This is a genomic window from Stenotrophomonas sp. 2694, assembly GCF_040548715.1.
Classification (GTDB): domain Bacteria; phylum Pseudomonadota; class Gammaproteobacteria; order Xanthomonadales; family Xanthomonadaceae; genus Stenotrophomonas; species Stenotrophomonas indicatrix.
This window is the reverse complement of the sequence record NZ_JBEPSG010000012.1, coordinates 1-104673: the sequence shown is the minus strand read 5'-3', so window position 1 is coordinate 104673 and position 104673 is coordinate 1. Positions and strand designations below refer to the sequence as shown.

Here is a 104673-nt window from a genome sequence, read left to right as displayed (position 1 = left end):
ACCCCCCCCCCCCCGCCCGGCGCGGCGGGGGGGGGGGGCGGGGGCCGGCCCCCCCCCCCCCCCCCCCCCCCCCCGGCGGCCGCCCCCCGCCCGGCACTACCCCGGTTGAAAATCCACGCCCGCATAGTTGACATGCAGTCATTTACCTGCCTATTGTGATCCCACGGACGGCACCCCGCCGCCCACCGTGGAGCCGCAGTCATGGTGGATATCGCACACAGAGTCGGCATCAACGCCCCATCAGCCCAGGTCTACCAGGCCCTGGCCACCCCCGAAGGCATCGCCGCCTGGTGGGCCGAGGACACCACCGGCGACCGCCACCCCGGCGGCACCGTCACCGCCCGCTTCACCGCCAACGGCCAGGAAATCGGCGCCATGCAGATGAAGCTGCTGCGCTGCAGCCAAGCGAGCGGGTGCTCTGGGAATTCATCGACGGCCCACCGGAATGGATCGGCACCACCGCGCGTTTCGCCCTGCACCAGGACGGCGACTACTGCATCGTGCTGTTCAGCCATGAAGGCTGGAAGGAGCGCGTGGAGTTCATGCACCACTGCAGCACCAAGTGGGCCATCTTCCTGATGAGCCTGAAATCCCTGCTGGAAACCGGGCGCGGTCAGCCCAGCCCGCACGACGTCAAGATCGACAACTGGAATTGAAGGCACCCCATGGATGCAGACAAGGTGTTCAAGGCACTGGCCGACCCCACGCGCCGCACGCTGCTGGACCTGCTCTGCAAAGACAACGGCCAGACCCTCAGCCAGCTCTGCGAGCATTTAGACATGGCCCGGCAATCGGTCACCCAGCACCTGGGCCTGCTGGAAGACGCCAACCTGATCAGCACCGTCAGGCGTGGCCGCGAGAAGCTGCACTTCATCAACCCGGTGCCGCTGCACGAAGTCTATACGCGCTGGGTAAGCAAGTTCGAGCAGCAGCGCCTGAGCCTGCTGCATGACCTCAAACAGGAACTGGAAGGACAATGACGATGAGCGCTGAATCCACCCGTTTCATCCACGTGATCTATATCGCCTCCACGCCGCAGAAGGTGTTCGAAGCCATCACCCGGCCGGAGATTGCCCGCACCTACTGGGGGCACGAAAACGTATCGGACTGGAAACCCGGCTCGCGCTGGCAGCACGTGCGCGCCAACGACGAGCGCAAGGTCGAACTGGTCGGCGAAGTGGTGGAAAACACCCCACCCTCGCGACTGGTGATCACCTGGGCGGCCGCCTCGCAGGCAGACAACCCGAAGGCCTACAGCCGGGTGACGTTCGAGATCGTGCCGTATGAGGACATGGTCAAGCTGACGGTGACCCATGACGAGCTGGAACCGGGCAGCGGCATGGATACCGGCATCCGCCAGGGCTGGCCGATCGTGCTGTCGAGCCTGAAATCGTTGCTGGAAACCGGCAAAGGCCTGGACGTCTTCGCCAAACCCCAGTAGTGCCAGACCATGGCTGGCAATCCGCCCACGGCCCAAGCCAACCCGTGAAGGCGCCTTGATCCCGCTGAACGACGCATGCAACGCGTGCTGGCCGCTCATCCGCAAAGTACGCGTTACGTCACGTCAACACGGCATCATTGCGTTGCAGTTTCAATACCCTTCCACAGGTTCCTCTTGCAGCCCTCTTCCCCTTCGGCCGGTGAACCGGCCCCGTCGTCGCCAGCCTTCATTGAAGTTGTTGTTGTGCGGGCCGGTACCCACCTGTTTGCCATCGATGTCGAAGCCGCGATTGAAATCCGCGGCCCGGAAACCTTTGATCGCCCCGGCAGTGGCGCGCGCCCGCACCTCACCGTGCGCGGCCACGCACTGCCGGTGGTCGACCTGCGCCAGGCCAGCGGCTTGAGCGGGTTTGCCCATGGCTGCCCGGCCATGCTGCTGGTACAGAACAGCGCGGAGATCGTTGCCTTGGCCGTAGACGAGGTACGGGACATCGAAAGCGTGCCACGCCACAACGTGCGGCCCGCCGCGGACACCCCGTTCGGGTTCTGCGGCCATCACGTCATGCTGGATGCGCTGGGCGAGATTCCCCTAATCGATCCCACCCGCCTTCGATAACACCGAACCACCGCACCGCCCTCCCGATAACACCGGACCCCACACCGCCCCCCCGGTAACACCGGACCCCACACCGACCTCCCGGTAACACCGGACCCTCACCGATCTCCCGGTAACACCGGACCCACACCGATCTCCCGGTAGCACTGGACCCCGCACCGATCTCCCGGTAGCGCCGGGCCATGCCCGGCGGGCAGCCGGCCAGCTAGCGCGCCGTCCAGCCCCCATCCACCGGCAGCGCCGTGCCCGTGATCTGAGCCGCAGCATCCGAGGCCAGGAACACCACCATTTCCCCCAGCTGATCAGGCGTCACGAACTGCAACGAGGGCTGTTTCTCGGCCAGCAGCGCGCGAGCGGCGGACTCCTGATCCGTTCTCTCCCGCTCAGCCAGTGCCGTGATCTGCTGCTCGACCAGCGCCGTTCGCACCCACCCCGGGCAGATGGCGTTGGCGGTGATGCCCGTGCCGGCGTTCTCCAGCGCGGTCACCTTGGTGAATCCCACCACGCCATGCTTGGCCGCCACATAGGCGGACTTGTTCACCGAGCCAACCAGTCCATGCACCGACGCGATATTGATGATGCGGCCGGATCCCTGCTGCTTCATGTAGGACAACGCCGCCGCCGTTGAGTGAAACACCGCCGACAGATTCAGCGCGAGGATCGCATCCCACTTCTCGACGGGAAATTCCTCGATCGATGCGGTGTGCTGGATGCCCGCGTTGTTCACCAGAATGTCGATGCGCCCCATCTTCGCCACGGCGTGGTCGATCATGTCCCGAACGGCGTCGCCGCGAGACAGGTCGGCGCCGTCGTGCGCCACCTGTACACCGAACTCGGATTCCAAGCTGGAGCGGATTTTCTCGATCTCCGCCGCATCGCCAAAGCCATTCAGCACGATGTCGGCACCTTGCCGCGCCAGCGCCGTGGCAATGCCAAGACCGATACCGCTGGTAGAGCCGGTAACCACCGCAACTTTTCCACTGAACATGGGCGAGCTTCCATCGGGCGTAGGCAGCCAGTGTAGCTTCACGGCCCCGCCCCTTTGAATGGCGCTGCCCGTGTCGCGGCCCACAGCTAGAAGAGGATGCCCGCTCGATCAACGGTCGCGAGCGGATTGGCTTTCCGCACCGCCTCCAGGAAGAGCAGGAAGTCGCGGTTGAACAGCGTCAGGTTGTTGGTGAACGTTACGCTCTTTCTGACCGCTGCTTTGCTGAAGCACACCTGCCAGACATAGCGCTCGTAGATCATGTCAGAGGTTCGGGTGACGGAGGTGATCTGCGAGAGCGGCACCGCCGTGGGCACTGGGCCCCGCTGCAGATAGAAGGTATCTGTATCAAAGAAGTAGTGCTCTCGATCCTCTTTCCCATTAACCATCACCAAGGTCATGGACGTACCGGAAATCCGCCGAGGCGGGTTCAAGCGCAGCCCAGATTCCAACGCGGAACGGGCGCTCTGGGTCCTTCGCCGCTGGATGAACCAGATGGTCAACAACGGAAGCACCGCAAGGACAATCAAGCCTACGGTCTTCAACACAGTTTCCAATGTGCTTGGCACACAGATCTCCAGGATGAACATTCAGGCATTGGCGATGCCCGGGTAGATCCACGCCACGCGTGGATGGCGCTCCCTCCACACCCCATCACTTCCAATGATCCGGCCCCAGAAACGGCAGGCTCAGCACAAACACCGGAACCGCCACAGGTATCAGCGCCGCACCCAGCACCTTCCCGGCCGCCGTACCCGCCCCTGCCTTATCCGCCGCCTCCGGCTGGATCCGCTCAGCCCGCGCGGTAATCGACTGCGGCAACTTCGCCTTCGCGGCCAGCGCAGCAGCGTCCGGCAATTGCACCCGTTCGCCATCGCCCTCGAACAGCGCGCTGTAATAGCTGCCGCCCTTCCTGGAAAGATTGCAGTCCGGGTCGGCCGCCAGTTCGTAGCGGCTCCGGGCTTCAAGGATGTACGGCCGGCGCGTCAACTCGTCGATGGCCTTGGCCACCCGCGGACTGATCTCCAACCGCTCCAGCTTGAACTGGGCAGCCTGCTCCGGCGTCACCTGCTCCGGCCGCAGCAGCAGCGCGTAGCTGCCATGCACCTTGGTCCGGTCAGCCGGCACGCGCCAGTCCTCACGGATGTACATCTGCGCGCAGACCACGGCCTCGCGCAGCGGGCTGTCCATCAGGGCGCGGTAATCACGGAACGGCGCCGCATCGAAGCGCAGCGGCTCGTCATAGACAGGCAGCAGGTACAGCTTGCCGTCGTCGGCCACGAACGCGCCGGTGATCTCGCGACTGTAATGGTGATATTCCGGCCCGCTGGCGCACCCAGACAGCAGGGCGAAGCACAAGGCGGAGTGAATGAAGAGGACGAACGTTCGCATATCTGTTGAAGGGCTTCCCTGGGAAAACGGCTGTCAGTGTGACTCCACCACGCCAACGACGCGATCAAACCTGCAGTTGCGCAGATCCTCACGACTCAACCAGAACGTGGCCTGACCACAGTCGCCAAAGACCAGATCAATCGCCGGATCACACGCCAACTGCAGCAGACAGACCTCTCCGCCCTCGCCCTCCACCTCCGGCACGACGCCGTGCAAGCGTGGTACATGCCCCAGCATCTGGTGCACGCGCGATTCTGCACAGCGCTTGCGGCCGTCAGGCAGCGTGCGCATGCTCTCATCAAACGGCAAATGCCCGTCCTGCAAATGGCGGTCGCGCTGGTCGGCGTGGTACATTGAATGAGCCTGAGCATCCATTTCAGTGACGTCCTTTTGAGTCTGGATCGAGCGCTACAGGTATATCACCGGCCGGCCTTTCTGTAGCGCAAGGCGATGACCCACTCACCAGCGAGCAAGAGCGCTCCTTGGTTGGCGAAATGAGCCAGTGGGTGCGGGCCGCGTCTTGGCCAGAGGCCAGAGCAGCCACTCGGCAGGCATTTGAAGAAGCGCCGCGATATAAACCGCAATTAAAGCGTGCCGATTACGGCACCAGCCGGTGGGCGACGCCGTGATGCGAGCTCCATCTCAGTTTCAATTCTGGCTGGTGGTGCTCGTATTGTGTTGTTACGGCGCGGCGCACTGTCCCGCTGCAGCAGCGCCTGATGGACTCAAAAGACACTCTGGCGTTCCGCATTGGCGGGGGTTGCAGGCCATCCCCCTTTCGCCCCGGACCGACGCCGGCAGCATCGTGACTGCTGCCATGTTTGTCGCAATCGCCAAGCACTTTGCCCCGCTAACGGGGAACGGATGAAGAAGAAAGCCCACTCTTGAGAGGAGAACTCTGTAATGAACGCAGATGATGTGAAGTCGATACCGATGATGGACCCGCTCGCGAAGCAGCACCCAGATGGATCGAGTGCACCCAGACGCACGATCTATGTGGATCTTGATGGTGTGATGGCTGACTTCGACGCGGCATTTCCTGCTCTTTTTGGCCTGGACCATCGTTTGCTTGCCGACGATGAAATGTGGGGGCACATCAACAACCACCCGTCATTCTTCCGCGACCTTCCGCCGATGCACGGTGCAGTGGAGTTCTTCCACAGCATCCACCACTTGAATCCGGTGATTCTCACTGCCTGTCCGAAATCGAACTATCCGCTCGCTGCGATGCAGAAGCGACAGTGGGTCCGCGAACACTTGTCAGCAACCTGCCTGGTGTTGCCTGTGCTCGGCGGCAGGCATAAGCCTCTCTTCATGCACCAGCCGGGCGATGTTCTGATCGATGATTTCAAAGAGAACTGTGATGCTTGGACAGCGGCGGGAGGCGTGGCGATCAGGCACGCCGGCGATTGGGCACTGACGCGTCACGCGCTTTCCGAAATAGAAGATCTGTCAGGAACAGCGCGCGCGGCGGGCTGATTTCTCTAACGGCCACGTCGATATCTCCATACACAGGCCGAGGAGCCGGCCCCTCGGCCCCCAAGGCGGGCAACCTGCTTTGTAGCCCCGCCCTACTTCAACCGCTCAACCAACCGCTGCCCCACCTCCAGCGCCGAAGCCGGGTTCTGCCCGGTAATCAGCTCGCGGTCCACCACCACATGCCCCGTCCACGGCGTGGCGTTGCTGCTGAACTTCGCACCCGCCCGCTGCAACGCGGTCTGCGGGTAGAACTTCATCTCACCGCCCCCCAGCAGCGGCTTGGCCTGCTCTTCTTCCTGGTTGCTGATCACCGTCATCTGGTAGCCGCTGTAGATCCACTTCGGCGTGGCCGGCATCGCACCCGCTTCCAGCGTCGCCACGAAACCATCCGCATCCGGCAGCGTGGACAGCAGCGCGATCGGACCGTGGCAAACCAGCGCGGTGGTCTTGCTGCGCTGGTGGAAGTCGGCAAGCAACCGACCCAGCGCCGGGCTCTTCAGCAGGTCCTGCATCGGCGCGTGGCCACCGGGAATGTAGACCGCATCGAAACGCGCGTAACCCTGCTGTTCGACGCGCGCCAGGCTGACCACCGGCGAGGCCGTCGGCGAGGTCAGCGCCAGCTTCTCCAGCAGGTCCTTGTGCAGCGTCAGCTGCGCGGCATCGTTGCCGAAGTACGCCGGCGTCACCGAGGACGCATCCACCGTCGGTGCCCGCCCCTGCGGGGTGGCGAAGGTCACCTCGTGGCCGGCGTCCAGCAGCAGCTTTACCGGCTGCATCAGCTCGTTGAGATAGAAGCCGGTGGACAGCACCTTGCCGTCCTTCAGGTCCAGGTGGTTTTCGTCGGACAGCACCACCAGCACGTTGGCGGCCTGTGCGCCGCTGGCGGCCAGGGTCAGGGCCAGCGCTGCGGCCAGCCGGGTCATCAGGTTCATGGGGAGCTCCTATCGGGGAATGGCCGCCACTTTATTCATCGCCCCAGCGGCGATAAATTGGCCCCATCGCAAAACATCTGTTCCCCGGAGAGCCAAATGAGCCGCAAGTTCGACTACCTGGGCGATGTGGAGGTGTTCCTGGCGGTGGTCGAGCACGGCTCGTTCACGGCCGGCGCAGTGGCGCTGTCCACCACGCCCTCGGTGCTGAGCCGCGCGGTCACCCGCTTGGAGGCGCGGCTGGGCCGGCAGCTGCTGCAGCGGACCACCCGCCGCGTGGGCCTGACCGACGCCGGGCGGCTCTACCGGGAACAGGTGCGCACCGCCTTCGGCTTGCTGGACGACGCCGAGCGCGACGTACTGGCCCAGGACGGTGCGCTGGCCGGCCGCGTGCGCCTGAGCGTGCCCACCACCTATGGCCACTACCGGCTGCCGCCCGTGCTGGCGCGCTTTGCGCAGCAGTACCCGCAGGTGCAGGTGGAACTGAACATCACCAACCGCAACGTGGACCTGGTGGCCGAAGGCTTCGACCTCGCCATCCGCCTGGGCCAGCTGCCGGACAGCGGGCTGGTGGCGCGCAAACTGGAAGACGCCCCGCTGCTGCTGGTGGCCGCGCCGGACTACCTGCAACGCCGCGGCACGCCGCAGACGCTGGACGACCTGCAGCAGCACCTGTGCCTGCCCTTCGTGATGCCGCGCACCGGGCGGCTGGCACCGTGGATCTTCCGCGACGGCGGGCGCGACGTGGACTGGCTGCCGCGTTCGTCCATCGAGACCTCCGACGATGTGCTGGGCGTGGTGTCGCTGGCCGAACAGGGCATCGGCATCTGCCAGAGCTATGAGTTCATCGTGCGTGAGCGATTGCAGCGTGGGGAGCTGGTGGAAGTGCTGCCGCAGCTGCGGGGGCGGTCGCGGCCGTTCTCGGTGATCTATGCGCCGCATCGGCGGCAGTCGGCAGCGGCGCGGGCGATGATTGAGTTGCTGGTGGGGAATGCGTCGGTGGTTGAGGACGGCGTCAGCTAAGGATGCGATGCCTTCTCGCGGTGTCGGGTTTGAACCGATTTTCGGATCACGCGGCTGATCCGGCGCCGCTCCCTGCCGAGGCCGGCTAAGAACTGTTGCAAAGGAGGCCATCGCACTATTCGCTTGCGGCATAGGCGATTGCGCCACTTTGTTTCACAATCAACATAGCGGCTGCGCGAATGCGTCTCGTGGCGTCGCGTGTTGCACGAATGGCGCGTGCAACAATAGCTCTTCGCTCTCGAATCGCGCGATTTCTTCGCGAATTTCAATTTGCATTCGAAGCGGCAGCGTAAACACCATGGCGCGCCACCGACAACGGGTGGCATCGGGTCTGCAAACCCGTGATGAGCAACGACTGTTGTTTACGCTTGCCCGTCGGCACCGTCCTTAACCGGTGCCGGCGGGCAATCCGTCGGCCTTTATGGCGGGCGGTGCGTGGGAGTCTTCGGACTCACCGGATTATTCGTTGCTTCATCCCGGTTTGCAGCCACGCATCGTCCGCCACCCCGCTCACGCGGTGGCGCTGTTAAGCACAGCCAAGGAAACCGACGCCATGAACGAATCCGACACCTTCTCCTCGTACGCCGCTGTTGAGCCCGTCAACGACGACACGCCACTGCCGGACCTGAGCACCTTCTTGGGCATTCTCAAGCGCATGCGCGGATGCGAGGGGGCTGATGGGCTGCCCTGGCCGGAGAACGATGTGTCACCCGGCCGCCGCGTGAGCCTGGCAAGAACCGAGCGCGCGTTGGTGGGGTTGCTGACGGTGCTGGAGGTGCTGCATTCGGCCGACCGCTGCCGGGTGGCAGCGGAGCCGGAACGGCATTTGGACGAGGGGGTGGTGGATGGGTTGTTTCTGGCTTGCCGGGGGTTGGCTGAGTGGGCTTGTCGGGAGGTCAGGCCTGAGTGATTGAGTCCAAGCGAGCACACGAGCAAGGGGTTTGATCGAGCGAAGTATCGGCCAACGTCCGCTCCCGGCCAGGAGCGGACAGTTGGCAGAGACCATGCCAAGATAGGAGGCCGTACCGGACTGAACGCAATAAAAGTTCTATCTTCAGACTAGTATTACTGCCCATCATTGGATGATTCGCATGGAAAATTTGTACTTGGACTTCAACGTCATAAGCTACCTAAGACAGGGACGACAGCCAGCGTTGACGACTGCCTTCAATCATGCCGCTAGAAGTCAGCTGGTAGTTTTTAGCCCTGCACACTTGGAAGACGTTGCTGCCTCAGCAATAAGGGATGCGGCGCCGCCTGCCATCATCGAGGCTGAGATCGACTTTCTCGCGAAGATTGCTGGCAGGAACGGACTTCGCCCCATTACCCTCGATCGAGTCGTTCTGTATGACGAGTCGCCACACGACTGCTATGCACGCGTAATCGCCGAGTACGAAAAGAATGACGTTGCCGAAGAGATAGATGCTCGCGTCATAGCCGATGCGCACGAAAGTCCTGCCGGGGATCCCAAGGAGATGAACAACGTTCCCCATACTGAGATACTCGGCAACATTATCTATCGCGAACTGATCGCGCGCACCCTTTTCGCCAAAGGACTTATCGGCAGGAACGAGCAGGTACGCGCGCTCTCATGGCAGTTCGACGATCTAAAGGACCGATTCACGGTGCTTCAGGCCTATATTAACTTGGCCGCAAATTTTTTGGAGAAAATGGGCTATCACCGGGAAGCCAGAGACAAATCTCGCGCCCGGCTTCATGACGTTTCGCACATCATCTATGCAGCCTACTGCGGTACATTTGTTACGGCTGACAGGAAGCTAGCGAAAAAGGCCATGGCCATATACAGCCTGCTCGGTATCCGAACGCTTGTTCTTCTTGACAAGGAGTTCGCAGCCCAACTGCCACTCGATGTGGCGAATTCTGCGGACGGCTGACAGCAGGCCCTGATGTTGGAGATTGGTGCCCACGTGCCAACAGCGGTGGCGCAACGCTGCTTCGCAACGGCTATCGTCCCTTTATCGAAGTAGCAGTTGTAAGTGAGCGCGGCGAAGAGCCACTAGAGGGCAAGTGTTCGTTCCAACGTGGATCACCTCACAGTCAAGCTGTTTCGATGCCAACGGGACTTTCCCTGTTCACTAGACGAGTTCAGCCGCCAGGATCCTCTTTCGGCCAGAAGCGAACCTCAGCCTCCCACCGAGCGTCATCAGTTCGGGTCGGAAATATGCGGCTATGAAAAGCTAGAGCCTGAAAAGGCTCTAGCCTTGCAATCGGATCATCGCTTTTGCTTTAGAACTGTGGCTACAAGGTTCGAAAGTTGTGCGAGCATGTTGCTGGCATCCTCCTCCTTCTCCCTTGGCGTGGCCATAGCGTCGGAGAAGAGGCTCCTAGCCACCTCAGTCTTTACCTCCTCAGCCCTCTTCGGGTCGAGCAGGGCAAGATACGGCTCGATGGTTGTGAGGATGTGCTGTCGACGACGGTTGAGCACCTCATTGTTACGGTGCCGGCTAGACTCCTTGGCCAGATAGACTGCTGGCGCAAACAATACGAGAGAGAAAGGCAGACGGTATAGCGCCCTCTGCCAGTCAACGGTGTAACCGCTGACGACCTTGCCAACATTCCAGAGTTCAGGTAGGAACAACACCATGGCTGCTACAACCATCAGACTAATGGCAAGCCGCCGGAAAGTATTTGCGTTGGCCTTCTCTTCATTTGCATAGGTGGCGTACGCGCCTGCCTGTGATGTATTGACCACTGACCCAAGTACCTTGCCCGCCTGCCCTTCATAGTCAGCTAGGACAACTAGTCCCGCGGCATACTTCTTTGTGAACTCTGAGAACGCCTCATCGACCTTGGCATGCTGTGTGTCTTGCCATTTGTCGTAGCGCTCTGCCCGCGACGCCTCGGCCTGGGTGAAGGTTTGTGTGAAGCTCGACATCTGGTTTTGGAGCTGGCTTTCGAGTACGGTCATGCGCTCGATGAGTTTGTCTATGGCCAGGTTGGACTCCACAGAACGGGTATCGACCTGTCCCACGGTCTTGCCCAGGTCTTCGAGCTGAGCAGAAGCGTTGCGGTGCCAGTCGGCAACGTACTTTCCAAGCGACGTCGCTGCAGCTATGACCGCCGGCGAATCGGTAGCAGGTAACGTTGACGCATATCGCTGAACTTGGGCGGCAAGGGCGTCAACCTGCCCGTTGGCATTGCGGAGGTGGCCTGCATTGCTGTTACTGAGGAATGCCTGCAGCTCGCCCAAGGTCGTTTGCGCGGATGCATGCATGCTCCCAAGCACTTCGAGGTTTCCCATTTCCGGGTCGACTGCCCCCAACGTCGAGTCCAGTTGGGCAACGACCTTCACGAGTCTGGCAAGTTCCTCAGCATCGGCCAGTGGCGCATCGTGGGGAACCGAAATTCCAGCCACCGTGCTAGTAACTGATTGCCAAGTGCTGTGAAAAGGATGGGTGGCGTATTGCTCAGTCCAGCGTGACATCGCGCATCACCTCCTATCTGTTTGTGGCAGATAGTATCGCCTTATATAGAGATCCTTCAGCTACGTTTTGGGCCACCCATCCCAAGCAGGACCGCTTTGCGTTGAACACTGAGCAACGCATACTTCTCGAAGCCGGGGCTGTCCGCTTTCGGCCAGAAGCAGACACTACTCAATGATCTAGCGCCTGAAATATTGCCGGGTCAATTCAGCGGCGCGGTTTAAACAGCTACCTCAGCTCGACCGCCTCGCAGGCATGCCTAGACTAGAGAACGATTCGGTATCAGCTCTGTCTGCGCAGGTTCTTCCGGGTAAGGGACGGCATCCCCTTCACATGCTGCAGAGGTGTTGCAGGTGGTCTTCATGGATGCAGCGTGGGACCTCCGAGTATCACCGAGTGATGCCAGGGAAGGGATCGAACCCGGAGGTGTGGAGACCATCTGGAAAAGCCCTCAGGCGATCCATAATTTCGTGGAAACGGTCAGGATTCAACACGACTACATCGCCCTTCTTGAACCACTGCAGGACCTCAAAGGGCTTGGAGGTATCCACCCTGCCACCCGCATGCAGAAGACTGTTCCGCATACGCCGGATGTCGGAAAACAGGGGTGAACGCACAGCGTTCAACTCTATCCCCAACGCCTTCGCGATTTCTCCCCTAGTTCTATCCTCCCAATGAGCAAAGATCGACACAATGCCCAGAGATGACAGAGTGCGGACGTTGAAACCATTGGGCGCGCAGGCGTCTAGGCGAGCGCCCAAAGTGGACACATGCCGCACGTTCTCGGGTGTCGGATGGTCCACCCCGTGGATCAGCGGCGACATCAGGGCCTGCTCACGGGCCATACCTTTTTTCACTTGGCTATCCACAAGCAACTCAAGCATCTTTGAAAGCTGTTCCCAACCCCGCAAACTGTCCATGAATAGGCCACAGGTAGCTTCAACGTGGTCATGCAAGATGTCTATGGCTTGCTTCATCTGCGACACCTGCTCGCCATATCGCTGCATCTGCTGCGGTGTGGGATGTCCGTGCATTGGGTCTATCCGTAATCCGGGCTTAGGCGAACCCTACGCCCACTAAGCCACGACCTCAACGGACCCCAAGTTCACCCCGCTATCGCGGTACGGCCCTAGCAGCCACAGCTAATCGAGCGGCGACCTCCGAGATCCCCTTGCCCGCTTTCGGCCAGGAGCAGTCATTCAGCCCTCCCCGGATAGGTGACAACTCCAAGCTGAGTTTGGCCACCAAACACTGTGGCTGAATGATTGTCTTTGCGACGCGGAGTATTAACGATTGTGAGCTAATTGGCGGCGGGCGATCAGACTGTGCGCTGCGTCTTCGCGTTTGGACACACATACTTGCCTGCCAATCAGCGCAATTGAGAATTCCACAGTATTCTGAGCTATGCTCCCTCGCCCAGCTAACTAAGAAGAACAATCCCAAGGAGAAGAAGTTGACATCCAATAAATCACCCCAAAAGAGGGTAGTTCGTAGCGATAAGTTCAAAATTCCATTTGAGCTCGCCGAGCACCAGATCGGCATGAAACTCGAGCACTACTTCGGGATTCTTGAAGCCTGTCTGGGTGGAAACTTTGAGCTTGAGTCATCAATGGAAGCCAAGACCGGCGCAGATTACGAGTATCAAGGGCTACAGGCACGCTATTATTTACAGGCCAAGTCCCCGATTGCGCTTAGGAGCAGCGAGATTGTGCCGATCGCGAAGGGGAAAGAGAATGATGGACTGAATGCGATCCGTGCATTCCGAAAAGACAACAACCTCGACGAGTCTCCGCATTCGTTTTGCTTCGGCCTTAGAAAACCCGCGAAGCATGCCAAGGTTCCCGACGAGTTACAACACAACTTGCTCTACGCGATGAATGCCCCAGACAGTAACAGTCACGCTATGTACGTGGCGCCGACCGTCCATAGCAAGGACGAATATATGGCTCTACTGCGGGATCGCTCACATTTCAATGCGCTCTATGACGGTCCATTCTGGCGATTTGGAGAAAGACGAATAGTGCTGGCAAATTTTACATCAGATGTCATGATGAACATGCCATTTCTTCAAGCGCACATCTGCATCACCCCGCATGATAAAGTGACCACGCATGAGCATCATTATTCCTACTCGGCTCACGCGAACGACGTAGCATTCCATTCTCCAGTCGTCTTAGAGACTGCTTCACGGAGTCTGGCGGACTTTCTTGCGTCACAAGCTCGACAGATTGCGAGGTTCGAAACGCAATCGACTGAGTCAGTGCTGAATGAAATGAGGGAAGCTCTACCTGTGTCTGTCGTCCGAGCGCTGGGGGATTCTTCCCAACAGGATCAGCAGCCGCTTGGCGCAATAAGGAAAATTGGGAAGATGCTTTGGGAGCAATACGGAATCGTTCAATACCTGGTGATGAAGCGCCGAGATGAATAGCGCTTGCCAGTTGACTAAGTTCCGACAATTGGAGTAACGCAAAGGCACAGTTAACGCTCACATGACGGGCATGTGCAGGGCCGCTTCGGCTCGTTTGCTGCCATGTTGGACCCACGACCGCTTCCGGCCAGAAGCGGACGTTCTACGCTTGAGTTAAGCCGCGCCGCACCGGGGCGTCGGTTTGAACGATTTGTTAGCCATCAGTTCTTTTTGTCTGGGTCAAGAATGGTCCGGATCTCGTGCGGGTCCACAGGGCGTCCGAAGTAGGTAGAGATCAGTGATTTCCTGATCTCGTCCTTGTCCTGATCTTGTAGGAGCTCAATGAACGGTCCGAGCGAGGCCAGTTCAAGTTCAGTTTGACGAGCGCGATCAGCATTTGTTCTATGACGCGCTGACTCACGCGCGGTGTAGAACGCTGGCGCTGCGATAGCGAGTGCATAGAGTAGGCGGACTGCAATCGCTAATGTGTTATCCGGTGTTACCGGCGCATGGTAGAACTTAAGGAACGTAAAGCCTGCCATTGCTAGCCCACATGCAAAAAGACCAATAGTGATCCAGCGCCACAAGTTAGCTTGACTTGTTTCTTTATTTGCAATGGCTTGATAGTTGCCCGTTACGCCAATATCCCCGACGACCTGAACAATTCTCGCCGCATCACGCTTGTGGCCTTCAAGCGCGGATAGAACTGCTTCGGCATTGCTGAAGAAGCCAGTCTTAGCCGTAGAGAACTCACCTCGCACTTGCTGCAAAAACTCGGCGTACTCAGTGTCGCGCTTAGTTTGATCTTTGTTAAAGACTGTTTCCAGGTTCGCAAGAGCAGCTGCCATCTCAGCTTTTGACTTTGCGGATGCATCTTGAATCTCGTCGAGCCGATTCCTTTGCGCCTCAATCTGCTTGATGAGCTGGCCGATCTGCTCAGCGAGCTCATTCTTCTGCTCGTCCAGAATTCCGAAGGTTTCTCTTGACCTTGCTTGAACAGCATCAAGAACTTCAGCGACTTCCGCTTTGGAGGAAGGCGAAGCTCTTGGGTAGAAGGCCCATGCGTAATTTAGGACGTTCTGATCAATATAGGAGACAGCGTTTGCAAGGTGGCCGACGTTTCGATCGGAAACGAACGATGTTAGCTCATGGATTGGCGGTTGAAGGTTTGAGTTCATTTGATTCAGAGCTGACTCTGAAACCATGGTCGCCGAACTCTGATTTACAAGGGTTCTTAGGCTTCGTACGACGTTAAGAAGCTTGTCTCGATTGAACTGAGCCACTTCATCCGAGGCGACCTTAGGATCTTGCAGTGATTTGTCACTCAACAGTTCTAGTAATATGTTGAGCGATGCTGTTATTGCATGATCCTTCAAACTTCTGTTCGCCATGACCCCTCCCTGATGGCTAACTACCTAATAGACGGACCCGTGGGTCGGCTATACGACTTACCCACAAAGCGCCGCGTGATGCGCTTTGCCCTTGATGCAGCTCGATCTTAGAGCGGCTGGGTCCGGCTAACAAGACAGCGATACCCTGACGCAGCACTAGGCTTAGCGGCGGCATCAATGGCCGCTATGGGTCGGTAGCGGACATTGCCACCTTCCCTTGCGATCGGTCTGGGCCCATGTCCGCTTCCGGCCAGGAACGGACGCCCACAGCTCTGGACTCATGCCGCAAGGCGGCATCGACGTAAATTAAAATTTAGGACTAATGTATCAAGCCCCAAACGTAAAACAAGGTCACAGCATAAGCCACAATCACAGCCAGAACTTTTCCCCAAAAGAACGTCAGCGCAGGCCAGTTTAACCATGACGGCGCATCGAACTCATCGTCCAATGCTACGCCACGCTTCTCGTGATGGCGGGAAAAAATTCCCCACGCGAGGGTTCCGTATGCGGCATGCAGGAGATCCAATGCCAGAGCCAACACAAAGAGACCTGCTGGCCAGAGTAACTCCGGCGGGATAGCAGTAGGCACTGCATCTTCCGGCTTAAATACCCAGATGAACGCGATACCGGCGAAAGAAAGCTGTCGAGATATATCGCTTGTTTTTGAGCTAAAGGAATAATAGACGTCCCGATAATTCGCGATTTTCATGGGTTATGTATGCCTGTCGGGTTTCGGGCCGGTACTTCCAGTGCGGCTAATCTCAGTAGCCTTCCTTGCAGTCCGCTTCACTGCCTTTTTTGCAGCAGCGACCTTTCTAGCCACCTTCTTGGCAGCCTTCTTCACGGATCTCTTTGCGGCCTTCTTGGCCGACTTTTTTGCAACCTTTCGCATCGTAATAGAATTCCTGTAGCAGAATTTCATGGAAGGCCCATATCTTACAAGCCGATTCGCGAGGCGATCTCGGCTCGCATGAGCTGCAAGGCCATTTATGCGACTTACCCAAAAAGCAGTTCAGGGTGGGCTTTCCCCTTGATACAGCGCGCATCTTAGGCCAGGCGTACCCGGCTAACAAGCTAATTCATTAAGCTCATCCGGTGTTCGGTCAAAACCATTTGCAATCCGGGCATGTGGATATCAGCTTCGAGGCGCAACATGCCGCAGAGCCGTAGCGATAGCTTCTCCACTGCAACGTCCGCCTCTGGCTAGGAGCACACGTAGGCAGCCCGGTTGGTCAAACACCGTAGCGCTTGTTTCCTCCAGACGTAATGCAATAGCGTCCGCCGCGGGGACCGATACAGACGCGTGATCCAGAGCACGGACAGCTCCCATCAGAATAATCGCTACGTACGGGCCGAAATTTTTCGCGCGACACAGGCCGATTACTGGGCCGATAGCAGCCGCTTCCGCCACAAAGTAGCTTCGAGCTGACCCATTTGGCAGGGGCGCCCTGGGCCGACACTCGTGCCCACTCTCCTTTTCGTTCATACACCACAACAGAATCGCCACCGGCGAGCCTTCCAATGATTTGTCCATTGGGAGAAGATCGTTGGTTGAGGGTACTGGTTGACACAAACTGCGTCTCTGTCATCTCCGGACGAAAGGACTCCGTCGGAGCTGGCGGCGCGACCGGTGCCTGGGCCACTGAGGAGCGATGTGAGTCGCGCTGCCCGCCCCCATTGCACATTGCGACAAGTAATGCGAAGAATCCGACCACTACCAGCCCAACTGCTGCAGATGGATTTCGAGCCATGTCGCCTCCCTTTCCTTGTGGATCTTTCGACCTCGGTCCAACTTTATCAGAGTGTTAAGCCAGTACTCCTGGGAAATCGCAATGGCCAATCCAAGTTCTCAGGCAGCGTTGTGAAGCGTGGTGCTTCATTACCTTAAGACCAGATTGATGTCAGCTTTCGGCCAGAAGCAGGCGCTGCCTTTACAACGATCAGTCCTTCTTCATCCGGCGTAGGTGAAGGCATAACCCCTACCGATGCGCTGGATGCGAGCAAACCCCATCTCACCCAAGTGCATGCCGGCCACAATCAACCGATCTGTACTGACCATATCCAGAAGCGTTGAACGGGCCGCTGCAGCCCGCTGCGCATCCTGGTCGAATGCAATGGATACGTCGGGGCGGGCAATCTGGATGTGCGGAAAATGAACGATATCGCCCCAGATCAAGGCAGTCCGGCCCGCCGAATCGACTCGATAGCCTGTGTGACCTGGGGTATGGCCCGGCAGCGGGACTATGCTGATACCGGGCAGAACATCGCCTTCGGCCAACAAGCGCAGCCTGTGGCGATACCCGACGAATACCTGCCGTGCAAGCAGGAAGTTGCCTCGTCCGCGGTCAACGCTGCGGGCAAGGTTGCCGTCGTCCTCCCAGAAGGACAGCTCTCGGGGGTGTATGAGTAGCTCGGCATTGGGGAAGACAGGATCACCTTGAGCATCGAGCAGACCGCCAATGTGGTCAGGATGGGCATGTGTGAGCAGGATCGTGTCCACATCAGTGGGTCGCACACCCGCTCGCAGCAGATTGACCCTCAACTCCCCTCCCCATCCATTGATGCCGCCGGCGCCAGCGTCGATGAGGATAGTGCGCCCCCTTCCCCTCACCAGATAGCAGTTGATGTGGATCAATGAGGGATCGTTGACCCCAGCCTGCAGCTGCAGCCGCATGGCGTTGGCCGGATCGATGTGGGAGAGCAGATCCAGACTGGCGGTCAGATGGCCGTCGCTGATCGCTTGGATCTGGAAGTCACCGATCTGAAGCGTGGGCAGAGCCCGTTCAATGGTGGATGCGTTCATGGCGTTGGTCAGTTGCGTGCGTGGATTGAATCACTGGCGTAGCCAAAGCATCGGATGCGCGCCGTCAGTCCTGCCTGTTGTTGGATGGCCCGATCCAGCTGCCGCATGAATTCATCCATGAGCTCGGGCGTCCTCCCCGGTCCCAGGCGGTAGGCCAGTTCTGCGGACGCCGGATGGCCCCGCCCCTGACGCGCAGCCAGGTAGAGGATGTGGACGTTGTCCAACGCAGCACCAAGCACGTCCGTACACAGCACCGCGCATCGCTCAGTCAGCGCGGCCAGACTGTCGTCCGCCGGCATCCGTTCCGCGGTGAAGCAGATCGTGAGGCTAGGCATGTGAGCGCTGCTCCGATCCCTGTTGACCTTCAACCGCCACACTCTTGAGTTGCGCTGTCATGGGTGTATACGCGTGCACGCCACCCGGCAGGAGTTCAACGACGGGCGAACTACCAGGCGGGAGGCGCGCCAGCCAGATCGCTGCGGGCGCGTGGTCCAGTGCAACGGCATGCAGGCCCTCGGGGACAGTCCCCATCGCAATGAGCGGCTCAGGGCCGACGCGACTCACCAGCAGATAGTTGCCCTGTTCGACGGCCGGGGCCCGATCCAAGCCACGGTATAGATTGCGATGCCAATCAGTGATGTGCTGCTGCCAGCGAGCAAAGTTACCTCCGCCTTTCCGGGCATATTCCTCCCCCTGCAGGATCTCCAAGCCATCTATCGAGTGAAGGGCAAGGTAGGTTGGGCAACCCGCACCGCATGCCCTGAAGCGTTGCGAGGTGTGGAACCCCCGCACGGAAATCAGCGCCGGCAGTTTATGCAGGCTGTAGAAGTCGTTCCATTCCCCCTCGGTCGCGGGGTCGGAATAGCTGCATTCGACGGTATAGATCACAGATAACACTCCTCGCCCGGCAGGTGCGCCTGGGCATATCGTTGATGTTTCATCATGCTAGGCCTTGCCTGTCGCCCGACAAATCGATTATTCGGTATGCTTCAGTGACAAAAGTTCACGCTGAAGCCTCATGCGCAGGAAGATTCCCAGTAGCACCGCCCTGATCGCCTTTGAGGCTGCCGCCCGCCACGGCAGCTTCGCGCGAGCGGCCGAGGAGCTTTCCCTGACCGAGGGGGCCATCAGTCGCCAGATCGGCAGGCTGGAGTCCTTTCTGGGTGTGCCCTTGTTTGAACGGGTCGGCAATCGCGTCCGCCTCCGGCCCAATGGCGCGCGTTACGCTGCCCAGGTTCGGGAGTCACTGGAGCGTTTGGACCGGGACAGTCAGTACCTGATGGGCCAGCCGGAGAACGCCGTAAGTCTGGACATTGCCGTCACGCCCACCTTCGCGATGCGATGGCTCATACCTCGCATGCCGGCGTTTAGCCGCGCGCATCCAAACATCACCGTGCACCTTTCCCAGCGCATAGAGCCATTCGTCCTGGCTGGAAGTGGATTCGATGCCGCCGTGCACTTTGAGCATCCGGCCTGGGCGGGCATGCGGACCTACCCGCTGCTGCAGGAGGTTCTGTTGCCGGTGTGCGATCCCACGCTGATCAAGAAGGGACACCGAACCGCTTCGCTGGAGACACTGCCGCGGCTACACCGGCGACAGAGTCCCGATGCCTGGCAGCGCTATGCCGAGAGCGTGGGTATAACCCTCACCAATCCAGCAGTGGGCGCAAGGTACGACCTCCATGCGATGTTGATTGAGGCCGCGCTTGCAGGCCTCGGGGTCGCACTGGTGCCACGCCTCTACGTCGAGGAAGAGCTGGCGCAAGGTCGACTGGTTGCGCCATGGCCGCAAGGCGAGGCGGTGTCCAAGACGTTCTGCCTGGTGTTGCCCGAACCGATAGGCCTGACGACGGGCCCAGTGAAGACGTTCGCGCAATGGTTGCTAGCGGAAGTTGGCGGGCGCGACGACTTGCGATAGATGTTGAATCTGCGTGATCGAGCTTAATCGAACCCGCGGCCAGTCGAGCATCGATGCCGCCACGAGAGCTTCCCTCCCCGACTCCGGCCGACACGCGTCTTCACTGCAACGCTGCCATCATGCGGCCTAGCTTGACGCATCTGCAAAGCAGCACAGAACTTTGCCGTCCTTGGCGCATCGAATATTCGACGAACTTTTCCACTCGCCAAGCTGTCCGAGTCGCACCTTCAGAAGGACTGAAGGCCTGAGCACGCAGGGAGCGGCCAGTCTCAACCTCGGCTGGCCGCTCCCCCGGGCATTCAACTAACCTTTGAGATACAAACATGCGTCCGCTTAGCAAGGAAGAAGAAGCAAGCGTTTCCGGAGGTCGTACCTACAAAACTCCGGCAGGCAACACAGTCAAGTTCAATGCTAGCCTTTCCGACGCTCAGGCAGCGACACTGGGCCAGATCGTGGACTATGGGAAAGCGCACAACATGCTGGCTCCAGAGATTCGAATGGCAGTCAACCAGGCGTTTTATGAAAGCTCCCTGGGTTCGATGACCAGCAATCCTACCAACTCCAACGTTCAAGGCCTGTACCAGTACGACGCTAATACTTGGGACTACCTGGGTCATGGAGCGCTCGATCGATCGAGTACGAACGATCAGATCGCAGCGATGTACGACGACATTCGCAACTTCGAATCTCGATGGGCTGCGGGCCGCCAAGCCGGAACGATTCCGACTACCCTTCTGATCGACGACTACGTGGAGATCAAGCACCATCTCGGGCCCAACAGCACGCAATGGTCGTCTCCGGTTGTATCCGACTACAACGGCAAGGTTACGGTGCTCGGCTTCACCAGCGTTTCCACCGGAACCACGGCACCGCCCGATGGAAGTACGGGGGGCGCCGGCAGTGGTGGCCACTCTGGAGGAGGTGGCGGAGGTTCAAGCGGCGGCACCGGCGGTACGGTCATCGTTGGCCCTCCGCAGCGTCAACCTTGAGCTCCCACAGAAGTCACAGGAGAAATTCCATGAAAGCCAAGCTAGCCGCGTGCGTACTCGCAGGGCTGCTGATGTCGACCGGCGCCTCAGCTGCGGAGTGTGGAAGCGCGGTAGCGGAGTACGTTTACTCCGGCAATCCTGCACTGCACGCTCGAATCCAGCCGCTAACAATGCCTGGAACAGGGAGCACACTTGGAGTCACTCTGGAAGACCGATCCCGGGGCTTCAAGGCTTGGTTCATCGCCGACAAGGGCAGCGGTTCGTACTCGTCCCTTGTCTACGTAGATGACTTTACGCAGCCGTCGTGGCACCAGCCCGATCCGGATGCTCCCCGGGCCATTCGGGACATGCCCATCTTCGGTTGGGATCAGTCCCTGCATGTGAAGGAAGATCTAAGGAACCTCAAGAGTGCCCCGCAGTTTCTATTTGTTCCGGACCTCGCGGAAGTCGTGTCACATGGCATTGAGCAGCCGTTCCCCTTGACTCAAGGCATCTTCAACCGAATCAGCTGTCGCTAGGTTTTAAGGGAGGGGGCGCCCCCCTCCTCCCTCTCTAGCCGGCACTGCCATCACGCCCAGCAGAACTGATCAATGGAACTGTTTCGCAAGGAAGCCGAGTCTGCTCATGCAGACCAGTTTGGCACGGTCATCGTTTCAACGCCAAAGGCGCACTTCGCAGCTGGTGTTAGCGCCACTGCGGCGTGCCTGGCCGCACTCGTGTTTTCATTCCATGCTCACTATGCTCGCCGGGAACAGGTATCTGGTCATCTCGTTACTGATACGGGCGAAAGCCGGATTCTAGCGCGCCGATCCGCAACCGTCTCAGAGGTATACGTCAGAGAGCACCAACACGTTCGAAAGGGAGATCCGATCCTGCGGCTATCCAGCGAAATGCACACCCGCGGGGGTGGCGTGCATGCCAGAGTCGAGGAGGACATTGAGAATCAAATCACTTCGGTCCACGCGAGCGTCGCAGCTACCGAGGCAGCGCTGATCAGTGAGAGGCATCAGTTGAGGGAGCGTGTCAAATCTCTTCTCGCCCAGGCATCGGATCTTCGTCAGCAGATTGGCTATCAGCAGCAGGCCGCTGAGCAGAAGCAGCGGACACTGACAAAGCTGCGTCCACTTTTGAAGGATGGATTTGTGGCTGAGTATCAAGTCCAGGACCTCGAAAGTGCGCTTCTGGATACCCGGGCGCAGACATCAGGCCTGCATCGGCAGCTTGAAGAGATCTCTCAACAGCAGCGCGAAACAAGCCGCAAGCTGACGAGTCTGGAAACCGATTCGGAACTCAAGTTGAACGATCTGCGGCGAGAGCAAGCGAGATTACGCACCAGCCTCGCCCAGGATCAGAGCGAGCTTGAGTTGGTGGTGAGGGCTCAATCAGACGCGCTAGTCAGCTCCGTTCTTGTTCAGCCAGCAAACTATGTTGAGCCGGGGCAACCTATTGCCTCTCTCATTCCGACACCCACAACGCTGAAAGCGGAAATTTTCATTCCCAGCACGGCAATAGGCTTTGTTCATCGAGGCACCAAGGTTGCCATGCACTATGCGGCATTCCCCTATCAAAAATATGGGGTTCAATACGGGGTCGTCGAACAGGTTTCCGAAACCCCAACTCAACCTGCACAGCTGTCAGCGCTGCTTGGCCAGCAGCCGCCAGCGCAGCCAATGTACAGAGCCATCGCGTCGTTGGAGAGGCAGCAGATCGTGACTGAGGGCCAGCAGCGAGCGCTGGTTCCCGGGATGCAGTTGGAAGCTGCGCTTCTGTTGGAGGATCGCTCAATCATCGCTTGGCTACTTGAGCCGATCACCGCATTCCGAGCGTCTATACAGGACTGATCATGCAAGTCGCCAACTCCACAGCAGTCAACCCAACACCCGGCGATCTATTGCGTCAATGGATGAAGCGTCCGGTGAGGATCTTCTACCAGAGTGAAGCCAACGAGTGCGGCCTGGCCTGCTTGGCCATGGTACTTGATCACCATGGCCATCGGCATTCTCTGGAACAGCTCAGGGCATTCGCCGGATCCTATCCGCAAGGAATGTCGGTATCTGATATCAGCGATGTTGCGGAGCGAAAGGGCCTTGTGGCGCGCCCTCTTCGGGCTGAGCCAGATGAATTGGATCAGCTCATACTGCCCGCAGTTCTGCATTGGAACATGGATCACTTCGTTGTACTGGAAAAGGTGCAGGCGAGGAAAGTCGTGATTCTGGATCCATCCCAAGGCCGCGTGGAGATTTCCTGGGCGGCGCTTGGCCGGCACTTCACAGGGGTGGCAATCGAGCTCTTGAAGGGACCCGATCTCAAGAAGACCCAAGGGCGCAGTAGTCTTCGTCTGAGGTCACTCATTGGGCCGATCTCTGGTCTCCGACCAGCGCTGGTCAACCTGGGGCTTCTTTCAGTAGCGTTGGAACTCATGGCGCTCGCTTCACCCCAAGGCTTCCAGATAGTCATCGACCGTGTACTCGCCGATGGGGACCGTGCCCTGCTTCCGGTTGTCATAGTGGGACTGAGCCTTCTCGCCCTTCTTCAGCTGCTGCTGGGTTGGCTGCGGTCCTGGGCAATTGTTTGGCTGAGCAGCCAGATCAATATTGGATGGAGCTCGGGCGTGTTCGCCAGGCTGCTGCGCCTACCTACCCAGTACTTCCAAATTCGCAGCCTGGGTGACATAACATCGCGATTCACGTCTCTAAACACAATACAGCAGGCCATAAGCACGCAGTTGGTCGCTGGGATACTAGATGGTGTCATGGCCCTTGCGACAGGAGCCATGCTGTTTGTCTACAGCCCACTTCTAGGCGCATTTACAAGCCTCACAGCGCTGGCTTATGTAGGCGTCAGGGCCCTCTACGTGAAGCGACTGCAACACGCAACGGTTTCCTCCTTGACCGAAGACGCGCGCCGGCAGTCCATGCTGCTTGAATCCATCCGCGGTGCGCAGACTCTGAAGCTTTTCGGGAAGACGGGCTGGCAATCGTCCCGCTTTGCGAACCGAAGCGCAGCAGCCATCGCAGCATCCATTGCCGTTCAGCGTACGAGCTTGTCCTACGCATCCTGGGGTGGCGTCCTGCTGTCTGTAGGCAGGCTTGGTGCTCTCGCAATCGGCGCATCACTGGTGATGGAGGGACGATTCACTGCCGGGATGTTGATTGCTTACGCCTCGTACTCAGAGCAGTTCATCTCGCGCCTGAGTGCGCTTTCCGAGTACGCAATCCAACTCGCGTTGCTCGGCTCACATGCGGAAAGAGTTGCTGACATTGCTCTTGCACCCGTTGAGAAGGAGCCCGCTGAACCTTTGAGCGCGCGCGTTCAACCCGTTGAGGTTGAGCTCCGCAACGTCTGCTTCAGATATGCAGACAATCAGCCATGGGTGCTGAACAACGCCAACGCCATTATCCCAGCGGGTCAGATGACTGCTATCACCGGTGCGTCGGGTACAGGCAAGAGCACGATCGCCAAGCTCCTTGTCGGACTGCTGACGGTCAACAGTGGGGAAATCCTATTGAATGGCATCCCTTTGAGCCATCTTGGTCCGACCCAGGCCCGGCGCATGTTTGGATGCGTCATGCAGGATGACGCGCTTTTCCAGGGGAGTCTGGCTGAGAACATAGCCCTATTCCAGGAAGGGGCTCCGCAGCAGCAGATCGAGCACTCAGCCCAAGCCGCTTGCATTCATGATGACATTTCAAGAATGCCGATGGGCTATCGAACATCGGTTGGTGACATGGGATCGACCTTGTCCGGAGGACAGCGCCAGCGAATCATGCTGGCCCGGGCGCTCTACCAACAGCCCCAAGCCCTCCTTCTAGACGAAGCGACCAGCCATCTGGATGCAGAAACTGAGCAGAGCATCAATGCTCATCTCAAGCAGATGTCACTCACTGTCATTCAGATTGCACATCGATTCGAGACAATAGAGGCTGCGGATTGTCTGCTGCGTGTGCATCCAGATGGGTCCGTCAGCCGAAGGGGAAAGGCGGCCGCCCACTAAGACTCGTGGCTGGTGCTCGTGCGTACACGGTCGCGGTACAGTGTGGCCATCCCTCTAGCCCTACGTTCGTTTCGGCCAGATGCGGACATCGCAGCACACCGCCTGCCGGCCCGTCGCCGGTCGATCAACCCGCGTGGATCGACTTTTGCAGACGAAGGTGTTGCCGGAACCGCTCGGCGTAGTCCTCCCCCACGGCGGCGATGACGCTTTGCCTGGCCGCCAACGCCGATCGCCATGTCGACACACGCGGAAGGTTTTCGAAGATCGGCTGCGAAACCATCGGGTCGAGGAAGCCGAAGTATCTGAAGAGTGGTGCGAACACCGCGTCGACCATCGTGAAGGCAGTGCCCGCGAAATACGGTCCGGACTCCAGCTCCGCCTCCAGTCGCTCAAGCGCGCCCCTCAATGCCGCCTGTTTCGCATCCGCCGTCGAACGGTCGGTAGCGTTGAGAAACTGCCAGGCGTCGGTAAGGGCGGATGTCGCAAACTCGATCCAACCCCGCTGGCGGGCACGGGATAGCGCATCGACGGGGTACATCGGCGCGCCACCCTGGGTTTCTTCCAGGTACTCGCAGATGACCATGCTTTCGAACAGCATCGCATCTTCCGCATCGTCCCGGCGCACCTTGAGCACGGGGACCTTGCCGGTTGGCGAAACTGCCAGGAACCAGCTTGGCTTGGCTGCCAAATCGACATTTATCCGATCGAATTGGATACCCTTTTCAAGAAGCACAATCGCGGCGCGCTGTACGAATGGGCACAGTGGGTGGCTTATCAGCGTAAGAGCGTTCATTGCTTTTAGTGGCTCTGGATGGTTTATCAAGTGGAAACAGCGGCAGAGGTTTCCCGAGCGCCGCTGTTTGCACAGCCCGGATTGGACTGGTTCGCCGCTAGGTCCTGAGGCGGGCGCTCAGTACCCGATTGGCTCAGCCCAGGCGATGTGGCGTTCGCGCAATTGTTGAGCGGCGCGCTTAGCCGTTCAGCAGACGGCCGCCGTCCAGGACGATTTCAGAGCCGACCGTCCAGCGCGACTCGTCCGATGCCAGATACAGGACTGCTTTGGCCACCTCGTCGGAGGTACCGAAGCGGCCAAGCGGAATGGTTGCCGCGATCGCTTTGTTAACCTGCTCGCGATAAGCTTCCGGAATACCGGCCTTGTCGTAAAGCGGAGTCTCGACGGGGCCAGGGCTCACTGCGTTGACACGGATGCCACGGCCCAGCAATTCGGTCGAGAGCGTCTTCGACATGTTCAGCAATGCGGCCTTCGTTGCGGCATACACCGACGAGCGATCTGCGCCTGCATGCGCGCTGACGGAAGTGGTCAACACGACGGAAGCAGGATTTGCGAAGACCGGCAAAAGCGCCTGCATCAGGAAGTACGGCCCTTTGACGTTGATGTCGAAAATGCGGTCGAACATGTCTTCCGTCCATTCCTCAATGGGCCGCCAGATGGATACGCCGGCATTGAGGAAGGCAACGTCGAGTTGGCCGTAGTGTTCCTTGATGGCTTGTGCCAGCTCCTTTTGTGCAGCAACGCTGGCCGAGTCGGCGCGCAGCACCGGCACTTCCGGGCCCAGTTCGGCCTGGGCCCTTGCAATCGAATCGGGGTTGACGCCCGTTACGATCACGCGAGCGCCCTCCGCCAGGAACTGCTTTGCCGTTTCCAGCCCAATGCCACTGGTGCCGCCAGTGATGAGAGTACGTTTACCTTGCAAGCGCGCCATTTGAATTCTCCGGTGAATGACGACCACCGTGGTCGACATGGAGAAATATGCGCTCATGCCTCACAGCAGATAAGACTGTCTGTTCGCATATAATTCATGCAGATCAGGCATGAATAGAGGCGGCGCCGTGGACCGATTTCTTTTGATGACATGCTTTGCGCGTGCTGTGGAAACCGGGAGCTTTTCGGCAGCAGGGCGGGATCTAGGGTTGGGGCAGCCCAATGTGAGCCGCTATGTAGCAGCTCTGGAGGATCATCTGCAGACGCGCTTGCTCCACCGGTCTACGCGGAAGTTGTCCTTGACGCCGGAGGGCGAACGCTACTACGCGGACATCCGGCGCATCCTGGATGCGGTGGATGAATCCGAATCGTCCTTCAGGAGCAACGTCGACCCATCAGGGCTCTTGCGCGTAGCCTGTCCGACAGCTCTCGCACATGCGTTTGTGCTGCCGCATGTGCCGGCCTTTCTGGAGCGCTACCCTCAATTGAACCTGGATCTCCAACTCAACGATCGATACGTAGACCTGGTCAATGAAGGCACCGAACTCGCGATCCGCATAGGACAGCTGGAGGACAGCGCCCTGCGCGCGCGGCCTCTTGGATGGTATGAGCGGGTCTTCGTCGCCAGCAAGGACTACTTGGCCAAACGTGGAGTTCCGCAGACCCCGGATGATCTACGCGACCACGATTGCATCATCTACACCTTGCTGTCGTCAGGGGCGACCTGGCGATTCCGGGATGCGGAAATTCCGATCAGCGGCAGGCTCAGGGTCAACTCGCCCGACGCCGTGAGTGCAGCGGTCGCGGCGGGCCTGGGTGTAGCACATGGACCTGCGTGGCTCTTTCAGGACGGACTGAACAGCGGCAGATTGCAGTTCATTCTCAGCAACCATACGGCTCCCCCTGTCCCCGTGCAGATGGTCTACGTCGCCAATAGGCTGCTTCCCACGCGGGCCATCGTGTTCATGGATTTCATGGCTGACGTGTTTTCAAGGATTCCAGCCTTGAACGGCAGCATCCCTTTGCCGACTCGATAAGACGAGACGACAAAGCGTGCGTCCAGAAATGAAAAGAGCGCCGAAGCGCTCTTTTCCTTTACCTCGATCAACCAGCAGGATCACTCCCACTCAATGGTCGCCGGCGGCTTCCCCGAGATGTCATAGACAACCCGTGACACCCCGCGCAACTCATTGATGATCCGGTTGCTCACCGTACCCAGGAACTCATACGGCAGATGCGCCCAATGCGCCGTCATGAAGTCAATCGTCTCAACCGCACGCAACGCAATCACCCACTCGTAAGCGCGCGCATCGCCCACCACGCCCACCGACTTCACCGGCAGGAACACGGCAAACGCCTGGCTGGTCTTGTCGTACAGGTCGGCCTTGCGCAGCTCATCAATGAAGATGGCATCGGCCTTGGCCAGCAGCTCGGCGTATTCGCGCTTCACTTCGCCCAGGATGCGAACGCCCAGACCCGGGCCCGGGAACGGATGGCGGTAGACCATGGTGCGCGGCAGGCCCAGCTCCACGCCCAGGCGGCGCACTTCGTCCTTGAACAGCTCGCGCAGCGGCTCCACCAGGCCCAGCTTCATGTGCTCCGGCAGGCCGCCCACGTTGTGGTGGCTCTTGATCACGTGCGCCTTGCCGGTCTTGCTGCCGGCCGACTCGATCACGTCCGGGTAGATGGTGCCCTGCGCCAGCCACTTGGCGTTCTTCAGCTTGTTCGACTCTTCGTCGAAGATCTCAACGAACAGGTTGCCGATGATCTTGCGCTTGGCTTCCGGGTCGCTCACGCCTTCCAGCGCGCTGAAGTAACGGTCGGCGGCATTTACGCGAACGACCTTCACGCCCATGTGCTCGGCAAACATCGCCATCACCTGGTCGCCTTCCTGCCAGCGCAGCAGGCCGGTATCCACGAACACGCAGGTCAGCTTCTCGCCGATGGCCTTGTGCAGCAGCGCGGCCACCACCGACGAATCGACGCCGCCGGACAGGCCCAGGATCACTTCGTCATCGCCCACCTGTTCGCGCACGCGGGCGATCTGGTCGTCGATGATGTTGGCGGCGGTCCACAGGGTCTGGCAGCCGCACACGTCCACCACGAAGCGGCGCAGCAGCGCCTGGCCCTGCAGGGTGTGGGTCACTTCCGGGTGGAACTGCACGCCGTACCAGCGCTTTTCTTCGTTGGCCATGGCGGCCACCGGAATGCGGTCGGTGGTGGCGGTGATGGTGAAGCCCGGCGGCGCAACGGAGACGTGGTCGCCGTGGCTCATCCAGACGTTCAACTTCGGCTCGCCACCGTGGTCGCTCAGGCCCTTGAACAGCGCATCGGGGTTGATCACGTTCACTTCGGCGTGGCCGAATTCGCGCTGGTCCGCCGCTTCGGTGGCACCGCCCAGCTGCGCGGCCAGGGTCTGCATGCCGTAGCAGATGCCGAAGATCGGCAGGCCGCTGTCGAACACTTCCTGCGGCGCGGCGGGCGCGCCCGGCAGCGTGGTCGATTCCGGGCCACCGGACAGGATGATGCCCTTGGCGCCAAAGCCGGCAATCTCGGCCGGGTTGTGGTCCCACGCCCAGATTTCGCAGTAGACGCCCAGCTCGCGGATGCGGCGGGCAATCAGCTGCGTGTACTGCGCGCCGAAATCGAGGATGAGGATCTTGTCGTTATGGATGTTGGTCATTCGGGCGCTCAGGGATGGGTAGTACAGAGAAGGTGCTCAGCACGCTGGCGGACAACTCACGCCGCAATTCATCGGCCACCGGATCCGGCGCGGTCCATCGCACGCCGATGAAGCCATCGGCACGCTGCTCGCGCCGTGGATAGGGATCGCCCCACATGCAGGTCTGCAGCCGTTCGGTCTCGGCGCTGCTGGTTTCGCAGCGGATCAGCCGCGCATCGGTCATGTCGACAAGCTTCTCGTCGAACCAGTAACCGAAGCTCCGCTCGAAGTGCGGGAGCTGCGTCGACCAGCCCAGCCGGCGATAACTCTCATCACGCAGTGACGGCAGAATCTCCGGGCTGTATTCACCCTGCCAGCAAACCAGCAAGCCGTTGAAACTGGATGCGCGCGGCGGCACCAGGCGCCATTGCAGTGCCCCCTGCGGTTCAAGCCGCCAGCCCTGTGGCAGGTCGAAGGTCAGGTTCGGACAGGACACCCGGTTCGCAGGGGGCGCCAGCTCGGCCGAGGAGTGCTCGGCAGCGCCGGAGCACCCCGCGACCAGCATGGCCACGCCAAGCAGGCTCCCGCCACGGTATCGGCCGGCGCGCTGGCCGGCAGTGCGGAGGTAGCTCACGAGGCCAAGGCGGGCAGTCATCAGGAGCGGTAGTTCGGCGGCTCTTTGGTGATCGTCACGTCGTGGACGTGGCTCTCGCGCTGGCCGGCGCCGCTGATCTTCACGAACTTGGGCTTGCTGCGCATGTCCTCGACGGTGGCGCAGCCCACGTAGCCCATGGTGGCGCGCAGGCCGCCCATCAGCTGGTGGATGATGCCGCCCACCGGGCCGCGGTACGGCACGCGGCCTTCAATGCCTTCGGGCACCAGCTTGTCGGCGGTGGCGGCGTCCTGGAAGTAGCGGTCCTTGGACCCCTTCTCCATCGCGGCCAGCGAGCCCATGCCGCGGTAGCTCTTGTACGAACGGCCCTGGAACAGCTCGGTTTCGCCCGGCGATTCCTCGGTACCGGCCAGCAGGCCACCAATCATGATGGTGGAGGCACCGGCGGCCAGCGCCTTGCCGATGTCGCCCGAGTAACGGATGCCACCGTCGGCGATCAGCGGGATGCGGTCCTGCAGCGCTTCGGCCACCAGGTCGATCGCGGTGATCTGCGGCACGCCCACGCCTGCCACCACGCGGGTGGTGCAGATCGAACCCGGGCCGATGCCCACCTTCACTGCGTCCGCGCCGCTGTCCAGCAGCGCCAGCGCGGCTTCACCGGTGCAGATGTTGCCACCGATGACCTGCACGTTCGGGAAGTTCTTCTTGACCCAGCTGACGCGGTCCAGCACGCCCTGCGAATGGCCGTGCGCGGTATCGACCACGATCACGTCCACGCCGGCAGCGACCAGCGCTTCCACGCGGCGATCGGTATCGCCGCCCACGCCAACGGCCGCGCCGACCAGCAGGCGGGTGGCGATGTCCTTGGCAGCGTTCGGGAAGTCGGTGTTCTTCTGGATGTCCTTGACGGTGATCAGGCCACGCAGGGCGAAATCATCGTTGACCACCAGCACCTTTTCGATGCGGTTGCGGTGCAGCAGCTGCAGCACTTCATCCGACGCGGCGCCTTCCTTGACCGTGATCAGGCGATCCTTCTTGGTCATGATGTGGCGGACCGGATCGTCCAGCTCGGTCTCGAAGCGCATGTCGCGATGGGTCACGATGCCGGCCAGCAGGCCGTCGCTGCCCACCACCGGCACGCCGGAGATGTTGTGCGCCTGGGTCAGGGCCAGCACGTCGCGGATGGTGGTTTCCGGGCCGACGGTGATCGGGTCGCGGATGACGCCGGCCTCGAACTTCTTGACCTTGGCCACTTCCGCGGCCTGCTGCTCCACGCTCAGATTCTTGTGGATGATGCCCATGCCACCCAGCTGTGCCATGGCGATGGCCAGGCGTGCTTCGGTGACGGTATCCATGGCGGCGGACAGGATCGGAAGCTTGAGCTTCAGGTCACGCGTCAACCGCGTTTCGAGGTTGACGTCCTTGGGCAGGATGGTCGAATGAGCGGGGACGAGCGAGACGTCGTCGTAAGTGAGTGCTTCAGCCTGGATGCGCAGCATCGGCATACCCGAGATGTGGGGAAGCGCGACATTTTACCCTGTTTTGGCGACCAAGAACAGTAATTTTGGTAACCGGAAATAGGTAATCCTGCGACACAGTGTCGCGCGGGCGGGGATCTGTTCAGGGCACCTACCGAAGCGGGTAGTGCCGGCCGCTGGCCGGCAACCTCATGAACCTTCGGATGGCATACCGGGTTGCCGGCCAGCGGCCGGCACTACCGTCAAACCCCAGCTTCCGCCGCTTCCAACGTGTTCTGCATCAGCGTGGCCACGGTCATCGGGCCTACGCCACCCGGCACCGGGGTGATCCAGCTCGCCCGCTGCGCTGCGGCCTCAAACCCGACATCGCCCACCAACCGGCCGTCATCCAAGCGGTTGATGCCCACGTCGATCACCACCGCGCCCGGCTTCACCCACTCGCCCGGCACGATGTCCGGCCGGCCGACCGCCACCACCAGGATGTCGGCGTTGCGCACGGCCTGTTCCAGCACGTCCTTGGGGGTGAACTTGTGGCAGCTGGTCACGGTGCAGCCGGCAATCAGCAGCTCCAGGCCCATCGGCCGGCCGACGTGGTTACTGACGCCGACGATGGTGGCGTTGCGGCCGCGCACCGGTTGGTCGGTGTGGCCCAGCAGCGTGGTGATGCCACGCGGGGTGCACGGGCGCAGGCCGAACTCGCGCAGGGCCAGGTGGCCGACGTTTTCCGGATGGAAGCCGTCCACGTCCTTGCGCGGGTCGATGCGCTGGATCAGCCGGCGCGCATCCGGGATACCCGGCAGCGGCAGCTGGATCAGGATGCCGTTGATCTTCGGGTCGGCGTTGAGCTGGTCGATCAGGTCGAGCAGCTCGGCCTCGGTGGTGCCGGCCGGCAGGTCGTAGTCATAGGCTTCGATGCCGACCTTCTCGGCCGCACGGCGCTTGTTGCGCACGTACACGGTCGAAGCCGGGTCGCCCCCCACCAGCACCACGGCCAGGCCCGGGCGGCTGCCACCGGCGGCGACACGGGCGTCGACCCGCACCTTCAGGCTGTCGAGCAGGTCCTCGGCGATACGGCGGCCATCGAGGATGCGGGCAGGAAGCTGGGGGGCGGAGTCGGTCATCGGGTGCGGGCGTGGGGCGGCGGGGACGCTATTGTCCCCGATTCACGCCCCCTCGCCCACCGGCACGGACGGGGTCGGATCCCTTTGCCAAAGGCAAAGGGCTCTGACCCCATCGACCAAGCACGCACGTCGGTAGTGCCGGCCGCTGGCCGGCAACCTCATGAGCGCAGGAAGCACCGTGCAGTTGCCGGCCAGCGGCCGGCACTACCATGCTTCAGATCATTCCTCTTCTTCTTCCGGCACTTCATCCGCATTGAGCGTGCGTGCCTTGCGCTTGGGCGCGGTAAACGGCGTCGGCGTCGGCACACCCGGCAGCGCGCTGCCGAACACCATGTGCGCTCCGGCGCGCAGGCTGCCACCGGCCATTTCCAGTTCGAAGCGCTCGGCATCGCGCTCGCGGATCTGCTCGGCAATCTCGCGAGCGTCATCCTCGTCCGCGCCCAGCTCCACCAGTGCCGCCTGCCCGAACAGCAGTGCCGACTCGAACGTTTCGCGGATCTGGAAATCCACGCCAGCATGGATCAGCCGCAGCGAATGTTCGCGGTCGAACGAGCGCACCAGCAGCTTGGCTTGCGGGAACTGATGGGCCACCAGTTCGACGATGCGGTCGGCGTCCTCGGCATTGTTCACGCACACCGCAATCGCCCGCGCACTGCCCGCGCCAGAGGCATGCAGCACGTCCAAGCGGGTGCCGTCGCCGTAATAGATCTTGAAACCGAAGCGCTCGGCGTTGTGGATCATCTCCACATCGTTGTCGATGATGGTCACGTCCACGTCGCGGGCCAGCAGCGACTGGCTGGCCACCTGGCCGAAGCGGCCGAAGCCGATCAGCAACACGCTGCCGGACAGGCCATCGGCGGTATCCACGCCTTCCAGGCTGACGGTCGGCGTCGGCGCCACGCGCTTGTAGACCAGCACCACCAGCGGCGTCAGCGCCATCGACAGCACCACCACGGCGGTGAAGTTGGCATTGATGTCCAGGCTGATCACCCCGGCACTGGCTGCGGCCGAGAACAGCACGAAGGCGAACTCGCCGCCCTGCGCCATCAGCACGCCACGGTCCAGCGCCTGCGCGTGGTCACTGCCCATCAACCGCGCCACCACGTAGATGCACAACGCCTTGGCCGCCATCAGCGCCACTACCAGGCCGAGGATCATCGGCCAGTTGCCGGCCACTACGCCCAGGTCCAGCGCCATGCCCACGCTGAGGAAGAACAGGCCCAGCAGGATGCCGCGGAACGGTTCGATGTCTGCTTCGATCTGGTGGCGGAAGGTCGATTCGCTCAGCAGCACGCCGGCCAGGAACGCGCCCATCGCCATCGACAACCCGGACAGCTGCATCAGCAGCGCCGCGCCCAGCACCACCAGCAGCGCGGCAGCGGTCATCACTTCGCGCGCTTTCGATTCGGCCAGCACGCGGAACAGCGGATTGAGCAGGAAGCGGCCCACCAGCACCAGGCCGACGATGGCGCCCACGCCGATCGCCACCGACATCCAGCGCGAGCCCTCGCCATCGGCACTGCCGGCAGCCGGCGCCATCCACGCGACCAGCGCCAGCAACGGCACGATCAGCAGGTCTTCGAACAGCAGGATCGAGACGATCTTCTGCCCCGATGGCAGCGCGATGTCGCCGCGCTCGGCCAGCAGCTGCATCACCACTGCGGTGGAGGTGAGCACGAAACCGGTGGCGCCGATGAAAGCGATCTGCCACGGCAGCCCGAACAGCTTGGCGATGCTGGTCAGCACCAGCGCGCAGGTGACGATCTGCAGCGTGCCCAGCCCGAAGATTTCCTTGCGCAGGCTCCACAGGTGCGAGGGCCGCATTTCCAGGCCGATGACGAACAGGAACATGACCACGCCGAGTTCGGCGGTATGCAGGATCGCCTGCGGGTCGGAGAACCAGCCCAGCCCGAACGGGCCGATCGCCAGGCCGGCGGCGAAGTAGCCCAGCACCGAGCCCAGGCCGAGCCGACGGAACAGCGGCACCATTACCACCGCTGCGCCCAACAGGGCGACGACCTTGACCAGCTCGCTGGTCGCTGCTTCTACCGCCATGCGGTGGGTTCCCCGGAAATCGAAATCGGCCTCAACGATAGAGCAACACCGATGACGGCAATAGCACGTGTGTTGCGTTTTATTGTCTTGGAGATGGAACGATGGCGGGAGTGGCCCTGGGCATCATCCCGAAACCGTGCGCCCCCTCGGTGGGTGCCAACCCGATTCGGTAGGCGCCAACCTTGGTTGGCACAAGCGCCGACCAAGGTCGGCATCCACCAGGGCCCTGCCCCCTCCCTCACCCGCCCCGACAGAACGCGGCGTAATCGATATACCCCGGGAACGGCACGCCCGGCGCGCACACCGCGCACTGCGGGTCGGGGCCGATGCGGGTCTCGCGGAAGCGCATGCCCAGCGCGTCAAAGCGCAGCAGGCGGCCCACCAACGGTTCGCCGATGCCCAGCAGCAGCTTCAGCACCTCGGTGGCTTGCAGCACACCTGCCAGGCCAGGCAGCACGCCCAGCACGCCGGCCTCGGAACAGTTGGGCGCGAATTCCGGCGGCGGCGGCTCCGGGAACAGGCAGCGGTAGCACGGCGCCTCGCCGCGCTGGCGGCCGGCATCGAACACGCTCACCTGGCCATCGAAGCGCTCGATGGCGGCGTAGACCATCGGCGTGGCGTGCTTGATGCAGGCATCGTTGAGCAGGTAGCGCAACGGGAAGTTGTCCGAACCATCCAGCACCACGTCAACGTCCTGCAGCAGGCGGTCCACGTTCTCCGAGGTGACCCGCTCGGGCACGGCCTCGACCTCGATGGACGGGTTCAACGCCAGCAGCCGCTCACGTGCCGAATCAACCTTCAGCTGGCCGACGCTGGCCTCGGTATGCACGATCTGCCGGTGCAGGTTGCTGCGCTCGACACGGTCGTGGTCGGCAAAACGCAGGTGCCCTACCCCGGCGGCCGCCAGGTAGAAGCCGGCCGGCGCGCCCAGGCCGCCCGCGCCCAGCACCAGCACCCGCGCCTGCTGCAGGCGGCGCTGACCAGCCTCGCCCACCTGCGGCAGCAGCAGGTGGCGCGAATAGCGGTCATAGAAATCGCGGTCGGCGGCACTGCTCAGTGGCTGCACCAGCGGCAGCGCCTGCTCGCGCCAGGCCACGGTGCCGCCCGCAACGGAGCTCACGTTCGTGTAGCCCGCATCCAGCAGCGCCTGCGCTGCATCAGCCGAGCGCTTGCCGCTCTGGCAGATCAGCAGGATTTCCTGTTCCGGCACAGGCAGGTGCGCGGCGGGGTCGGCCAGAAGTTCATCCTTGGCCACGCCACGCGCGCCCTCGGCCATGCCGCCGGCCCGCTCATGCGCCTCGCGCACGTCGATCAGCACCGCACCATGGGCCACGCGCGCGCGCGCCCGCTCGGGGGAAAGCTCTGGAATGCTCATGGCGTCCATTGTAGAGCCGGGCCCCATGTTGACGGAGCCGACGGCGCGTAGGACCCTCTGGCCGGTGAAACCATCGATCAATCCCGTACAGACCGAGCACCTGGTGCTCCGGCCGTTCTCATGCGCCGACGGCCCCGAGGTCTTCGCCGGCATCACGCCAACGCTGACCCGCTTCATGGCATTCGATCCGCCGGACTCTTTTGCGGCATTCGAAAAGATCGGCCAGGAATGGCTGCGCCTGATCGAGGAAGGCGCGGAATACACGTTCGTGATCCGGCATCTGCAGGACGGACGCTTTGTGGGCATCGCCGCCGTGCACCGCGCTACCGAGGGCGAACCCGAGCTTGGCATCTGGATAAGCGAGCGCGAGCACGGACAGGGCTACGGCCGCGAGGCAGTGCGCGCCGTCGTGCACTGGTGCGCGGAACGGCTCGCTGCGGTCGCCTATCGCTACCCGGTGGCGGTGGACAACGTGGCCAGCCGGCGGATTGCCGAAGCACTGGGCGGCCAGGTGGTCGGCACCGAGCAGAGCGCGAAGTTTGCGTCGGTGGTCTATCGGATTCCGGTGCCGGGGCTGCCTGGCTGAGGTTGCCGGCCAGCGGCCGGCACTACCGCAAACGAGAAAGGCGGCCCTGCGGCCGCCTCTCGTGAATCACTTGCCCTTGACGTGCTTCATCAAGCGCCGCTTGGCCTTGACCTGCCGTTCGGTCAGCACGTTCTTCTTGCCTTCGTACGGGTTGGCACCCTCGCGGAAGATGAACTGCACCGGCGTTCCGATCAGCTTGAAGCGCTTGCGGAAGAAATTCTCCAGGTAGCGCTTGTACGACTCCTGCAGTTCCTTCAGGCGGGTGCCGTGCACGATGAAGGTCGGCGGGTTGGCGCCGGCCGGGTGCACGTAACGCAGCTTGGAGACGTGGCCGCGGATGGTCGGCGGCGGGTTGGTCTCGTAGGCCACTTCCAGCGCCTTGTTCACTTCGCTGGTGGTGAAGGTCTTGTTCGCCGATTCGTGCGCACGGTGCACCGCACGGAACAGCTCGCGCAGGCCCGAGCCATGCTTGGCCGAGATGCGCACCGATTCGGCCCACGGCACGAAGCCCAGGCGCAGCGACAGCATCGTTTCGGCCTGCTCACGCTGGTAGTCGGTCAGGCCGTCCCACTTGTTGATCGCGATCACCAGCGCGCGGCCGGCATCCAGCACGGCGCCGAGCACGGTGGCGTCCTGGTCTGTCACGCCTTCGGTGGCGTCGAGCATCAGCACGGCCACCTGGCACTGCTCGATCGACTGCATGGTCTTGACCACCGAGAACTTCTCGACGACCTCGTCCACGCGCGAACGGCGACGCAGGCCGGCGGTGTCGATCAGGCGGTACTCGCGGCCGTCGCGCTCCAGGTCCACCGAGATCGAATCGCGGGTGGTGCCCGGCACGTCCGAGGCGATCATGCGCTCTTCGCCGAGGATGCGGTTGACCAGGGTCGACTTGCCCACGTTGGGGCGGCCGACGAAGGCGATGCGCACGCGGTTCGGATCATTGTCCAGCTCTTCGCCGCTGCCCTCTTCCGGCAGGCGCTGGATGACCTCGTCAAGCAGGTCGTCCAGGCCCTGGCGGTGGGCAGCCGACACGGTCAGCATCTCGCTGAAGCCGTAACGGGCGAACTCCGAACGCACGGTGTCCTCGTCGGTGCCGTCGATCTTGTTGATCAGCAGCAGCGTCGGGCGCGACAGCTTGCGCAGCCAGGCCAGGATCTCATCGTCCATCGCCGAGGTGCCCTCGCGGGCATCGACGACAAACAGGATCAGGTCAGCTTCGCCAGCGGCAGCGCGGGCCTGGCGCGTGGTAGCACCAGCCAGGCCTTCTTCTTCCTCTGCGATGCCGCCGGTATCGACGACGAGGAAATGGTTGTCCTCGTCAAGCCGGCAGACGCCATAGTTGCGGTCCCGGGTGACGCCGGGCTGGTCATGGACCAGGGCGTCACGTGTACGGGTCAGTGCATTGAATATGGTCGACTTGCCGACATTCGGCCGTCCAACCAGGGCGACCAAAGGCAGCATCGCGATTACTCCGTATTAATTTGCCAACCGGAATGCGGTCAGCTTGCCATCAACGTTCTGCACCAGCAGCACTCCATCGACGACGATTGGCTGGGCCAGAAGCGCATCACCGCCGCTTTTCGCCCGCGCCGCCATCGCGCCATCGGAGGCCTGCAGCCAATGCAGGTATCCCTTGTAGTCACCGACCACCACGTAGTCGCCGTGCAGCGCCGGACCGGTCAGCGAGCGCCGGGCCAGTGCGGTCTGCGACCACATCGCCGCGCCGCTGGCCTTGTCCAGGCCGAACACGCCGCCCTTGTTGTCGGTAACGAAAACATTGCCCGAAGACACCGCCACACCGCCGGCACCGCCGTGGTCACGCGCCCACAGCGGGCGACCGGTCGGGCCTTCGATGGCCATGGTCTGGTTCTTGAAGCTGCTCACGAACAGCGTGTTGCCGTCGAGCACCGGGGCGCCATCGACGTCGGCCATGCGGTCCAGCTCGGTACGGCCTTCGCCGGTACCCACGTTCTGGTCCCACAGCGTGCGGCCGTCCTGCATGGCCAGCGCAGACACGCTGCCCTCGTCCTTGCCGATGAACAGCACGCCCGGACCGGCCACCACCGGCGCGTTGCCACGCACGGTCAGCGCCGGCAGCTCGCTGGGGTTGAACCACTTCTGGGTGCCGTTGCCGGCATCGAACGCGGTGACGCGACCGTCATTGCTGCGCACGAAGACCATGCCCTGGGCAATGGCCGGCGCGGCGATCACTTCGTTGGGCACGCGTGCGCGCCACTTCTCGCTGCCATCGTTGATGTCCAGCGCGATCACCTGGCCATCGAGGGTACCGATGACCACCAGGTTCTCGCCGACGCCCGGACCACCGGACAGCCGCAGCTTGGCCTTCTTCTTTTCCTTCTTCGGCTCCCAGGTCCAGACCTTCTTGCCGGTCTGCAGGTCGATGGCGTGCACGCCACCGGTGATCGCCGCGGCGAACACGTGGCCATTGGCCACTGCCGGGCCCTGGCGCACGCCGATGCGGCGCTCGCCCTTGCCCAGGTTGACCGACCAGGCCTTGTTGACCTTCAGGGTCGGCTCGAACTTCACCAGTTCCGCCGGTTCCTGTGCCTTCTTCGCTGCTGCGTCCTTGCCGGCGAACCAGCCCTTCATGGTGCTGCAACCGGACAGCGCCATACCAAGCAGGAGTACGGTGGCGACGCGCGTGATCATGACCTTCTGACTCATCAAACCGACTCCGCAGGGGCGGCGACGGTGCCGCCGGCGTCCATAACCTTGGTTTCCAGCAGTCGCCGCTGCGGCGCTGCCACGTCCAGCGTCTTCAGCGCCTTCTCATACTGTTCGCGGGCCGCGTCACGCTTGCCCTGCGCCATCAGCGCATCGCCATGGATTTCCAGGCTGCTGCTGTCGGTGGCGCTGCCCAGCAGCTTGATCGCTTCATCGCCCTTGCCGGTAGCCACCAGCAGGCGTGCCACGCGCTGGTCGACCACGCGCTGCAGGTCGCCTTCGACCTTCACCGCGCGCAGGGTGGCCAGCGCCTCTTCATTCTTGCCGGCATCGACCTGGGCCTTGGCCAGCTGCAGCGCAGCCAGGTCGCCGTAGATGCTGGACGGGCCAGCCTCCAGCGCCTTGACCGCCTTCGCCGCGTCATCGAGCTTGTTCTGCTGCAGACCCACCAGGGCCTTCTGGTACTCGACATTGGCCGAGGCCAGCTTGCCGCCCTGATCCTTCTGGTACCACTGCCAGCCGGCAATGGCACCGATGGCGATGACTACGCCACCGAGGATGCTGGCACCATTCTTCCGCAGCCAGCTGCGGACGCGTTCACTTTGTTCGTGCTCGTCGAGCAGGTCGTCGATCGCCATGCGTACTCTCGCCCCGCCCATCGGGAGGGACCATTGGGATTATCGAAGGTGGTGAAACCGCGCCTCAGTGTGAAACCGGGACAACGGAGCCTTCAGAGGATACCTGAAAGCGTGCCACGTTGGCTCGCTGATAGGGCGTCAGATCGACGATAGCGCCATTCTGCTGAACCTGGACCGCCGAGGCGTTGCCCAGGGTGACCCGGGCCACCTGGCCGGGGGTGAAGCTGCGGGTCTCGCCCGCCTTGATCAACGCCTTCTCGACGTTGCCGCCATCCGGACCGGCAATATCGACCCAGCTGTCGCCGCTGAACTGCATGTCCAGGTTGGCCGCAGCAGCCGGCGCAGCGCGTGGCACCGGGGCCAGCGAGGCAACGTAGGGGGTAGCAGTCGGCTTGGTGACAGGCGCGGCCGCCACTTCGGCGGGCGCCGCGGCGGCGGACCCGGGACCGGCCGGGGTAACCGGTACGGCGGCCGGGATCACATCCAGCGAGGCGGTGTTCGGCGAAGGTGCGGTGCCATCGAAGTGGCCCCGGGTGGCGAACCAGACCGGGACCGCCAGCACGGCGGTAATGCCGACATACAGCGCACGGCGGCCGAGATTCTCGGCGATCCGGCGCGCACGCGGGGTATGGGTGTGGCTGACCAGGGTCGGCGGAACCACCGGGCCAACCTGGGCCTGTTCCAGCAGTTCGCTGACGTCGACGCCGAGCAGGCGGGCATAGCTGCGCAGCTGGCCGCGCACGAACACCGGCGCGCCGAGCTTCTGCCACTGCTCCTGCTCGAGCGACCTCACCACTTGAACCGGCATGCGCAGGCGCTGGCCGACGTCTTCAAGGGTCAGTCCGGCGGCCTCGCGGGCCTGGCGCAGGCGGGTGCCGCAGCCGGCCACAGTCTCGAGATCGCTCACAGTCTGGTCATCAATCACAATGCATCAACCCTGGAGTTAGGAGCCCGCGTCCTGCGGAAATTCCTGTCGAATCCGCTGAAGATAGCGATCAGATGCTGCCTGATCACCCAGCCGCGCCTCGATTTGAGACGCAAGTTGTAACACGGAACGCGTGGCCGGTGCAGCCGCAATCCTACGTTCGGCGAAGGCGCGGGCCTCCATGAACTGGCCACGACGGAAGCTCAGCTGGGCCATCGCCTCCAGCGCGACCGGGTTGCCAGGCACTTGGGACAGGGCGGCACGCAGGTTGCGTTCGGCGCGATCAAGCTGCCCGGCATCCAACGCACAGCTGCCGCCGTTGGCCTGCGCCTCGGCCGGCGTGGTGTAGCTGCGCGCCTGCAGCGCACGATCGAACCAGGCCAGTGACTCGGCAGCCTGTCCGTTCTGGCACAGCCAGGCACCATAATTGTTGAGCACGTCCCCCCGCTGCGGCGCCAGTTCGGCGGCCCTGCGGAAACCTTCCCCGGCCTGTCGGGTGCGGCCACGCTGATCATCGATGCCGGCCAGCAGCACCAGTGCATCGGGGTCGGCAGGCGCCAGCTTGATCGCATCGCGCGTCTTGCGCTCGGCCGCATCGAGGTTGCCGCTCTGCATGTCGCGGGCGGCCAAGGCGAGCAGATCCGCGGCGCGGACCTGCCGGCGAACACCTTCAGGGTCGCGGACCGAATAGACCGTCGCCTGGCTGGGGCCCAGCTTGGCTTTGGGTTGCGACTTGCAAGCGGTGACCGAGAGGGCCAGCACGCCTGCAAGCAGTGCCAGCCAGAAGCGATCAGGCCGCGGCATCGCTCCCCTTCCCTGCCTGCAGTGTCTTGTTGAACTCAGCCTGGCGGCGCGTGCGATCCATCACCTGGCCCTTGAGCTGGCCACAGGCGGCGTCGATATCGTCGCCACGGGTGCGGCGCACCATGGTCAGCACGTTGCTGTCGAGCAGGATCTTCTGGAAGGCGCGGATATGCGCTTCTTCGGAACGCTCGTAGCGGGTACCCGGGAACGGGTTGAACGGGATCAGGTTGACCTTGCCCGAGTCCCTGGCCTGCACCGCGTTGTCGAACTGGTGCATCAGCCGCGCCAACTGGCGGGCGTGCTCGGGCTGGTCGTTGATGCCCTTCATCAGGGTGTATTCGAAGGTGACCGATTCGCGGCGCTTGTTGGCGCGCAGGTAGCGTGCGCACGAAGCCATCAGCTCGGCGATCGGGTACTTCTTGTTGAGCGGCACGAGGGTCTCGCGCAGCTCGTCGTTCGGCGCATGCAGCGACACCGCCAGCGACACGTCGCTTTCGGTGGACAGGCGGTCGATCTGCGGCACCAGGCCGGAGGTCGACAGGGTCACGCGCTTGTTGGCCAGGCCGTAGCCCAGATCGTCGCGCATCACGCTCATGGCACGCACGACGTTGTCGAAATTCATCAACGGCTCGCCCATGCCCATCATCACCACGTTGGTGAGGCGGCGCATCTGGTGCGGCACGTTGCCCAGGTGGCGCGCCGCGATCCACACCTGGCCGATGATCTCGGCGGTGGTCAGGTTGCGGTTGAAGCCCTGGGTGGCGGTGGAGCAGAACGTGCAGTTCAGGCCACAACCGACCTGCGAGGACACGCACAGCGTGCCGCGGGTCTTGTCGGGGATGTACACGGTCTCGATGGCATTCTTGCCATCCACGCCCATCGCCAGCAGCCACTTGTGGGTGCCGTCGGCGGAGGGCTTGTCGAAGATGATGTTCGGGACGAGGACCTCGGCATGCTCCTGCAGCTTGGCGCGCAGAACCTTGCCGAGGTCGGTCATCTCATCGAACTCGGTGACGTAGCGATGGTGGATCCACTTCATCACCTGATGGGCGCGGAACTTCTTCTCGCCGAGAACCTCGACGAAAAACTTCTCCAGGCCCGCGCGATCGAGGTCGAGCAGGTTCTGCTTGCCAGCCGTGGGTGCCGACTTCGGCAGCGGCTGGATGGCGATTTTCTGTACGACCTCGTTCACGGCATTACTCTCAGCGCGAGACGACTTCGGTGGCGGCGAAGAAGTACGCGATTTCAATCGCGGCATTCTCGACCGAGTCCGAGCCGTGGGCGGCATTGGCATCGATGGATTCGGCGAAGTCGGCGCGGATGGTGCCCGCAGCGGCTTCCTTCGGGTTGGTGGCGCCCAGCAGGTCGCGGTGGGCCAGGACGGCGTTCTCGCCTTCCAGGGCCTGGATCATCACCGGGCCGGAGATCATGAACTCCACCAGTGCGTTGAAGAACGGACGCTCGCGGTGCACGGCGTAGAAGCCTTCGGCTTCACGACGCGACAGCTGCTTGTACTTGGCGGCCACGACCTTCAGGCCGGCCTTTTCGAAGCGGGCGTAGATTTCGCCGATGACGTTCTTGGCAACGGCGTCCGGCTTGATGATCGAAAGGGTGCGCTCCAGCGCCATGGGATGTCTCCAATGGAATCGGGCCGCTGATGGCCCGAAGGGTAACAAAAAAAAAGCCGCGTCGAAACGCGGGCTTAGCCTGATAAACGTGCGCGGATTGTAAAAGATAACGCGGCAGGGTGGTAGTGCCGCCCGCTGGCCGGCATTGGCCGCAGGGGTCGGATCCCCGCAGGGGCTCTGACCCCATTACGGGGCCAGCACCGAGGTCCGAGCCCCAGGGGGGGATCCGACCCCAGCCACCACCCCATTCACCCACCTGAGCGGATTCTGACCAGCCCGAGCATTTTTGCTGCACTGCAAAATGCCATACGGTACCGTCTGGTTCTAGTATCAAACAATCGTTTGATTAAGGTCCGCCCGCCCGATGGCCAAGCCCGCCCACTTCTCGACCAAGGACCGGATCCTCGGCGCCGCCGAGGAGCTGTTCGCCCAGCACGGCTTTGCCGGCACCTCGCTGCGCCAAGTCACCAGCCAGGCAGACGTCAACATCGCTGCGGTCAACTACCACTTCGGCTCCAAGGAAAACCTGGTCAACGAGGTGTTCCGCCGCCGCATGGACGAGATGACCGGCGCCCGCCTGGCCCAGCTCGAGCGTGCCCGCAACGAACACCCCGGGCAACTGCGGCCGGTGCTCGCCGCCTTCGTCGAGCCGGCCCTGGCGCTGGCCCAGGACCGCCAGAACGGCGGTGCCTTCGTCCGCGTGATCGCCCGTGCCTACGCTGAAAAGAACGACAACCTGCGCAAGTTCCTGTCCGACCACTACGGCCACGTGCTGCGTGAGTTCGGCAAAGCGATCGCCACCTGCGTGCCCGGCCTGAGCAAGGAAGAGCTCTATTGGCGCCTGGATTTCCTCGCTGGCTCGCTGACCTATGCCATGGCCGATTTCGGGCTGATCAAGCGACCTGCCGGTGTCACCGAAACGGCGCATCGTGCCCATGCCGCCCATGAACTGATCCATTTCGCCGAGGCCGGATTCCGTGCCGCCGCCCGCAGCGGCAGCGCCCTGCCCGCCTCCATTGATTCCACCCAGTAACTGCTGACCAACAAAGGCCCTACACCATGTCCAATTCCCTGCTAGTCCGCCGCGCCGCCGTGCTGGGTGCCGGCGTCATGGGTGCCCAGATCGCCGCCCACCTCACCAATGCCGGCGTCGACACCGTGCTGTTCGACCTGCCTGCCAAGGAAGGTCCGGCCGATGGCATCGTGCTGAAGTCGATCGCCAACCTCGGCAAGCTGAGCCCGGCGCCGCTGGCCAGCAAGTCGCTGGCCGAAGCCATCACCCCGGCCAACTACGAGACCGGCCTGGAGCAGCTGAAGGACTGCGACCTGATCATCGAGGCGATCGCCGAGCGCATGGACTGGAAGCAGGACCTGTACAAGAAGATCGCCCCGTTCGTGGCCGACCACGCCGTGCTGGCCTCCAACACCTCGGGCCTGGGCATCAACAAGCTGGCCGACGTGCTGCCCGAACAGCTGCGCCACCGTTTCTGCGGCGTGCATTTCTTCAACCCGCCGCGCTACATGCACCTGGCCGAGCTGATCCCGGCCACCACTACCGACGCCAGCGTGCTGGAAGGCCTGGAAGCGTTCCTGGTCACCACCCTGGGCAAGGGCGTGGTGTACGCCAAGGACACCCCGAACTTCATCGGCAACCGCATCGGCGTGTTCTCGATCCTGTCCACCATCCACCACACCCAGGAATTCGGCCTCGGCTTCGACGAAGTGGACGGCCTGACCGGCCCGCTGGTCGGCCGCCCGAAGTCCGCCACCTACCGCACCTCCGACGTGGTCGGCCTGGACACCATGGCCCACGTCATCAAGACCATGGGCGATACCCTGCCCAACGACCCGTGGCATGAGTTCTTCAAGTCGCCGAAGTGGCTGGATGCGCTGATCGCCAAGGGCGCGCTGGGCCAGAAGACCGGCGCCGGCATCTTCCGCAAGGTCGGCAAGGACATCGTGGTGCTGGACCTGGAAAAGCAGGACTACCGTCCGGCTGACCGCGCCGCTGCGCCGGAAGTGGTCGAGATCCTGAAGATCAAGAACCCGGCCGAGAAGTTCGCCAAGCTGCGCGAGAGCCAACACCCGCAGGCGCAGTTCCTGTGGGCGACCTTCCGCGACCTGTTCCACTACAGCGCCTACCACCTGGCCGACATCGCCGAGACCGCGCGCGACGTCGACCTGGCCATCCGCTGGGGCTACGGCTGGTCGCTGGGCCCGTTCGAAACCTGGCAGGCCGCCGGCTGGAAGCAGGTCGCGCAGTGGATCGCCGATGACATCGTCGCTGGCAAGAGCATGAGCAACGCCCCGCTGCCGGATTGGGTATTTGACGGCCGTGACGGCGTGCATGCCGCCGAGGGCAGCTACAGCCCGTCGCGCAACGCCAAGCTGCCGCGTTCGTCGCTGCCGGTGTACCAGCGCCAGCGCTTCCCCGATCCGCTGCTGGGTGAGAAGTTCGCGCCGGGCGAGAGCGTGTTCGAGAATGACGGCCTGCGCATGTGGCACGACGGCGATGGCATCGCCGTGGTCAGCTTCAAGACCAAGATGAACACCGTGTCCGACCATGTGCTGGATGGCCTGCAGGAATGCGTCACCCGCGCCGAGAAGGACTTCCAGGGCCTGGTGATCTGGCAGCAGAAGGAGCCCTTCTCCGCCGGTGCCGACCTGGCTGGCGCCCTCGGCCTGCTGCAGGCCGGCAAGGTCGATCAGTTCGAAGCGATGGTGCACAACTTCCAGCGCACCAGCCAGCGCATCAAGTACTCGCTGGTGCCGGTGGTGGCTGCCGTGCGTGGCCTGGCCCTGGGTGGCGGTTGCGAGTTCCAGATGCACAGCGCCAAGACCGTGGCCTTCCTGGAAAGCTACATCGGTCTGGTCGAGGCCGGCGTCGGCCTGCTGCCAGCCGGTGGCGGCCTGAAGGAACTGGCGGTGCGCGCATCGCAGGCCGCCGGCCCGGGCGGTGACGTGTTCGCCGAACTGAAGAAGACCTTCGAGACCGTGGCGATGGCCAAGGTGTCCAACTCGGCGGTCAACGCCAAGGAACTGGGCCTGCTGCGCAGCACCGACAAGGTGGTGTTCAACAGCTACGAGGCCCTGTACATCGCCAAGGCCGAAGCACGCGCCCTGGCCGAAGCGGGCTACCGTCCGCCGCTGCCGGCACGCCGTATCCAGGTGGCCGGCGACGTCGGCATCGCCACCTTCAAGATGATGCTGGTCAACATGCTGGAAGGCCGCTTCATCAGCCCGTACGACTACGAGATCGCCGAGCGCATCGCCACCGTGCTGTGCGGCGGCAAGGTCGACCGCGGCACCCTGGTCGACGAAGAGTGGCTGCTGACCCTGGAGCGCAAGCACTTCGTCGAACTGGCCCAGCAGGAAAAGACCCAGGCCCGCATCGCGCACATGCTCAAGACCGGCAAGCCGCTGCGGAACTGACGGAAGACATCGGTAGTGCCGGCCGCTGGCCGGCAACCTCTTCCAACCCCTATTCAAGAGATCACTGCAATGACCAAGCAAATCCAGGACGCCTACATCGTCGCCGCCACCCGCACCCCGGTTGGCAAGGCGCCCAAGGGCATGTTCCGCAACACCCGCCCCGACGACATGCTCGCCCACGTGCTGCGCAGCGTCGTGGCGCAGGCGCCAGGCGTGGACGTCAACCGCATCGATGACGCGATCATCGGCTGCGCGATGCCCGAAGCCGAGCAGGGCATGAACGTAGCCCGCATCGGCGTGCTGCTGGCCGGCCTGCCGAACACCATTGCCGCGCAGACCGTGAACCGCTTCTGCTCCTCCGGCCTGCAGGCCGTGGCGCAGGCGGCCGACGCGATCCGCCTTGGCAACGCCGACCTGATGCTGGCCGGCGGCACCGAATCGATGTCGATGGTGCCGATGATGGGCAACAAGATCGCGATGGCCCCGAGCGTGTTCGACAACGACCACGTCGCCATCGCCTACGGCATGGGCATCACCGCCGAGAAGGTCGCTGAAGAGTGGAAGGTCTCGCGCGAAGAACAGGACGCGTTCGCCCTGGCCTCGCACCAGAAGGCCATGGCCGCCATCCAGAATGGTGACTTCAAGGACGAGATCAGCCCGTACGAGATCGTCTCGCACCAGCCCGATCTGGCCGACGGCAAGCGCATCATCACCCGCAACAAGGTGGCCGACACCGACGAAGGCCCGCGTCCGGATTCCTCCGCTGAAGGCCTGGCCAAGCTGCGCCCGGTGTTCCGCAACGGCCAGTTCGGCGGCACCGTCACTGCCGGCAACTCCTCGCAGATGAGCGATGGCGCCGGCGCAGTGCTGCTGGCGTCGGAACAGGCGATCAAGGATTACGGCCTGACCCCGCTGGCCCGCTTCGTCAGCTTCTCGGTGGCTGGTGTGCGCCCGGAAGTGATGGGCATCGGCCCGATCGCCGCGATTCCGAAGGCACTGAAGCAGGCCGGCCTGACCCAGGACCAGCTGGACTGGATCGAGCTCAACGAAGCATTCGCGGCACAGTCGCTGGCGGTGATCCGCGATTGCGGCCTGGACCCGAGCAAGGTCAATCCGCTGGGCGGCGCGATCGCGCTGGGCCATCCGCTGGGTGCGACCGGCGCGATCCGTACCGCGACCCTGCTGCACGGCCTGCGCCGTCGCCAGCAGAAGTACGGCATGGTGACGATGTGCATCGGCACCGGCATGGGTGCGGCGGGCATTTTCGAGGCGCTGTAGGGTTCAAGGCGTTGCCTCGTTGGGCTTCAAGGCGTGGGCCGGGTTGGCAGGGCTACCCGGGACACGCCGTGAACCCATCCATGGGGGCTCGATGGCGCCATCCATGGCGCCAACGGTCCCGGGCAGCCCTGCCAACCCGGCCCTTCCAGCCTCCCCGCGGCGGTGGGATAAGAAGAGGCAAGAGCAGTAGATCCACGCCATGCGTGGATGCTCCGAAAACGAAAAAAGGCAGCCATCGGCTGCCTTTTTCGTTTCTGCCCTGCTCTTGATTCCGCCCTTCCCGTCCGCGCCCGCAGGAAACCAAGCTGGGGGGATGGGTGGGCCTTTGCAGGACCGTTGGCGCCATGGATGGCGCCATCGAGCCCCCATGGACGGGTTTACAGCGTGTCCTGCGAAGGCCCACCCATCCCGCCCATCACGTATCAATCAAGGCGCCGCGAACGGAGCGCTTGAAAACCCTTACTCCGCCAGCATCGCCGCCAGCTTCTCGCGCGCCGGGCCGGCCAGCTTCGGGTTGTCCAGCGCGAAGCGGATCGTCGCCTCGACCAGCCCCAGGTGGGTGCCGCAGTCGAAACGGGTGCCCTCGAAACGATAGGCATCGACCTCGTCGGTCTTCAGCAGTTCGGCGATCGCATCGGTCAGCTGGATCTCGCCACCGGCACCGGTGCGGGTCTGCTCGAGCAGCTCGAAAATCTTCGGGCTCAACACGTAGCGCCCCACCACTGCCAGGTCACTCGGTGCGTCTTCCGGCTTGGGCTTCTCCACGATCTGCGAGATACGCCCCTTGCGGCCGTCGAACGCCTCGGTGGCGACGATGCCGTAACTGGCCGTCTTGTCGTGGGGCACGTCCTCCACGGCGATGACGCTGGCACCGCTGGCCTCGTTGAGGTCGGCCATCTGCTTCAGCGCACCCGCGCCGCGGTTCCAGATCAGATCGTCGGGCAGCAGCACGGCGAACGGCTCGTCACCGATGACCGCCTTGGCGCACAGCACCGCATGGCCCAGGCCCAGAGCCTCGGCCTGGGTGACGAAGATCGCGCGCACGCCTTCCGGCAGCACATGGCGGATCAATTCGAGCTGCTCGTGCTTGCCCGCGCGCTCGAGCTTCTGCTCCAGCTCGTAGGCCTTGTCGAAATAGTCGGCGACGGCGTGCTTGTAACGGTTGGTGATGAACACCAGGGTGTCACAGCCTGCTTCGATCGCCTCATCCACGGCGTACTGGATCAGCGGCCGATCGATGATCGGCAGCATCTCCTTCGGCACCGTCTTGGTCGCCGGAAGAAAACGCGTGCCCAGACCCGCTACCGGGAATACCGCCTTGCGAATGCGCTTGCTCATTGGTGCCTGTTGGCCTCACGTGCCGGAAAGGGCACAACCTTAGCGGATGAAATGTAAGCATCCTGTTCGATTGGCGAGAATTCCGGCATGGTCGCAAACAGGATTTCCTGGATCGTATCGATGTCGTACCGGGCAATGGCCTCGCGCAGCTTCGGCACGTTGCCCAGCACGATGTCCCGCGAGAACGAACGGACGCCGGCCTCGAGGATCTTCGGGTGCGCGGTCGGCCGGTAGTCCTCGTCGGAATAGAACAGCGTCTCGTGCAGCTTCTCGCCCTGGCGCAGGCCGGTATAGATGATCGGAATTTCCTTGTAGGGCTGCTTTCCCGCCAGGCGGATCATCTGCTCGGCCAACACCCGGATCGGCACGGGCTCGCCCATGTCCAGGGTGTAGATCGCGCCGTGCGACGCCGACGCGGCCGCCTGCAGGATCAGCTGGCACGCCTCGGGAATGGTCATGAAATAGCGGCTGACCTCCGGGTCTGTCACCGTGACCGGGCCGCCCTTGAGGATCTGCTCGCGGAACAGCGGCACCACGCTGCCGGCCGACGCCAGCACGTTGCCGAAACGCACGGTCACGAAACGGGTGTGCGTGGACTTCTGGTCCAGGCTCTGGCAGATCATCTCCGCATAGCGCTTGCTGGCGCCCAGCGCATTGACCGGGTCCACCGCCTTGTCGGTCGAGATGAATACAAAGTGCTCGACGTGGGCTTCCAGGCAGGCGCGGGCCACGTTCTCGGTAGCCAGGATGTTGTTGCGCACGGCTTCACGCAGCTGACGCTCCAGCACCGGCACGTGCTTGTAGGCAGCCGCATGGAAGGCGGTGTCGACCGGGTGCAGCGACAGCGCGTGGCGGATCACTGCAGGATCACCACAGTCACCGAGCACCGCTTCGATCTCGACATCAGGGAAGCTGCGGCGCAGCTCGCCCTCGATGGTCAACAGCAGCAGCTCACTGATCTCCAGCAGCACGATACGACCGGCGCCATGGCGCGCGCACTGGCGGCACAACTCGGACCCGATCGAGCCACCGGCACCGGTCACCATCACCGTGCGCCCGCCCAACCAGCCACGGATGAGGTTCCAGTCCGGCATGATCGGCTTGCGGCCGAGCAGATCTTCGATCGCCACTTCCTTCAGCTGCCCCGGCAGCGACTGCCCCTGCAGGATGTCGCTGAGCTTGGGCACCGTGCGGAACGGAATGCCGGTGCTCTCGCAGATGGCCACCACGCGCTGCATGCCGACGGCATCGAGCGAAGGCATGGCAATCACCAGCAGCTTGGCTGCGGTCTCGCGGGCCACTGCCGGTGCATCGTCCAGCGTGCCCAGGATTGGCAGGCTCTGCAGCTTGGCCCCTCGCAGGTGCGGCGCATCATCGAGCAGGCCGACCGGCTCGAAATTGCCGGACCGGCGCAGGTCGCGCACCAGGGTCTCGGCGGCCTGTCCGGCGCCGAGAATCAGCACCCGGCGCGCGCTCGAGTCGGACTGCAGCGACTGATAGTCCTTCCATGCCCGGTACAGCAGGCGTGGGGCGCCCAGCAGTGCCGACAGTGCGAACGGATAGATCACCAGCACCGACATCGGCACGCCGTTGAAGCGCTTCCAGGCCAGCACCAGAACAATGGCGATCAGGCCGATGAAGCTGGCCTTGAAGATGTTCAGCAGGTCGCTGACGCTGGCAAAACGCCACAGGCCGCGATAGAGGCCGATACGCCAGAACACCAGTCCCTGCAGCGCCAGTACCAGCGTGGTGTCCACGTTCCACAAGGGCAATGCAGGAGCGTCGGCCAGAATCGAGTAACGACCTGCGTGCAGCAGCTGCCAACAGGCCCATACCATGAACAAGTCGTGGCAGACGATGGCCGTACGCGGCATCAGGCCGAGGATTCTGTCCCGCCAGGGTGAAGACATAGATCGAGTAATTCCTTATCGGTGGCGCAATCCATTGCGCAGGAGGAGCCACAGCAGGGTCAGCGCGGCAAACCACGCGACCGCTACGACAGCCTCCCACCTCGGCTGCAAATTGGTGCAGATATTGAACACTGTAATACTGAACAGGCCCAAAACAAAGTACATCCCTGTCACCTGGGCATGGCTGGCTCCTGCCTGCACCGCGCGCTGGTAGACATGCTGGGTGTGGGGTTCCATCCAGCGTTGCCCGGAAAGCATGCGCGCCAACAGCGTGAAGCCCGCGTCCACAAGAAATGCAGACAACGGCAGCAACAACAGGATCCAGTTGATGTCGGTGTGCACTGCCGCGACGGCCAGCACCACCGCCACGGCATAGCCGAGGGCGCCACTACCGACATCACCCATGAAGATCCGCGCCTGCGGGAAATTGAATGGCAGAAAACCCAGGCAGGCCAAGCCGAGAACAACGGCCACCAGCGAATAGGGCCAGGGCAGCACTGTCGCAAAGCCGAGCGCAACGATGATGGCCTGGCTGCTGGCAATCCCGTTGATGCCATCCATGAAGTTCCAGATGTTGATCAGCGAGGCGGTGAAGAACAGCACCAGCAGGCTCAACAGCCAGCTACCCCCGTGCATCTTGACCAGCCCTGCCAGCAAGGCAGCGGCGAGGAAATGCACCAGCAAACGGCGCATGGCTGGCAGCGGCCGATGGTCATCCCACCAGCCGATGCCGGCAACCAGCAGCAGGCCAAGGCTGGCAACAGCCAGGCTGGGCGCGGCGTCCGGCCAGAAAAAAGCGGCCACGGCCGCGGCAACCAGCAGACTGATCACGATGGCGATGCCGCCACCGCGAGGGGTGGCGACACTATGGCTGCGGCGCTCGCCGGGCTGATCCAGCAGCTGCCTGCGCAGCGCATACACGCGCGCCGCCCAGGTCAATGCCGCGCTGAGCAGGGCCAGGCCCAGCAGCGCGGCCATCACAAGCCACGGCATGGTTCAGAGCACCGCGTAATTCAACAGCGGCTTGACCGTGCCCCACTCCTTGCAGCTGGGGCATTGCCAATGGTGGGTGCGGGCGCCGAACCCGCAGCGGGTGCAGCGGTAAGCGGGGTTACGCACCAGCAACTGATCGGTGATGTGCTTGAGGTCATGCAGGGTCGCGGTGGAATCTGCGCCCTCGGCCAGGGTGAGGTCGATCAGCGCCGATTCGCCACGCACCGACGGGCGATCCTTGAGCTGGCGGCCGAGGTAGGCGCGGGCAGGTGCAACACCCTCCTGCTCTTCCATCAGGCGGGTCAGCGCCAGCACCGGGGCGATGCCGCGGTAGTGCTCGGTCATCTCGGACAGGAACGCGCGCGCGCCGCCGAGGTCGCCGACCTTGCGGTAGTTTTCCATCAGCGCCGGCAGCACTTCCGGCAGGTACTCCGGATCGTTGCGGGCGGCACGCTCGAAGGCGCGCACGGCCGCCTCGGCGTTGCCTGCATCGGTTTCCAGGCGGCCCTCGATGATGCCGGCACGGACCGACATGGCATCAGCCTGGTAGGCGCGGGCAATGGCCGCCCTCGCCTCTTCCAGCTTGCCAGCGCCACGGAAGCGCTCGGCGAGCTCGCATTCAAACTGCCCGATCAGCTTGCCCATCGGCTCGCCGGTGACATCCTCGAAGCGGGTGGCGTTGTCGATCGCCTTTTCCCAGTCGCGCTCGGCCTGGTAGATGCCGATCAGGTGCTTGAGTGCCTGCGGTGCCCGCTGGTCCAGCTGTGCCAGTTCGGTGAACACGGTTTCGGCACGGTCCAGCAGGCCGGACTTCATGTAGTCCTCGCCCAGTGCCAGCAGGGCCTGCACGCGCTGCGCGTCGTTCAGGTCCTGGCGGTTGACCAGGCCCTGGTGCAGACGAATCGCGCGGTCCACTTCGCCACGGCGACGGAACAGATGGCCCAGCGCGACCTGGGTCTCGAAGGTTTCCTTGTCCAGCTCGGCGATGTGCAGGAACAGTTCAATGGCCTTGTCCGGCTGCTCGTTGAGCAGGTAGTTCAGGCCACGGAAATAGGTGCTGGACAGGTGGCTGACCTGGTTGTCACCGTGGCGTTGACCGCCGCGGCGTCCGATCACCCAGCCGGCCAGGGCCGCCAACGGCAGGCACAGGAAGAACCAGAACCACTCGGAAACGAATTCCATCGTCGATCAACGTCCATCAAAAGATTGGGAGGGGGCAACCGGCGCCGACGGTGCGGCCGCCGACTTGTTGGCTCGGCGCAGCTGGCTGTAGAGCGGAATGACCACGCTTACCAGCACCAGGCCAGCGCCGACCACGACACCAATCAGCAGGGCGGCGATCAGCGCCACACCGACGGACGTGTTCAACTGGGTAAACAGCAGGTTGATCGACATGGCCGTCATGTTGACCGCACCGATGATCAGACCAAGGATCAGAACCGCCAGCAGGACCAGCAGACGAAAAACTTTCATGCGACAGCTCCATTGGCAGGAGGCCGTAGCTTATCCGACTCGTGGTGGGATTCGCACGAAGTCGCGCGACGGATGGCTCAGGCCGGATCTGCGTCCAGCGGCAGCACACTACTGACCCGCTCGCGCAATTCCTTGCCTGGCTTGAAATGAGGGACATGCTTGCCCGGCAGGGCAACCGATTCGCCGGTCTTCGGGTTGCGCCCCAGGCGCGGCGGACGGTAGTGCAGCGAAAAACTGCCAAAGCCGCGGATCTCGATGCGATCGCCGGCCGACAGTGAGCCCCCCATCATTTCCAGCAATGACTTGACCGCCAGATCGACATCATCGGCCTTCAGGTGCGCCTGCCGGCGCGCAAGGATTTCGATCAGTTCGGATTTGGTCATTACCGGCTCACATCAGGGGCATCTCAGCCTGAAACGGCCCGGGCAGTGCCCGGGCCGTCCAGGAAACAACGAACAGCGTAAGGCCGATATTACTCGGACTTGTTACCGTTCAGCTGTGCACGCAGCAGCGCGCCCAGCTGGGTGGTGCCGCTGGAAGCCGAAGAGGACTGGTATTCCTCCAGCACTTCGCGCATTTCCGCGTCGTCCTTGGCCTTGATCGACAGCTGCAGGGTACGACCCTTGCGATCCATGCCCACGAACTTGGCTTCAACCTTGTCACCGACCTTCAGGTGCTGGGTCGCGTCGTCAACACGCTCGTTGGCGATGTCGCGAGCTGCAACATAGCCTTCGATGCCGTCGGACAGCTCGATGATCGCGCCCTTGGCGTCGACTTCCTTCACCACGCCTTCGACCTTGGAGCCCTTCGGATTGGTCGCCATGTACTGGCCGAACGGATCCTGCTCCAGCTGCTTGACGCCCAGCGAAATGCGCTCGCGCTCCGGATCGACGGCCAGGACCACTGCGTCCAGGTTGTCGCCCTTCTTGAAGTTGCGAACGATGTCTTCGCCAGTGGTCGCCCAGCTGATGTCGGACAGGTGAACCAGGCCGTCGATGCCGCCGTCCAGGCCGATGAAGATGCCGAAGTCGGTGATCGACTTGATCTGGCCCGACACCTTGTCACCCTTCTTGTGGGTGGCAGCGAAGGTTTCCCACGGATTGGCGGCAACCTGCTTCATGCCCAGCGAGATGCGGCGACGCTCCTCGTCGACGTCCAGGACCATGACTTCAACTTCGTCACCGACCTGCACAACCTTGGACGGGTTGACGTTCTTGTTGGTCCAATCCATCTCGGAAACGTGCACCAGACCTTCGACGCCCGGCTCGATTTCGACGAATGCGCCGTAATCGGTGACGTTGGAGACCTTGCCGAACACGCGGCTGTTGGCCGGGTAACGACGGGCGATGTTATCCCACGGATCTTCGCCCAGCTGCTTCAGGCCCAGCGAAACGCGGTTGCGCTCGCGGTCGAACTTCAGCACGCGCACGTCCAGCTCGTCGCCGACATTGACGACTTCGGACGGATGGCGCACGCGCTTCCATGCCATGTCGGTGATGTGCAGCAGGCCGTCGATGCCGCCCAGGTCCACGAATGCGCCGTAATCGGTCAGGTTCTTGACGACACCCTTCAGGATCGCGCCTTCCTGCAGCTTGTCCATCAGCTGCTCGCGCTCTTCCGAGTGCTCGCTTTCGACGACAGCGCGGCGCGAGACCACGACGTTGTTGCGCTTGCGGTCAAGCTTGATGAGCTTGAATTCCAGCTCCTTGCCTTCCAGGTAGGCCGGATCGCGCACGGGGCGCACATCGACCAGGGAACCCGGCAGGAAGGCGCGGACATCCTTGATGTCCACGGTGAAACCACCCTTGACCTTGCCGCTGATGCGGCCGGTGATGGTTTCGTTCTTTTCCAACGCTTCTTCCAGCTCGTCCCACACCATCGCGCGCTTGGCCTTCTCGCGCGACAGGACGGTTTCACCGAAGCCGTTCTCGATCGAGTCGAGGGCGACCTTGACGATGTCGCCTTCGGCAACATCGATTTCGCCAGCGTCGTTACGGAACTGTTCGATCGGCACGATGCCTTCCGACTTCAGCCCGGCGTTGATCACCACGACGTCGCCGCGGACTTCAACAACGGTACCGCTGACGATGGCGCCCGGCTTCAGCTTGGCCAGGTTGGCCTGGCTGGCTTCAAACAGTTCGGCAAATGATTCGGTCATTAGATTTACTCTGTTGGACACATGGGTCGGTTGGCTTCCCTTCAGGGAATGGCTACCGCCCGCCTGTTGGTCGACCCCGGAAATGCAGGTCGTGTGTGGAAGTAGGAAAACCGCCACGCATCATTGCGCGACGGAGCTTTTACAGCACTGCAGATGCGCGACCTCCACCGATGCTGCTGGCAGAGCTCCCGCGCGAACGGATCAGGCAGCCGGAACCGGAAGCAGATCCATCACTCTGGCAACGACATCTTCGATGCCGATGCCTGTGGTGTCGATGAGGACAGCATCGTCTGCCGGCTTCAGGGGCGCCACGGTACGCTGAGCATCACGGGCGTCGCGGGCCATGATCTCGCGCAGGAGGTCCTCAAAGTTAACAGAAACCCCCTTGTCTTTCAACTGCTTATGCCGGCGCTCGGCGCGCTCCTCGGCACTGGCGGTCAGGAAGACCTTGTAGGGGGCGTCCGGGAAGATCACCGTGCCCATGTCGCGGCCGTCGGCGACCAGACCCGGCTCCATCCTGAATGCGCGCTGGCGCTCCTTCAGGGCGGCCCGGACCTCGGGAATGGCGGCAATCGCCGACGCCAGCGCCCCAGTGGTCTCCAGCCGCAGCTCGTCGGTGGCATCGGTGCCATTGACCAGGACCCGCATGCCATCGCCCTGCTCGACGAACTGGACATGCGTATCAAAGGTGCAGCGCACCAGCGCGGAGGCATCGGAGGTGTCGATGTCGGCCCAGCTGGCCGCCACGCCGACCGCGCGGTACAGAGCGCCCGAATCCAGGTAGTGCCAGCCCAACCGGCGCGCCACGATGCGGCTGATGGTACCCTTGCCGGCCCCTGACGGGCCGTCGATGGTCAGGACGGGAACGAGTGGATTCATGGGGGTCCTTGCGCGTGTGAAGGGGGCATTCTAGCCCCTGCCGGACACCCCGTAACGGGCCTTTTGTGCAACCACTTGAAACCATGGGGAAAAGCCCGGTAGAATGGCGGGCTTGAACGAGCGTCCACTGCCGATTGTCTTTCGCATATCGCGGCCACGCTCCACCCGAACAACTACTGTTTACGCCGAGGTATGCCATGAAAGTTCTGTCCTCCCTGAAGTCGGCGAAGGCCCGTCACCGTGACTGCAAGGTCGTGCGTCGTCGTGGCAAGATCTTCGTCATCTGCAAGTCGAACCCGCGTTTCAAGGCGCGTCAGCGCTAAGCCCAACGGTCCTTGTGACCGCGGCTGGCCCCACGCGGGGCCGACCCGATGCAAAAAGCCGCCTTCGGGCGGTTTTTTGTTTATGCGGTTTTTTCCTGCCGTTTTTGCTGTAATCGCTGTTCTTGACCACTGGGGAGTAGATCGAGATGACGCGTTACCTGTGCACCCTGGCCGTACTGGCCACCCTGGCTGCCGCCACTCCGGCGATGGCCGATACCCTGCTTGTCGACCGCGCCCGCGAAAAGCCGGCCGGCGCGCTGCCCGTCCGCGGCCAGAGCATGCAGCAGGTGCAGTCGCAGTTCGGCGCGCCGGCAGAGCAGCTGCAGCCGCGCGGCGGGCAGAAACGGCAATGGCCGACCATCCACCGCTGGGTGTACCCGCAGTTCACCGTCTACTTCGAGAAGCAGAAGGTGATCGACGTGGTGGCAAACCAGGCGGATCCGAACGAAATCGGCCCCAAGCCGCCGATCCGTTGACCCCCATGCCCGCCACCGGCGGGCGCGTGTAGCGAGACCATGAACCAGACCCTTCGTTTTCCTGCCGAATGGGAAGCCCAGAGCGGCGTCCTGATTGCCTGGCCCACCGCCGACACCGACTGGGCCGACCGCCTGGGCCAGGTGGAAGAGACCTACATCGCCCTGGTTGCAGCGATCACCCGCTTCCAGCCGGTGCTGATCTGCGTGGCCGACGATGACGTGGAGACCTACGCCGAAATGCGGCTGCGCTCCAATCGCATCGACATGGACAAGGTCCACTTCACCACCGCCGCCTACGACGATACCTGGCTGCGTGATTCGGGCCCGATCACCCTGCGCCGTGCCGACGGCAGCTTCCAGCTGCTGGACTTCCGCTTCACCGGCTGGGGCGGCAAGTTCGACGCCACCCTGGATGACCAGCTGGTCGGCGCGCTCGACCAGGCCGGCGTGTTCAACGACGCGACGGTGCGCAGCATTCCGTTCGCGCTGGAGGGCGGCGGCATCGAGACCGATGGCGAAGGCACCCTGCTGACCACCTGGAAGTGCCTGCACGAGCGCCATCCCGACCGTGACCGCGACAGCCTGAGCGCCGACCTGGCCGACTGGCTGCAGCAGAAGCGCGTGCTGTGGCTGGATCATGGCTATCTGGAAGGCGACGACACCGACGCCCATATCGACACCCTCGCCCGCTTCGCCTCGGCCGACAGCATCGTCTACCAGGCCTGCGACGACGCCAGCGATTCGCACTACGCCGAGCTGCAGGCGATGGGCGCCGAGCTGGCCGCACTGCGCACGGCTGACGGAAAGCCGTACCGCCTGTTCCCGCTGCCGTGGGCACAGCCGGTGATCGATGAAGGCCGTCGCCTGGCTGCTTCGTATGCCAATTACCTGATCGTCAACGGCGCGGTGCTGATGCCGGCCTATGGCGACCCGGCCGATGACCTGGCCCGCGACGTGCTGGCACAGGCCCACCCGGGCCGCGAGATCGTGCAGGTGCCGTGCCGCTCGCTGATCTGGCAGAACGGCAGCCTGCACTGCATCACCATGCAGCTGCCGGCTGGGCTGTTGAAGGCATAAGCCACGCGGTAGCGCCGGGCCATGCCCGGCGAGCGCGGCGGCATCTGGAAAATCCGCCGGGCATGGCCCGGCGCTACCGGTTGCGTGCACCATTCAGCAGCCAACACGCTGTCGTGGCGCATCCGCGTTAACATGCGGGTTTTCCCCCGCAGGATCGCCCCGCATGAACTCGCGCAGCCCCCTTACCGTCGCCCTGATCCAGGAGCGCAACCACGGTGATGCCGCCGCCAACCTGGCGGTGATCGAAGCGCGTGTTGCCGACGCCGCGGCGCAGGGCGCGAAGCTGGTGCTGCTGCAGGAACTGCACAACGGTCCCTACTTCTGCCAGCACGAATCGGTCGATGAATTCGACCTGGCCGAGCCGATTCCGGGCCCGAGCACCGAGCGCCTGGGCGCGCTGGCCAAGAAGCATGGCGTGGTGCTGGTCGGCTCGCTGTTCGAGCGCCGCGCTGCCGGCCTGTACCACAACACCGCCGTGGTCTTCGAGAAGGACGGCACCTTGCTGGGCAAGTACCGCAAGATGCACATTCCCGATGACCCGGGCTTCTACGAGAAGTTCTACTTCACCCCGGGCGATATCGGCTTCAAGCCGATCGACACCTCGGTCGGCCGCCTCGGCGTGCTGGTGTGCTGGGACCAGTGGTACCCGGAAGCAGCGCGCCTGATGGCGTTGGCCGGTGCTGAGCTGCTGCTGTACCCCACCGCGATCGGCTGGGACCCGGATGATGTGCAGGAGGAAAAGACCCGCCAGCGCGATGCCTGGGTACTGAGCCACCGTGGCCATGCCGTAGCCAACGGCGTGCCGGTGCTCAGCTGCAACCGCGTCGGCCACGAGGCTTCGCCGCTGGGCGCCTCAGGCATCCAGTTCTGGGGCAACAGCCACGTGCTGGGCCCGCAGGGCGAGTTCCTGGCCGAAGCCGGCACCGACGCGACCATCCTGATGTGCGAGGTCGACCTGCAGCGCAGCGAACACGTGCGCCGCATCTGGCCGTTCCTGCGTGATCGTCGCATCGACGCCTACGGCGACCTGCTCAAGCGCTACATCGACTGACCCGGAGCCCGCGCATGGCCGTACTCATCCGTGATGCCGGCCCTGCCGACATCGCTGCGATCACCGCGATCTACGCGGTGGAAGTGACCGACTTCGTCAATACCTACGAGTACGAGATCCCCGACCAGGCCGAGATGCTGCGCCGCATGCGCGACATCATCGACCGCGGCTTCCCCTACCTGGTGGCCGAGGTCGACGGCCAGGTTGCCGGCTATGCGTATGCCAACACCTACCGCACGCGCATCGCCTACCAGTGGACCGTTGAGAACTCGGTCTACGTCGATGCCCGTTTCCAGGGCCGTGGCGTCGGCACCAGCCTGCTGCAGGCACTGATCGATGCGTGCACCGCGCGCGGCCATCGACAGATGGTGGCGGTGATCGGCGAGCCGACCAACACGGCCTCCATCAAGCTGCACGAACGCTTCGGTTTCCAGCTGGTGGGCGTGTTCCGTGGCCTCGGCCGCAAGCACGGCCGCTGGCTGGACACCGTACAGATGCAGCGCGCGCTCGGCGATGGCGCCGATTCCGCTCCTTCCAATGAATGATTCCATGACCGAAACCCTTCCCGAAACCGGCGATGATCTGTTCGCCGGCCAGCCCGTGCGCGTCGTCGAGCGCGATGGTGTGCGCTACACCCTGCTGGGCACTGCCCACGTCTCCCATGCCAGCGTCGAGGCGGTGGAGAAAGCCATCGACAGCGGACGATTCGATGCGGTGGCCGTCGAGCTGGACCCGCAGCGCCTGCAGGCGCTGAGCGACCCGGACACGCTGGCCAAACTGGACCTGGTGGAAGTGATCCGCAAGGGCCGCGTCGCGTTGTTCGCGGCCAACCTCGCGTTGTCGGCCTACCAGCGCCGACTGGCCGAACAGCTCGGCATCGAGCCGGGCGCGGAACTCAAGCGTGCGGTGGACCTGGCGCGCGAGCGCAACCTGCCGGTGCACCTGATCGACCGCGAAGTCGGCCTGACATTCCGCCGTGCTTCGCAGCGACTGGGCTTCTTCGGCAAGCTGAAGCTGGTCGCCGGGCTTGGCGCCGGCCTGTTCTCGTCCGAAGATGTCGGCGAAGACGAGATCGAGAAGCTGAAGCAGGGCGACATGCTGGAATCGAGCTTCGGCGAGTTCGCCAGCGAGAACCCGGCGTTGTACGAAACGATCATCGGCGAGCGCGACCGCTACATGGCCACGCGCCTGCGCGAAGCGCATGATCCGCAGCAGCGCGAAGTGCTGGCGGTGGTCGGCGCCGGCCATCTGGCCGGCCTGGCGCGTTACCTGGAAACCGATACCGAGGCGCCTGCGCCGTTGCGCGAGCAGCTGGAAGCGGTGCCGAAGAAGCGCAACATCCCGTGGTTCACCCTGGCGATCCTCGCCATCGTGGCCACCGGCATCGGTGTCGGCTTCTATCGTGGTGGACTGGGCGTGGGCACCGAACTGCTGGCGACCTGGGCGATGTATACCGGCGGCCTGGCTGGCCTGGGCTGCCTGGTGGCCGGCAGCCACCCGCTGAGCATCCTCACCGCGATCGTGGTGGCGCCGTTCAAGCCGTTCCGCCTGAGCATCCCCACCGGCGCATTCGCGGCACTGGTGGAAGCGCGCCTGCGCAAGCCGACCTACGAGGATTTCCTCAAGCTGCGTGACGATGCACAGTCGTTGAAGGGCTGGTACCGCAACCGTGTCACCCGCGTGGTGCTGACCTTCATGCTGACCAACCTGGGCAGCATGCTGGGCCTGTGGCTGACCGCGGGCAAGGTGTGGAGCAAGGTGGCGAGCTGATCGGATTCTGCAGAGCCGAGCATGGCTATACTCGCGGTTTAAGGAAGGAGCACGCCGATGGATGCATACGATGCGCTGATGCGCGATGGTTTCGTGGTGGTCCGCCAGGCCATCGCGCCCGCACTGGTGGAAGACATCAACGAGCGCATCGCGCGCTTCAAGCAGCGCAATCCCAAGTCGGTGTCGCGCAACCTTGACGATCACAAGCGCTTGTATCGAGTTGTCAACCTGCACCTGGTGGTGGATGCGATGACCCGCCTGCTCACCGACAACCCGGCCATCGACGTCTGTGACCGCTTCCTCGGCGAACCCACCACGCTCTACACCAGCCTTTACTACGAGCGCGGCTCGGAACAGTCGTTGCACCGCGATACACCGGTGTTCTGCACCTCCCCGGGTGAGCGTTACATGGGTGTGTGGACGGCACTGGACGCGGTTGATGACAGCAATGGCCCGCTGCGCGTCGTTCCGCGCAGCCATCTGTTACCGCCCATCGATGTGCAGGCACTGCGCCGCAAGGTCTTCGGCGACGGGCCGGTCAGCGCGATGTCGCCGGAAGGCTGGACGGCTTATCAGGACGCGGTAGCACGCCAGTGCGAGGAGGCAGGCCTGCAACCGCAGGCAGTCCACGTGCAGCCGGGTGACGTGATCGTCTGGCACCCGCAGCTGTTCCATGGTGGTGCCCCGCACCCGTCGGCCGGCACTCGCCGCAGCGTGGTCATGCACGTGACGCCGAAGTCGATGCCCGTGGGCCACATGGATGTCTTCTATGGCCAGACCCCTTCGGCAGAGAAGGCGCCTTGGCGCTACTACCGGCGTGGCCGGCGTGAGATCGCGCGATTCGGACAGGTCGATTTCGGCCACGAGTACACGCGTCGCACCTGGTTCCTTCGCAAGGCTTGACCCAGCCAGCGAACGAAAAAAAGGGGAGACCGCCCCACTACGACCGGTCTCCCCCCACCACAACACGTTTCCGCCCCTCCGGTCGAGCAAGCTCGACCACTACACCTACACCGGGGTTCCCGCCACGACCTCGCGGCCGCGAGCGCGCTGGATCAGCCGCACCACCGCATTGCGCAGGTCATCAAGCACCGCGTAGATCGTCGGCAGGAACAGCAGGCTGACCACGGTAGAGAACGCCAGGCCACCGGCAATCGCACGCGCCATCGGCGAGTACTCCGGCCCGTTGCCGAACATCTGTGTATCGGTCAGCGAGATCGGCACCATCGCCAGGATCGCCGTGCCCATGGTCATCATGATCGGGCGCAGACGCTCGCGTGAGCCCTCCACCAGCGCCTGGGTACGGCCCATCCCGCCCCGGCGCAGATTGTTGATGTGCTCGATCATCACGATGCCGTTGTTCACCACCACGCCCATCAGCACCAGGATGCCGATGAAGGACATGATCCCGAACGAGGTGCCGGTGATCCAGAACAGCCAGAACACGCCGAAGATCGAGAACAGCACGCCGCTCATGATCGCCGCCGGGAACAGCAGCGATTCGAACACTGCGGCCATCACCACGTAGATCATCACCAGCGCGATCAGCAGGTTGAACACCATCTGCTGCATCGCCTCGTTGTCATCGCCGTAGTCGCCGCCATCGAAGGTGAAGCCGTAGCCGGCCGGGAAGTTCATCGGCTTGAGCACTGCTTCCATGGCCTTGCGGCCGTCCGGTGCGGTGATCTTCTCGGCCAGGTTGGCCTTGATGGTCAACGTGGTCTGGCGGTTGGTGCGACCGATCTGGGTCGCCGAGGAACCCACATCGACACTGACCAGGCTCAACAGCGGTACGCTGCGGCCGTCGCCGGTGCGCACGCTGAAACCGGCCAGGTCTTCAGGGCTGCTCTGTTCGGCACCGGCGAAGCGCACCCATACCGGCACTTCGTTGTCGCCACGACGGAACTCGCGCATCGGCGCGCCACGCAGCGCCAGGCCGACGAAACTGGCAACCTGCTCGGCATTGAATCCGAAGGCCGCTGCGCGCTCGCGGTCGACGTGCACTTTCAGCTCACCGCCCTTCTCGCCGTTGTCGATGCGGACATCGCGCAGCTCGGCGCGCTGCGCCAGCAGCGGCAGCACTTCCTGGCCGATCTCCTGCAGCATCGCGCTGGAGTCGCCGACCAGCTGCACCTGCACGCCCTGGTTGCCGCCACCGCCACCATCCCCGCCCTGGTTGCCGACGAAGTAGTCGGTACGCGCGGATTTCGGCAGCCCTTTGCGCAGTTCTTCCTGCAGCGCCTTGATGTCCTTGGCGTACTTCTCGTCCAGGGTGACCACGGTCGAACTGCCTTCCTGTTCGCTGTACCAGGAATAGACCTGCTGCACGTGCAGGCGCTCGCGGTTCTGCTCGATCCAGCCTTCGACACGGGCCACTTCCTCGGACATCTGCCGGTAGGTGTAGGCGCCCTTCCACATGTAGCCGATGAAGATGTCCTTGCCACCATCGCCACCGAACATGTCGATCTTGGTCAGCTTCATCGGCACCAGGCTGACCAGCACCACCAGCAGGATGCCCAGCAGGCTCCAGCCGCGATGGCGCAGTGACCAGTCCAACAGCTGCGCGTAGCGGCGCTGCAGGCGCGCGATCACGCCGGTCTGCGAGTGCACCAGCTTCGGCGTGGCCATGCGTGCGGACAGCATCGGGATCAGGCTGACCGCCACCAGCCACGAGGCCAGCAGGGAGACCGAGATGGTGATCGCGATCTGCGCCATGAAGATGCTGATGTTGTTGGTTTCACCAAACAGGTTGGGCACGAACACGATGCAGTGGCACAAGGTGCCGGCGCTGAGCGCGATGGCAACGTTGCGGGTGCCGATGATCGAGGCCAGGCGTGGCTGGTCCGGCAGCCGCTCACGTTCCTGGTAGATGCTCTCGACCACCACCACTGCATTGTCGACCAGCATGCCCACGGCCAGCAGCAGACCCATCATGGTCAGGATGTTGAGCGTGACGCCGGCGAAATACATGAAGCCCAGGGTGATGGTGAAGCAGATCGGAATGGCCAGGGTCACCATCAACGTGGACGGCCAGTGGCGCAGGAAGAAGAACAGCACCGTCACCGACAGGATCAGGCCGACACCGCCGGCCTCGGCCAGCTCCAGCAGGGACGAGGTCACCGCCTTGCCCTGGTTGTCGATCACCTTGATCTGCACGTCGCGCATCGATGCCTGCGCGCGGATCGCTTCAACCTCGGCAAGCGCGCCGCGCGAGACGTCCACCAGGTTGGCGCTGCGTTCCTTGTAGATGTCCAGGCCGACGGCAGGATTGCCATCCAGACGGCGGCCATAGCTCATGCGCGCCGGCTTCAGCCGCACATCGGCAATGTCACCCAGGCGCAGTCCCTTGGCATTGATCACCAGGTCACGCATTTCCTGCAGATCGGTGATCTCGCCCACCGGCTGCACGCGCACGCGCTGGCCGTTGTCGTCGATCTGCCCGGCCGAGATCGAGAAGTTCAGCGTGCGCAGGCGATCGCTCAGCTCGTTGATGCTCAGGCCGTGGGCGTTCAGGCGGTTCGGATCGATCGCGATCTCCACTTCGTTCGGTGGCGCGCCGGTGATCTCGACCCGGGCCACGCCCGGAATCCGCTCGATACGCCGCTTGAATTCGCGGTCGAGCATGTCATAGGCGGTGGTCAGGTCGGTGGTACTGGCCAGGCGCACCTTCAGCACCGGCTGGTCGCTGCTGGACCACTTGAACACGTTGTAGCGCTGCACATCGTCAGGCAGGTCGCTGCGGATCGCGTCGATGCGCTCGCGCGCATCTGAAGCGGCGATGGCGATATCACGATCCCAGTCACTGAACTCAATGAAGATCGACGCAGCTTCGGAGGTCGCCGACGACCGCATGCGCTTGATGCCGGTCATCGTCGCCAGCGACTCCTCCACCGGCCGGATGATGGTCCGCTCGACTTCTTCCGGGGTGGAGCCGGTATAGGGAATCTGCACGAACAGGAACGGTGCGGAGATGTCCGGCAGCGCTTCCAGTGGCAGCCGGAACGAGGCGATCAGGCCGACCACCACCAGCGACACGAAACACATGATGGTGGTGACCGGGCGGCGGATGGAGAACTCGGCAATGCTCATGCCGGTTCCTCCGCACCCGACGCACTGCCCTCGGCACCGTGAAGGCCCTCACCGGCATGCTTGCGACCGCGTTCGCGGTAGTAGGCATCGCCGCGGCGGTCCATCAGGTCGTACACCACCGGGATCACCAGCAGGGTCAACAGGGTCGACACCAGCAGGCCACCGATCACGGTGATCGCCATCGGTGCGCGCACTTCGGCGCCCTCGCCCATCGCCACCGCCAGCGGCAGGAAGCCGAACAGCGTGCACAGGGTGGTCATGATGATCGGCCGCAGGCGCGAACGCGCACCTTCCACCAGTGCCTCGTGCTTGGCAACGCCGGCCTCGCGCAGCTGGTTGACCTTGTCGATCAGGATGATCGCGTTCTTGGTGACCAGGCCGACCAGCAGGATCAGGCCGATGAACACCACCACCGAAATCGGCTTGCCGGTCAGCATCAACGCCAGGATCGCGCCGACCAGCGCCAGCGGGATGGTGAACAGGATCACGAACGGATGCAGCAGCGATTCGAACTGCGAGGCCATCACCAGGTAGACCAGGAAGATCGCCAGGCCGAAGGCGAAGATCAGCGACTTCGCCGCCTGTGCCAGTTCCTCGCCCTGGCCGCCGATGTGCAGGCCCACGCCAGCGCCCAGCGGCTGTTCGGACACCATCTGCTGTACTTCGCGCATGGCCGCGCCCAGGTCGATGTCGCGCAGGTTGGCCGAGACCACGGCCACCCGGGTCTGGTCGGCACGATGGATCTCGCTGGGGCCGGTGGTGGCCACCACGTCGGCAACCGCATCCAGGGTGACCGGACGGGTGCTGCCCGGATTGACGATCAACCGGCGGATGCTCTCCACGCTGGCACGATCGGTTTCCTGCGCGCGCACCAGCACGTCGATCTTGCGGTCGCGGAAGCTGTAGCGGGTGGCGACATCGCCGCGCACCTTCTTCACCACCACATCGGCGATCTGCCGCGTGGTCAGGCCCAGTGCACCGGCTCGCTCCTGGTCGAAGCGGATCTGGATTTCCGGGAAGCCCTCTTCCACGGTGGATTTGACGTCGGCGTAGTGCGCGTTGCCGCGCAGCAGCGCCGCCAGGCGCTGGCCCGCCACTTCCAGGGTTGCCATGTCCTGCCCACGCAGTTCGATTTCCAGCGGCGTGGAGAAGCTGAACAACGCCGGCCGCGCGAAGTCCACCTGCGCACCCGGGTGCTGGCCCATGGTGTCGCGCAGGCGCTCGGTGATCTCCGCTTCGGTCTGCGGGTTGCCGCCGCCTTCCATCACGATGGTCAGCTTGCCGATGTTCTCGCCACTCTCGGTCGGGCTGGCATCCAGGCGGGTACCGCTGCCGCTGACACCGTACAGCGATGCCACGCCTTCGCCCTTGCCATGCGCCAACTGCAGCTCACGCACCAGCGCATCGGTCTGCTTCAGCGGCGTGCCGGCCGGCAGCTTGACCGTCATTTCAAAACGGTCCTGCGCCAGCTGCGGGATCAGGTCGGCGCCGAGCATCGGCACCAGCGCCATCGTGCCGACAAACGCTAGCGCAGCCAGGCCCAGCACCTTGCCAGGGTGGGCCAACGCACCCGGCAGCAGCCGCAGGTAGCCACGTTCGGCACCGGCGTACGGCTTCATGGCGATGTCGCTGGCCTTGCGCATCACCGGGCCGACCACTGCAGCCACGCCACGGCAGAGGCGCACCACCAGCCATGCCAGCGCGTAGAAACTCCAGCGCATCGTCGCCACCACACCACGACGGCCGAGTGCGACCGGCTTCTGCCAGCGGCTCTGCGGCTGCCACGGCTCGGCTGCGGCTTCTTCCGGGAAGGCCAGCGGCGGCCGACCCTTCAGCGAGCTCAGCATCGGAATCAGGGTCATCGACACCAGCAGCGAAATCGCGATGGCGATGGCCACGGTCAACGCCTGGTCGCGGAACAGCTGGCCGGCGATGCCGTCGACGAACACCAGCGGCAGGAACACCGCGATGGTGGTCAGGGTCGAGGCGACCACGGCCATGCTCACTTCACGGGTACCGGCGATCGCCGCCTGCAGGATGCCCAGGCCGCGTTCACGCGCCTTGGCGATGCTCTCCAGCACCACGATGGAGTCATCCACCACCAAGCCGGTGGCCAGTGCCAGGCCGCCCAGCGACATCACGTTCAAGCTCAGGCCAAGCTGGCCCATGAAGAAGAACGTGGCGATGATCGAGACCGGCAACGACAGGCTGATCACGAACGTGCTCCAGCCGTCGCGCAGGAACAGGAAGATGATCAGGATCGCCAGCAGGCCACCGATCACCGCGTCCTTCTTGACGTCGGCGATGGCGTGCTCGATGAAGCGCGACTGGTCTTCGATCGTGGTCAGTTCGGCATCGGCCGGGAACGTTGCCTTGATCTGCTCCAGACGCTTGCGCAGCGCTTCGGCGGTGGCCACGGTATTGGCGTCGCCTTCCTTGTAGATCGCCAGTTCGACCGATTCCTTGCCGCCCAGGCGGATGACCGCTTCGCGTTCCTTGTAGCCCTGGCGCACGGTGGCCACGTCCTTCAGGCGCACCGGCACGCCGTTGGCGACCACGCTGGAGGCGCCGCCAGAGGAAGCGCTCTGTGCAGCGGAGGCGGCGGCGACGGCTGCAGCCGAGCCCGTAGAGGCAGCGATGTTGAACATCTGCTGCAGCGCCGAGTCGGCCGCGCTGCCGTTGGCGGACTGGGTGGTGACCAGCAGGTTGCGGATTTCTTCCAGGTCGGCGAACTGGTTGACGGTGCGCACCAGGAAGCGCTGCGAGCCCTCCTCCAGGCGGCCGCCGGAAATGTTGATGTTCTCTTCCTTCAAGCGCTTGATGACGGTGTCGATCGGCAGGTTGAGCTGGGCCAGTTTCTGCTGGTCGATGTCGACCTGGATCTCGTCTTCCAGGCCACCGCCAACCTTCACCGCCGCCACGCCGGTAACCGGCTCCAGCTTCTTCTTCAGGTCTTCGTCGGCATAGCGACGCAGGCCGGTCAGTTCACGGATCGCTTCTTCGTCGGTCGCAGGCGCGGCCTTGGTCGACAGCACCAGGCGCATGATCGGCTCGGTGGACGGATTGAAGCGCAGCAGCACCGGCGCCTTGGCTTCCAGGGGCAGGTTCAGCGCTTCCATCTTGTCGCGCACTTCCAGGCTGGCCTGGTCCATGTTGGTGCCCCAGGCGAACTCGAGCACCACATCACTCTGGCCGGTACGCGAGACCGACTTCAGCTTGCGCAGGTTCTTGACCACGCCCACGGCTTCTTCGACCGGCTGGGTGATCAGGGTTTCCATTTCCGTCGGCGCCGCACCGGTGTACTCGGTGCGCACGGTCAGCGTCGGATAGCTCAGGTCGGGCAGCAGGTTGACCTTGAGGTTGCCCAGTGCGATCAGGCCGAACAGCAACAGGGTGACCGTGCACATGGCGATGGTGACGCGGCGGCGGGTGGCGAACTCCACCAGGCCGCCACGCATGCCTGCGGCGGCGCCATCGCTCCCGGGCGAGGCACCGTGATCGTGGCCGGGCGCGGTCATTGCGTGCTCCCGGCCTTCTCTGCCGGCTTGGCCGAGGCGGTTACGGTCTTCGCCTTGGCCTTCGGATCGGCGATCACCTGCACCGCGGTGCCGTCGCGCAGGGCGACCTTGCCGGCGGTGACGATCTGGTCACCCGCCGCCAGTCCCTCACGGATTTCCACCCACGGCCCTTCGGCGTAGCCAAGCTTCACCGGCACCCGCGCGACCTTGCCCTCGCGCACGCGGAACACTGCCGGCTCACCATCGTCCAGCAGTGCCAGGCGCGGCACCACCAGTGCATCGGCACGCTGGTCGTAGTCGATGCGGATACGGCCGAACATGCCCGGCTGCAGCGACTGCGCGGCACCGTCGAAAGCACTGACCACACGGAAGGTACCGCTGCCCGAATCCACTACCGGTGCGATGCGGTCGACGACGCCAGTGAAGGTCTGGCCCGGCAGCGCATCGGCCGACAGCGTGACCGGCTGGCCCGCACGCAAGGTCGCCAGCTCGCGCTCGGGCACGTTGAGGGTGGCTTCCAGCCGCGAGTTGTCGACGATGCGGAAGATCGGCGTGTTGATCTGCACGAAGTTGCCGGTCTTGATCGATCGCGAGGCGATCACGCCGGAAATCGGTGCGACCACGGTGGTGTAGGACAGTTCCAGCGTGGCCAGGCGGTACTGCGCGCGCACGTTTTCCAGGTCGTAGCGCAGCTGGTCGACATCGGCAGCGCTGACCATCTGCTGGCCGACCAGCTTCTGTGCGCGCTGGTAGTTGTTCTCCAGCTTGCGCATCTGCGCCTCGCTCTGGGCAACGGCCAGGCGTGCGCGGTCCGGATCCAGCCGCACCAGAGGCTGCCCGGCGCTGACCCGCTGCCCTTCCTCGACCAGTACCGCCAGCGCGACGCCCGAGGTCTTGGCGACCACCTGCGATTCGGCGCGCGGCTCCAGCGCCGCCGTTCCGGTGTAGCTGGCGGCCACCGCGCGGTGGCTGGCCACGGCCACTTCCACCGGCACCGCGTCGACCTTCTTCTCGTCCTTGGTCTCGGCCGCCTTGGCCTCGTTGTTGGGCCCAGCGGCGCAACCGCTCAGCAGCAGGGAGGTGGAGAGCAGCAGCGCGGCAGCGCAGAGTCCGCTGCGGGGGCCGGGCAGGAAGGTTTGGTGCGACATCGTCAGATCCCTGGAGGATGCGTGGGCAGGTGTGGTAGCAAAGTAATGCACCACTTCACGGCAACACCATATCCCAAAGGTCATGGTGTCTTCACGCCGCCGGTCGGGCCGACCCCATTTCAGCTAGATGAAACCTGAGGCTATACTCGGGTCGTTCCGTACCCCACGCCGGAACGACCAGACCCGAATCCCCGGAAAAGACACCATGCGCCCGCAGCCGCTCGCCGCTTGTCTCGCTCTGGCCGTCCTCCTGCCCCTCGGGGCCGCCGCACAGCCCGCACCTGCTCCTGCAGCACCACCCGCCCCGGCACCGGCTCCGGCCCCTGTGCCGGCGGCTGCCACGCCCACCGGCAGTTTCGACAATGGCCGTGTGCTGGCCTACACCTGCCAGGGTTGCCACGGCATCACCGGTTACAAGAACGCCTACCCCAGTTACCGGGTACCGAAGATCGGTGGCCAGACCCAGCAGTACCTGACCCAGGCCCTGACCGAGTACCGCCAGGGCAAGCGCCGGCATCCGACGATGCAGGCGCAGTCGATGAGTTTCAGCGAACAGGAGATCGCCGATCTCGCTGTTTACCTGTCCACCGTCAAGTAAGGCCCGCCCATGTCGAAAGCCGCGCATCCACTGCGTCACGCCATCGCCCTGTCCGTCGCCCTGCTGCTGGCGGCCTGCTCGCAGTCACAGGTGGAGAACAGCGAGAAATCCGCCGGCGATCCCGGCCATGCCAGCGGCGAGCACGGATCGTCTTCCTCCGCGGGCCTGCCTGCCGGGCGTGAAGCCGCCGGCGAGGCCCGCGCCAAGGTCAAGAGCAAGGCCACCAGCCAGAGCTGCATCGATTGCCACGGTGCCGACGGCAATGCGCCGATCGATCCGACCTATCCGAAGCTGGGTGGGCAATATGGCGATTACCTGGCGCATGCGCTGCAGGCCTACCGTGCCGGTGATCGCCAGCATGCGCTGATGACACCGCAGGCGAAGGACCTGAGCGATCAGGACATTGCCGATCTGGCCGCGTATTTCGGCAGCCGACCGAGCCAGCTGCGGGATCTGCACGGGGTCAAATGACCGCCGGCCCGCCCCAGTGGGTGCGGACCGTTGGCCGGTGGGTGCGCACCGTTGGTTGGTGGGTGCGGACCGTTGGTTGGTGGGTGCGGACCGTTGGTTGGTGGGTGCGGACCGTTGGTCCGCACGTATCCGGATATCCACGCATGGCGTGGATCTACTGAATCCGGCCGGCGCTCAGCCTTCCAGTTCTTCCCAGCGTGCGTACGCGGCATCCAGTTCGGCCTGCACCTTGGCCAGCTGCTGGGTGTGCGCGGTCACTTCGGCGCTGCTGCGCGTGTAGAACGACGGATCGTTCATTGCCGAGGTAAGCCCTTCGACATCGCCTTCCAGCTTTTCGATGGTCTTCGGCAGCTGTTCCAGCTCACGCGCTTCCTTGTAGGCGAGCTTGCGCTTGGGCGCTGCCGGTTCCGCAGCAGCCGCCGGGGCAGCGACCACCGGCTTGGCGGCAGCAACCACCGCAGGCGCAGCGGCCACGCTGGCCGCGTAACGCTGCCAGTCGCTGTAGCCGCCCACGTACTCGCCGATCACGCCATCGCCTTCCATCACCAGCGTGGAGGTCACCACGTTGTCGATGAAGTCACGATCATGGCTGACCAGCAGCAACGTGCCGTTGTATTCGCCCAGCAGCTCTTCCAGCAGCTCCAGGGTTTCCACGTCCAGATCGTTGGTCGGTTCGTCCATCACCAGCAGGTTGGACGGCTGCGCGAACAGCTTGGCCAGCAGCAGGCGGTTGCGCTCGCCACCGGACAGGCGGGTGATCGGCGCGCGCGCGCGCTCAGGGGTGAACATGAAGTCCTGCAGGTAGGCGTGCACGTGCTTGCGCTTGCCGTTGAACTCGAGGAAATCGCGGCCTTCGGCCACGTTCTCGATCGCGCTCCAGTCTTCGCGCAGCACTGCACGGTACTGGTCGAAGTACGCAACCTGCAGGTTGGTGCCGGCGTTGACCTCACCCTGCTGCGGCTGCAGTTCGCCCAGCAGCAGCTTCAACAGTGTGGTCTTGCCACTGCCGTTGGGGCCGATCAGGCCGATGCGGTCACCACGCAGGATGGTGGTGGAGAAATCGCGGACCATCGTGCGATCGCCGAAGGCGAACGAAATGTCCTTGATGTCGATGACCTTCTTGCCCGAGCTCACGCCCTGGGCCGCTTCCATCTTGACGTTGCCGCTGAGGTCGCGGCGCGCGGAACGCTCGTTGCGCATCGCCTTCAAGCGGCGTACGCGGCCTTCGTCGCGGGTGCGGCGTGCCTTGATGCCCTGGCGGATCCACACTTCTTCCTGCGCCAGCAGCTTGTCGAACCGTGCGTTTTCCTGGGCCTGCGCGTTGAGGCGTTCTTCGCGACGGCGCTCGTAGTTGGCCCAGTCGCCCGGCCAGCTGGTGACCTGGCCGCGGTCGATCTCGACGATGCGGGTGGCCAGTGCTCGAAGGAAGCGGCGGTCATGGGTGACGAACACCACGCTGCCGTTCCAGTTCTTGAGGAACATTTCGAGCCAGTCGATGGCTTCGATGTCGAGGTGGTTGGTCGGTTCGTCCAGCAGCAGCAGGTCGGGGCTGGAGACCAGCGCGCGGCCGAGCAGCACGCGGCGCTTCATGCCGCCGGACAGGCGCGCAAACTCCGCGTCGCCATCGAGGTCGAGCTTGGTCAGGGTCTCGCTGACGCGCTGGTCCAGGCCCCAGCCGTTGGCGGCATCGATCTTGGCCTGGACGTTGCCCAGCGCTTCGCCATCGAACACGTCGGCGTGGCTGAGGTGATGGAATTCGGCGAGCCATTGGCCCAGTTCGCCCAGGCCGTCGGCGACGACGTCGAACACGCTGCCAGCGGCGCCATGCGGCACCTCCTGCTCCAGGCGAGTCACGCGCACGCCCTGCTGCACGCGCACTTCACCGTCATCGGGCTTGTGGTCGCCGGACAGCAGCTTGAGCAGGGTCGATTTGCCGGCGCCGTTGCGGCCGATCAGGGCGATACGCTCGCCCGGCTCGATCGACAGTTCGGCTTTTTCCAGCAACAGCGGGCCGCCGACGCTGAAGTCGACGTTTTGCAGAGTAATCAGAGGCATCCGGCCATTGTAGCGGGTTGCGGGGCCTGGCCGGGCGGCGCCCGGCACCCGCAGAGGCCACGGCCGCAGCAACAGCAACAGCCAACCCCGACTTGCTGGAGGGATGGCGGGGTGGTGTGGGGCTTCAGGACACGCCGTAAACCCTTCCATGGGGGCTCGATGGCGCCATCCATGGCGCCAACGGTCCTGCAGCCCCACACCACCCCGCCTTCGACAGATCTCCGCTGCTGTTGGTAGGTGTCGACCTTGGTCGACACGTAGATCCACGCCATGCGTGGATGATCGCCGCAGGATCTTCCAAGGAATGCAATCGACTGGATACCTGCGGATTACCCCACTTCCCCCAACAACGCCTGCAAACCCGGCAACCACTGCTTGCCGGGGTGGCGTACCAGCCAGAGGGTGCGCTGCAGGATAGGAAGCGGGGTCTCGAGCACGCGCAGGCGGCCGAGGGCCAAGGGTTCTTCCAGGGCGTGGCGCGAGAGGCAGGCCAGGCCGAGGCCGGCGATGGCGGCTTGCTTGATGGCTTCGGTATTGCCCAGCTGCAGGGTCTGGGCGAAGCCGCGCAGATGCGGCAGCAATGCCTGTTCGACAGCCTCGCGGGTGCCTGAGCCGGGTTCGCGCAGCAGCCAGCGCGCTGCGCGCAGTTCATCCAGGGACCAGCGCGGGGGCGCATCCGCAGCCGCCACGATCACTAGCGGGTCCTGCTGCCACGCGGTCACCTGCAGCCCGCGTTCGTGGCACGGGCCTTCGATCAGTCCTGCATCCACGTCCAGCCGTTGAACGGCCGCCACCACGCCTGCGCTGTTGTCGATGCGCAGATCGACCTCGGCCTGCGGCGCCTGTCGCAGCAGCTCGGCGATACGCGGCGGCAGCAGGTAGTTGCCGATGGTGGTGCTGGCCGCCAACACCAGCCGCAGCGGCGCGCCTTGGGACGGGTCACCGCCCGCCGCCAATTGCCGCTCCAGATCGGCGGCATTGACCAACAGCGCGCGCGCCGGCTCCAGCAAGGCCCGGCCGTGGCCGTTCAGCGCCAGGCGACGGCCGATGCGGTCGAACAGCGGCGTGCCGAAGTGCGCTTCCAGCTCCTGCAGGGCGGCGCTGCTGGCGGACTGGGAAAGCGCGATGGCCTGGCCTGCGGCGGTGGTGCTGCCCTGGTCGGCGACGGCAACGAAGACCTGCAGCTGGCGGAGCGTCAGGCGCATGTCCGTTACCTGTGTTATGGGTAGGTTTCACCGATATTATTCGTTTTACGGGTCAATCGCATGGATGCAGGCTGTACGCCTCTCTCCCGCATCCCACCCGCCATGAACGCGCCTGCCCTGTCCCCCTGGTCCCTGCCCGCCCTGCGCCAGCGCTGGCAACTGCGCCTGCCCGGCCTGCTGCTGGTCGGCCTGGTGGCGGCGGCGTCGCTGTACCTGGCCGAGCTGCCCTGGCTGCAGGCGCATGGCCTGAGTGCGCTGACCGTCGCCATCGTCGCCGGCATCGTGGTCGGCAACACCTTGTACCCGCGACTGGCCCCCGCCAGCGCGGCGGGCGTGGGCTTCTCCAAGCACTGGCTGCTGCGTGCGGGCATCGTGCTGTACGGCCTGCGGCTGACCTTCCAGGACATCGGCCACGTCGGCGTCGCCGGCGTGCTGATGGACGTGCTGGTGGTGGCGAGCACCTTCGGCCTGGCGTGCTGGCTGGGTGTACGGGTGTTCAGGATGGAGCGCGAGGCCGCCATGCTGATCGGTGCCGGCAGCGCGATCTGCGGTGCAGCGGCGGTGATGGCCGCAGAGCCGGTGGTGCGCGGCCGCGCTGCGCAGGTGACGGTGGCGGTATCGACGGTGGTGGTGTTCGGCACGCTGGCCATGTTCCTGTACCCGGCGCTGTATGCGCTGGTGCAGTCGCACGGCTGGCTGGCAATGGACGCGCGGCAGTACGGCCTGTTCACCGGCGCCACCGTGCATGAAGTGGCACAGGTGGTGGCTGCCGGACGTGCGGTGGGCGAGTCAGCCGCCGATACCGCGGTCATCACCAAGATGGTGCGGGTGATGCTTCTGGCACCGTTCCTGATCGCACTGTCGCTGTGGCTGGCCCGTGGTGGCAAGGCGGCGGCGGACGGTGGCAAGGCCCGGATCGTGGTGCCGTGGTTCGCGTTCGGTTTCGTGGCGGTTGCCGGGCTCAACTCGCTGCATCTGCTGCCGGTGGGTGTGCAGGCCGGGCTGGTGCAGCTGGATACCGTGCTGCTGGCCATGGCGATGGCCGCGCTGGGCCTGACCACCCATGTGTCTGCGCTGCGCCAGGCCGGGTTGAAGCCGCTGCTGCTGGCATCGATCCTGTTCGCCTGGTTGCTGCTGGGTGGCCTGGCGATCCACCAGGGTGTGCTGGCGGTGCTGGGCTGAGGGCAACGTGGATCGTTAGACTTGAGGCATGCCAGTCTCCCCCGCCCTGCTGCAGATCCCGCTGCGCCTGCTGGATGATCGATATGGGCGGGGCAATGTCGATGAAGCCGAAGACACGCTGGTCGAGATCGTTCAGGCGGTGATGGGCGTGCAGGCAACCTTTTCGTTCGACGTCGACACGCGGCACGCCAACCCGTGGTTCCACCAGCTGCTGCTGGAGCCCCGGGTCGCTGGAAAACCGGCCACCCCGGAGCAGTTGCAGGCGATGGCTGCGCGGCTGGTGGTCATCGGGCTGGGTTGAGGGAACGTTCGGCCAAGGTGCCGACCAAGGTCGCCCGCTACCGGGCGCCCCCACAATCGTGAACGACGGCGGGACCGGGCGCGCGCGCAGGTACAATGCGCCATGACTGATTTCTCGACCCTGCCGCTGAGCCCGGCCCTGCAGCCCGGCCTGGATGCCCTCGGCTACACCACCCTCACGCCGATCCAGGCGCAGAGCCTGCCCGCCATCCTTGATGGCCGCGATGTGATCGCCCAGGCCCCGACCGGCAGCGGCAAGACCGCCGCCTTCGGTCTTGGCCTGCTGCAATCCATCGACCCCAGCCTGATCCGCGTACAGGCGCTGGTGCTGTGCCCCACCCGCGAGCTGGCCGACCAGGTGGCCAAGCAGATCCGCAAGCTGGCCACCGGCATCCCCAACCTGAAGCTGCTGCTGCTGACCGGCGGCACGCCGCTGGGCCCGCAGCTGGCGTCGCTGGAAAGCCACGACCCGCACGTGGTGGTCGGCACGCCCGGCCGCGTGCAGGAACTGGCGCGCAAGCGCGCACTGAATCTGGGCGCCGTGCGCACCCTGGTGCTGGATGAAGCCGACCGCATGCTCGATATGGGCTTCGAGGAACCGATCCGTGAGATCGCCGGCCGTACCCACCGCGATCGCCAGAGCCTGCTGTTCTCGGCAACCTTCCCCGACACCATCCGCGCCATGGCCCGCGACCTGCTGCGCGATGCCGTGGAAGTGACTGTGGAAGGCGCCGACCAGGCCCCGGCCATCCGCCACCTGTTCTGCGAAGTCGAACCGGCACACCGGCAGAAGGCACTGGCCGGCCTGCTGCTGAAGTACACGCCCGAATCGGCCGTGGTGTTCTGCAACACCCGCAAGGACGTGGACGAAGTGGCCAACTCGCTGCAGCAGTTCGGCTTCTCCGCGCTCGCCCTGCATGGCGACATGGAACAGCGCGACCGCGAGGAAGTGCTGCTGCGCCTGGCCAACCGCAGCTGCAACGTGCTGGTTGCCAGCGACGTTGCCGCACGCGGGCTGGATGTGGAAGAACTGGCTGCGGTGATCAACTACGAGCTGCCGACCGACGTCGAGAGCTACCAGCACCGTGTCGGCCGTACCGGTCGTGCCGGCGCCAGTGGCTTGGCGATCAGTCTGGTGGCGGGCCGCGAAAAGAACCGCGCCGACGCCATCGAAGCACAGCGCGGCGAGCCGCTGGATTGGCAGAAGACGCCGCTGGCGACGTCGCGCCCGGCCGAGCTGCCGCAGGCGGCGATGCGCACCCTGCGCATTGATGGCGGCAAGACCGACAAGCTGCGCGCAGGCGACATCCTCGGCGCCCTCACCGGCGATGCCGGCCTGTCGGCCAAGTTCATCGGCAAGATCGCGATCTTCCCGACCCGTTCCTACGTGGCGATCGCCCGCGAGCAGGTCAACAAGGCGGTGGCGAAGCTGGAAGCGGGCAAGATCAAGGGCCGTCGTTTCCGCGTGCGGATGATGTAATTGAAGGAGCGCTGCCGATCACGGTTGGCAGCGAGGTGACCTGGTAGTGGCCAACCTTGGTTGGCCCATCCATGCGGTGCCAACCAAGGTTGGCAACTACCGGTTCGCCGCGATTCGCTCGGGCAGGTGCCACCTTGGTTGGCACCTGCGCAATCAGAACACCAGTTCGGTATGCAGCGGCAGATCCGCTTCCCAGCGGCCACGGCCGCCCAGGCCGTCCAGCTCGACCAGCACGCCGGCGCCGACCACGTCCACGCCCAGGCGGCGCACCAGCGACAACGCAGCAACCAGCGTACCGCCGGTTGCCAGCACGTCGTCGATGATCGCTACGCGCGCGCCGGCCGGCAGCGCGTCGGCATGCACTTCAATGCAGTCGCTGCGGTATTCCAGCGTGTATTCCTCGCGCAGCACCTTGCCCGGCAGCTTGCCCGGCTTGCGCACCGGCACGAAGCCCACGCCCAGTTCCAGCGCCATGGCCGCACCGAGGATGAAGCCGCGCGATTCGATGCCGACCACCGCGTCCAGCTTCTGATCGCGCCAGCGATCGGCCATCGCCACGATCGCGCCACGGAAGTCCTCGCTGTGAGCGAGCAGCGGCATGATGTCCTTGAACAGGATGCCCGGCTTCGGGAAATCAGCGATGTCGCGCAGGCGTGAGGCCCAGGCGGGGACGGCCACGGTGGCGTCGGTCATTGCAGCTACCAGCTTGTATGGCGGCATAGGGTAACCGGTTCGCCCGTGCCCTGCCCGTTCCCGGCACCACTGCGCCGCTGCGTTCCACCGATGGCGCCGTGGGGCATCACGCCAAAATCGCACACGCGTGCGATAATCGCCCTAACCGGTCATTCACCCAGCCTGCGTCATAAGCAGGCCGACGCCTGCCCGCTGTCACGGCCCGCAGCCGCCCGGGATGCCGTTGGCCCCCGCCACGCCTGGCGCGCGCGGGGCTTTCCCCGCCTCCGCGCGGGTTTTTCGCAATGAGGTTCATGCAACGTGGACGAGACGACGAGAGTTCCGGCCCTGTGCCGTGTGCTGGTGGTCCTGCTCGGCATCCTGGTGACCCTGTTCGGCCTGGCTCTGCTGGTCGGCGGTGTACGCCTGGTGCAGCTGGGGGGCAGTTGGTATTTCCTGCTGATGGGTGCGGTGTCGGCGGTAGCCGGCGTACTGCTGGCGATGCGCCGGCCGAACGGTGCGCTGCTGTACGGCCTGGCCTTCCTGGCCACGCTGTTGTGGGCACTGGTGGATGCCGGCTGGAATTTCTGGCCGCTGGTGTCGCGGCTGGTGATGCCGGCGGTGCTGGCCCTTCTGGTCGCCCTGGCGTGGCCGGTGCTGCGCCGCAGCCGAGGCCAGGTTGCCGGTCGCGGCGCCTATGGCGTGGCCGCCGTGCTGCTGGTTGGCCTGCTGGGCACTGCGGTGTCGGCGTTCCAGCCGCGCCCGGTACAGACCGCGCAGGGCACCACGCCGCCGGTGGTGCCGGTGGCCAAGGGCGCTGAACAGCGCGACTGGATGCACTGGGGCAACACCACCGCCGGCACCCGCTTTGCCGCGCTGGACCAGATCACCCCGGCCAACGTGAAGGAACTGCAGGTTGCCTGGACGGCGCGCACCGGCGATGTGCCGGAAAGCAACGGTTTCGGTGCCGAGGACCAGAACACCCCGCTGCAGATCGGCGACACCCTGTTCCTGTGCACCCCGCACAACCAGGTGATCGCCATCGATGCCGATTCCGGCAAGCAGCGCTGGGCCTTCGACCCCAAGGCCACCGCGCCGAACTGGCAACGCTGCCGCGGTCTGGGCTATTTCGACGCAACCACTGCACCGTCTGCTGCAGTTGCAGCCGCTCCGGCACCTGCGCCGCTGCCGGCCGCCGAAACGGCCAGCACGGGCCCGGCGCTGTGCGGGAAGCGCATCCTGATGACCTCCATCGATGCGCGCCTGTTCGCGCTGGATGCGAAGACCGGCGCGCTGTGCCCGGACTTCGGCAGCAACGGCGTGGTCGACCTGAAGGCCGGCATGGGCGAGATCAAGCCGGGCTTCTACACCCTCACCGCCGCACCGTTGGTGGCCGGCGAACTGATCGTGGTCGGTGGCCGCGTGGCCGACAACATCGAAGTGGGTGAGCCGTCCGGCGTGGTGCGTGCCTACAACGTGCGCACCGGCGCGCTGGCCTGGGTCTGGGATCTTTCCAGGGAAACCCCGGACGTGCCGCTGGATCCGTCGATCCACTACACGCGCGCCACGCCGAACGTGTGGACCTCGATGGCCTACGACCCGCAGCTGGGCCTGGTCTACCTGCCCACCGGCAACACCACGCCTGACCAGTGGGCCGGCGAGCGCACCCCGCAGGATGACAAGTACAGTTCGGCGGTGGTTGCGCTGGACGTGGCCACCGGCAAGGAGCGCTGGGTCTACCAGACCGTGCACCACGATCTGTGGGACTACGACCTGCCCGCGCAGCCGACCCTGACCGACGTGCCCGACGGCAAGGGCGGCACGCTGCCGGCCCTGCTGCAGATCACCAAGGCCGGGCAGATCTTCATGCTCAATCGCCAGACCGGCGTGCCGATCAGCGAAGTGCGCAACATCCCCGCGCCGCAGGGCAATGCGCAGGGCGAACGCTATGCCGCCACCCAGCCGCTGTCGGTTGGCCTGCCGCAGATCGGCGCGCAGACGCTGACCGAGTCGGACATGTGGGGCGCCACCCCGATCGACCAGATGCTGTGCCGCATCCAGTTCAAGCAGTTCCGCTACGACGGCATGTACACGCCGCCGGGCGAAGACCTCGCGCTGCAGTGGCCCGGTTCGCTGGGTGGCATGAACTGGGGCAGCGCCTCGGTCGACCCCACCACCGGCTACCTGTTCGTCAATGACATGCGCCTGGGCCTGTGGACCAAGCTGATCCCGCGCGCGCAGATGACCAGCGGCGACGGTGGCGTGGAAATGGGTGCGGCCTCGCAGACCGGCACGCCGTACGGCTCGCTGCGCGACCGCTTCCTGTCCAAGCTGGGCATTCCCTGCCAGAAACCGCCGTTCGGCACGATGTCGGCGATCAACCTGGCCACCCGCCAGCTGGTCTGGCAGGTGCCGGTGGGCACGGTGAAGGACACCGGGCCGATGGGCATCAAGATGGGCCTGCCGATTCCGATCGGCATGCCGACCCTGGGCGGTTCGCTGGCCACGCAGTCGGGCCTGCTGTTCTTCGCCGGTACGCAGGATTACTACCTTCGCGCCTATGACAGCCGCACCGGCGAGGAAGTGTGGAAGGCCCGCATGCCGGTTGGCAGCCAGGGCACGCCGATGACCTACGTCTCGCCGAAGACCGGTCGCCAGTACGTGGTGATTTCCGCCGGTGGCGCACGCCAGTCACCGGACCGTGGCGACTACGTGATCGCCTACGCGCTGCCCGAGCGCAAGTGACCGGCGCCATGCGGCGCAGCCTCGCAGGCTGCGCCGCGTGGGTACCGGTTGCTGGTTCGAGCCCTTACCATGCGAGGTCGAACCCGATGAAAGCTGCTGCCATGCCTGCCGTTCCTCCCAGCCGTCGACCCAAGCGCACCCCTGCCCCCCCGCAGGATCGTGGCCTGGCCCATGAGCTGATGCAGCAGATCCAGGACAACCAAGGCGATCCGGACTTCATGACGTCGCTCGGCCGCGGCCTGGCCGTGCTGAGCGTGTTCTCGCAGCACCCGCGCGAAGTGACGATGTCACAGATCAGCAGCGATACCGGCATTTCCCGCGCAGCGGTACGGCGCGTGCTGTACACGCTGGAAAAGCTCGGCTACGTGGGTGAACAGGGCCGCGGCTTCGTGCTGCTGCCGCGCGTGCTGGGCATGGGCGGCGCCTATGTCGCGTCGTCGTCGATGACCGCTGCTGCGCAACCGGTGCTGGATGCCCTGCGCGATGCCGTGCACGAATCCTGCTCGCTGGGCGTGCTCGATGGCGATGACATCCTGTACGTGGCGCGCGCGGAAACCGTACGCATCATGTCGATCGGCCTGCGCGCAGGCAGCCGCCTGCCGGCCTACTGCACCTCGATGGGCCGCGTGCTGCTGGCCTCGTTGCCGCGCGACACGCTGGAAGGCTACCTGGAACGCAACCCGCTGCGGCCGCGTACTGAACGCACGGTCACCCGCATGGATGACTTCCTCGACCTGCTGGAAAAGGTGCGCCGCGAAGGCGCGTCGCTGGTCGACCAGGAACTGGAGATCGGCCTGCGCTCGATCGCCGTGCCAGTGCGTTCGCGCAGCGGCGATGTCGTGGCCGCGCTGAACATCGGCACCCAGGCGGGCCGTATCGGCCTGGGCGTGATGCAGACCCAGCTGTTGCCGCGCCTGCGCGAAGCCGCACAGCGGCTGGGCACGTTGTTGAATTGAGGTACAGCCGCCGGGCATGGCCCGGCGGATGTTCGGCGTCAGCGCTCGGCGGCCTGCTCTTCCAGGATCGGCTTGGCCAGCGCGAACGCGTGGTTGGCCGCGGGCACGCCACAGTAGATCGCGGCCTGCAGCAGCGCTTCCTTGATCTCCTCCGGCGTCACCCCGTTGTTGCGGGCGGCACGGATATGCAGCTTGAACTCCTCGTCGTGGCCCAGCGCCACCATCATCACGATGGTCAGCAGCGAGCGCGTATGCCGCGGCAGGCCCTCGCGCGTCCACACCGTACCCCACGCCGTGCGCGTGATGAATTCCTGGAATTCGGTGGTGAACTCGGTGCGCGCCTGCAGCGAGCGTTCGACGTGTGCCTCACCCAGTACCTGGCGGCGCACCGCAAGGCCGGCTTCGTAGCGTTCCTGTTCGTCCATCGTGGTCTACCTGTTGTGCGGGATCAGTGCTGCGCCGAAAGATGCGCGGCCAGTGCGGAGGTGAACGCCTGCGGCGATTCCAAGTTGCAGATGTGGCGGCCCGGCACGGCGGCATGGTGCCCATGGGCCACGCCGTTGGCGATTGCCTGCAGCTCGGCCGGAGCGCACACCGGGTCGTCATTTCCGGCAATGGCCAGCAACGGCACGCCAATGCAGCCCAGCGCATCACGGAAGTCGGCCGTGCCCACGGCGTTGCAGCAGCCGGCATAGCCAGCCACGCTGGTGGCGAGGAAGCGCTGCAGGATGTCTTCCACCTGGCTTGCATGGGTCTGCGCGAAAGCGGCGGTGAACCAGCGTTCGCGGGTGCCATCGACCAGCGGCAACAGGCCATCGTGCTGGACCTGGGCGATGCGCGCCTGCCAGCCGTCCAGCGTGCCGATCTTCGCTGCGGTGGCAGCCACCGTTAGCGTGCGCAGGCGATTGCCAGCATGCACGCCCAGCCACTGCCCGGTCAGGCCACCGATCGACAGCCCGCAGAAATGGCTGCGCGCGATGCCGAGGTGGTCCCACAGGGCCAGCACATCAGCGCCCAGTTCGGCCACGCTGTACAGCCCCGGCGGCGTGCTGGACTGGCCATGGCCGCGACGGTCATAGCGCAGGATGCGGTACTGCGAGGCGAGTGCATCCACCTGCGGCTGCCACATGCCCAGGTCGGTACCCAGAGAATTGCAGAAGGTCAGCCACGGCCCGTCGGCGCGGCCCTCGGTCTGGTAGTGCAGGCGATGCTGCGGAAGGTCGAGGAATGGCATGCGTGCTCCAGCGTTGAACGTAGGATCAGCCGCGCGCGAGCACGCGGTCGATCCAGGTATCGGCCATGCCGCGCCAGCTGTCTGCGGCGAACAGGGCATCCAGTTGTGCGGCGGAAAGCTGCGCGGTGACTTCGGGCATCTGCCCCAGCACCACGCGCAGGTGCTGCGATTGCGCAAGCGCCTGCCTGGCCGCTTGTTCCACCAGGGCATGCGCGGCGGGCTTGCCGATGCGCTCGCCCAGGGTGACCGCAACGGCTTCGGCGTAAAGCAGGCCGCCGTGACTGTCCAGGTGCCGGCGCATGCGCTCGCGGTCCAGCTGCAGGCCCTGCACCACCACATCCACCTGGGCCAGGCTGCCCGCACACAGACGCACGATCTCCGGCACGGTGTCCCATTCGGCGTGCCATTGGCCTGCTGCGCGCTCGTGCGGCTGCGGCATGGCAGTGAGCAGCGTGGACAGCAGGCCCGGCACGCGCGTGGCGGCGGCAATGGCGGCCACGCAACCCACCGGATTGCGCTTGTGCGGCATTGCCGAGGAACCGCCCTTGCCCTCGCCCGCCGGCTCGAAGGCTTCGGCCACCTCGGACTGCATCAGCAGCACGATGTCGGTGGCGATCTTGCCGAGGCTGCCGGTCAGCAGTGCGAACACGCTGCCGAACTCGGCAATGCGGTCACGCGCGGTGTGCCAGGGCAACGCCGGCAGCGGCAACTGCAGCTCGGCAGCCAGGGCTTCGGCCACGTCCAGCCCGCGCGTCTGCAGCGAGGCCAGGGTGCCGGCGGCACCGCCGAACTGCAGCACCAGCGTGTCTGCGGCCAACGCATCCAGCCTGCGCTGGCTGCGCTGCAGGGCGTCCAGCCAACCGGCCGCCTTCAGGCCAAAGGTCACCGGCACTGCTTGTTGCAGCAGCGTGCGTCCGGGCAGCCCGGTGCCGCGCTCGGCCTCGGCCAGCCGCGCCAGCGCCATGCACAGCACGCGCAGGCGCGCCTGCACCTGGCTGACTGCCGCGCGCAGCTGCAGCACCGCGCCGGTATCGATGATGTCCTGGCTGGTGGCGCCCCAGTGCACCCAGCGCGCGGCCTCGGCATCGTTCGCCTTGACCTGCGCGGTGAGTGCCTTGACCAGTGGAATGGCCGGATTGCCAGCCAGTGCGGTGGCTGCCGACAGCGCCGGCAACGAATACAGATCGGCGCTGCAGGCCGCTTCGATCGGTGCCAGCGCGGCTGCGGGAATCACCCCGCACTGCACCTGCGCGCGCGCCAGAGCGCGTTCGACATCGAGCATCGCCTGCAGGCGTGCTTCATCGCGGAACACGGCGTCGACGGCGGGGTCGCCGAACAGACCGCCCAGCAGCGTTGGGAAGTGGCTCATCGGTGCAGTCCATCCTGGGTAATCACAGCTTACCCGCGCCCGCCGCACGCGGGCGTGGAGTGGCCGGAAGGCGCGTCGGGCGCGCCGCGATCAGTATGCGAAGAACACCGTCTCGTCCGGGCCCTGCATGCGCACGTCCCAGTGGTACAGGCCCTTGCCCTGCGCCTGTGCGACCAGGGTGTGGCGGCGTTCGGCCGGCACCAGCGCGAGGATGCCGTCCTCGGCGTTGCTGGCTTCGTCACTGAAGTAGATGCGTGCACGGGTGGCCTGCAGCAGGCCGCGCATGAACACCAGCACCACCAGGTGCGGCGCCTGCGGCTCGCCACGCAGGCCCGGCACGCGGCCCGGCTTGACGGTGGTGAAGGCGAAGCGGCCCTGGTCGTCGGTGGGCACGCGGCCCCAGCCGTCGAAGGCCGGGTCGTGGTCGTCCCGGCGCGGGTCTTCGCCATGGGCATAGATGCCCTGCGCGTCGGCCTGCCAGATTTCCAGCACGGCATCGGACACCGGCACGCCATTGCCATCGAACACCTGGCCCTGCACTTCCACGCGCTCACCCTGCGCGGTGGCCGGGGCGATGTCGGTGCGGTACAGCGGTTCCAGGCCCAGGCGGTAGTACGGGCCCACGGTCTGCCATGGAGTGGATTGGAAACTCATGGTGTTACTCCCAGACGGTCATCTTGCGACCGCGCAGCACGATGTCGAAACGGTAGCCCAGTGCGAATTCGTTGGCGGTGTTTTCCCAATCGAACGAGGACACCATGCGCTCCCGCGCCTTGGCGTCGTCCACGCAGTTGTAGATCGGATCGAACGCCAGCAGCGGATCATTGGGGAAATACATCTGCGTGACCAGGCGCTGGCCGATGCCTTCGCCATGCAGCGAGAAGTGGATGTGTGCCGGGCGCCAGGCGTTGTAGTGATTGCGCCACGGGTACGCGCCCGGTTTGATGGTGGTGAAGCGGTAGTGGCCTTCGCTGTCGGTCAGCACCTGGCCGGTGCCCTTGAAGTTCGGATCCAGCGGCGCGTCGTGCTGGTCGCCCTTGTGCAGGTAACGGCCGGCGGCGTTGCACTGCCACACCTCCACCACGGTGTTGCGCACCGGGCGGCCGTTCTCGTCCAGCACGCGGCCGCTGACGATGATGCGCTCACCCTGCGGCTGGCCGGGGAAGCCGGCAGTCAGGTCGGCGGCATGCTCACCGAGGGTGATGCGGTTGATGCTCGGGCCGGTCACTTCCGAGAGCGTCACCGGGATCGCGATCGGGTCGGTTCCCGGGCCGCGCAGCGCAGTGGAGGCGTACGGCAGGTGGATGCGCGGCGGCTGGCTGCCGGGGTACGGCTTGCGGTAGCCGCGCAGTGGGGTGGGATCGCTCATGGCGTACTCCTGTTGGCGAGCGGCCCGGAAGCCGCAGCTGTCTTGAGATTACGGAATCAGGGGATGGTTCACACGCGCTCGATGGCCAGGGCCACGCCCTGCCCCACGCCGATGCACATCGTGGCCAGGCCACGGCGGCCACCGCTGGCCTCCAGCTGGCGCAGAAGGGTCAGCGCCAGGCGCGCGCCGCTCATGCCCAGCGGGTGGCCCAGCGCGATGGCACCGCCGTTGGGGTTCACGTGCGCGGCATCATCGGCCAGGCCCAGCTGGCGCATGCAGGCCAGCCCCTGCGAGGCGAAGGCCTCGTTCAGTTCGATGGCATCGAAATCGTCGATGGCCAGGCCCAGCCGTGCCATCAGCTTCTGGCTGGCCGGCACCGGGCCCATGCCCATGATCGCCGGCTCCACGCCGGCACTGGCAAAGCCGAGGATGCGCGCGCGCGGGGTCAGGCCCAGTGCCTGTACCTGCGCACCGGAGGCCAGCAGCAGCGCGGCGGCACCATCGTTGATGCCCGAGGCGTTGCCGGCGGTTACCGTGCCCGGCTGGCGGAACAGCGGCTTCAGCTTGGCCAGTGCTTCGGCGGTGGTATCGCCGCGCGGGTGTTCATCGCGCTCGACGGTCACGGTTTCGCCGCGTTTGCGGCCCGGTACCTCCACCGCCACGATCTCGCCGTCGAAGAAGCCGCGCGCCTGCGCGGCGGCCGTTCGCTGCTGGCTGCGCAGGGCGAACGCATCCTGGTCCTCGCGGCTGACGCCGTAGCGCTCAGCCACGTTCTCGGCGGTCTGGCCCATGGTCTCCACGCCGTGCAGTTCACGCAGGCGCGGGTTGATGAAACGCCAGCCCATGGTGGTGTCTTCGATCTGCTGGTCACGGGCAAACGGCAAGGTTGCCTTGCCCATCACGAACGGCGCGCGCGACATCGATTCGACGCCGCCGGCAATGGCCAGGCCGAGCTCGCCGGCAGCAATACCACGGGCCACGGTGCCGATCGCATCCAGGCCCGAACCGCACAGGCGGTTGATCGTGCTGCCGGGCACGCTCACCGGCAGGCCGGCCAGCAGCAGGCTCATGCGGGCGACGTTGCGGTTGTCCTCACCGGCCTGGTTGGCGCAGCCCAGGTAGACGTCCTCCACCAGCGCCGGGTCCAGCTGCGAGTGGCGCGCCAGCAGTGCCTTCAGCGGAATCGCGCCGAGGTCGTCGGCGCGCACACCGGACAACGCGCCGCCGTAGCGGCCGATCGGGGTGCGGATGCCATCGACGATATAGGTCTCGTGCATCGGCATTTCAGGCTCCCTCGGCCAGTGCCAGCGGCAGGCCGGTCAGTTCACGCAGTTGATCGATGTCCACGCCCTCGACCATTTCCAGCACGGTCGCGCCGTCGGCGCCGAGGTCGAACACCGCCACATCGGTATACACGCGCGACACGCAGCGCAGGCCGGTCAGCGGATAGCTGCATTCGGCCACCAACTTGCTTTCACCGTGCTTGGTGAACAGGTCCATCATCACAAAGACCTGCTTGGCCCCGATGGCCAGGTCCATTGCACCGCCCACGGCGGGAATCGCATCGGAGGCGCCGGTGCTCCAGTTGGCCAGGTCACCGTGCGCCGAGACCTGGAAGGCACCGAGCACGCAGATGTCGAGGTGGCCGCCACGCATCATCGCGAACGAATCGGCGTGGTGGAAATAGCAGCCACCGGTCAGCAGGGTAACCGGCTGCTTGCCGGCATTGATCAGGTCCGGGTCTTCCTGGCCGGGCGCCGGCGCCGGGCCCATGCCCAGCAGGCCGTTTTCAGACTGCAGCAGTATCTCCTTGTCCGCCGGCAGGAAGTTGGCCACCGTGGTCGGCAGGCCGATGCCCAGGTTGACGTAGGCCCCTTCGGGAATATCGCGCGCCACGCGCGCGGCCATCTGTTCGCGGCTGAGCTTGTTCATGCCTGCACTCCTTCTGCGGCCACCGGCACCACGCGCTGCACGAAGATGCCGGGGGTCACCACGGCCTCCGGGTCCAGTTCGCCCAGCGGCACAACCTCACGCACCTGCACGATGGTGCAGCGTGCGGCCATCGCCATCAGCGGGCCGAAGTTGCGTGCAGTCCGGCGATACACCAGGTTGCCCCAGCGATCGCCGCGGTCGGCCTTGATCAGCGCGAAATCGGCATGCAGCGGGTACTCGAGCACGTAGTGACGACCGTCGATCTCGCGCGTTTCCTTGCCCTGGGCCAGCTCGGTGCCATAACCGGTGGGCGTGAAGACCGCGCCCAGCCCGGAACCTGCCGCATGGATGCGCGCGGCCAGGTTGCCCTGCGGCACCAGCTCCAGTTCGATCTCGCCGGCGCGGTAGGCCGCGTCGAAGTGCTGCGAATCGGCCTGGCGCGGGAAGGAGCAGACGATGCGGCGCACGCGCTTGTGCTTGATCAGCGCAGCCAGGCCGGTATCGCCGTTGCCGGCATTGTTGTTGATGATGGTCAGCTCGCGCGCACCCTGTGCAATGAGCGCATCGATCAGCTCGTCGGGCATGCCGGCAGTGCCAAAGCCGCCGATCATCACGGTCGCGCCATCATGGATATCGGCCACCGCTGCTTCCACGCTGGCCACGCTCTTGTCGATCACTGCATTGCTCCTTGCCCTGCCTGCCGGCGGTCATCACCGCCACGCTGCAGGGCCACTGCGAAGGGAAAACATGACCCGGACATGGTCGCCATGGCACGTCGCCCGGTCAATGCGATATTCGGCCATTCGATTCGATAATCGCACATTGAGTGATGTGCTCCGGCCATCGGTTCAACGCCGGTTCTGACCCACGCCCACGCGCAGGCCGAGGCACGCCCATGCCGCCAGCAGCAGCGGCGCAGCGCACAGCACGTACAACGAGGACGGCTGCCAGCCACCATCGACCAGAACACCCACCGTGAGTGGCGAGAGGATCGCACCGACCCGGCCGATGCCGATGGCCCAGCCCAGGCCGGTGGTCCGCACTTCGGCGGCGAACACCACCGGCGCGGCCGCATACAGGCCGGCCATCGCTGCGAACAGTGCCGCACCGATCACGAAGGCCAGCGGGAAGGCCACGCCCAGCTGCGTGCTGAAGGCCGCAAAGCCCAGCATCGAAACCATCGCCAGCAGCAGCGCGCCGGCCGTCAGCCTGGACAGCGACCAGCGCGAGGCCAGCCAGCCGAACAGGCTGCCGCCAACGATGCCGCCCAGGTTCAACAGCACGCCACCGGTGATGCCCTGCTGCGCCGACACGCCGGCCGAGACCAGCAGCTTCGGCGTCCAGCTCAGCACGAAATAAAACGCGAACATGTGCAGGAAGAACGCCAGCGCGATCAGCAGCGCGACGCGGCGCAGGTCACCCACGAACAGCGCGGCATAACCCTGGCGCTGGCCGTCGCGCACCGGCGCTGGCGGCAGCGCCTGCAGCTCTGGCAAGCGCATGCGCGAGAGCAGCGCGTTCAAGCGTGGCAAGGCATTGGCCGGGCGACGCGCGACCAGGAAATCCAGCGATTCGGGCAGGCATTTGAGCACCAGCGGAATGCACAGCAGCGATGCCGCTGCGCCGACCAGGAACACGCTGTGCCAGGCCCAGTGCTCCAGCATCCAAGCAGCCAGCAGACCGCCAGCGGTCGCACCGATCGGGTAGCCGGTGGCCTGCAGCGCGACTGCGGTGCTGCGCCACTTGGCGTTGGCGTACTCAGCGGTGATCACCCCCACACCGGCCAGCATGCCGCCGATGCCGATGCCGGTGTACACGCGCAGCGCACCCAGCTGCCAGGCGTCGGCGGCCAGCGCGGACAGCGCCATGCCACTGGTGAGGATCAGCAGGCAGCAGACGATCATCGGCCGCCGCCCCCAGCGGTCGGCCAGCGGTGCCAGCAGGAACGAACCCAGCGCCATGCCGACCAGCCCGGCACTGAGCATCAGCCCCAGTACTTTGCCCGACAGCGCCCAGTCCGCCGAAACATGCGGCGCGGTGAAGGCCATGACCATCACATCGAAGCCATCAAGCATGTTCAACAGCACGCAGATGGCGATGGCGGTCCACTGGAAGGGACTCATCCGTTCAAGGACAAGCGACGGTGCGGCGGCGGAGGCGTGGCTCATGGTGCGGTTTCCTGCAACAGCGTGATGCGGTGGAACGTCCGGCGGGGAAGGTCTCAGTGACCGGCCTGGCTGGATGCATGAATGACCTGCAGAACGTCCTGGAGGCGCTCAACCTCGACCTGGCCTGGCGCCGACGGGGTGCCGATCATGCCGAAGGTCAGGGCCTGGCCGAAGGTTTCGCCGGCCAGGCGCGAAACCACGCCGGTGCCGCCCATCGACATGGTCAGCAGCGGCTTGTCGCTCTGCTGGCGCACCTGCCAGGTGGCATCGAGCAATGCCAGCACATCGCCAGCGTCGCGCGGCATCACCGCGATCTTCAGCACGTCCGCGCCAAGGGCCTGCTGCTTTAGCAGGCGTGCGACGATTTCCTCGCGCGGTGGCGTGGCGTGGAAGTCATGGCTGGACATCACCACTTTCACGCCAGCCTTGTGGGCCTGCGCCACCAGCGCCTGCACCACCTTCGGATCGCGGAACATCTCCACGTCGATCAGCTGGGCGACACCACCGCGCAGCAGCGCAGCGTAGAGCTTGCCGTAGTCGGCATCGCTGATCGGCTTGGCGCCCCCTTCGGCCTTCGTGCGGAAGGTCACGATGGCCGGCTTGCCCCCCAGTGTGGCCTGGATGCGCTTGCCCAGCGCGACCAGCGCCTTGTCATCGGTGGCGATGTCCAGGTAGTCGATGCGCCATTCGGCGATGTCGGTGGATCTGCTGGCGGCGATCGCCGCGGCCTGCTGCAGAGCGACATCCGCGGTGGCACCGGTAATCGGTACGATGGTGCGCGGGCTGCCCTCGCCGATGCGTAGTTGGCCGACCTGCAGCACCGCCGGTGGCGGCGCGGCCAGGGCCAGCAAGGGGGAGCAGGCGAGCACGCCGGCGAGGACAACGGAAGCGAGCGGAATTTTCATCGCGGTCACCACAGCATGGAAGGAGCGCGCGGCCATCAGAAGGCCACCTTGGCCTGGACACCCACGGCCCAGGCGTTGTCGGTACCGCTGTAATTGAACGTGCCCGGGTTGACGATGTACTGCACGTCCGGGCGGATCATCAGCCAGGGGTTCACCTGGAAGCTGTAGGACAGCTCGAACAGCTCCTCGGCCTGGCTGAGGTTGTACAGCGGCGAATCGGTGGGCACGCCCCCGGCGGCCAACGTGGCGCGCCGCGCATCGACCAGGCGGTCATTGATGTCAGCGCCGACGTAGCCCAGCGCGATGCTGTCCTGCGCACGCGCGCCGATGCCCTGGTAGACGCCGCCCAGCGCGTACCAGCGCTTGATCTGCGCGGTATCGGTGTCGGACACCATGTACTGCGCGAAGGCGGTCAGGCCGCGGCTCGGGTCGGCCGATTCCTGGGTCAGACGCTGTTCGGCCAGCACGTAGGCGCCGTGGCGCCCGGTGGTCGGCGAGGTATCGAGGCCGCGCCTGTCCACGCGCGACGTGTCGTAGTAGCCACCGAACTTGTAGACGCCGGCGTAGCGGCTGCCCTTGGCCGGCGTCCAGGTCACCTCCACCGGAAACAGCGAGCCGGTGGTGCCCGAAACGAACGGACGGAATGCGTTGCGTTCGATGTTGCCGCCCAGGTTCGGGTTGACCTGGAACCAACCCGTGCGCACGTTCACCGCCGGGCTGATCTGCTGGGCGAACTCACCGCCCCAGCGTGCCATCGGGTAGTTGTACCAGCCGCTGTTGCCGGACATCGCCAGCGGGTGGGCGCAGAATGCGGCGTTGACGAAGTGGGTCAGCAGGCTGTGCAGGCCGAACTGGTTGCCCATCGCGTAGTACCCCAGCTTGTAGTACGACCGGCCCGCATTGAAGGTCTGGTCGTAGCTCAGCTCGGTCAGCCGCGTGTACTGGCCGCCATACGCCTCCTGGATCGGGAAGCGGTTGCCGACGAAGTCCACCGAGGTGCTGCGGCCACGACGATCGTTGAGGGTGAAGTGGAACGCACCGCCGTCCCAGCCGGCCAGCTTGCCCATGTCCAGGTCCACGCCCACCCGCACCTGCTGCGCATAGCGCGCGCCGGTTTCGCCGTAGCCACCATCGACCACGCCCATGGCCTCGCCCACGTAGTCGCCGCGGAAGGCAACGCCGCGCTCGAACAGTTCGGTGCGGGTGCCGCCCCAGTCGCCGGTAAGGGTCTTGCCTTCGTAGCGGTTGCTGGACTGCGCGCTGGCCACGGCTGGCAGCAGCAGGGCGGCCAGCAGGCCCAGGGAAACAGGTTTCGCAGGATTCATGATCGCGGTCTCGTGGAGGTGATCAGCGCAGCGACAGCGGCGCACTCAGCGGGGAGGTGGCGCCCTGCGCCGAGGTAACCGTGGCGGTCAGGCTGCCGGCAGCGGCAGCGTCGGTCCCTGCACCGAGCGGGAAGGTGAAGCTGCCCTGCCCCTGCGCGTCGGTACGTGCTTCCACACTGCCCAGCACCCACTCGGCCTCGCTGCCGGTGGCGGCCCGGTTGCCGAACACTTCCACCTGGTAGCGGGCATCAGGCACGCCCTGGAGACGACCCGTCAGCTGGCGCTGCGCACCCTTGCCCTGCACTGCGGTCAGCTGCGGCGCGGCCTGGCCGAGATTCGGCAGTGGCTGGCAGCCAGCCTGGCCGGCAGCGGTGCAGATGCGCGCACGCTTGGACGCATCGTTGTCCACGCCACGGCCACGGGAGCCGACGAAGCTGGCGTGCTCCAGGCCCGGCACACCGAACACGATGGCGCCACGCGGCTGGCCCTTCACACAGGCGCCGCCGGCTTCGCAGCGCTCGATCGGCAGGCCGTTGCCGTAGATGCGGTTGCCGGTGAAGCGGTTCGGCGCACTGACCGGCTGCGGGCGCACGCCGATGCCGATGCCATTGCCGGTGATGGTGTTGCCGTCGACCACGTTGCCGCTGCCGGTGATGCTCAGGCCCAGCGAATTGCCGGTGAAGGTGTTTGCCGCGATGTAGTTGCGGTTGCCCCAGTTGATCTGCAGGCCATCGGAGTAATCGACGAAGCGGTTGTGGACCACGCTGTTGTCGTTGCCCCACAGGATCTCGATGCCCTGCGAGGGTTCCGGGTTGGCCCTGGTGGATTGGAACAGGTTGTCGGCCACCAGGTTCCAGGCCGCGCCGCGGGTCAACTCCAGGCCGTCGCCGTTATCGAGGAATACGTTGCGCACGATGCGGTTGTGCACGGTGGTGGTGGCGGTGGACTGGCCCTTGCCGTCATCACCGGTGAGCATGATGCCGGCACCGCCCTTGTTGGCGACGATGCGGTTGTCATGGATCTCGTTGTGGCTGGAGCGGTTGACCAGCACGCCGATGCAGAAATTGCGGATCTCCAGGCCGGCCAGCTCCACGCCCTGGGTATCGCGCAGGACCAGGCCCGGCAGCGTGGTGGTGCGCACGTTGGTGCCGGACTGGCCCGGCTCGGCGCCTGGGCAGGCATCGGTTCCGGTGCCGGTGACGTAGGCCGAGCCATCGATGGCGACGTACTGGCCATCGCGTTCCCAGGACGTGCCGATGATCTGCACCGGCCCCTTGATCTCCGGCAGCGGCGTGGCCGGCGTGATGACGTAAGGCGCAGCGCCAACGGCCGCGATCTCGATGCGGTAGCGACCCGGCGCCGCATTGGCAGTGGTGATCGCCCAGCGCAGCGAGCCGGCGTTGGCGTCGTCGGCGTAGCGGTCCACGCGCAGCACCTGCAGTGCCTCGCGCGGCGGTTCGGCCTGGTAGGCCAGCGCCAGCGACGGCAGCACGGCAAGCAGGGACAGGGAAACAATGGACAGACGACGGCGCATGCGATCACTCCGCGCAGAGGAAGGAAAATCCGGCGGCCTTCCCCCTGCACCTGGCATCAGCACCGGACCGGCTGCTGCCCTCGCCCCGCCAGGGGTGGATCGCTTGGACTGCTATGAAACTGCGGAAATGAAAGTAGGTTTATCGCACTGCACCATTCAAGTGCGGTAATCGACTGCGCGTGCGAATATCGCACTGAATGGGTACTACCATCGTTGTAGGCGGGGTGTTTGCAGGGCTTGCAGCCCTGCACCTGCCTGGAGCCAGAGCAACGTCGAGGTCAAGGGAGGCTCTGGTTTTCTGCTGGCTGGGCGGGGCGGTGCGGGTGGGCAGGACACGCCGTCAACCCATCCTTGGGGGCTCGTAGGCGCCATCCATGGCGCCTGCGGTCCTGCCCACCCACACCGCCCCCCCCCCTCGACAATTTCCGGATGACGGCTGGTCCATCCACGCTTCGCGTGGATCACATCTGGTTGAAATCGAATATTTCGAATTGAAATCGAAAACATCCGCGCATGGCGTGGCGCTACTGGCCACCGGGGGTTTACGGCGTCCCCGCAAACCCACAGTGCCCGGCCATCCCACAGGATCCCCGCTGTGGCTGTTGCTCCGGCCTCGGCGGGTGCAGGGCGCAGCCCTGCAAAAGAAAACCCTACGAACTGCAGGACAGCATCGAACAGCCTGCGCGGTCGTCAGCCCACGCCGGCCGCTTACCGGCGTAATGCTCCAGCCCCGGGCGTTCGGTGTACGGATCACGCAGTACGTCCTGCAGGGCATGCACACCGCCCAGATCGCCCTGCTCGGCGCGGTCGATCGCTTCCTGTGCCAGCCAGTTGCGCAGCACATACAGTGGATTGGCCGCGCCCATCTTGGCGACACGCTCGGCTGCCGGCAGCGGATCGGCACGCAGCCGCGCCGCGTACTCCTGCAACCAGTGCTGCAGAGGTTCCTGCACCGCGTGCTGGCGCTCGGCGTCGTAGAAGACCTCGGCCAATACGCTTGCATCGGGTGCGTTGGCATCGATGCGCATCAACGCACGCCATGCCAGGGTCATGTCCATGCCGCCGTCCTGCATCAGCTGCTGCCAGCGCTGGTAAAGCTGCAGATCGGCATCATCGGCCGCGGCCAGCCCCAGCTTGGCCGCAACATCGCGACGGGTGCAGGCGACAAAGGTCGCCTGGTAAGCGGCCAGCCCTGCCTGCAGCGGCTGCACGTCGGCGAACAACGGCGACAGCGCCTGCGCAAGCCGGTTGAGATTCCAGTACGCCACCTGCGGCTGGGTGCCGAAACGATAGCGGCGTCCTTGCGCATCGGTGGTGTTCGGGGTCCAGTCCGGGTCGAAGTCTTCGACCCAGCCATAGGGGCCATAGTCCAGCGTCACGCCGAGCACGGAGAGGTTGTCGGTGTTCATCACCCCATGCACGAAGCCCACGCGCATCCAGTGCGCGATCATCTCTGCGGTACGCACGGCGATCTGTGCGAACCAGTCGCCATACAGCGCTTCGCCCTGCCCCGTCAGTTCCGGGAAATCGCGGGCGATGCACGCCTCGACCAGTTGCTTCAGCAGTGCGGTCTCGCCACGTGAAGCAGGCAGTTCAAACGAACCAAAGCGCAGGAACGAGGGCGATACCCGGCAGACGATCGCGCCGGGCTCCGCACGCGGATGACCGTCGTAGAACATGTCGCGCACCACGTCTTCGCCGGTGCCGACCAGCGACAGGGCGCGCGTGGTCGGCACACCCAGGTGATGCATGCCCTCGCTGCACAGGAATTCACGGATCGACGAGCGCAGCACCGCACGGCCGTCGGCGCCGCGCGAATACGGCGTCGGCCCGGCACCCTTCAGCTGAAGCTCCCAGTGCCGGCCATCGGGGGCGATCACCTCGCCCAGCGAGATGGCGCGGCCATCACCGAGCTGACCGGCCCAATGGCCGAACTGATGGCCCCCATAGTTGGCCGCCCACGGCTGCATGCCCGCGTACAACGCGTTGCCGCCGAACACCTCCGCGAAGCCTTCGTCATCGACCTGCGCAGGATCGAACCCCAGCATCCCGGCAACCTCCGGCGACCACGCCAGCAGCACCGGCGCTGCGACAGGCGTCGGCATCACCGACGACCAGGCCGCACCCAGCACTTCGCGCCGGCGCGGACCGGACTCGGGATCGCCCGGCAGCAGATTCAGCAGGCGGTTGTCGAACTGGGGGGCAGTGGTATCCATGGGCAAAGCATGGGGGCGGCGACGGCCATCCTCAATCGCCGCGCAGGGCCTGCAATGCCCCGCCGTGCGCCTCGGCGCGCCGGTAGGCCGGACGCTCGCCGATGCGCTTGAGGAAGCCACGCAACGACGGCTTGTCGTCCAGCCCGCCGCCGCGTGCGGCCGCCGCCTGGATCGGGAAGCTCATCTGGATGTCCGCAGCGGTGAAGCGTTCGCCTGCAAACCACGGGCTTTCGGCGAGGCGCCGTTCCATCCAGTCCAGATGCAGGCGTCGCTGCGGGCCGATGAAACCGCGCTCGGCCTTGTCGGCGATGCTGCGGGCGATCGGCCGCGCGAAGAACGGCATCGGCGCGCTGCGGATGCGACTGATCACCAGGGTCAGCAGCATCGGCGGCATGGCCGAACCTTCGGCATAGTGCAGCCAGTAGCGGTAATCGATGCGCTCTTTGCCTTCGGCCGGTACCGGCGACGGCGACAGCTGGCGATGCACGTCGTAGCGGTCAACCAGGTAGTCGAGGATGGCGCCGGATTCGGCCAGGATGAGGTCGCCATCCTGCAGCACCGGCGCCTTGCCCAGCGGATGCACCTGGCGCAGTTCCGGCGGCGCCAGCAGGGTCTTCGGGTCGCGCGGGTAGCGGCGCAGTTCGTAGTCCAGCCCCAGCTCTTCCAGCATCCACAGCACGCGAAGCGAACGGGAATTTTCCAGATGATGGACGATGCGCATGGGCGGCTTCCGCAGAAAGGTGCCCGATGGTAGCGCGGCCTGGTGCACGCAGGTGTCTGCTACCCTGCCCGGCCGTGGAAGGCCTGCCAGCATGGACACCCCGCCGTTCGATGCACTGCTTGGTTACCTCGGGCAATCCGAGGACCACACCTGGACGCAGTACATCTGCGAGCACGTCGCCAAGGGCGTCCTGCGCAGATTCGAAGCGCACGATTGGCAGCGCCTGCAGAAGATGATCGCAGCGCAACCCGCGTTCTGGCAGCAACGCTGCACCGACGCGCTGGGTGAATGCATGAAGCCCGAAGCCTTGCCGCTGCTGTTCAGTCAGCTCCATTCCAGCGATGACGACAGCCGGATACTGGCGGCCTATCACCTGCAATGGATGGAAGTGCCGGTGGGTCCGGAGGTGGTTGATGTCCTGCGCGAGATCCTGTCGCGCATTCCGGCAGCCGAACGCGCCGAGTACCAGGAAATAACCCAGCTGCTGGAGCGGGCGCTGGCTGCGGGTTGAACCCGTCGTGCGACGCAAACGAAAAACGCCGGGAGCTTTCGCTCCCGGCGTTCTGGCTACCAAACGGTAGCAGACGGATTAGACCGCCTGCACCTGGTCAGCCTGCATACCCTTCTGGCCCTGGACGGCGACGAAGGTAACCTTCTGGCCTTCCTGCAGGGTCTTGAAGCCGGTGCCCTGGATCGCGCGGAAATGCACGAACAGGTCCGGGCCGCTTTCCGGGGTGATGAAGCCGAAGCCCTTGGCGTCGTTGAACCACTTGACAGTGCCGGTCTGACGATCAGACATATTTACTAACTCCTGAAACACATGTTGAAAAAAATCGCAGCCACCGGGTATCGGGGCCGAGACTGAGTTGCAGGCGTTGGTAAAGCGGATCGATGAGCGGATCGTGAGATCAACTGCACCAGGCCACGATTCACGGTGACCCTAGCAAACACAGTGGGCCAGACGATACGCGTGTTTTGAGCAAAAAGCGATAGCCATGATATTCAGCGTCAAATGGCCAGCCCCTAGACAGGGCAAGGGGTTGCACCAGATCGAGGCTAAACCCGGGTCCCCATTCAGGTTTTTCCTACCCTACACTGGGTAAATGACTGAAGCTGAAACCCGAGCTGAACCCCTGCTCCCCCGCATCTGGGTGGACGCAGACGCCTGTCCTGTTGTCATCCGCGACATCCTGTTCCGCGCAGCTGAACGGGTCGGCGTGGAGCTGACCCTGGTCGCCAACCAGTGGATCCGCACCCCGCCTTCGCGCTGGCTGCGCTCCATCCAGGTTCCGCAGGGACTGGATGGGGCTGACAGCGCCATTGTCGAACGGATGGCTGCCGGCGACCTGGTGGTCACCCAGGACATCCCCTTGGCGGCCCTGGTGCTGGAGAAGAAGGGCGTGGCCCTGAACCCGCGCGGCCAGCTGTACACCCCCAACAACATGGCCGAGCGGCTGTCGATGCGCAATTTCATGGAAGAACTGCGTGGCGCCGGCGTCCAGACCGGCGGGCCACCGCCGCTCGGCGCGCGCGACCGCCAGTTGTTCGCTGCCGAGCTGGACCGCTGGCTGGCGCGACGACCGGGCAGGTGAATCCGGCTGTGCGTCAGCCGGGAACGCACAAGGTGCGCGTGCTGCGGAAGCTGCGTCGCTGGCCGGTCAACGGATCATCGAAGGCCAACACCTGCGCCAGCAGCTGCAACGGCGGCTCGGCCGCACCCTCTGGCCGCACGTGCAGCTGCGGATAGAGCTCGTCCCCCAGGATCGGCGCCCCGAGCGCGGCCATATGGACGCGCAGCTGATGCTTGCGCCCGGATTCGGGCGCAAGCCGGTAGCGCCAGACCGGACCGTGCGCATCAATGACCTCGACACGGGTCAGCGCATTCGGCTCGCCGGGAACTTCAGCCATACGGAAGAACGGTTCCCCCGGCTGCAGCCGGCTATGCCGCTCCAGCGGAAACCGCAGGTCCGGCAAGGCCGGCGCCAGCGCCTCGTAGGTCTTCTCGATGCGGCGCTCACGAAACAGCCTCTGGTACGCGTCGCGCGTTTGCGCCTGGGTGGAAAACAGCACCAGGCCGGCCGTCAGCCGGTCCAGCCGGTGCAATGGCACCAGGTCGGCGTTGCCGGTGCGCTCGACCAGGCGCGCCAGCAGGGTCTGGCGCACAAATGCGCCGGCCGGCGCGGTCGGCAGGAAGTGCGGCTTGTCGGCCACCAGCAGGTGCGCGTCGTGATGAAGGATGTTCTCTTCGAAGGGAATCACCGGCTCATCGGCCACTTCACGGAAGTAGCGGATCTCCAGCCCCACCTGCCACGGCATGTCCGGTGCCAGCGCCCTGCCCTGTGCGTCCTGTATCCGCCCGCGTGCGAAGCGACTCTCCCATTGCAGCCGGTCGATGCGCGGGAAGCGCGCGCACAGGCCGTCCAGCAGGGAATTCCAGTCACCGGGCGGCAGCTGCAGTCGGCTGGGCGTGGTCATGGCGCGATCGGGGCGCCATCGCTCTGCAGACGGCGCGGACGTGAAAGGGACATACGACAGGACACGCCAGAAGCATCAGGGCGGCCAGCGTGCCACCGATCAGGCCCTGCCGACACCCCCATACCGGACACCCCCGGGGCAAACCTCTATCATTGACGGTCTTTACCCCTCTGGATCTTCATGGCCCTCACCGCCACCATCCGCAAGGCCGAACTGCAGATCAGCGACATGGATCGCGGCTACTACGCGACCCACAACCTGACCCTGGCCCAGCATCCGTCCGAAACCGACGAACGCCTGATGGTGCGCCTGCTCGCCTTCGCGCTGAACGCTGGCGACCGCCTGGAATTCGGCCGCGGCCTGAGCACCGACGACGAGCCGGACCTGTGGGAACACGACTACACCGGCGACATCCTGCAGTGGATCGACCTCGGCCATCCGGACGAGTCGCGCATCCGCAAGGCCAGCAACCGCAGCCGGCAGGTGCAGGTGGTCAACTACGGTGGCAATGCATCGGACATCTGGTGGCAGAAGCAGGGCAAGGGCCTGGCCCGCTTCGACAACCTGTCGGTGGTCGACCTGGACGGCGGCTTCGTCGATCTGTGGGGCCAGCAGATCCAGCGTGCGATGCGCTGGAGCGTGCTGATCCAGGACGCCGAAGTGCAGCTGCTCAACGATCAGATGCAGCTGGACGTGATCCCCAACTGGCGAAAGCGCGCCAAGGCATGAGCACGATCCGCTGCGACGTGCTGGTGATCGGTGCCGGCGCTGCCGGGCTGATGACCGCGATCACGGCGGGCCAGCGAGGCCGGCATGTGCAGGTGATCGACCACGCCAACAAGATCGGCAAGAAAATCCTGATGTCCGGCGGTGGCCGCTGCAACTTCACCAACACCGGCACCACCCCGGCCAACTTCCTGTCGGCCAATCCGCATTTCTGCAAGTCGGCACTGGCGCGTTACTCGCCCTACCACTTCATCGAGATGGTCGAGCGCCACGGCATCGCCTATCACGAGAAGGAACTGGGCCAGCTGTTCTGCGATGTCTCGTCCAAGCAGATCGTGAAGATGCTGGTGGACGAATGCCAGCAGGCCGGCGTGCAGATCCGCACGCAGTGCAGCGTGGAGCGCATCGAGCACGGCACTGACGGCTTCCGCGTGCACACCACGCACGGCCTGTTCCATTGCGCCTCGCTGGTGGTCGCCACCGGCGGCCTGTCCATTCCCAGCCTGGGTGCAACCGGGTTCGGCTATGAGATCGCGCGCCAGTTCGGCCACCAGGTGCTGCCCACCCGCGCCGGCCTGGTGCCGTTGACCCTCAGCGGCACCCACCAGGAGCGCCTGGCCGAGCTCAGCGGCGTCGCCCTGCCGGTCGAGGCCAGCAGCAACGGCACCCGCTTCCGCAACTTCATGCTGCTGACCCATCGTGGCGTCAGTGGCCCGGCCATCCTGCAGATTTCCTCGTTCTGGCAGCCCGGCGACGCGCTGTCGCTGGATCTGCTGCCCGGCCAGGATGCCGCCGAATGGCTGCGCCAGATGAAACGCGAACGCCCCGCCGCGGAACTGCGCACGGTGCTGGGCGATGTGCTGCCCAAGCGGCTGGCGCAGCGCCTGTGCGAGCACTGGCTGCCCGACCGCCCGGTACGCCAGCTGGACGAGCCGGACCTGCGCAAGGCCGCACAGGTGCTTTCAGCGTTTCCACTGGTGGCCAGCGGCACCGAGGGCTACCGCACCGCCGAAGTCACCCTGGGCGGCGTCGATACCAACGAGGTCTCTTCCTCGACGCTGGAATCCAAGCGCGTACCCGGCCTGCATTTCGTCGGCGAGGTGCTGGACGTGACCGGCTGGCTGGGCGGCTACAACTTCCAGTGGGCCTGGGCCAGCGGACACGCGGCCGGCGGCGTGGTGTGAACCGCATCGCCGTTCCATGCACGCAACCGCTGCGCGCATGGACGCGCCGCCACGCATCGTGTATCTAGATTTGCAGATTGGGGAGCAGTGCATGCAGAACGCGAACGACATCACCATCCGCCTGCTGATCGTCGATGACAGCGGCGAGAACGCCGAAGCCATCGTCAGCACCCTGCGCAACAGCGGCATCGCCGTGCGCCCATGGCGCCCGCAGGACTCGGCCGAGCTGTCGCAGGTGCTGGCCAGCCAGGCGATCGACCTGGTGCTGGCTGCGCCCTCGCAGAGCATTCCGCTGCCACTGGTGGCCCAGCACATCGCCGCCAGCGGCAAGGACATCCCGCTGGTGCTGCTGGCCGAACGCATCGACGAGGACGAACTGGTACAGGCCAGCAGCAACGGGGTTCGCGCCCTCGCCCTGCGCCAGCGCGCCGAACACCTGCTGGCGGTGGTCCGCGACCAGTGGGTCGACCTGCAGGCGCGGCGCGGCCTGCGCCGGATCGAAGCGCAGATGCGCGAGACCGAGCGTCGCTGCGACGCGCTGATCGCCTCTTCGCGCGAGCCGATTGCCTATGTCCACGAAGGCATGCATATCCGCGCCAACGATGCCTACCTGGAAATGTTCGGTTACGAGGATTTCGAGGAGGTCGAAGGCATCTCGCTGCTGGACATGGTTGCCGCCCAGCACGTGGATGATTTCAAGCAGCTGCTGAAGTCACTCAGCCGCGGCGAAGCGCCTCCGCCGCAGTACCAGCTGGACGCCCGCCACCAGGACGGCAGCGCCTTCCCGGCGACGATGGAATTCACCGCAGCCACCTACGAGGGCGAATCCTGCCTGCAGGTGGTGTTCCGCCGGCGCATGGAATTCGACCCGGAGCTGGCGCGCGAGGTCGAGGACCTGCGCCAGCGCGACCAGGTCACCGGCCTGCTCAACCGCCCCACCTTCATGCTGCAGGTCGAGGACGCGGTTGCCCAGGCCGGGCGCAGCGAAGGCCAGTTCGGCCTGCTGATGGTCGAGCCGGACCATTACGCGCGCCTGCTCCCGGATATCGGACTGGCCTCGGCCGACGCCCTGATCGGCGCCCTCGCCGCCCTGCTGGCCGACGTCGTTGGCGACGATGCGCAGCTGGCCCGTTTCGGCGAACACAGTTTCGCCGTACTGCAGTCCGGCCCCTATGCGCAGACCGTGGCACTGGCCGAGCGCATCCGCGAAGCCTACGCCGCACACGTCTTCAGCATCGGCGCGCGCTCGGCCACGGTGACCGTCAGCATTGGCGGGGTGCAGGTGGGCGAGAAGATCGCCAGCATCGGCCAGGTGCTGGCGCGCGCCAGTGAATGCACGCAGGCCGCAGCCGCCCTCGGCAATACCTGCCGCATCTTCGACCCGGCCGCTGTTGATCGCGTGGAGGAAGAGCGCGTGCAGCGCTGGGTCGCACGTATCCGCGAAGCCCTGGCAGGCGATGGCTTCCAGTTGCATTACCAGCCGGTGCTGAACCTTCAGGGCGAGTCGCTGGAGCTGTATGAAGCCTACCTGCGGCTGGAACACAACGGAGAACTGCTGAGCCCGACCGCCTTCCTCGGCATTGCCGAAGAACATGGCCTGCTGGCGGACATCAACCGCTGGGTCGTCTCGCAGGCAATCGCGGTGCTGGGCGCGCGTGCCCGCGAGGGTCATCCCACCCAGGTGCTGGTGAAGGTCACGCCGGAATCGTTCGATGATCCGAAGATGATCGCCACGCTGCGCCAGCAGCTGCAGGCGCACGGCGTGCCGGGCGAACGCCTGTGGCTGCATGCACCGGAATCGAAGGTGTTCACCCACCTGCGCAGTGCCCAGCAGTTCCTGGCGGAAGTGGCACCGCTCGGCTGCCGGATCGGCCTGGAGCAGTTCGGCTCGGGCCTGGACTCGTTCCAGCTGCTGGCCCACTTCCAGCCGCAGTTCCTCAAGCTTGATCGCGGCTTCACCAGCGACCTGGCCGCCACCCGCGAGAACATCGACCGGGTCAGCCAGATAACCGCACGCGCGCAGGAAGCGGGCATCCGCACCATCGCCGAGTTCGTCAGCGACGCCAACTCGATGACACTGCTGTTCAGTGCCGGCGTGGACTACGTGCAGGGCGATTTCGTCGGCCCGGCAGCGCCGGCGATGAACTTCGAGTTCGGCTGACACCTCATCGGTAGCGCCGGGCCATGCCCGGCGGGTGGCCTGCAGACCGCTGCGCTCGCCGGGCATGGCCCGGCGCTACCCATGAAGAAGGCCGGCTTGCGCCGGCCTTTTCCGTTGATCAGGTCAGATCGACCAGGTTGTCGATCTTCACGTCCGGGTTGACGTCGGCTTCGTAGTCGACACCTTCGACGCCGAAACCGAACAGGCGCAGGAAATCGGCCTTGTAGCCGGCCAGGTCACTGATCTCGTACAGGTTCTCGTTGGTCACCTGCGGCCACAGCGCCAGCACCTTGCCCTGCACGTCAGCGGCCATTTCCTTGTAGTCGGCGCGCAGGCGGCCTTCCTCATCGATCAGCGCAACGGTATGGCCATCGCCATCGACCAGGTCGTGGCGCAGGCGATCGACCGCCACGCCATCGGCCTTGGCGCCGTACAGGATGTCGTACAGCACATCGAGCTGCTCGATGCAGCCTTCGTGGGTGCCCTTTTCCTTCATCACCTTGAACAGCAGCGACAGGTACAGCGGCATGGTCGGAATGGCCGAGCTGGCCTGGGTCACCACCGCCTTCAACACCGACACGCGCGCATCGCCGCCGATCCTGGCCAGCTTCTCGCGCAGCCCCAGCACCTTGTCGTCCAGATCCTTCTTGGCAGCACCGATGGAGCCGTTCCAGTAGATCGCCTGGGTGATCTCTTCGCCCACGTAGGTGAAGGCCGTGGTGGTGCAGCCGTTGGCCAGCACGCCGGCATCGGCCAGCGCGTCGATCCACATCTGCCAGTCCTCGCCGCCCATCACCGCGACGGTGCCGGCGATTTCTTCCGGGGTAGCCGGCTGCAGGTGGGTTTCGGTCAGCACTTCCTTGTCGGTATCCAGGCCGCGCAGGGTGATCGGCTCGCCGATCGGCTTCAGCGTGGAGCTGATGATCTCGCCCGTCTTGGGATGCTTGCGGCGCGGTGCAGCCAGGCTGTAGACCACCTGGTCGACCTGGCCGAGATCGGCCTTGATCATCTCGATGGTCTTGGCCTTCACCTCATCGGAGAACGCATCGCCGTTGATGCTCTTGGCATACAGACCCGCTTCGTCGGCGTACTTGTGGAACGCCGCCGAGTTGTACCAGCCCGCCGTGCCCGGCTTGGTTTCACTGCCCGGGCGCTCGAAGAAGATGCCCAGGGTTGCCGCGCCACTGCCGAAGGCGGCCGTGATGCGCGCGGCCAGGCCGTAGCCGGTCGAGGCGCCGATCACCAGCACGCGCTTGGGGCCGTTCTGGATCGGCGGGCGCGCACGGATGTAGTCGATCTGCTGCTTGACGGCGGCGTCGCAGCCGGTCGGGTGGGTGGTGACGCAGATGAAGCCGCGGACGCGCGGTTTGATGACCATGAAGACCTCGGGTTGGCAGGTGCGGCGCGCGGGGCGCTCAGCAGGAATACGTGGCGCGCGCGTGCGCGCGAACCGCAGGATCGTAGTGCGCGGGGGAAGATTGCACAACCGACGGCGGCGTAGGGTGGAGTTTGTTCTGCAGGGTTGCACCCTGCACCCGCAGAGGCAACGTCGACGGCAGAAGCCGGGTTCCTGTGGATTGGCGGGGTGGGGGGGGGGGGGGGGGGGGGGGGGGGGGACGGGGCGTTAGGGCGGGGGGGGGCGGCCACCCGGCGCCCCCCCCCCCCCCCGCGC

The 104673-nt window shown here is 64.6% G+C and carries 97 protein-coding genes; 38 read left to right on the top strand and 59 right to left on the bottom strand.

Going from position 1 to position 104673, the window contains the following annotated elements:
• Nucleotides 1-240 precede the first annotated feature (240 nt).
• Nucleotides 241-405, bottom strand: a complete 165-nt coding sequence (locus ABIA73_RS14890) for a hypothetical protein (protein WP_256994036.1) — start codon at nucleotides 403-405, stop codon at nucleotides 241-243.
• 8 nt (nucleotides 406-413) lie between these two features.
• Between ABIA73_RS14890 and ABIA73_RS14885 the strand changes: the two genes are divergently transcribed.
• From ABIA73_RS14885 to ABIA73_RS14870, 4 genes are all read left to right on the top strand, one after another.
• Entirely contained in the window at nucleotides 414-656 is a 243-nt protein-coding gene (locus ABIA73_RS14885) for an SRPBCC family protein (protein ID WP_256994035.1), read from the top strand.
• A gap of 9 nt (nucleotides 657-665) precedes the next feature.
• Nucleotides 666-980: an ArsR/SmtB family transcription factor gene (locus ABIA73_RS14880; RefSeq protein WP_025874950.1), complete on the top strand. Its 315-nt coding sequence runs from the start codon at nucleotides 666-668 to the stop codon at nucleotides 978-980.
• 2 nt (nucleotides 981-982) lie between these two features.
• Entirely contained in the window at nucleotides 983-1441 is a 459-nt protein-coding gene (locus tag ABIA73_RS14875; protein ID WP_033830924.1) for an SRPBCC family protein, read from the top strand.
• Between the two features lie 75 nt (nucleotides 1442-1516).
• Nucleotides 1517-2056: a chemotaxis protein CheW gene (locus tag ABIA73_RS14870; RefSeq protein ID WP_301865454.1), complete on the top strand. Its 540-nt coding sequence runs from the start codon at nucleotides 1517-1519 to the stop codon at nucleotides 2054-2056.
• 205 nt (nucleotides 2057-2261) lie between these two features.
• Here ABIA73_RS14870 and ABIA73_RS14865 read toward each other — a convergent pair whose 3' ends face one another.
• From ABIA73_RS14865 to ABIA73_RS14850, 4 genes are all read right to left on the bottom strand, one after another.
• Nucleotides 2262-3044 (bottom strand): 3-hydroxybutyrate dehydrogenase, encoded by a 783-nt coding sequence (locus tag ABIA73_RS14865; RefSeq protein ID WP_354275967.1) that lies wholly within the window; start codon nucleotides 3042-3044, stop codon nucleotides 2262-2264.
• A gap of 86 nt (nucleotides 3045-3130) precedes the next feature.
• Nucleotides 3131-3631 (bottom strand): hypothetical protein, encoded by a 501-nt coding sequence (locus tag ABIA73_RS14860; RefSeq protein ID WP_312401550.1) that lies wholly within the window; start codon nucleotides 3629-3631, stop codon nucleotides 3131-3133.
• Nucleotides 3632-3695: 64 nt separating this feature from the next.
• A complete protein-coding gene (locus ABIA73_RS14855; protein WP_312401549.1) occupies nucleotides 3696-4433 on the bottom strand; it encodes a hypothetical protein in 738 nt (245 codons plus the stop codon).
• A 33-nt stretch (nucleotides 4434-4466) separates the two neighbouring features.
• The gene (locus ABIA73_RS14850; RefSeq protein WP_354275966.1) at nucleotides 4467-4787 is read right to left on the bottom strand and encodes a DUF1963 domain-containing protein; all 321 of its coding nucleotides are present in this window, start codon (nucleotides 4785-4787) and stop codon (nucleotides 4467-4469) included.
• A 549-nt stretch (nucleotides 4788-5336) separates the two neighbouring features.
• Here ABIA73_RS14850 and ABIA73_RS14845 point away from each other — a divergent pair.
• The gene (locus ABIA73_RS14845) at nucleotides 5337-5912 is read left to right on the top strand and encodes a 5' nucleotidase, NT5C type (RefSeq protein ID WP_140227093.1); all 576 of its coding nucleotides are present in this window, start codon (nucleotides 5337-5339) and stop codon (nucleotides 5910-5912) included.
• Between the two features lie 92 nt (nucleotides 5913-6004).
• Here the strand turns inward: ABIA73_RS14845 and ABIA73_RS14840 are convergent, their stop codons facing one another.
• On the bottom strand, nucleotides 6005-6844 hold the full coding sequence (locus tag ABIA73_RS14840; RefSeq protein WP_218789154.1) for a type 1 glutamine amidotransferase domain-containing protein: 840 nt from the start codon (nucleotides 6842-6844) through the stop codon (nucleotides 6005-6007).
• A 96-nt stretch (nucleotides 6845-6940) separates the two neighbouring features.
• Here ABIA73_RS14840 and ABIA73_RS14835 point away from each other — a divergent pair, with 96 nt between their 5' ends.
• The 3 genes from ABIA73_RS14835 (at nucleotide 6941) to ABIA73_RS14825 (ending at nucleotide 9759) form a co-directional block, all read left to right on the top strand.
• The gene (locus tag ABIA73_RS14835) at nucleotides 6941-7864 is read left to right on the top strand and encodes a LysR family transcriptional regulator (protein ID WP_218789153.1); all 924 of its coding nucleotides are present in this window, start codon (nucleotides 6941-6943) and stop codon (nucleotides 7862-7864) included.
• 553 nt (nucleotides 7865-8417) lie between these two features.
• Complete coding sequence (locus tag ABIA73_RS14830) at nucleotides 8418-8774, top strand: hypothetical protein (protein ID WP_312401545.1); 357 nt, start codon at nucleotides 8418-8420, stop codon at nucleotides 8772-8774.
• A 181-nt stretch (nucleotides 8775-8955) separates the two neighbouring features.
• The gene (locus ABIA73_RS14825) at nucleotides 8956-9759 is read left to right on the top strand and encodes a hypothetical protein (protein ID WP_312401544.1); all 804 of its coding nucleotides are present in this window, start codon (nucleotides 8956-8958) and stop codon (nucleotides 9757-9759) included.
• Between the two features lie 338 nt (nucleotides 9760-10097).
• On the opposite strand, the gene ABIA73_RS14820 is transcribed toward ABIA73_RS14825, so the two are convergent.
• Together ABIA73_RS14820 and ABIA73_RS14815 are read right to left on the bottom strand one after the other, a co-directional pair.
• Nucleotides 10098-11309, bottom strand: coding sequence for a hypothetical protein (locus ABIA73_RS14820; protein WP_312401543.1), 1212 nt, complete (start codon nucleotides 11307-11309; stop codon nucleotides 10098-10100).
• A 387-nt stretch (nucleotides 11310-11696) separates the two neighbouring features.
• Nucleotides 11697-12341 carry a hypothetical protein gene (locus tag ABIA73_RS14815; RefSeq protein WP_312401542.1) on the bottom strand — a complete coding sequence of 215 codons (645 nt, stop codon included), beginning with the start codon at nucleotides 12339-12341 and terminating at the stop codon, nucleotides 11697-11699.
• 419 nt (nucleotides 12342-12760) lie between these two features.
• Between ABIA73_RS14815 and ABIA73_RS14810 the strand changes: the two genes are divergently transcribed.
• On the top strand, nucleotides 12761-13735 hold the full coding sequence (locus ABIA73_RS14810) for a hypothetical protein (protein ID WP_354275965.1): 975 nt from the start codon (nucleotides 12761-12763) through the stop codon (nucleotides 13733-13735).
• Nucleotides 13736-13935: 200 nt separating this feature from the next.
• Here ABIA73_RS14810 and ABIA73_RS14805 read toward each other — a convergent pair whose 3' ends face one another.
• The 5 genes from ABIA73_RS14805 to ABIA73_RS14785 all read right to left on the bottom strand — a co-directional run bounded on the left by ABIA73_RS14805 (nucleotide 13936) and on the right by ABIA73_RS14785 (nucleotide 18796).
• The gene (locus tag ABIA73_RS14805) at nucleotides 13936-15105 is read right to left on the bottom strand and encodes a hypothetical protein (RefSeq protein WP_312401540.1); all 1170 of its coding nucleotides are present in this window, start codon (nucleotides 15103-15105) and stop codon (nucleotides 13936-13938) included.
• 319 nt (nucleotides 15106-15424) lie between these two features.
• Nucleotides 15425-15814, bottom strand: a complete 390-nt coding sequence (locus ABIA73_RS14800) for a hypothetical protein (protein WP_312401539.1) — start codon at nucleotides 15812-15814, stop codon at nucleotides 15425-15427.
• Nucleotides 15815-17056: 1242 nt separating this feature from the next.
• On the bottom strand, nucleotides 17057-17908 hold the full coding sequence (locus ABIA73_RS14795) for an MBL fold metallo-hydrolase (protein WP_312401538.1): 852 nt from the start codon (nucleotides 17906-17908) through the stop codon (nucleotides 17057-17059).
• A gap of 8 nt (nucleotides 17909-17916) precedes the next feature.
• Complete coding sequence (locus ABIA73_RS14790) at nucleotides 17917-18243, bottom strand: hypothetical protein (protein ID WP_100436151.1); 327 nt, start codon at nucleotides 18241-18243, stop codon at nucleotides 17917-17919.
• Nucleotides 18236-18796, bottom strand: coding sequence for a hypothetical protein (locus ABIA73_RS14785; protein WP_218789148.1), 561 nt, complete (start codon nucleotides 18794-18796; stop codon nucleotides 18236-18238). The genes ABIA73_RS14790 and ABIA73_RS14785 overlap by 8 nt, the downstream gene beginning before the upstream one ends.
• A gap of 130 nt (nucleotides 18797-18926) precedes the next feature.
• Here ABIA73_RS14785 and ABIA73_RS14780 point away from each other — a divergent pair, with 130 nt between their 5' ends.
• From ABIA73_RS14780 to ABIA73_RS14760, 5 genes are all read left to right on the top strand, one after another.
• Entirely contained in the window at nucleotides 18927-19826 is a 900-nt protein-coding gene (locus tag ABIA73_RS14780; protein WP_059063930.1) for a LysR substrate-binding domain-containing protein, read from the top strand.
• A 323-nt stretch (nucleotides 19827-20149) separates the two neighbouring features.
• On the top strand, nucleotides 20150-20815 hold the full coding sequence (locus ABIA73_RS14775) for a hypothetical protein (protein WP_139784921.1): 666 nt from the start codon (nucleotides 20150-20152) through the stop codon (nucleotides 20813-20815).
• 29 nt (nucleotides 20816-20844) lie between these two features.
• Nucleotides 20845-21333 carry a hypothetical protein gene (locus tag ABIA73_RS14770; protein WP_059063928.1) on the top strand — a complete coding sequence of 163 codons (489 nt, stop codon included), beginning with the start codon at nucleotides 20845-20847 and terminating at the stop codon, nucleotides 21331-21333.
• Between the two features lie 72 nt (nucleotides 21334-21405).
• Complete coding sequence (locus ABIA73_RS14765) at nucleotides 21406-22656, top strand: HlyD family secretion protein (RefSeq protein ID WP_218789146.1); 1251 nt, start codon at nucleotides 21406-21408, stop codon at nucleotides 22654-22656.
• Between the two features lie 2 nt (nucleotides 22657-22658).
• Nucleotides 22659-24809 (top strand): peptidase domain-containing ABC transporter, encoded by a 2151-nt coding sequence (locus tag ABIA73_RS14760; RefSeq protein WP_218789145.1) that lies wholly within the window; start codon nucleotides 22659-22661, stop codon nucleotides 24807-24809.
• Between the two features lie 124 nt (nucleotides 24810-24933).
• Here ABIA73_RS14760 and ABIA73_RS14755 read toward each other — a convergent pair whose 3' ends face one another.
• Nucleotides 24934-25602 (bottom strand): glutathione S-transferase family protein, encoded by a 669-nt coding sequence (locus ABIA73_RS14755; RefSeq protein WP_354275964.1) that lies wholly within the window; start codon nucleotides 25600-25602, stop codon nucleotides 24934-24936.
• 178 nt (nucleotides 25603-25780) lie between these two features.
• A complete protein-coding gene (locus tag ABIA73_RS14750; RefSeq protein ID WP_223485193.1) occupies nucleotides 25781-26590 on the bottom strand; it encodes an SDR family oxidoreductase in 810 nt (269 codons plus the stop codon).
• A gap of 52 nt (nucleotides 26591-26642) precedes the next feature.
• Here ABIA73_RS14750 and ABIA73_RS14745 point away from each other — a divergent pair, with 52 nt between their 5' ends.
• On the top strand, nucleotides 26643-27569 hold the full coding sequence (locus ABIA73_RS14745) for a LysR family transcriptional regulator (protein WP_354275963.1): 927 nt from the start codon (nucleotides 26643-26645) through the stop codon (nucleotides 27567-27569).
• An 80-nt stretch (nucleotides 27570-27649) separates the two neighbouring features.
• On the opposite strand, the gene guaA is transcribed toward ABIA73_RS14745, so the two are convergent.
• The 6 genes from guaA to moeB all read right to left on the bottom strand — a co-directional run bounded on the left by guaA (nucleotide 27650) and on the right by moeB (nucleotide 35836).
• The gene (guaA, locus tag ABIA73_RS14740; RefSeq protein ID WP_046982889.1) at nucleotides 27650-29215 is read right to left on the bottom strand and encodes a glutamine-hydrolyzing GMP synthase; all 1566 of its coding nucleotides are present in this window, start codon (nucleotides 29213-29215) and stop codon (nucleotides 27650-27652) included.
• On the bottom strand, nucleotides 29199-29849 hold the full coding sequence (locus ABIA73_RS14735) for a hypothetical protein (RefSeq protein ID WP_354275962.1): 651 nt from the start codon (nucleotides 29847-29849) through the stop codon (nucleotides 29199-29201). Before ABIA73_RS14735 ends, guaA begins: the two co-directional genes overlap by 17 nt.
• Complete coding sequence (gene guaB / locus ABIA73_RS14730) at nucleotides 29849-31306, bottom strand: IMP dehydrogenase (RefSeq protein WP_032976170.1); 1458 nt, start codon at nucleotides 31304-31306, stop codon at nucleotides 29849-29851. Before guaB ends, ABIA73_RS14735 begins: the two co-directional genes overlap by 1 nt.
• Nucleotides 31307-31527: 221 nt before the next feature.
• On the bottom strand, nucleotides 31528-32406 hold the full coding sequence (gene folD / locus ABIA73_RS14725; RefSeq protein ID WP_025874985.1) for a bifunctional methylenetetrahydrofolate dehydrogenase/methenyltetrahydrofolate cyclohydrolase FolD: 879 nt from the start codon (nucleotides 32404-32406) through the stop codon (nucleotides 31528-31530).
• A 219-nt stretch (nucleotides 32407-32625) separates the two neighbouring features.
• Nucleotides 32626-34461: a monovalent cation:proton antiporter-2 (CPA2) family protein gene (locus tag ABIA73_RS14720; protein WP_059063917.1), complete on the bottom strand. Its 1836-nt coding sequence runs from the start codon at nucleotides 34459-34461 to the stop codon at nucleotides 32626-32628.
• Nucleotides 34462-34699: 238 nt separating this feature from the next.
• The gene (gene moeB / locus ABIA73_RS14715; RefSeq protein ID WP_354275961.1) at nucleotides 34700-35836 is read right to left on the bottom strand and encodes a molybdopterin-synthase adenylyltransferase MoeB; all 1137 of its coding nucleotides are present in this window, start codon (nucleotides 35834-35836) and stop codon (nucleotides 34700-34702) included.
• On the opposite strand from moeB, the gene ABIA73_RS14710 reads away from it, so the two are divergent.
• Entirely contained in the window at nucleotides 35835-36422 is a 588-nt protein-coding gene (locus ABIA73_RS14710; RefSeq protein ID WP_301869237.1) for a GNAT family N-acetyltransferase, read from the top strand. The two genes, moeB and ABIA73_RS14710, sit on opposite strands and share 2 nt — an antisense overlap.
• Nucleotides 36423-36488: 66 nt before the next feature.
• On the opposite strand, the gene der is transcribed toward ABIA73_RS14710, so the two are convergent.
• From der to ndk, 7 genes are all read right to left on the bottom strand, one after another.
• On the bottom strand, nucleotides 36489-37886 hold the full coding sequence (gene der, locus ABIA73_RS14705; protein WP_025874993.1) for a ribosome biogenesis GTPase Der: 1398 nt from the start codon (nucleotides 37884-37886) through the stop codon (nucleotides 36489-36491).
• Between the two features lie 15 nt (nucleotides 37887-37901).
• Nucleotides 37902-39110 carry an outer membrane protein assembly factor BamB gene (gene bamB, locus ABIA73_RS14700; RefSeq protein WP_032977555.1) on the bottom strand — a complete coding sequence of 403 codons (1209 nt, stop codon included), beginning with the start codon at nucleotides 39108-39110 and terminating at the stop codon, nucleotides 37902-37904.
• On the bottom strand, nucleotides 39110-39748 hold the full coding sequence (locus ABIA73_RS14695) for a YfgM family protein (RefSeq protein ID WP_025874997.1): 639 nt from the start codon (nucleotides 39746-39748) through the stop codon (nucleotides 39110-39112). The genes bamB and ABIA73_RS14695 overlap by 1 nt, the downstream gene beginning before the upstream one ends.
• Nucleotides 39749-39812: 64 nt before the next feature.
• The gene (locus tag ABIA73_RS14690) at nucleotides 39813-40673 is read right to left on the bottom strand and encodes a helix-turn-helix domain-containing protein (protein WP_218789141.1); all 861 of its coding nucleotides are present in this window, start codon (nucleotides 40671-40673) and stop codon (nucleotides 39813-39815) included.
• 18 nt (nucleotides 40674-40691) lie between these two features.
• The gene (gene pilW / locus ABIA73_RS14685) at nucleotides 40692-41477 is read right to left on the bottom strand and encodes a type IV pilus biogenesis/stability protein PilW (RefSeq protein ID WP_033830909.1); all 786 of its coding nucleotides are present in this window, start codon (nucleotides 41475-41477) and stop codon (nucleotides 40692-40694) included.
• On the bottom strand, nucleotides 41464-42669 hold the full coding sequence (gene rlmN / locus ABIA73_RS14680; protein WP_032977561.1) for a dual-specificity RNA methyltransferase RlmN: 1206 nt from the start codon (nucleotides 42667-42669) through the stop codon (nucleotides 41464-41466). Before rlmN ends, pilW begins: the two co-directional genes overlap by 14 nt.
• Nucleotides 42670-42679: 10 nt before the next feature.
• The gene (ndk, locus tag ABIA73_RS14675) at nucleotides 42680-43105 is read right to left on the bottom strand and encodes a nucleoside-diphosphate kinase (protein ID WP_008265389.1); all 426 of its coding nucleotides are present in this window, start codon (nucleotides 43103-43105) and stop codon (nucleotides 42680-42682) included.
• Nucleotides 43106-43469: 364 nt separating this feature from the next.
• Here ndk and ABIA73_RS14670 point away from each other — a divergent pair, with 364 nt between their 5' ends.
• The 3 genes from ABIA73_RS14670 to ABIA73_RS14660 all read left to right on the top strand — a co-directional run bounded on the left by ABIA73_RS14670 (nucleotide 43470) and on the right by ABIA73_RS14660 (nucleotide 47815).
• Nucleotides 43470-44138: a TetR/AcrR family transcriptional regulator gene (locus tag ABIA73_RS14670; protein WP_025875011.1), complete on the top strand. Its 669-nt coding sequence runs from the start codon at nucleotides 43470-43472 to the stop codon at nucleotides 44136-44138.
• Nucleotides 44139-44164: 26 nt separating this feature from the next.
• Entirely contained in the window at nucleotides 44165-46537 is a 2373-nt protein-coding gene (locus tag ABIA73_RS14665; RefSeq protein ID WP_354275960.1) for a 3-hydroxyacyl-CoA dehydrogenase/enoyl-CoA hydratase family protein, read from the top strand.
• Between the two features lie 69 nt (nucleotides 46538-46606).
• Nucleotides 46607-47815, top strand: a complete 1209-nt coding sequence (locus ABIA73_RS14660) for an acetyl-CoA C-acyltransferase (protein WP_025875015.1) — start codon at nucleotides 46607-46609, stop codon at nucleotides 47813-47815.
• A gap of 459 nt (nucleotides 47816-48274) precedes the next feature.
• On the opposite strand, the gene galU is transcribed toward ABIA73_RS14660, so the two are convergent.
• The 8 genes from galU to cmk form a co-directional block, all read right to left on the bottom strand.
• Complete coding sequence (gene galU / locus ABIA73_RS14655) at nucleotides 48275-49153, bottom strand: UTP--glucose-1-phosphate uridylyltransferase GalU (protein ID WP_025875017.1); 879 nt, start codon at nucleotides 49151-49153, stop codon at nucleotides 48275-48277.
• Nucleotides 49150-51063 (bottom strand): polysaccharide biosynthesis protein, encoded by a 1914-nt coding sequence (locus ABIA73_RS14650; RefSeq protein ID WP_025875018.1) that lies wholly within the window; start codon nucleotides 51061-51063, stop codon nucleotides 49150-49152. Before ABIA73_RS14650 ends, galU begins: the two co-directional genes overlap by 4 nt.
• Before the next feature lie 15 nt (nucleotides 51064-51078).
• The gene (locus ABIA73_RS14645; RefSeq protein ID WP_025875019.1) at nucleotides 51079-52056 is read right to left on the bottom strand and encodes an MraY family glycosyltransferase; all 978 of its coding nucleotides are present in this window, start codon (nucleotides 52054-52056) and stop codon (nucleotides 51079-51081) included.
• A 3-nt stretch (nucleotides 52057-52059) separates the two neighbouring features.
• On the bottom strand, nucleotides 52060-53238 hold the full coding sequence (lapB, locus tag ABIA73_RS14640) for a lipopolysaccharide assembly protein LapB (RefSeq protein WP_025875020.1): 1179 nt from the start codon (nucleotides 53236-53238) through the stop codon (nucleotides 52060-52062).
• 6 nt (nucleotides 53239-53244) lie between these two features.
• Complete coding sequence (locus tag ABIA73_RS14635) at nucleotides 53245-53529, bottom strand: lipopolysaccharide assembly protein LapA domain-containing protein (RefSeq protein ID WP_025875021.1); 285 nt, start codon at nucleotides 53527-53529, stop codon at nucleotides 53245-53247.
• Nucleotides 53530-53606: 77 nt separating this feature from the next.
• Complete coding sequence (locus ABIA73_RS14630) at nucleotides 53607-53912, bottom strand: integration host factor subunit beta (protein ID WP_005409286.1); 306 nt, start codon at nucleotides 53910-53912, stop codon at nucleotides 53607-53609.
• An 89-nt stretch (nucleotides 53913-54001) separates the two neighbouring features.
• Nucleotides 54002-55687 (bottom strand): 30S ribosomal protein S1, encoded by a 1686-nt coding sequence (gene rpsA, locus ABIA73_RS14625; RefSeq protein WP_025875032.1) that lies wholly within the window; start codon nucleotides 55685-55687, stop codon nucleotides 54002-54004.
• A 201-nt stretch (nucleotides 55688-55888) separates the two neighbouring features.
• Nucleotides 55889-56566: a (d)CMP kinase gene (cmk, locus tag ABIA73_RS14620; protein WP_025875034.1), complete on the bottom strand. Its 678-nt coding sequence runs from the start codon at nucleotides 56564-56566 to the stop codon at nucleotides 55889-55891.
• Nucleotides 56567-56763: 197 nt separating this feature from the next.
• On the opposite strand from cmk, the gene ykgO reads away from it, so the two are divergent.
• The 7 genes from ykgO (at nucleotide 56764) to ABIA73_RS14585 (ending at nucleotide 62166) form a co-directional block, all read left to right on the top strand.
• On the top strand, nucleotides 56764-56889 hold the full coding sequence (gene ykgO / locus ABIA73_RS14615) for a type B 50S ribosomal protein L36 (protein ID WP_005409283.1): 126 nt from the start codon (nucleotides 56764-56766) through the stop codon (nucleotides 56887-56889).
• Between the two features lie 146 nt (nucleotides 56890-57035).
• Nucleotides 57036-57365: a hypothetical protein gene (locus tag ABIA73_RS14610; protein ID WP_025875042.1), complete on the top strand. Its 330-nt coding sequence runs from the start codon at nucleotides 57036-57038 to the stop codon at nucleotides 57363-57365.
• A 39-nt stretch (nucleotides 57366-57404) separates the two neighbouring features.
• Nucleotides 57405-58442 carry an agmatine deiminase family protein gene (locus ABIA73_RS14605; RefSeq protein WP_025875044.1) on the top strand — a complete coding sequence of 346 codons (1038 nt, stop codon included), beginning with the start codon at nucleotides 57405-57407 and terminating at the stop codon, nucleotides 58440-58442.
• A 163-nt stretch (nucleotides 58443-58605) separates the two neighbouring features.
• A complete protein-coding gene (locus tag ABIA73_RS14600; protein ID WP_218789139.1) occupies nucleotides 58606-59493 on the top strand; it encodes a carbon-nitrogen hydrolase in 888 nt (295 codons plus the stop codon).
• Between the two features lie 14 nt (nucleotides 59494-59507).
• Nucleotides 59508-60038 (top strand): GNAT family N-acetyltransferase, encoded by a 531-nt coding sequence (locus ABIA73_RS14595; RefSeq protein WP_025875048.1) that lies wholly within the window; start codon nucleotides 59508-59510, stop codon nucleotides 60036-60038.
• A gap of 4 nt (nucleotides 60039-60042) precedes the next feature.
• Complete coding sequence (locus ABIA73_RS14590; RefSeq protein ID WP_025875050.1) at nucleotides 60043-61263, top strand: TraB/GumN family protein; 1221 nt, start codon at nucleotides 60043-60045, stop codon at nucleotides 61261-61263.
• A gap of 57 nt (nucleotides 61264-61320) precedes the next feature.
• The gene (locus ABIA73_RS14585) at nucleotides 61321-62166 is read left to right on the top strand and encodes a phytanoyl-CoA dioxygenase family protein (RefSeq protein ID WP_134832398.1); all 846 of its coding nucleotides are present in this window, start codon (nucleotides 61321-61323) and stop codon (nucleotides 62164-62166) included.
• Between the two features lie 105 nt (nucleotides 62167-62271).
• On the opposite strand, the gene ABIA73_RS14580 is transcribed toward ABIA73_RS14585, so the two are convergent.
• The 3 genes from ABIA73_RS14580 to ABIA73_RS14570 are packed head-to-tail and all read right to left on the bottom strand — an operon-like array spanning nucleotide 62272 to nucleotide 70018.
• On the bottom strand, nucleotides 62272-65352 hold the full coding sequence (locus tag ABIA73_RS14580; protein WP_354275959.1) for an efflux RND transporter permease subunit: 3081 nt from the start codon (nucleotides 65350-65352) through the stop codon (nucleotides 62272-62274).
• Nucleotides 65349-68870: an efflux RND transporter permease subunit gene (locus ABIA73_RS14575; protein WP_032977576.1), complete on the bottom strand. Its 3522-nt coding sequence runs from the start codon at nucleotides 68868-68870 to the stop codon at nucleotides 65349-65351. The genes ABIA73_RS14580 and ABIA73_RS14575 overlap by 4 nt, the downstream gene beginning before the upstream one ends.
• Complete coding sequence (locus tag ABIA73_RS14570) at nucleotides 68867-70018, bottom strand: efflux RND transporter periplasmic adaptor subunit (RefSeq protein WP_025875055.1); 1152 nt, start codon at nucleotides 70016-70018, stop codon at nucleotides 68867-68869. Before ABIA73_RS14570 ends, ABIA73_RS14575 begins: the two co-directional genes overlap by 4 nt.
• Nucleotides 70019-70223: 205 nt before the next feature.
• Between ABIA73_RS14570 and ABIA73_RS14565 the strand changes: the two genes are divergently transcribed.
• Together ABIA73_RS14565 and ABIA73_RS14560 are read left to right on the top strand one after the other, a co-directional pair.
• Nucleotides 70224-70616 (top strand): c-type cytochrome, encoded by a 393-nt coding sequence (locus ABIA73_RS14565; protein ID WP_025875058.1) that lies wholly within the window; start codon nucleotides 70224-70226, stop codon nucleotides 70614-70616.
• A gap of 9 nt (nucleotides 70617-70625) precedes the next feature.
• Entirely contained in the window at nucleotides 70626-71087 is a 462-nt protein-coding gene (locus ABIA73_RS14560; RefSeq protein ID WP_032977578.1) for a c-type cytochrome, read from the top strand.
• Between the two features lie 174 nt (nucleotides 71088-71261).
• Here ABIA73_RS14560 and ABIA73_RS14555 read toward each other — a convergent pair whose 3' ends face one another.
• Both ABIA73_RS14555 and ABIA73_RS14550 read right to left on the bottom strand, forming a co-directional pair.
• On the bottom strand, nucleotides 71262-73142 hold the full coding sequence (locus ABIA73_RS14555) for an ATP-binding cassette domain-containing protein (RefSeq protein ID WP_025875062.1): 1881 nt from the start codon (nucleotides 73140-73142) through the stop codon (nucleotides 71262-71264).
• A gap of 329 nt (nucleotides 73143-73471) precedes the next feature.
• A complete protein-coding gene (locus ABIA73_RS14550) occupies nucleotides 73472-74347 on the bottom strand; it encodes a LysR family transcriptional regulator (RefSeq protein ID WP_354275958.1) in 876 nt (291 codons plus the stop codon).
• A 102-nt stretch (nucleotides 74348-74449) separates the two neighbouring features.
• On the opposite strand from ABIA73_RS14550, the gene ABIA73_RS14545 reads away from it, so the two are divergent.
• From ABIA73_RS14545 to dbpA, 3 genes are all read left to right on the top strand, one after another.
• The gene (locus ABIA73_RS14545) at nucleotides 74450-75529 is read left to right on the top strand and encodes a YeiH family protein (RefSeq protein ID WP_025875068.1); all 1080 of its coding nucleotides are present in this window, start codon (nucleotides 74450-74452) and stop codon (nucleotides 75527-75529) included.
• Nucleotides 75530-75557: 28 nt separating this feature from the next.
• On the top strand, nucleotides 75558-75830 hold the full coding sequence (locus ABIA73_RS14540; RefSeq protein ID WP_059063880.1) for a hypothetical protein: 273 nt from the start codon (nucleotides 75558-75560) through the stop codon (nucleotides 75828-75830).
• A gap of 102 nt (nucleotides 75831-75932) precedes the next feature.
• Nucleotides 75933-77309: an ATP-dependent RNA helicase DbpA gene (dbpA, locus tag ABIA73_RS14535; RefSeq protein WP_025875072.1), complete on the top strand. Its 1377-nt coding sequence runs from the start codon at nucleotides 75933-75935 to the stop codon at nucleotides 77307-77309.
• A 153-nt stretch (nucleotides 77310-77462) separates the two neighbouring features.
• On the opposite strand, the gene ABIA73_RS14530 is transcribed toward dbpA, so the two are convergent.
• Entirely contained in the window at nucleotides 77463-78002 is a 540-nt protein-coding gene (locus ABIA73_RS14530; protein WP_032951771.1) for an adenine phosphoribosyltransferase, read from the bottom strand.
• A gap of 300 nt (nucleotides 78003-78302) precedes the next feature.
• On the opposite strand from ABIA73_RS14530, the gene ABIA73_RS14525 reads away from it, so the two are divergent.
• Together ABIA73_RS14525 and ABIA73_RS14520 are read left to right on the top strand one after the other, a co-directional pair.
• The gene (locus tag ABIA73_RS14525; protein WP_134832396.1) at nucleotides 78303-80726 is read left to right on the top strand and encodes a membrane-bound PQQ-dependent dehydrogenase, glucose/quinate/shikimate family; all 2424 of its coding nucleotides are present in this window, start codon (nucleotides 78303-78305) and stop codon (nucleotides 80724-80726) included.
• 101 nt (nucleotides 80727-80827) lie between these two features.
• Nucleotides 80828-81682 carry an IclR family transcriptional regulator domain-containing protein gene (locus ABIA73_RS14520; protein WP_354275957.1) on the top strand — a complete coding sequence of 285 codons (855 nt, stop codon included), beginning with the start codon at nucleotides 80828-80830 and terminating at the stop codon, nucleotides 81680-81682.
• A gap of 38 nt (nucleotides 81683-81720) precedes the next feature.
• Here the strand turns inward: ABIA73_RS14520 and pcaC are convergent, their stop codons facing one another.
• The 14 genes from pcaC to ABIA73_RS14450 all read right to left on the bottom strand — a co-directional run bounded on the left by pcaC (nucleotide 81721) and on the right by ABIA73_RS14450 (nucleotide 96455).
• Entirely contained in the window at nucleotides 81721-82107 is a 387-nt protein-coding gene (gene pcaC / locus ABIA73_RS14515) for a 4-carboxymuconolactone decarboxylase (protein WP_025875079.1), read from the bottom strand.
• Nucleotides 82108-82130: 23 nt separating this feature from the next.
• Nucleotides 82131-82916 carry a 3-oxoadipate enol-lactonase gene (gene pcaD / locus ABIA73_RS14510; protein WP_354275956.1) on the bottom strand — a complete coding sequence of 262 codons (786 nt, stop codon included), beginning with the start codon at nucleotides 82914-82916 and terminating at the stop codon, nucleotides 82131-82133.
• 25 nt (nucleotides 82917-82941) lie between these two features.
• Nucleotides 82942-84285, bottom strand: a complete 1344-nt coding sequence (locus ABIA73_RS14505; protein ID WP_309910773.1) for a 3-carboxy-cis,cis-muconate cycloisomerase — start codon at nucleotides 84283-84285, stop codon at nucleotides 82942-82944.
• 90 nt (nucleotides 84286-84375) lie between these two features.
• Entirely contained in the window at nucleotides 84376-84939 is a 564-nt protein-coding gene (pcaG, locus tag ABIA73_RS14500; RefSeq protein WP_025875085.1) for a protocatechuate 3,4-dioxygenase subunit alpha, read from the bottom strand.
• Between the two features lie 4 nt (nucleotides 84940-84943).
• On the bottom strand, nucleotides 84944-85654 hold the full coding sequence (pcaH, locus tag ABIA73_RS14495) for a protocatechuate 3,4-dioxygenase subunit beta (RefSeq protein ID WP_059063873.1): 711 nt from the start codon (nucleotides 85652-85654) through the stop codon (nucleotides 84944-84946).
• Between the two features lie 68 nt (nucleotides 85655-85722).
• A complete protein-coding gene (gene pcaF / locus ABIA73_RS14490) occupies nucleotides 85723-86931 on the bottom strand; it encodes a 3-oxoadipyl-CoA thiolase (RefSeq protein ID WP_354275968.1) in 1209 nt (402 codons plus the stop codon).
• 7 nt (nucleotides 86932-86938) lie between these two features.
• A complete protein-coding gene (locus ABIA73_RS14485) occupies nucleotides 86939-87586 on the bottom strand; it encodes a 3-oxoacid CoA-transferase subunit B (RefSeq protein ID WP_354275955.1) in 648 nt (215 codons plus the stop codon).
• Complete coding sequence (locus ABIA73_RS14480) at nucleotides 87583-88263, bottom strand: 3-oxoacid CoA-transferase subunit A (RefSeq protein ID WP_025875093.1); 681 nt, start codon at nucleotides 88261-88263, stop codon at nucleotides 87583-87585. The genes ABIA73_RS14485 and ABIA73_RS14480 overlap by 4 nt, the downstream gene beginning before the upstream one ends.
• 171 nt (nucleotides 88264-88434) lie before the next feature.
• Entirely contained in the window at nucleotides 88435-89754 is a 1320-nt protein-coding gene (locus ABIA73_RS14475; RefSeq protein WP_195763005.1) for an MFS transporter, read from the bottom strand.
• A 53-nt stretch (nucleotides 89755-89807) separates the two neighbouring features.
• A complete protein-coding gene (gene aroD, locus ABIA73_RS14470; protein WP_354275954.1) occupies nucleotides 89808-90659 on the bottom strand; it encodes a type I 3-dehydroquinate dehydratase in 852 nt (283 codons plus the stop codon).
• 35 nt (nucleotides 90660-90694) lie between these two features.
• The gene (locus ABIA73_RS14465; RefSeq protein WP_354275953.1) at nucleotides 90695-91984 is read right to left on the bottom strand and encodes a carbohydrate porin; all 1290 of its coding nucleotides are present in this window, start codon (nucleotides 91982-91984) and stop codon (nucleotides 90695-90697) included.
• A gap of 22 nt (nucleotides 91985-92006) precedes the next feature.
• On the bottom strand, nucleotides 92007-93518 hold the full coding sequence (locus tag ABIA73_RS14460) for a right-handed parallel beta-helix repeat-containing protein (RefSeq protein WP_025875101.1): 1512 nt from the start codon (nucleotides 93516-93518) through the stop codon (nucleotides 92007-92009).
• Nucleotides 93519-94168: 650 nt separating this feature from the next.
• Complete coding sequence (locus ABIA73_RS14455) at nucleotides 94169-95734, bottom strand: protein adenylyltransferase SelO (RefSeq protein WP_218789130.1); 1566 nt, start codon at nucleotides 95732-95734, stop codon at nucleotides 94169-94171.
• Nucleotides 95735-95765: 31 nt separating this feature from the next.
• Entirely contained in the window at nucleotides 95766-96455 is a 690-nt protein-coding gene (locus ABIA73_RS14450) for a glutathione S-transferase (RefSeq protein WP_080149085.1), read from the bottom strand.
• A 91-nt stretch (nucleotides 96456-96546) separates the two neighbouring features.
• Here ABIA73_RS14450 and ABIA73_RS14445 point away from each other — a divergent pair, with 91 nt between their 5' ends.
• A complete protein-coding gene (locus ABIA73_RS14445) occupies nucleotides 96547-96966 on the top strand; it encodes a hypothetical protein (protein WP_080149087.1) in 420 nt (139 codons plus the stop codon).
• Between the two features lie 78 nt (nucleotides 96967-97044).
• On the opposite strand, the gene ABIA73_RS14440 is transcribed toward ABIA73_RS14445, so the two are convergent.
• Entirely contained in the window at nucleotides 97045-97254 is a 210-nt protein-coding gene (locus tag ABIA73_RS14440) for a cold-shock protein (RefSeq protein WP_025875108.1), read from the bottom strand.
• Between the two features lie 304 nt (nucleotides 97255-97558).
• Here ABIA73_RS14440 and ABIA73_RS14435 point away from each other — a divergent pair, with 304 nt between their 5' ends.
• Nucleotides 97559-98047, top strand: a complete 489-nt coding sequence (locus ABIA73_RS14435) for a YaiI/YqxD family protein (RefSeq protein WP_301865988.1) — start codon at nucleotides 97559-97561, stop codon at nucleotides 98045-98047.
• A 13-nt stretch (nucleotides 98048-98060) separates the two neighbouring features.
• Here the strand turns inward: ABIA73_RS14435 and ABIA73_RS14430 are convergent, their stop codons facing one another.
• Entirely contained in the window at nucleotides 98061-98930 is an 870-nt protein-coding gene (locus ABIA73_RS14430) for a pseudouridine synthase (protein ID WP_354275952.1), read from the bottom strand.
• Between the two features lie 180 nt (nucleotides 98931-99110).
• Here ABIA73_RS14430 and ABIA73_RS14425 point away from each other — a divergent pair, with 180 nt between their 5' ends.
• The 3 genes from ABIA73_RS14425 to ABIA73_RS14415 all read left to right on the top strand — a co-directional run bounded on the left by ABIA73_RS14425 (nucleotide 99111) and on the right by ABIA73_RS14415 (nucleotide 103001).
• Entirely contained in the window at nucleotides 99111-99659 is a 549-nt protein-coding gene (locus tag ABIA73_RS14425) for a YaeQ family protein (protein WP_025875114.1), read from the top strand.
• Complete coding sequence (locus ABIA73_RS14420) at nucleotides 99656-100840, top strand: BaiN/RdsA family NAD(P)/FAD-dependent oxidoreductase (protein ID WP_032977610.1); 1185 nt, start codon at nucleotides 99656-99658, stop codon at nucleotides 100838-100840. Before ABIA73_RS14425 ends, ABIA73_RS14420 begins: the two co-directional genes overlap by 4 nt.
• Nucleotides 100841-100931: 91 nt before the next feature.
• Nucleotides 100932-103001 (top strand): EAL domain-containing response regulator, encoded by a 2070-nt coding sequence (locus ABIA73_RS14415; protein WP_032977927.1) that lies wholly within the window; start codon nucleotides 100932-100934, stop codon nucleotides 102999-103001.
• A 118-nt stretch (nucleotides 103002-103119) separates the two neighbouring features.
• Here the strand turns inward: ABIA73_RS14415 and fabV are convergent, their stop codons facing one another.
• Nucleotides 103120-104379 carry an enoyl-ACP reductase FabV gene (gene fabV / locus ABIA73_RS14410; protein WP_025875119.1) on the bottom strand — a complete coding sequence of 420 codons (1260 nt, stop codon included), beginning with the start codon at nucleotides 104377-104379 and terminating at the stop codon, nucleotides 103120-103122.
• Nucleotides 104380-104673 lie beyond the last annotated feature (294 nt).

Excerpts from the sequence above, each read along its gene's own strand:
- ABIA73_RS14475 (WP_195763005.1), bottom strand. The coding sequence starts at position 89,754 with ATGAGCCACGCCTCCGCCGCCGCACCGTCGCTTGTCCTTGAACGGATG.
- ABIA73_RS14765 (WP_218789146.1), top strand. The coding sequence starts at position 21,406 with ATGGAACTGTTTCGCAAGGAAGCCGAGTCTGCTCATGCAGACCAGTTT.
- ndk (WP_008265389.1), bottom strand. The coding sequence starts at position 43,105 with ATGGCGCTGGAGCGCACCCTTTCGATCATCAAGCCGGACGCCGTTGCC.
- pcaC (WP_025875079.1), bottom strand. The coding sequence starts at position 82,107 with ATGGACGAACAGGAACGCTACGAAGCCGGCCTTGCGGTGCGCCGCCAG.
- ABIA73_RS14430 (WP_354275952.1), bottom strand. The coding sequence starts at position 98,930 with ATGACCACGCCCAGCCGACTGCAGCTGCCGCCCGGTGACTGGAATTCC.
- ABIA73_RS14760 (WP_218789145.1), top strand. The coding sequence starts at position 22,659 with ATGCAAGTCGCCAACTCCACAGCAGTCAACCCAACACCCGGCGATCTA.
- ABIA73_RS14580 (WP_354275959.1), bottom strand. The coding sequence starts at position 65,352 with ATGAGCATTGCCGAGTTCTCCATCCGCCGCCCGGTCACCACCATCATG.
- ABIA73_RS14665 (WP_354275960.1), top strand. The coding sequence starts at position 44,165 with ATGTCCAATTCCCTGCTAGTCCGCCGCGCCGCCGTGCTGGGTGCCGGC.
- ABIA73_RS14650 (WP_025875018.1), bottom strand. The coding sequence starts at position 51,063 with ATGTCTTCACCCTGGCGGGACAGAATCCTCGGCCTGATGCCGCGTACG.
- ABIA73_RS14850 (WP_354275966.1), bottom strand. The coding sequence starts at position 4,787 with ATGTACCACGCCGACCAGCGCGACCGCCATTTGCAGGACGGGCATTTG.
- ABIA73_RS14820 (WP_312401543.1), bottom strand. The coding sequence starts at position 11,309 with ATGTCACGCTGGACTGAGCAATACGCCACCCATCCTTTTCACAGCACT.
- ABIA73_RS14865 (WP_354275967.1), bottom strand. The coding sequence starts at position 3,044 with ATGTTCAGTGGAAAAGTTGCGGTGGTTACCGGCTCTACCAGCGGTATC.
- guaA (WP_046982889.1), bottom strand. The coding sequence starts at position 29,215 with ATGACCAACATCCATAACGACAAGATCCTCATCCTCGATTTCGGCGCG.
- pcaG (WP_025875085.1), bottom strand. The coding sequence starts at position 84,939 with ATGAGTTTCCAATCCACTCCATGGCAGACCGTGGGCCCGTACTACCGC.
- ABIA73_RS14635 (WP_025875021.1), bottom strand. The coding sequence starts at position 53,529 with ATGAAAGTTTTTCGTCTGCTGGTCCTGCTGGCGGTTCTGATCCTTGGT.
- ABIA73_RS14845 (WP_140227093.1), top strand. The coding sequence starts at position 5,337 with ATGAACGCAGATGATGTGAAGTCGATACCGATGATGGACCCGCTCGCG.
- ABIA73_RS14750 (WP_223485193.1), bottom strand. The coding sequence starts at position 26,590 with ATGAGCGCATATTTCTCCATGTCGACCACGGTGGTCGTCATTCACCGG.
- ABIA73_RS14575 (WP_032977576.1), bottom strand. The coding sequence starts at position 68,870 with ATGACCGCGCCCGGCCACGATCACGGTGCCTCGCCCGGGAGCGATGGC.
- ABIA73_RS14880 (WP_025874950.1), top strand. The coding sequence starts at position 666 with ATGGATGCAGACAAGGTGTTCAAGGCACTGGCCGACCCCACGCGCCGC.
- ABIA73_RS14645 (WP_025875019.1), bottom strand. The coding sequence starts at position 52,056 with ATGCCGTGGCTTGTGATGGCCGCGCTGCTGGGCCTGGCCCTGCTCAGC.
- ABIA73_RS14460 (WP_025875101.1), bottom strand. The coding sequence starts at position 93,518 with ATGCGCCGTCGTCTGTCCATTGTTTCCCTGTCCCTGCTTGCCGTGCTG.
- cmk (WP_025875034.1), bottom strand. The coding sequence starts at position 56,566 with ATGAATCCACTCGTTCCCGTCCTGACCATCGACGGCCCGTCAGGGGCC.
- ABIA73_RS14795 (WP_312401538.1), bottom strand. The coding sequence starts at position 17,908 with ATGAACGCATCCACCATTGAACGGGCTCTGCCCACGCTTCAGATCGGT.
- ABIA73_RS14465 (WP_354275953.1), bottom strand. The coding sequence starts at position 91,984 with ATGAATCCTGCGAAACCTGTTTCCCTGGGCCTGCTGGCCGCCCTGCTG.
- ABIA73_RS14600 (WP_218789139.1), top strand. The coding sequence starts at position 58,606 with ATGAACTCGCGCAGCCCCCTTACCGTCGCCCTGATCCAGGAGCGCAAC.
- guaB (WP_032976170.1), bottom strand. The coding sequence starts at position 31,306 with ATGCTGCGCATCCAGGCTGAAGCACTCACTTACGACGACGTCTCGCTC.
- pcaH (WP_059063873.1), bottom strand. The coding sequence starts at position 85,654 with ATGAGCGATCCCACCCCACTGCGCGGCTACCGCAAGCCGTACCCCGGC.
- ABIA73_RS14610 (WP_025875042.1), top strand. The coding sequence starts at position 57,036 with ATGACGCGTTACCTGTGCACCCTGGCCGTACTGGCCACCCTGGCTGCC.
- ABIA73_RS14505 (WP_309910773.1), bottom strand. The coding sequence starts at position 84,285 with ATGAGCCACTTCCCAACGCTGCTGGGCGGTCTGTTCGGCGACCCCGCC.
- ABIA73_RS14440 (WP_025875108.1), bottom strand. The coding sequence starts at position 97,254 with ATGTCTGATCGTCAGACCGGCACTGTCAAGTGGTTCAACGACGCCAAG.
- ABIA73_RS14720 (WP_059063917.1), bottom strand. The coding sequence starts at position 34,461 with ATGGCGGTAGAAGCAGCGACCAGCGAGCTGGTCAAGGTCGTCGCCCTG.
- ABIA73_RS14520 (WP_354275957.1), top strand. The coding sequence starts at position 80,828 with ATGCCTGCCGTTCCTCCCAGCCGTCGACCCAAGCGCACCCCTGCCCCC.
- ABIA73_RS14585 (WP_134832398.1), top strand. The coding sequence starts at position 61,321 with ATGGATGCATACGATGCGCTGATGCGCGATGGTTTCGTGGTGGTCCGC.
- ABIA73_RS14875 (WP_033830924.1), top strand. The coding sequence starts at position 983 with ATGAGCGCTGAATCCACCCGTTTCATCCACGTGATCTATATCGCCTCC.
- ABIA73_RS14710 (WP_301869237.1), top strand. The coding sequence starts at position 35,835 with ATGGCGTCCATTGTAGAGCCGGGCCCCATGTTGACGGAGCCGACGGCG.
- ABIA73_RS14565 (WP_025875058.1), top strand. The coding sequence starts at position 70,224 with ATGCGCCCGCAGCCGCTCGCCGCTTGTCTCGCTCTGGCCGTCCTCCTG.
- ABIA73_RS14735 (WP_354275962.1), bottom strand. The coding sequence starts at position 29,849 with ATGACTGCCCGCCTTGGCCTCGTGAGCTACCTCCGCACTGCCGGCCAG.
- ABIA73_RS14840 (WP_218789154.1), bottom strand. The coding sequence starts at position 6,844 with ATGAACCTGATGACCCGGCTGGCCGCAGCGCTGGCCCTGACCCTGGCC.
- ABIA73_RS14800 (WP_312401539.1), bottom strand. The coding sequence starts at position 15,814 with ATGAAAATCGCGAATTATCGGGACGTCTATTATTCCTTTAGCTCAAAA.
- fabV (WP_025875119.1), bottom strand. The coding sequence starts at position 104,379 with ATGGTCATCAAACCGCGCGTCCGCGGCTTCATCTGCGTCACCACCCAC.
- ABIA73_RS14660 (WP_025875015.1), top strand. The coding sequence starts at position 46,607 with ATGACCAAGCAAATCCAGGACGCCTACATCGTCGCCGCCACCCGCACC.
- dbpA (WP_025875072.1), top strand. The coding sequence starts at position 75,933 with ATGACTGATTTCTCGACCCTGCCGCTGAGCCCGGCCCTGCAGCCCGGC.
- der (WP_025874993.1), bottom strand. The coding sequence starts at position 37,886 with ATGCTGCCTTTGGTCGCCCTGGTTGGACGGCCGAATGTCGGCAAGTCG.
- ABIA73_RS14825 (WP_312401544.1), top strand. The coding sequence starts at position 8,956 with ATGGAAAATTTGTACTTGGACTTCAACGTCATAAGCTACCTAAGACAG.
- rpsA (WP_025875032.1), bottom strand. The coding sequence starts at position 55,687 with ATGACCGAATCATTTGCCGAACTGTTTGAAGCCAGCCAGGCCAACCTG.
- ABIA73_RS14790 (WP_100436151.1), bottom strand. The coding sequence starts at position 18,243 with ATGCCTAGCCTCACGATCTGCTTCACCGCGGAACGGATGCCGGCGGAC.
- ABIA73_RS14870 (WP_301865454.1), top strand. The coding sequence starts at position 1,517 with ATGCAACGCGTGCTGGCCGCTCATCCGCAAAGTACGCGTTACGTCACG.
- ABIA73_RS14560 (WP_032977578.1), top strand. The coding sequence starts at position 70,626 with ATGTCGAAAGCCGCGCATCCACTGCGTCACGCCATCGCCCTGTCCGTC.
- ABIA73_RS14445 (WP_080149087.1), top strand. The coding sequence starts at position 96,547 with ATGGACACCCCGCCGTTCGATGCACTGCTTGGTTACCTCGGGCAATCC.
- ABIA73_RS14780 (WP_059063930.1), top strand. The coding sequence starts at position 18,927 with ATGCGCAGGAAGATTCCCAGTAGCACCGCCCTGATCGCCTTTGAGGCT.
- ABIA73_RS14590 (WP_025875050.1), top strand. The coding sequence starts at position 60,043 with ATGACCGAAACCCTTCCCGAAACCGGCGATGATCTGTTCGCCGGCCAG.
- ABIA73_RS14815 (WP_312401542.1), bottom strand. The coding sequence starts at position 12,341 with ATGCACGGACATCCCACACCGCAGCAGATGCAGCGATATGGCGAGCAG.
- ABIA73_RS14830 (WP_312401545.1), top strand. The coding sequence starts at position 8,418 with ATGAACGAATCCGACACCTTCTCCTCGTACGCCGCTGTTGAGCCCGTC.
- ABIA73_RS14605 (WP_025875044.1), top strand. The coding sequence starts at position 57,405 with ATGAACCAGACCCTTCGTTTTCCTGCCGAATGGGAAGCCCAGAGCGGC.
- ABIA73_RS14570 (WP_025875055.1), bottom strand. The coding sequence starts at position 70,018 with ATGTCGCACCAAACCTTCCTGCCCGGCCCCCGCAGCGGACTCTGCGCT.
- ABIA73_RS14855 (WP_312401549.1), bottom strand. The coding sequence starts at position 4,433 with ATGCGAACGTTCGTCCTCTTCATTCACTCCGCCTTGTGCTTCGCCCTG.
- galU (WP_025875017.1), bottom strand. The coding sequence starts at position 49,153 with ATGAGCAAGCGCATTCGCAAGGCGGTATTCCCGGTAGCGGGTCTGGGC.
- pilW (WP_033830909.1), bottom strand. The coding sequence starts at position 41,477 with ATGCCGCGGCCTGATCGCTTCTGGCTGGCACTGCTTGCAGGCGTGCTG.
- ABIA73_RS14550 (WP_354275958.1), bottom strand. The coding sequence starts at position 74,347 with ATGCGCCTGACGCTCCGCCAGCTGCAGGTCTTCGTTGCCGTCGCCGAC.
- ABIA73_RS14540 (WP_059063880.1), top strand. The coding sequence starts at position 75,558 with ATGCCAGTCTCCCCCGCCCTGCTGCAGATCCCGCTGCGCCTGCTGGAT.
- ykgO (WP_005409283.1), top strand. The coding sequence starts at position 56,764 with ATGAAAGTTCTGTCCTCCCTGAAGTCGGCGAAGGCCCGTCACCGTGAC.
- ABIA73_RS14450 (WP_080149085.1), bottom strand. The coding sequence starts at position 96,455 with ATGCGCATCGTCCATCATCTGGAAAATTCCCGTTCGCTTCGCGTGCTG.
- ABIA73_RS14485 (WP_354275955.1), bottom strand. The coding sequence starts at position 87,586 with ATGAACAAGCTCAGCCGCGAACAGATGGCCGCGCGCGTGGCGCGCGAT.
- ABIA73_RS14555 (WP_025875062.1), bottom strand. The coding sequence starts at position 73,142 with ATGCCTCTGATTACTCTGCAAAACGTCGACTTCAGCGTCGGCGGCCCG.
- aroD (WP_354275954.1), bottom strand. The coding sequence starts at position 90,659 with ATGAAAATTCCGCTCGCTTCCGTTGTCCTCGCCGGCGTGCTCGCCTGC.
- ABIA73_RS14435 (WP_301865988.1), top strand. The coding sequence starts at position 97,559 with ATGACTGAAGCTGAAACCCGAGCTGAACCCCTGCTCCCCCGCATCTGG.
- ABIA73_RS14775 (WP_139784921.1), top strand. The coding sequence starts at position 20,150 with ATGCGTCCGCTTAGCAAGGAAGAAGAAGCAAGCGTTTCCGGAGGTCGT.
- ABIA73_RS14420 (WP_032977610.1), top strand. The coding sequence starts at position 99,656 with ATGAGCACGATCCGCTGCGACGTGCTGGTGATCGGTGCCGGCGCTGCC.
- ABIA73_RS14530 (WP_032951771.1), bottom strand. The coding sequence starts at position 78,002 with ATGACCGACGCCACCGTGGCCGTCCCCGCCTGGGCCTCACGCCTGCGC.
- ABIA73_RS14545 (WP_025875068.1), top strand. The coding sequence starts at position 74,450 with ATGAACGCGCCTGCCCTGTCCCCCTGGTCCCTGCCCGCCCTGCGCCAG.
- pcaF (WP_354275968.1), bottom strand. The coding sequence starts at position 86,931 with ATGCACGAGACCTATATCGTCGATGGCATCCGCACCCCGATCGGCCGC.
- ABIA73_RS14805 (WP_312401540.1), bottom strand. The coding sequence starts at position 15,105 with ATGGCGAACAGAAGTTTGAAGGATCATGCAATAACAGCATCGCTCAAC.
- ABIA73_RS14770 (WP_059063928.1), top strand. The coding sequence starts at position 20,845 with ATGAAAGCCAAGCTAGCCGCGTGCGTACTCGCAGGGCTGCTGATGTCG.
- ABIA73_RS14425 (WP_025875114.1), top strand. The coding sequence starts at position 99,111 with ATGGCCCTCACCGCCACCATCCGCAAGGCCGAACTGCAGATCAGCGAC.
- ABIA73_RS14745 (WP_354275963.1), top strand. The coding sequence starts at position 26,643 with ATGAATAGAGGCGGCGCCGTGGACCGATTTCTTTTGATGACATGCTTT.
- ABIA73_RS14755 (WP_354275964.1), bottom strand. The coding sequence starts at position 25,602 with ATGAACGCTCTTACGCTGATAAGCCACCCACTGTGCCCATTCGTACAG.
- ABIA73_RS14670 (WP_025875011.1), top strand. The coding sequence starts at position 43,470 with ATGGCCAAGCCCGCCCACTTCTCGACCAAGGACCGGATCCTCGGCGCC.
- ABIA73_RS14630 (WP_005409286.1), bottom strand. The coding sequence starts at position 53,912 with ATGACCAAATCCGAACTGATCGAAATCCTTGCGCGCCGGCAGGCGCAC.
- ABIA73_RS14835 (WP_218789153.1), top strand. The coding sequence starts at position 6,941 with ATGAGCCGCAAGTTCGACTACCTGGGCGATGTGGAGGTGTTCCTGGCG.
- bamB (WP_032977555.1), bottom strand. The coding sequence starts at position 39,110 with ATGAGTCAGAAGGTCATGATCACGCGCGTCGCCACCGTACTCCTGCTT.
- ABIA73_RS14595 (WP_025875048.1), top strand. The coding sequence starts at position 59,508 with ATGGCCGTACTCATCCGTGATGCCGGCCCTGCCGACATCGCTGCGATC.
- ABIA73_RS14415 (WP_032977927.1), top strand. The coding sequence starts at position 100,932 with ATGCAGAACGCGAACGACATCACCATCCGCCTGCTGATCGTCGATGAC.
- ABIA73_RS14860 (WP_312401550.1), bottom strand. The coding sequence starts at position 3,631 with ATGTTCATCCTGGAGATCTGTGTGCCAAGCACATTGGAAACTGTGTTG.
- lapB (WP_025875020.1), bottom strand. The coding sequence starts at position 53,238 with ATGGAATTCGTTTCCGAGTGGTTCTGGTTCTTCCTGTGCCTGCCGTTG.
- ABIA73_RS14455 (WP_218789130.1), bottom strand. The coding sequence starts at position 95,734 with ATGGATACCACTGCCCCCCAGTTCGACAACCGCCTGCTGAATCTGCTG.
- ABIA73_RS14695 (WP_025874997.1), bottom strand. The coding sequence starts at position 39,748 with ATGGCGATCGACGACCTGCTCGACGAGCACGAACAAAGTGAACGCGTC.
- pcaD (WP_354275956.1), bottom strand. The coding sequence starts at position 82,916 with ATGCCATTCCTCGACCTTCCGCAGCATCGCCTGCACTACCAGACCGAG.
- moeB (WP_354275961.1), bottom strand. The coding sequence starts at position 35,836 with ATGAGCATTCCAGAGCTTTCCCCCGAGCGGGCGCGCGCGCGCGTGGCC.
- folD (WP_025874985.1), bottom strand. The coding sequence starts at position 32,406 with ATGACCGACTCCGCCCCCCAGCTTCCTGCCCGCATCCTCGATGGCCGC.